This window comes from Tenacibaculum sp. MEBiC06402 (assembly GCF_049239625.1).
GTDB lineage: Bacteria > Bacteroidota > Bacteroidia > Flavobacteriales > Flavobacteriaceae > Polaribacter.
In genome coordinates this window covers 1-115,343 of record NZ_JBMKKT010000097.1, presented here as the reverse complement: position 1 = coordinate 115,343, position 115,343 = coordinate 1, and the positions used below count along the sequence as shown (strand labels likewise).

General features: G+C 32.6%; 119 protein-coding genes, 3 tRNA genes, 1 pseudogene and 1 riboswitch (1 of these 124 running past the window's edge). Of the genes and pseudogenes, 44 read left to right on the top strand and 79 right to left on the bottom strand.

The window, feature by feature from the left end:
* From ACOSP6_RS10290 to ACOSP6_RS10280, 3 genes are all read right to left on the bottom strand, one after another.
* Window positions 1-389, bottom strand: the 5' portion of a protein-coding gene (locus ACOSP6_RS10290) for a fumarylacetoacetate hydrolase family protein (RefSeq protein WP_422092769.1). Its footprint begins 220 nt before the window's first position; the window shows 389 of its 609 coding nt (coding positions 1-389); the start codon lies at window positions 387-389; its stop codon lies off the left edge, out of view.
* 131 nt (window positions 390-520) lie between these two features.
* Complete coding sequence (gene purU, locus ACOSP6_RS10285) at window positions 521-1,390, bottom strand: formyltetrahydrofolate deformylase (RefSeq protein ID WP_422092770.1); 870 nt, start codon at window positions 1,388-1,390, stop codon at window positions 521-523.
* A gap of 50 nt (window positions 1,391-1,440) precedes the next feature.
* Entirely contained in the window at window positions 1,441-2,280 is an 840-nt protein-coding gene (locus ACOSP6_RS10280) for a 1,4-dihydroxy-2-naphthoyl-CoA synthase (RefSeq protein WP_422092771.1), read from the bottom strand.
* A gap of 92 nt (window positions 2,281-2,372) precedes the next feature.
* Here ACOSP6_RS10280 and ACOSP6_RS10275 point away from each other — a divergent pair, with 92 nt between their 5' ends.
* On the top strand, window positions 2,373-3,635 hold the full coding sequence (locus ACOSP6_RS10275) for an alpha/beta hydrolase-fold protein (RefSeq protein WP_422092772.1): 1,263 nt from the start codon (window positions 2,373-2,375) through the stop codon (window positions 3,633-3,635).
* 13 nt (window positions 3,636-3,648) lie between these two features.
* Here ACOSP6_RS10275 and ACOSP6_RS10270 read toward each other — a convergent pair whose 3' ends face one another.
* The 3 genes from ACOSP6_RS10270 to fsa form a co-directional block, all read right to left on the bottom strand.
* Window positions 3,649-4,062 carry a DNA-binding protein gene (locus ACOSP6_RS10270; protein ID WP_422092773.1) on the bottom strand — a complete coding sequence of 138 codons (414 nt, stop codon included), beginning with the start codon at window positions 4,060-4,062 and terminating at the stop codon, window positions 3,649-3,651.
* Between the two features lie 2 nt (window positions 4,063-4,064).
* Window positions 4,065-5,717 carry a 2-succinyl-5-enolpyruvyl-6-hydroxy-3-cyclohexene-1-carboxylic-acid synthase gene (gene menD / locus ACOSP6_RS10265; protein ID WP_422092774.1) on the bottom strand — a complete coding sequence of 551 codons (1,653 nt, stop codon included), beginning with the start codon at window positions 5,715-5,717 and terminating at the stop codon, window positions 4,065-4,067.
* Between the two features lie 78 nt (window positions 5,718-5,795).
* Entirely contained in the window at window positions 5,796-6,449 is a 654-nt protein-coding gene (gene fsa, locus ACOSP6_RS10260) for a fructose-6-phosphate aldolase (RefSeq protein ID WP_422092775.1), read from the bottom strand.
* Window positions 6,450-6,809: 360 nt separating this feature from the next.
* On the opposite strand from fsa, the gene ACOSP6_RS10255 reads away from it, so the two are divergent.
* On the top strand, window positions 6,810-7,616 hold the full coding sequence (locus ACOSP6_RS10255; protein ID WP_422092776.1) for an HAD family hydrolase: 807 nt from the start codon (window positions 6,810-6,812) through the stop codon (window positions 7,614-7,616).
* 3 nt (window positions 7,617-7,619) lie between these two features.
* Here ACOSP6_RS10255 and ACOSP6_RS10250 read toward each other — a convergent pair whose 3' ends face one another.
* Complete coding sequence (locus ACOSP6_RS10250; protein WP_422092777.1) at window positions 7,620-8,423, bottom strand: SDR family oxidoreductase; 804 nt, start codon at window positions 8,421-8,423, stop codon at window positions 7,620-7,622.
* A 216-nt stretch (window positions 8,424-8,639) separates the two neighbouring features.
* On the opposite strand from ACOSP6_RS10250, the gene ACOSP6_RS10245 reads away from it, so the two are divergent.
* Window positions 8,640-10,031 (top strand): TlpA family protein disulfide reductase, encoded by a 1,392-nt coding sequence (locus ACOSP6_RS10245; protein ID WP_422092778.1) that lies wholly within the window; start codon window positions 8,640-8,642, stop codon window positions 10,029-10,031.
* A gap of 87 nt (window positions 10,032-10,118) precedes the next feature.
* On the opposite strand, the gene ACOSP6_RS10240 is transcribed toward ACOSP6_RS10245, so the two are convergent.
* Window positions 10,119-10,928, bottom strand: a complete 810-nt coding sequence (locus tag ACOSP6_RS10240; RefSeq protein ID WP_422092779.1) for a TIGR00266 family protein — start codon at window positions 10,926-10,928, stop codon at window positions 10,119-10,121.
* A 43-nt stretch (window positions 10,929-10,971) separates the two neighbouring features.
* Window positions 10,972-11,427 carry a DUF4442 domain-containing protein gene (locus ACOSP6_RS10235; protein WP_422092780.1) on the bottom strand — a complete coding sequence of 152 codons (456 nt, stop codon included), beginning with the start codon at window positions 11,425-11,427 and terminating at the stop codon, window positions 10,972-10,974.
* Window positions 11,428-11,592: 165 nt separating this feature from the next.
* On the opposite strand from ACOSP6_RS10235, the gene ACOSP6_RS10230 reads away from it, so the two are divergent.
* The 9 genes from ACOSP6_RS10230 (at window position 11,593) to ACOSP6_RS10190 (ending at window position 20,323) form a co-directional block, all read left to right on the top strand.
* Window positions 11,593-12,027 (top strand): DUF4870 domain-containing protein, encoded by a 435-nt coding sequence (locus ACOSP6_RS10230; RefSeq protein ID WP_422092781.1) that lies wholly within the window; start codon window positions 11,593-11,595, stop codon window positions 12,025-12,027.
* Window positions 12,028-12,038: 11 nt separating this feature from the next.
* A complete protein-coding gene (locus ACOSP6_RS10225; RefSeq protein ID WP_422092782.1) occupies window positions 12,039-12,383 on the top strand; it encodes a PadR family transcriptional regulator in 345 nt (114 codons plus the stop codon).
* Window positions 12,376-14,382 (top strand): PspC domain-containing protein, encoded by a 2,007-nt coding sequence (locus ACOSP6_RS10220; RefSeq protein ID WP_422092783.1) that lies wholly within the window; start codon window positions 12,376-12,378, stop codon window positions 14,380-14,382. Before ACOSP6_RS10225 ends, ACOSP6_RS10220 begins: the two co-directional genes overlap by 8 nt.
* A gap of 34 nt (window positions 14,383-14,416) precedes the next feature.
* A complete protein-coding gene (locus ACOSP6_RS10215; RefSeq protein ID WP_422092784.1) occupies window positions 14,417-14,923 on the top strand; it encodes a nuclear transport factor 2 family protein in 507 nt (168 codons plus the stop codon).
* Between the two features lie 130 nt (window positions 14,924-15,053).
* The gene (locus tag ACOSP6_RS10210) at window positions 15,054-16,115 is read left to right on the top strand and encodes a bestrophin family protein (RefSeq protein WP_422092785.1); all 1,062 of its coding nucleotides are present in this window, start codon (window positions 15,054-15,056) and stop codon (window positions 16,113-16,115) included.
* A 30-nt stretch (window positions 16,116-16,145) separates the two neighbouring features.
* Window positions 16,146-16,817 (top strand): M15 family metallopeptidase, encoded by a 672-nt coding sequence (locus ACOSP6_RS10205; RefSeq protein ID WP_422092786.1) that lies wholly within the window; start codon window positions 16,146-16,148, stop codon window positions 16,815-16,817.
* Between the two features lie 62 nt (window positions 16,818-16,879).
* Window positions 16,880-17,551 (top strand): hypothetical protein, encoded by a 672-nt coding sequence (locus ACOSP6_RS10200; RefSeq protein WP_422092787.1) that lies wholly within the window; start codon window positions 16,880-16,882, stop codon window positions 17,549-17,551.
* A gap of 115 nt (window positions 17,552-17,666) precedes the next feature.
* Entirely contained in the window at window positions 17,667-18,656 is a 990-nt protein-coding gene (gene pdhA / locus ACOSP6_RS10195; protein ID WP_422092788.1) for a pyruvate dehydrogenase (acetyl-transferring) E1 component subunit alpha, read from the top strand.
* Window positions 18,657-18,679: 23 nt separating this feature from the next.
* Window positions 18,680-20,323, top strand: coding sequence for a pyruvate dehydrogenase complex dihydrolipoamide acetyltransferase (locus ACOSP6_RS10190; RefSeq protein ID WP_422092789.1), 1,644 nt, complete (start codon window positions 18,680-18,682; stop codon window positions 20,321-20,323).
* Between the two features lie 296 nt (window positions 20,324-20,619).
* On the opposite strand, the gene ACOSP6_RS10185 is transcribed toward ACOSP6_RS10190, so the two are convergent.
* Window positions 20,620-23,424: a S8 family serine peptidase gene (locus ACOSP6_RS10185; RefSeq protein WP_422092790.1), complete on the bottom strand. Its 2,805-nt coding sequence runs from the start codon at window positions 23,422-23,424 to the stop codon at window positions 20,620-20,622.
* Between the two features lie 110 nt (window positions 23,425-23,534).
* Here ACOSP6_RS10185 and ACOSP6_RS10180 point away from each other — a divergent pair, with 110 nt between their 5' ends.
* Complete coding sequence (locus ACOSP6_RS10180) at window positions 23,535-24,365, top strand: M57 family metalloprotease (protein WP_422092791.1); 831 nt, start codon at window positions 23,535-23,537, stop codon at window positions 24,363-24,365.
* Window positions 24,366-24,437: 72 nt separating this feature from the next.
* Here ACOSP6_RS10180 and aroC read toward each other — a convergent pair whose 3' ends face one another.
* Window positions 24,438-25,499 (bottom strand): chorismate synthase, encoded by a 1,062-nt coding sequence (gene aroC, locus ACOSP6_RS10175; protein WP_422092792.1) that lies wholly within the window; start codon window positions 25,497-25,499, stop codon window positions 24,438-24,440.
* A gap of 286 nt (window positions 25,500-25,785) precedes the next feature.
* On the opposite strand from aroC, the gene ACOSP6_RS10170 reads away from it, so the two are divergent.
* From ACOSP6_RS10170 to ACOSP6_RS10160, 3 genes are all read left to right on the top strand, one after another.
* A tRNA-Ser gene (locus ACOSP6_RS10170) sits at window positions 25,786-25,870 on the top strand.
* A 112-nt stretch (window positions 25,871-25,982) separates the two neighbouring features.
* Window positions 25,983-26,489 carry a hypothetical protein gene (locus ACOSP6_RS10165; RefSeq protein WP_422092793.1) on the top strand — a complete coding sequence of 169 codons (507 nt, stop codon included), beginning with the start codon at window positions 25,983-25,985 and terminating at the stop codon, window positions 26,487-26,489.
* 156 nt (window positions 26,490-26,645) lie between these two features.
* Entirely contained in the window at window positions 26,646-27,749 is a 1,104-nt protein-coding gene (locus ACOSP6_RS10160) for a ParA family protein (protein WP_422092794.1), read from the top strand.
* Between the two features lie 6 nt (window positions 27,750-27,755).
* On the opposite strand, the gene ACOSP6_RS10155 is transcribed toward ACOSP6_RS10160, so the two are convergent.
* Genes ACOSP6_RS10155 through pdxH form a run of 3 tightly spaced genes read right to left on the bottom strand, consistent with a single transcriptional unit; the run spans window position 27,756 to window position 29,829 of the window.
* Complete coding sequence (locus tag ACOSP6_RS10155; RefSeq protein WP_422092795.1) at window positions 27,756-28,649, bottom strand: Ppx/GppA phosphatase family protein; 894 nt, start codon at window positions 28,647-28,649, stop codon at window positions 27,756-27,758.
* Between the two features lie 13 nt (window positions 28,650-28,662).
* Window positions 28,663-29,151, bottom strand: coding sequence for a SixA phosphatase family protein (locus ACOSP6_RS10150; protein WP_422092796.1), 489 nt, complete (start codon window positions 29,149-29,151; stop codon window positions 28,663-28,665).
* A 30-nt stretch (window positions 29,152-29,181) separates the two neighbouring features.
* Complete coding sequence (gene pdxH, locus ACOSP6_RS10145; protein ID WP_422092797.1) at window positions 29,182-29,829, bottom strand: pyridoxamine 5'-phosphate oxidase; 648 nt, start codon at window positions 29,827-29,829, stop codon at window positions 29,182-29,184.
* A gap of 71 nt (window positions 29,830-29,900) precedes the next feature.
* Here pdxH and ACOSP6_RS10140 point away from each other — a divergent pair, with 71 nt between their 5' ends.
* The 4 genes from ACOSP6_RS10140 to ACOSP6_RS10125 all read left to right on the top strand — a co-directional run bounded on the left by ACOSP6_RS10140 (window position 29,901) and on the right by ACOSP6_RS10125 (window position 34,262).
* Window positions 29,901-30,824 carry an AraC family transcriptional regulator gene (locus ACOSP6_RS10140; protein ID WP_422092798.1) on the top strand — a complete coding sequence of 308 codons (924 nt, stop codon included), beginning with the start codon at window positions 29,901-29,903 and terminating at the stop codon, window positions 30,822-30,824.
* A gap of 92 nt (window positions 30,825-30,916) precedes the next feature.
* Entirely contained in the window at window positions 30,917-33,076 is a 2,160-nt protein-coding gene (locus ACOSP6_RS10135; RefSeq protein ID WP_422092799.1) for a TonB-dependent receptor, read from the top strand.
* 120 nt (window positions 33,077-33,196) lie between these two features.
* On the top strand, window positions 33,197-33,619 hold the full coding sequence (locus ACOSP6_RS10130; RefSeq protein WP_422092800.1) for a DUF2141 domain-containing protein: 423 nt from the start codon (window positions 33,197-33,199) through the stop codon (window positions 33,617-33,619).
* Window positions 33,620-33,638: 19 nt separating this feature from the next.
* On the top strand, window positions 33,639-34,262 hold the full coding sequence (locus tag ACOSP6_RS10125; protein WP_422092801.1) for a hypothetical protein: 624 nt from the start codon (window positions 33,639-33,641) through the stop codon (window positions 34,260-34,262).
* 39 nt (window positions 34,263-34,301) lie between these two features.
* On the opposite strand, the gene ACOSP6_RS10120 is transcribed toward ACOSP6_RS10125, so the two are convergent.
* On the bottom strand, window positions 34,302-35,789 hold the full coding sequence (locus ACOSP6_RS10120) for a DUF389 domain-containing protein (RefSeq protein WP_422092802.1): 1,488 nt from the start codon (window positions 35,787-35,789) through the stop codon (window positions 34,302-34,304).
* A 109-nt stretch (window positions 35,790-35,898) separates the two neighbouring features.
* Here ACOSP6_RS10120 and ACOSP6_RS10115 point away from each other — a divergent pair, with 109 nt between their 5' ends.
* Together ACOSP6_RS10115 and ACOSP6_RS10110 are read left to right on the top strand one after the other, a co-directional pair.
* Entirely contained in the window at window positions 35,899-36,303 is a 405-nt protein-coding gene (locus tag ACOSP6_RS10115; protein WP_422092803.1) for a response regulator, read from the top strand.
* A 132-nt stretch (window positions 36,304-36,435) separates the two neighbouring features.
* On the top strand, window positions 36,436-37,638 hold the full coding sequence (locus ACOSP6_RS10110; protein WP_422092804.1) for a sensor histidine kinase: 1,203 nt from the start codon (window positions 36,436-36,438) through the stop codon (window positions 37,636-37,638).
* A 197-nt stretch (window positions 37,639-37,835) separates the two neighbouring features.
* Here ACOSP6_RS10110 and ACOSP6_RS10105 read toward each other — a convergent pair.
* From ACOSP6_RS10105 to ACOSP6_RS10090, 4 genes are all read right to left on the bottom strand, one after another.
* Window positions 37,836-37,918 (bottom strand) — tRNA-Tyr (locus ACOSP6_RS10105).
* Window positions 37,919-37,962: 44 nt separating this feature from the next.
* Window positions 37,963-38,035, bottom strand: a tRNA-Lys gene (locus tag ACOSP6_RS10100).
* Between the two features lie 118 nt (window positions 38,036-38,153).
* Window positions 38,154-38,915, bottom strand: a complete 762-nt coding sequence (locus ACOSP6_RS10095) for an ABC transporter ATP-binding protein (RefSeq protein WP_422092805.1) — start codon at window positions 38,913-38,915, stop codon at window positions 38,154-38,156.
* Between the two features lies 1 nt (window position 38,916).
* Window positions 38,917-39,657, bottom strand: a complete 741-nt coding sequence (locus ACOSP6_RS10090; protein WP_422092806.1) for an MlaE family ABC transporter permease — start codon at window positions 39,655-39,657, stop codon at window positions 38,917-38,919.
* Between the two features lie 144 nt (window positions 39,658-39,801).
* On the opposite strand from ACOSP6_RS10090, the gene pafA reads away from it, so the two are divergent.
* The gene (gene pafA / locus ACOSP6_RS10085; protein WP_422092807.1) at window positions 39,802-41,454 is read left to right on the top strand and encodes an alkaline phosphatase PafA; all 1,653 of its coding nucleotides are present in this window, start codon (window positions 39,802-39,804) and stop codon (window positions 41,452-41,454) included.
* Between the two features lie 33 nt (window positions 41,455-41,487).
* Here pafA and ACOSP6_RS10080 read toward each other — a convergent pair whose 3' ends face one another.
* The 6 genes from ACOSP6_RS10080 to ctlX all read right to left on the bottom strand — a co-directional run bounded on the left by ACOSP6_RS10080 (window position 41,488) and on the right by ctlX (window position 45,059).
* Window positions 41,488-41,850 carry a hypothetical protein gene (locus ACOSP6_RS10080; protein ID WP_422092808.1) on the bottom strand — a complete coding sequence of 121 codons (363 nt, stop codon included), beginning with the start codon at window positions 41,848-41,850 and terminating at the stop codon, window positions 41,488-41,490.
* Window positions 41,851-42,000: 150 nt separating this feature from the next.
* Window positions 42,001-42,489 carry a hypothetical protein gene (locus tag ACOSP6_RS10075; RefSeq protein ID WP_422092809.1) on the bottom strand — a complete coding sequence of 163 codons (489 nt, stop codon included), beginning with the start codon at window positions 42,487-42,489 and terminating at the stop codon, window positions 42,001-42,003.
* Between the two features lie 5 nt (window positions 42,490-42,494).
* Window positions 42,495-42,812 carry a hypothetical protein gene (locus ACOSP6_RS10070; RefSeq protein ID WP_422092810.1) on the bottom strand — a complete coding sequence of 106 codons (318 nt, stop codon included), beginning with the start codon at window positions 42,810-42,812 and terminating at the stop codon, window positions 42,495-42,497.
* Window positions 42,813-43,012: 200 nt separating this feature from the next.
* The gene (locus ACOSP6_RS10065; protein ID WP_422092811.1) at window positions 43,013-43,744 is read right to left on the bottom strand and encodes a hypothetical protein; all 732 of its coding nucleotides are present in this window, start codon (window positions 43,742-43,744) and stop codon (window positions 43,013-43,015) included.
* 12 nt (window positions 43,745-43,756) lie between these two features.
* A complete protein-coding gene (locus ACOSP6_RS10060) occupies window positions 43,757-43,954 on the bottom strand; it encodes a hypothetical protein (protein ID WP_422092812.1) in 198 nt (65 codons plus the stop codon).
* A 169-nt stretch (window positions 43,955-44,123) separates the two neighbouring features.
* A complete protein-coding gene (ctlX, locus tag ACOSP6_RS10055) occupies window positions 44,124-45,059 on the bottom strand; it encodes a citrulline utilization hydrolase CtlX (RefSeq protein WP_422092813.1) in 936 nt (311 codons plus the stop codon).
* Window positions 45,060-45,143: 84 nt separating this feature from the next.
* Between ctlX and ACOSP6_RS10050 the strand changes: the two genes are divergently transcribed.
* The gene (locus ACOSP6_RS10050) at window positions 45,144-45,503 is read left to right on the top strand and encodes a hypothetical protein (RefSeq protein ID WP_422092814.1); all 360 of its coding nucleotides are present in this window, start codon (window positions 45,144-45,146) and stop codon (window positions 45,501-45,503) included.
* Window position 45,504: 1 nt separating this feature from the next.
* Here the strand turns inward: ACOSP6_RS10050 and moeB are convergent, their stop codons facing one another.
* The 46 genes from moeB to rpsL all read right to left on the bottom strand — a co-directional run bounded on the left by moeB (window position 45,505) and on the right by rpsL (window position 77,951).
* A complete protein-coding gene (moeB, locus tag ACOSP6_RS10045; RefSeq protein ID WP_422092815.1) occupies window positions 45,505-46,560 on the bottom strand; it encodes a molybdopterin-synthase adenylyltransferase MoeB in 1,056 nt (351 codons plus the stop codon).
* 6 nt (window positions 46,561-46,566) lie between these two features.
* Complete coding sequence (thiH, locus tag ACOSP6_RS10040; protein WP_422092816.1) at window positions 46,567-47,685, bottom strand: 2-iminoacetate synthase ThiH; 1,119 nt, start codon at window positions 47,683-47,685, stop codon at window positions 46,567-46,569.
* Between the two features lie 114 nt (window positions 47,686-47,799).
* Window positions 47,800-48,564 carry a thiazole synthase gene (locus ACOSP6_RS10035; RefSeq protein ID WP_422092817.1) on the bottom strand — a complete coding sequence of 255 codons (765 nt, stop codon included), beginning with the start codon at window positions 48,562-48,564 and terminating at the stop codon, window positions 47,800-47,802.
* Between the two features lie 10 nt (window positions 48,565-48,574).
* A complete protein-coding gene (locus ACOSP6_RS10030) occupies window positions 48,575-49,183 on the bottom strand; it encodes a thiamine phosphate synthase (protein ID WP_422092818.1) in 609 nt (202 codons plus the stop codon).
* Window positions 49,184-49,244: 61 nt separating this feature from the next.
* Window positions 49,245-49,994, bottom strand: coding sequence for a hydroxymethylpyrimidine/phosphomethylpyrimidine kinase (locus tag ACOSP6_RS10025; RefSeq protein ID WP_422092819.1), 750 nt, complete (start codon window positions 49,992-49,994; stop codon window positions 49,245-49,247).
* Between the two features lie 54 nt (window positions 49,995-50,048).
* Window positions 50,049-50,651: a thiamine phosphate synthase gene (locus tag ACOSP6_RS10020; protein ID WP_422092820.1), complete on the bottom strand. Its 603-nt coding sequence runs from the start codon at window positions 50,649-50,651 to the stop codon at window positions 50,049-50,051.
* Between the two features lie 119 nt (window positions 50,652-50,770).
* Entirely contained in the window at window positions 50,771-52,630 is a 1,860-nt protein-coding gene (thiC, locus tag ACOSP6_RS10015) for a phosphomethylpyrimidine synthase ThiC (protein WP_422092821.1), read from the bottom strand.
* Between the two features lie 101 nt (window positions 52,631-52,731).
* A complete protein-coding gene (gene thiS / locus ACOSP6_RS10010) occupies window positions 52,732-52,935 on the bottom strand; it encodes a sulfur carrier protein ThiS (RefSeq protein WP_422092822.1) in 204 nt (67 codons plus the stop codon).
* Window positions 52,936-53,003: 68 nt separating this feature from the next.
* Window positions 53,004-53,098, bottom strand: a riboswitch (TPP riboswitch).
* Between the two features lie 122 nt (window positions 53,099-53,220).
* Window positions 53,221-54,135 carry a dimethylarginine dimethylaminohydrolase family protein gene (locus ACOSP6_RS10005; RefSeq protein ID WP_422092823.1) on the bottom strand — a complete coding sequence of 305 codons (915 nt, stop codon included), beginning with the start codon at window positions 54,133-54,135 and terminating at the stop codon, window positions 53,221-53,223.
* A 63-nt stretch (window positions 54,136-54,198) separates the two neighbouring features.
* Window positions 54,199-55,485, bottom strand: coding sequence for a citrate synthase (locus ACOSP6_RS10000; protein ID WP_422092824.1), 1,287 nt, complete (start codon window positions 55,483-55,485; stop codon window positions 54,199-54,201).
* 202 nt (window positions 55,486-55,687) lie between these two features.
* A complete protein-coding gene (gene eno / locus ACOSP6_RS09995) occupies window positions 55,688-56,977 on the bottom strand; it encodes a phosphopyruvate hydratase (RefSeq protein WP_422092825.1) in 1,290 nt (429 codons plus the stop codon).
* 100 nt (window positions 56,978-57,077) lie between these two features.
* The gene (gene carA, locus ACOSP6_RS09990) at window positions 57,078-58,184 is read right to left on the bottom strand and encodes a glutamine-hydrolyzing carbamoyl-phosphate synthase small subunit (RefSeq protein ID WP_422092826.1); all 1,107 of its coding nucleotides are present in this window, start codon (window positions 58,182-58,184) and stop codon (window positions 57,078-57,080) included.
* A gap of 174 nt (window positions 58,185-58,358) precedes the next feature.
* Window positions 58,359-58,856 (bottom strand): 50S ribosomal protein L17, encoded by a 498-nt coding sequence (rplQ, locus tag ACOSP6_RS09985; protein WP_422092827.1) that lies wholly within the window; start codon window positions 58,854-58,856, stop codon window positions 58,359-58,361.
* Window positions 58,857-58,930: 74 nt separating this feature from the next.
* Window positions 58,931-59,923, bottom strand: coding sequence for a DNA-directed RNA polymerase subunit alpha (locus ACOSP6_RS09980; protein ID WP_422092828.1), 993 nt, complete (start codon window positions 59,921-59,923; stop codon window positions 58,931-58,933).
* 98 nt (window positions 59,924-60,021) lie between these two features.
* A complete protein-coding gene (gene rpsD, locus ACOSP6_RS09975; protein ID WP_422092829.1) occupies window positions 60,022-60,627 on the bottom strand; it encodes a 30S ribosomal protein S4 in 606 nt (201 codons plus the stop codon).
* A gap of 81 nt (window positions 60,628-60,708) precedes the next feature.
* Complete coding sequence (gene rpsK / locus ACOSP6_RS09970) at window positions 60,709-61,095, bottom strand: 30S ribosomal protein S11 (RefSeq protein ID WP_422092830.1); 387 nt, start codon at window positions 61,093-61,095, stop codon at window positions 60,709-60,711.
* A gap of 33 nt (window positions 61,096-61,128) precedes the next feature.
* Window positions 61,129-61,494, bottom strand: coding sequence for a 30S ribosomal protein S13 (gene rpsM, locus ACOSP6_RS09965; RefSeq protein ID WP_422092831.1), 366 nt, complete (start codon window positions 61,492-61,494; stop codon window positions 61,129-61,131).
* A 2-nt stretch (window positions 61,495-61,496) separates the two neighbouring features.
* Window positions 61,497-61,613: a type B 50S ribosomal protein L36 gene (gene ykgO / locus ACOSP6_RS09960; protein WP_010181906.1), complete on the bottom strand. Its 117-nt coding sequence runs from the start codon at window positions 61,611-61,613 to the stop codon at window positions 61,497-61,499.
* Window positions 61,614-61,624: 11 nt separating this feature from the next.
* Entirely contained in the window at window positions 61,625-61,840 is a 216-nt protein-coding gene (infA, locus tag ACOSP6_RS09955) for a translation initiation factor IF-1 (protein ID WP_068206835.1), read from the bottom strand.
* Window position 61,841: 1 nt separating this feature from the next.
* Window positions 61,842-63,164: a preprotein translocase subunit SecY gene (gene secY / locus ACOSP6_RS09950; RefSeq protein WP_422092888.1), complete on the bottom strand. Its 1,323-nt coding sequence runs from the start codon at window positions 63,162-63,164 to the stop codon at window positions 61,842-61,844.
* 10 nt (window positions 63,165-63,174) lie between these two features.
* Window positions 63,175-63,624, bottom strand: coding sequence for a 50S ribosomal protein L15 (rplO, locus tag ACOSP6_RS09945; RefSeq protein WP_100925408.1), 450 nt, complete (start codon window positions 63,622-63,624; stop codon window positions 63,175-63,177).
* A gap of 13 nt (window positions 63,625-63,637) precedes the next feature.
* A complete protein-coding gene (gene rpmD / locus ACOSP6_RS09940) occupies window positions 63,638-63,820 on the bottom strand; it encodes a 50S ribosomal protein L30 (protein WP_100925409.1) in 183 nt (60 codons plus the stop codon).
* Between the two features lie 11 nt (window positions 63,821-63,831).
* The gene (gene rpsE / locus ACOSP6_RS09935) at window positions 63,832-64,353 is read right to left on the bottom strand and encodes a 30S ribosomal protein S5 (protein WP_412766922.1); all 522 of its coding nucleotides are present in this window, start codon (window positions 64,351-64,353) and stop codon (window positions 63,832-63,834) included.
* Between the two features lie 11 nt (window positions 64,354-64,364).
* A complete protein-coding gene (gene rplR, locus ACOSP6_RS09930) occupies window positions 64,365-64,715 on the bottom strand; it encodes a 50S ribosomal protein L18 (RefSeq protein ID WP_132793425.1) in 351 nt (116 codons plus the stop codon).
* A gap of 11 nt (window positions 64,716-64,726) precedes the next feature.
* On the bottom strand, window positions 64,727-65,272 hold the full coding sequence (gene rplF, locus ACOSP6_RS09925; RefSeq protein WP_422092832.1) for a 50S ribosomal protein L6: 546 nt from the start codon (window positions 65,270-65,272) through the stop codon (window positions 64,727-64,729).
* Window positions 65,273-65,287: 15 nt separating this feature from the next.
* Complete coding sequence (gene rpsH / locus ACOSP6_RS09920) at window positions 65,288-65,686, bottom strand: 30S ribosomal protein S8 (RefSeq protein ID WP_100925413.1); 399 nt, start codon at window positions 65,684-65,686, stop codon at window positions 65,288-65,290.
* Window positions 65,687-65,933: 247 nt separating this feature from the next.
* Window positions 65,934-67,085 (bottom strand): acyltransferase family protein, encoded by a 1,152-nt coding sequence (locus tag ACOSP6_RS09915; RefSeq protein ID WP_422092833.1) that lies wholly within the window; start codon window positions 67,083-67,085, stop codon window positions 65,934-65,936.
* 105 nt (window positions 67,086-67,190) lie between these two features.
* Entirely contained in the window at window positions 67,191-67,820 is a 630-nt protein-coding gene (locus tag ACOSP6_RS09910; protein ID WP_422092834.1) for a LytR/AlgR family response regulator transcription factor, read from the bottom strand.
* A 305-nt stretch (window positions 67,821-68,125) separates the two neighbouring features.
* The gene (gene rpsN / locus ACOSP6_RS09905) at window positions 68,126-68,395 is read right to left on the bottom strand and encodes a 30S ribosomal protein S14 (protein WP_091891535.1); all 270 of its coding nucleotides are present in this window, start codon (window positions 68,393-68,395) and stop codon (window positions 68,126-68,128) included.
* 2 nt (window positions 68,396-68,397) lie between these two features.
* The gene (rplE, locus tag ACOSP6_RS09900) at window positions 68,398-68,949 is read right to left on the bottom strand and encodes a 50S ribosomal protein L5 (RefSeq protein WP_422092835.1); all 552 of its coding nucleotides are present in this window, start codon (window positions 68,947-68,949) and stop codon (window positions 68,398-68,400) included.
* Window positions 68,950-68,951: 2 nt separating this feature from the next.
* On the bottom strand, window positions 68,952-69,260 hold the full coding sequence (gene rplX / locus ACOSP6_RS09895) for a 50S ribosomal protein L24 (protein WP_422092836.1): 309 nt from the start codon (window positions 69,258-69,260) through the stop codon (window positions 68,952-68,954).
* Between the two features lie 14 nt (window positions 69,261-69,274).
* Window positions 69,275-69,643, bottom strand: a complete 369-nt coding sequence (gene rplN / locus ACOSP6_RS09890) for a 50S ribosomal protein L14 (protein ID WP_132793408.1) — start codon at window positions 69,641-69,643, stop codon at window positions 69,275-69,277.
* 1 nt (window position 69,644) lies between these two features.
* Window positions 69,645-69,902 (bottom strand): 30S ribosomal protein S17, encoded by a 258-nt coding sequence (gene rpsQ, locus ACOSP6_RS09885; protein WP_132722879.1) that lies wholly within the window; start codon window positions 69,900-69,902, stop codon window positions 69,645-69,647.
* An 18-nt stretch (window positions 69,903-69,920) separates the two neighbouring features.
* The gene (rpmC, locus tag ACOSP6_RS09880) at window positions 69,921-70,112 is read right to left on the bottom strand and encodes a 50S ribosomal protein L29 (RefSeq protein ID WP_100925419.1); all 192 of its coding nucleotides are present in this window, start codon (window positions 70,110-70,112) and stop codon (window positions 69,921-69,923) included.
* A gap of 12 nt (window positions 70,113-70,124) precedes the next feature.
* Entirely contained in the window at window positions 70,125-70,556 is a 432-nt protein-coding gene (rplP, locus tag ACOSP6_RS09875; protein WP_075342607.1) for a 50S ribosomal protein L16, read from the bottom strand.
* A gap of 20 nt (window positions 70,557-70,576) precedes the next feature.
* Complete coding sequence (gene rpsC / locus ACOSP6_RS09870) at window positions 70,577-71,299, bottom strand: 30S ribosomal protein S3 (protein WP_422092837.1); 723 nt, start codon at window positions 71,297-71,299, stop codon at window positions 70,577-70,579.
* Between the two features lie 12 nt (window positions 71,300-71,311).
* Window positions 71,312-71,716 (bottom strand): 50S ribosomal protein L22, encoded by a 405-nt coding sequence (gene rplV, locus ACOSP6_RS09865; RefSeq protein WP_422092838.1) that lies wholly within the window; start codon window positions 71,714-71,716, stop codon window positions 71,312-71,314.
* 9 nt (window positions 71,717-71,725) lie between these two features.
* Complete coding sequence (gene rpsS, locus ACOSP6_RS09860; RefSeq protein WP_075342604.1) at window positions 71,726-72,004, bottom strand: 30S ribosomal protein S19; 279 nt, start codon at window positions 72,002-72,004, stop codon at window positions 71,726-71,728.
* Window positions 72,005-72,010: 6 nt separating this feature from the next.
* Entirely contained in the window at window positions 72,011-72,835 is an 825-nt protein-coding gene (gene rplB / locus ACOSP6_RS09855) for a 50S ribosomal protein L2 (protein ID WP_422092839.1), read from the bottom strand.
* 15 nt (window positions 72,836-72,850) lie between these two features.
* The gene (gene rplW / locus ACOSP6_RS09850) at window positions 72,851-73,138 is read right to left on the bottom strand and encodes a 50S ribosomal protein L23 (RefSeq protein ID WP_422092840.1); all 288 of its coding nucleotides are present in this window, start codon (window positions 73,136-73,138) and stop codon (window positions 72,851-72,853) included.
* 8 nt (window positions 73,139-73,146) lie between these two features.
* Window positions 73,147-73,776, bottom strand: a complete 630-nt coding sequence (gene rplD, locus ACOSP6_RS09845; RefSeq protein WP_422092841.1) for a 50S ribosomal protein L4 — start codon at window positions 73,774-73,776, stop codon at window positions 73,147-73,149.
* A complete protein-coding gene (gene rplC, locus ACOSP6_RS09840; RefSeq protein WP_422092842.1) occupies window positions 73,776-74,393 on the bottom strand; it encodes a 50S ribosomal protein L3 in 618 nt (205 codons plus the stop codon). Before rplC ends, rplD begins: the two co-directional genes overlap by 1 nt.
* A 235-nt stretch (window positions 74,394-74,628) precedes the next feature.
* Window positions 74,629-74,934, bottom strand: coding sequence for a 30S ribosomal protein S10 (rpsJ, locus tag ACOSP6_RS09835; protein ID WP_075342599.1), 306 nt, complete (start codon window positions 74,932-74,934; stop codon window positions 74,629-74,631).
* Window positions 74,935-74,939: 5 nt separating this feature from the next.
* Window positions 74,940-77,057 (bottom strand): elongation factor G, encoded by a 2,118-nt coding sequence (fusA, locus tag ACOSP6_RS09830; protein WP_422092843.1) that lies wholly within the window; start codon window positions 77,055-77,057, stop codon window positions 74,940-74,942.
* Window positions 77,058-77,062: 5 nt separating this feature from the next.
* Window positions 77,063-77,539, bottom strand: a complete 477-nt coding sequence (rpsG, locus tag ACOSP6_RS09825) for a 30S ribosomal protein S7 (RefSeq protein ID WP_100925426.1) — start codon at window positions 77,537-77,539, stop codon at window positions 77,063-77,065.
* A gap of 31 nt (window positions 77,540-77,570) precedes the next feature.
* Window positions 77,571-77,951, bottom strand: a complete 381-nt coding sequence (gene rpsL, locus ACOSP6_RS09820; protein WP_075342596.1) for a 30S ribosomal protein S12 — start codon at window positions 77,949-77,951, stop codon at window positions 77,571-77,573.
* Between the two features lie 174 nt (window positions 77,952-78,125).
* Between rpsL and ACOSP6_RS09815 the strand changes: the two genes are divergently transcribed.
* The 9 genes from ACOSP6_RS09815 (at window position 78,126) to rlmB (ending at window position 95,919) form a co-directional block, all read left to right on the top strand.
* The gene (locus ACOSP6_RS09815) at window positions 78,126-79,778 is read left to right on the top strand and encodes a POTRA domain-containing protein (protein ID WP_422092844.1); all 1,653 of its coding nucleotides are present in this window, start codon (window positions 78,126-78,128) and stop codon (window positions 79,776-79,778) included.
* Window positions 79,779-79,894: 116 nt separating this feature from the next.
* Complete coding sequence (locus ACOSP6_RS09810) at window positions 79,895-83,071, top strand: SusC/RagA family TonB-linked outer membrane protein (protein WP_422092845.1); 3,177 nt, start codon at window positions 79,895-79,897, stop codon at window positions 83,069-83,071.
* A 19-nt stretch (window positions 83,072-83,090) separates the two neighbouring features.
* Window positions 83,091-84,617 (top strand): hypothetical protein, encoded by a 1,527-nt coding sequence (locus ACOSP6_RS09805; protein ID WP_422092846.1) that lies wholly within the window; start codon window positions 83,091-83,093, stop codon window positions 84,615-84,617.
* 78 nt (window positions 84,618-84,695) lie between these two features.
* Window positions 84,696-87,962: a VCBS repeat-containing protein gene (locus ACOSP6_RS09800; protein ID WP_422092847.1), complete on the top strand. Its 3,267-nt coding sequence runs from the start codon at window positions 84,696-84,698 to the stop codon at window positions 87,960-87,962.
* Entirely contained in the window at window positions 87,952-89,289 is a 1,338-nt protein-coding gene (locus ACOSP6_RS09795) for a vanadium-dependent haloperoxidase (RefSeq protein WP_422092848.1), read from the top strand. The genes ACOSP6_RS09800 and ACOSP6_RS09795 overlap by 11 nt, the downstream gene beginning before the upstream one ends.
* Window positions 89,290-89,460: 171 nt before the next feature.
* On the top strand, window positions 89,461-92,751 hold the full coding sequence (locus ACOSP6_RS09790; RefSeq protein ID WP_422092849.1) for a SusC/RagA family TonB-linked outer membrane protein: 3,291 nt from the start codon (window positions 89,461-89,463) through the stop codon (window positions 92,749-92,751).
* 21 nt (window positions 92,752-92,772) lie between these two features.
* Window positions 92,773-94,305: a RagB/SusD family nutrient uptake outer membrane protein gene (locus ACOSP6_RS09785; protein WP_422092850.1), complete on the top strand. Its 1,533-nt coding sequence runs from the start codon at window positions 92,773-92,775 to the stop codon at window positions 94,303-94,305.
* A 57-nt stretch (window positions 94,306-94,362) separates the two neighbouring features.
* Complete coding sequence (locus tag ACOSP6_RS09780) at window positions 94,363-95,100, top strand: hypothetical protein (protein ID WP_422092851.1); 738 nt, start codon at window positions 94,363-94,365, stop codon at window positions 95,098-95,100.
* 78 nt (window positions 95,101-95,178) lie between these two features.
* Window positions 95,179-95,919 (top strand): 23S rRNA (guanosine(2251)-2'-O)-methyltransferase RlmB, encoded by a 741-nt coding sequence (gene rlmB, locus ACOSP6_RS09775; RefSeq protein WP_422092852.1) that lies wholly within the window; start codon window positions 95,179-95,181, stop codon window positions 95,917-95,919.
* 24 nt (window positions 95,920-95,943) lie between these two features.
* On the opposite strand, the gene ACOSP6_RS09770 is transcribed toward rlmB, so the two are convergent.
* On the bottom strand, window positions 95,944-96,666 hold the full coding sequence (locus ACOSP6_RS09770; RefSeq protein WP_422092853.1) for a rhomboid family intramembrane serine protease: 723 nt from the start codon (window positions 96,664-96,666) through the stop codon (window positions 95,944-95,946).
* Window positions 96,667-96,742: 76 nt separating this feature from the next.
* Here ACOSP6_RS09770 and ACOSP6_RS09765 point away from each other — a divergent pair, with 76 nt between their 5' ends.
* The gene (locus ACOSP6_RS09765) at window positions 96,743-98,014 is read left to right on the top strand and encodes a replication-associated recombination protein A (protein ID WP_422092854.1); all 1,272 of its coding nucleotides are present in this window, start codon (window positions 96,743-96,745) and stop codon (window positions 98,012-98,014) included.
* Here ACOSP6_RS09765 and ACOSP6_RS09760 read toward each other — a convergent pair.
* From ACOSP6_RS09760 to ACOSP6_RS09745, 4 genes are read right to left on the bottom strand one after another with little or no spacing between them, the layout of a single operon-like run.
* Window positions 98,011-98,751 carry a hypothetical protein gene (locus ACOSP6_RS09760; RefSeq protein ID WP_422092855.1) on the bottom strand — a complete coding sequence of 247 codons (741 nt, stop codon included), beginning with the start codon at window positions 98,749-98,751 and terminating at the stop codon, window positions 98,011-98,013. The two genes, ACOSP6_RS09765 and ACOSP6_RS09760, sit on opposite strands and share 4 nt — an antisense overlap.
* Before the next feature lie 2 nt (window positions 98,752-98,753).
* Window positions 98,754-100,127 (bottom strand): DUF5723 family protein, encoded by a 1,374-nt coding sequence (locus ACOSP6_RS09755; protein ID WP_422092856.1) that lies wholly within the window; start codon window positions 100,125-100,127, stop codon window positions 98,754-98,756.
* A 3-nt stretch (window positions 100,128-100,130) separates the two neighbouring features.
* Window positions 100,131-100,685 carry a hypothetical protein gene (locus ACOSP6_RS09750; RefSeq protein ID WP_422092857.1) on the bottom strand — a complete coding sequence of 185 codons (555 nt, stop codon included), beginning with the start codon at window positions 100,683-100,685 and terminating at the stop codon, window positions 100,131-100,133.
* 34 nt (window positions 100,686-100,719) lie between these two features.
* The gene (locus ACOSP6_RS09745) at window positions 100,720-101,403 is read right to left on the bottom strand and encodes a YjjG family noncanonical pyrimidine nucleotidase (protein WP_422092858.1); all 684 of its coding nucleotides are present in this window, start codon (window positions 101,401-101,403) and stop codon (window positions 100,720-100,722) included.
* A gap of 284 nt (window positions 101,404-101,687) precedes the next feature.
* On the opposite strand from ACOSP6_RS09745, the gene ACOSP6_RS09740 reads away from it, so the two are divergent.
* From ACOSP6_RS09740 to ACOSP6_RS09715, 6 genes are all read left to right on the top strand, one after another.
* Complete coding sequence (locus ACOSP6_RS09740) at window positions 101,688-102,653, top strand: helix-turn-helix domain-containing protein (RefSeq protein WP_422092859.1); 966 nt, start codon at window positions 101,688-101,690, stop codon at window positions 102,651-102,653.
* A 114-nt stretch (window positions 102,654-102,767) separates the two neighbouring features.
* Complete coding sequence (locus ACOSP6_RS09735) at window positions 102,768-103,379, top strand: DUF3575 domain-containing protein (protein WP_422092860.1); 612 nt, start codon at window positions 102,768-102,770, stop codon at window positions 103,377-103,379.
* A 107-nt stretch (window positions 103,380-103,486) separates the two neighbouring features.
* Window positions 103,487-104,113, top strand: coding sequence for an LA_2272 family surface repeat-containing protein (locus tag ACOSP6_RS09730; protein WP_422092861.1), 627 nt, complete (start codon window positions 103,487-103,489; stop codon window positions 104,111-104,113).
* A 9-nt stretch (window positions 104,114-104,122) separates the two neighbouring features.
* Window positions 104,123-104,800: a hypothetical protein gene (locus tag ACOSP6_RS09725; RefSeq protein ID WP_422092862.1), complete on the top strand. Its 678-nt coding sequence runs from the start codon at window positions 104,123-104,125 to the stop codon at window positions 104,798-104,800.
* Window positions 104,801-104,972: 172 nt separating this feature from the next.
* Entirely contained in the window at window positions 104,973-106,094 is a 1,122-nt protein-coding gene (locus tag ACOSP6_RS09720) for a glycosyltransferase family 4 protein (protein ID WP_422092863.1), read from the top strand.
* Window positions 106,091-107,356, top strand: a complete 1,266-nt coding sequence (locus ACOSP6_RS09715; RefSeq protein ID WP_422092864.1) for an oligosaccharide flippase family protein — start codon at window positions 106,091-106,093, stop codon at window positions 107,354-107,356. Before ACOSP6_RS09720 ends, ACOSP6_RS09715 begins: the two co-directional genes overlap by 4 nt.
* On the opposite strand, the gene ACOSP6_RS09710 is transcribed toward ACOSP6_RS09715, so the two are convergent.
* The 3 genes from ACOSP6_RS09710 to radC form a co-directional block, all read right to left on the bottom strand.
* On the bottom strand, window positions 107,342-108,247 hold the full coding sequence (locus tag ACOSP6_RS09710; RefSeq protein ID WP_422092865.1) for a hypothetical protein: 906 nt from the start codon (window positions 108,245-108,247) through the stop codon (window positions 107,342-107,344). The two genes, ACOSP6_RS09715 and ACOSP6_RS09710, sit on opposite strands and share 15 nt — an antisense overlap.
* Window positions 108,247-109,551 (bottom strand): polysaccharide deacetylase family protein, encoded by a 1,305-nt coding sequence (locus ACOSP6_RS09705; protein WP_422092866.1) that lies wholly within the window; start codon window positions 109,549-109,551, stop codon window positions 108,247-108,249. Before ACOSP6_RS09705 ends, ACOSP6_RS09710 begins: the two co-directional genes overlap by 1 nt.
* Window positions 109,552-109,654: 103 nt before the next feature.
* A complete protein-coding gene (gene radC / locus ACOSP6_RS09700; RefSeq protein WP_422092867.1) occupies window positions 109,655-110,341 on the bottom strand; it encodes a RadC family protein in 687 nt (228 codons plus the stop codon).
* A 138-nt stretch (window positions 110,342-110,479) separates the two neighbouring features.
* Here radC and trkA point away from each other — a divergent pair, with 138 nt between their 5' ends.
* The 4 genes and pseudogenes from trkA to ACOSP6_RS09680 all read left to right on the top strand — a co-directional run.
* Window positions 110,480-111,826, top strand: coding sequence for a Trk system potassium transporter TrkA (gene trkA / locus ACOSP6_RS09695; protein WP_422092868.1), 1,347 nt, complete (start codon window positions 110,480-110,482; stop codon window positions 111,824-111,826).
* Entirely contained in the window at window positions 111,826-113,325 is a 1,500-nt protein-coding gene (locus ACOSP6_RS09690; RefSeq protein ID WP_422092869.1) for a TrkH family potassium uptake protein, read from the top strand. The genes trkA and ACOSP6_RS09690 overlap by 1 nt, the downstream gene beginning before the upstream one ends.
* A 323-nt stretch (window positions 113,326-113,648) precedes the next feature.
* A complete protein-coding gene (locus tag ACOSP6_RS09685) occupies window positions 113,649-114,203 on the top strand; it encodes a phage tail protein (protein ID WP_422092889.1) in 555 nt (184 codons plus the stop codon).
* Between the two features lie 82 nt (window positions 114,204-114,285).
* A pseudogene (locus ACOSP6_RS09680) lies at window positions 114,286-115,343 on the top strand (hypothetical protein); the annotation flags it as partial.

Sequence of the window (115,343 nt, the reverse complement as noted above, 5' to 3'; positions counted from 1 at the left end):
AAAGATAAGTTTTCTAAATCAAATTCCTCTTTTGGGTAAAACTCCCCAATAATTGCACTTCCATCAAAAGCTTTTGCTTTTTCCCATGGTAATCCTTTAGCTTTACATTCAGATTGAACATCACGAGCAGTAAAATCAATACCTAATCCCACTGTATCGTAATACTTATGAGCAAATTTTGTTGAAATATGCTTTCCTACCTTATTAATTTTAACCAACACTTCTACTTCATAGTGAACATCATTAGAAAATGGTGGTATAAAAAATGGATTTCTCTTTGGTAAGATTGCAGAATCAGGTTTCATGAAAACAACAGGATTCTCTGGTTTTTCATTTGCCAATTCTTCTATATGTTTTGCGTAATTACGCCCAATACAAATTATTTTCATTTTTTATCAGTTAACAGTTATCCATCATGAGTTATCAGTTGCTTAACAAAACGACCATACTCTAGAGTATTATAATATAACTCTTAAAACTTCATCTATTCTCTTTATACTTTTGACTTTAATCTTACTCGCTATTCCCCCGACTCAGGAAAAACAATTGCTCTGTTGTCGGAAACAATAATTTGATGTTGTAAATGACACTTTACAGCTTTTGCTAAAACCAATCGTTCGATATCGGCACCGATTCCTTTTAATGTTTTCGGTGTACTTTCATGAGTAATTCGTTCAACATCTTGCTCAATAATTGGACCTTCATCTAAATCAACAGTTGCATAATGTGCAGTTGCTCCAATTAGCTTTACTCCTCGCTCATAAGCTCTTTGATACGGATTTGCTCCTTGAAAAGCTGGCAAAAACGAGTGATGAATATTAATAATTCTTTGAGGATACCTATTTATAAAATCTTCAGAAAGGATTTGCATGTAACGAGCCATTACAATTAAATCTACATTATACTTAGTTAATAAATCGGTAACCTGTGCTTCTTGTTCCTTTTTTGTTTCCTTAGTTATTGGTAAATGATAATAAGGTATATTGAACATATCAGCAATCGGTTTTAACTTATTATGATTACTTATAATCAAACTAATATTGCAATCAAGTATTCCTTCTCGTTGTCTTTCTAACAAATCATATAAACAATGACTTGTATGCGAAACCATAATTGCCACATTCTGTTTTTCTTTTCCGTAATGAACCGACCAAGTACAGCTTAGAGAAGTTGCTAATTTTAAGAACTTCTCTTCCAATTCTTTTTTAGAAATACTTGCGTCTTCTGCGTCTAAGCGAATACGCATATAATAGCGATCGGCAATTGCATTTACATATTGCTGACAGCTTAAAATATTAAAACCTTGTTCATAAAAAAATGTTGTGAACTTGGCTACTAAACCTTTTTGATCAGGACATTTAATTAAAAATGTAACTACTTGTGATTGCATTAGAAATTCTTAGATGAGTTTATACTTTACATAGCAAAATGGATTCCTCTCTATGGAATCCATTTTTTATCAAAATTTGGTTTTCTCTTTTCTAAGAAAGCATCTCTTCCTTCTTTTGCTTCATCTGTCATGTAAGCTAAACGAGTTGCTTCTCCGGCAAAAACTTGTTGTCCAACCATTCCATCATCAGTTAAATTCATAGCGAACTTCAACATTTTAATAGAAGTTGGAGATTTTGCTAAAATTTCTTGTGCCCACTGATAAGCAGTATCTTCTAATTCATCGTGTGGAATCACGGCATTTACCATTCCCATTTCATAGGCCTCTTGAGCAGAATAATTTCTACCTAAGAAAAATATTTCTCTTGCTTTTTTCTGCCCAACCATTTTTGCTAAATAAGCAGAACCATATCCTCCGTCAAATGAAGTTACATCAGCATCAGTTTGTTTGAAAATAGCATTTTCTTTACTCGCTAAAGTTAAGTCACAAGTTACATGTAAACTGTGACCTCCACCAACAGCCCAACCTGGCACAACTGCTATTACTGCTTTTGGCATAAAACGAATTAATCGTTGTACCTCTAAGATATTTAATCTGTGGTAACCATCTTGACCAACATACCCTTGATGTCCTCTTGCTTTTTGATCTCCACCAGAGCAAAAACTCCAAATTCCATCTTTAGTTGAAGGCCCTTCAGCAGACAATAAAACTACTCCAATCGAAGTGTCTTCATGTGCATCATGAAATGCATCTAATAATTCACTAGTTGTATGTGGACGAAATGCGTTCCTTACGTTTGGTCTGTTAAATGCAATTCTAGCAACACCATTACACTTCTTATAAGTAATGTCTGTATACTCTTTTGCAGTTTTCCAGTCTATGTTCATCATAATTTGAAAAAAAAATCGTTATTTAGGAAAACAAAAATAGTATATTATACTTTAGCATTTTTATAAGGTAAACCCCAAACAAACAATTATCGATGAGAAATTTAATATTAGCAGCTTTTTTACTTATCAACTCAGTAGCCTTTGCTCAAAAAATTTTTAACAAAAAAGTGAGTTCTATTCAGTTTAATGCTGATCGTGACATCAAGTTGTATTTACCTGAGGGGCACGAAACTGACACCATTAGAAAATATCCTGTAGCTATTGTTTTAAATAACGATTACTTATTCGATATTTATTTAGGTAACTCAAAAATATATGCTGCTGCAGATTTAACTCCAAAACAAATTGTAGTTGGGCTCGATGTTGATTTTGGAAGAAATAAAGATGTTTCTACAGTAGGAAAAAGTGGAGGATTAACCGATCAAAGTAAAAAGTTTTACAATTACATAAAAAGTGAACTTATACCTTATTTAGAGGCAAACTACAAAACTTCTCCATATTTAACTATTGTAGGAGATGGTGATGCGGCTAACTTTTTATTGCATTTCTTAAAAGAACAAAAACCTATTTTTAATGCTTACGTTTGTATTTCACCAATGCTTACAGACCAGAGTATTCGCTTATTAACCACTTATAATTTAAAACGTTTAGATGATCTTGATAATCAGTTTTATTTATACATGAGTTCTAACGCGTTTGAAAAACAAGAACGTAAGGATTTGTTTGAGCAAGCAAAAAAGGGATTAGAATCTTTAGAATTAAAAAACTTGCATTTAGCGTTCAAAGATTATAAAGATGTACCAAACAAACCTGCTGCAATTGTAAAAGCCCCAACAGATATTTTCAGTACAATTTTTGAATTATATCCAAGAATTTCGAAAGAAGAATATGATAAAAAAATTAAAGATTTAGATCCGCTAGAAGCAATAAAGTATTTAGAATCAAAATATATTGAAATCGAATACTTATATGGAACAAACTTAAATGTTCGTTTTGAAGATATTTATGCTATTGAAGGTATTGTAATGGACAGACAAGATGGAGATTATCTTAGAGTTCTTGGAGACTTTGTGATGATAAAACATCCTGAATCTCACTTAGGAGAGTACTATGTTGGTAAATATCATGAGTTAGGAAAAGATTACGAACAAGCACTATTCTACTATAAAGAAGCTTATGGTAAAATGGAATTATCTGATCCAAACGCGGAATTATTTTATGAAAATATTATTCGCATGGAAAGCGCTATAAAAAATGCTCCAAAAGAAGAACCTTTAGAAGAGTTACCTGAAGAAGATGAAGAAAATGATGATGAAAATCCAGATGAAGAAGACGAAGAAAAAGATGATGAATAAAAAAAGCTAGTTTTTATTTAACTAGCTCTATTCTATCTGACTTAAGAAGTATTTTTTTCTCTTTATATAAAGTACCAATTGCTCTTTTGAAAGCTTTTTTACTTAACTGCAAATGAAATTTAATAGATTCAGGAGAGCTTTTGTCTGTTAATAACAAAAATCCTTTTTCGTTTAACTTTTGAAGAACCTTATCAACGTCTTCATCGATTACGTTTCTAAAACCTTGAGGCCTTAAAGAAACGTCAATCTTTTCATCTTCTCTGATTTTCTTAATATATCCATCAATACGCATACCTTCTTCTAATTCGGTGAAAACTTCGTTAGAATACAATAAACCTTCATAAGTTTCTTCAATTAAAACAGTATACCCTAAAGCAGTTCTAACTCCTATAATTAATGCTACCTTATCTCCTTCTTTAAATTCCATTGTTATAAACTTTTAAAATATGCTGTTAAAATTTGATCGTTAATTTCTGATGGTGTAAAAACCTCTAAAATTTTAGGTTTCTCACTTTCCTGATAAAAATGAATTAAATTCTCACTTAATTCATCCATTGTATTTGCTGTAAGATACTCAAAGTTAAACATCTCAGCTAAATGATTCGCTGTTAATTGATGCGGAGTTTCAAAATACTGGAGCGCATTGGTCGATTTCGGTCCTGGAATAATTTTAAAAATTCCTCCTCCTGAGTTATTAATTATAATGATTCGAAAACTTTTAGGAATGTAAGAGTTCCACAAAGCATTACTATCGTAAAAGAAACTCAAATCTCCAGTCAACAAAGTTGTTTCTTTTTTTGCTGCGTATGCCGCTCCAATTGCGGTTGATGTACTTCCATCTATTCCACTAGTTCCTCTATTACAATAACAAGTAAAAGTTGGACTCACATCAAACAACTGCGCATAACGAATTAACGAACTATTACTTATTTGCAACTGAGAATTATTAGGAATTGTCTCTAAAATTTCCTCTACAACCTTTAAATCAGAATATTCTGCGGAATCCATAAAAGTCTTATGATTCTTATTTCTTGAATACTTCTCATTTAACCAAAACTCTTTATATTCAGAATCTTTTGATTTCAAAAATTCTTTAATAGTATCAAAAAAATCAACTGGTTTTTTCTGAATAAATTCTGACAAACAAAAATAGGTATCCATCTTTGTTTGTTCATCTATATGCCAATGATGAGCTGGTTGAAACTTTCGCAAAAATTGTTTAATCCTTTTTGAAACAACCATTCCTCCGAAAGTCACTAACAAATCTGGTTGTAACTTTTGAAAACCCGATTCATCTAATTTTGAAATTAGTTTATCAATCGAGTTAATATTTTTCTCGTGATGAAGATTTGAAGTCGTTTCAGTCAATATTAAAACGGACGGATCTTCATTCAATTTATTAATTAGATTTTGCGTTTTTTCGCATGTATCATGAACGCCGATTAAAACTAACTTTCTATTTGCTTGGTTCCATATTTCTGAGAGTTTAACTGCATCTACATTTCTTTCCTCCCTAATGATTTCATTTTGCCCGAAATCAAAAGATTCTAAAACATCAACAGTTTTATAAATAGGTTCATTAAATGGAACATTGATATGTACAGGACCAGAATTTAAGAAACTTTCCTGTATGGCTTTCATCACTTCAGATTTATTAAAACTTAACTCTCTTTCATCTTCAACTAAATTTGCTGAATATAAAATGTGATTTTGAAAAACATTCTCTTGACGAATTGTTTGTCCATCTCCAATATCAATTAAATGCTTTGGTCTATCAGCTGTAATTACTAGTAACGGAATCTTACTATAAAATGCTTCCGCAATTGCAGGGTAATAGTTAAGTAATGCAGAACCAGAAGTACAAACAACTGCAACTGGTTTTTTAGTTTGCTGTGCCATTCCTAATGCGAAAAAAGCAGCCGCTCTCTCATCAACAACACTAAACGTTTCAATTTCATTTACATTCGCAAAACCGATAGTTAAAGGTGCGTTTCTAGAACCTGGAGAAATCACAACTTTATCAATATTATAATACTGACAAGCGGAAATGACTAATTGTGCAAGTTGTTTTTTTGGATACATCAGTCTGCAAAAATATCACTAAAAAAGAAAATCCACACTATACGTGTGGACTTCTTATATATTTATATTGATTATATTTTAGTTTCCTTTTTTATAATCAGCTAAAAACTTCTCTAAACCAATATCGGTTAAAGGGTGTTTCAATAATCCTGTAATTGCAGATAAAGGACCTGTCATTACATCGGCTCCAATTTTAGCACAATCAATTACGTGCATTGTGTGACGTACAGAAGCTGCTAAGATTTCAGTTTCGAACATATAGTTATCGTATATATGACGAATCTCAGAAATTAAGTTTAAACCATCTGTAGAAATATCATCTAAACGACCAATAAATGGAGAAACATACGTTGCACCAGCCTTAGCTGCTAATAAAGCTTGACCTGCAGAAAAAACTAACGTTACGTTCGTTTTAATTCCTTTATCAGAAAAATACTTACAAGCTTTTACTCCATCAGCAATCATTGGTAATTTCACAACAATTTGAGGATGTAAAGCTGCTAATGCTTCACCTTCTTTAACCATTCCTTCGAAATCAGTAGAAATCACCTCTGCAGAAACATCTCCATCAACTATCTCACAGATTGATTTGTAGTGGTTTTTAATATTTTCCTCTCCCGTAATTCCCTCTTTAGCCATTAAAGATGGATTTGTTGTTACTCCGTCTAAAATTCCTAAAGCCTGAGCTTCACGGATTTGTTCTAAGTTAGCCGTATCAATAAAAAACTTCATTTGATTTTTGTTTTACTGTTGTGTTATTTTCTACAAAACTAATGTTTTATAATTAGTTTATATTTGAGCTTGTAAAAAATGTTTGGATTTTTATATGAATAAATTCGAAAGACGTTTAAAAGGCTACTACAAGTACAAAAAAAGATTGCAAAATTACAACCGTCAAGAGGATAATTATTACATATTAAAAACAACAGGAAAGCCTTGTAGCTGTTTTCTTTGTAGTCCTAAAGCAGAGAAAAACAAATACAAGCTTTCAAAGCAAAAAGGCATCATTCTATAACGTTTTAGTAATTACTTCGGTTAACACCCGACATATTACATTCGTAAGAATTACTTTTACTGTACTAAATTTCTTTTATGAAACTTTCAAATGTAAAACTTGTTGTTACCGATATGGATGGAACTTTGTTGAATTCTAACCATGAAGTAAGTGAGCGATTTTTCAATGTATTTGAAGAACTAAAGAAACATGATATTATTTTTGTTGCTGCCAGTGGTAGACAATTAAATAGTATTTCAGAAAAACTAGCTCCGATTAAGGATGAAATTTTGATAGTTGCTGAGAACGGTGGTATTGCCACAAGGAAAGAAGAACTACTTTTATCTACAGCTATCGAGTCAAAAAATTTAGAGAAAATTAATAGCGCTCTACAAAAAATTGACAATGTAAACGCTGTTTATTGCACTAAAGATAGAGCTTACACCAATAGCAATTCCGAAACTCTTTTAGATCTACTAGCAGAATATTACAACAACCACAAGCAAATAATTTCTTCTGATGAAATAAAGTTTCCAATTTACAAAGTTGCTTTATTTCATGAAATAAGCTCTGAAAAATATATTTACCCACATGTTCAACATTTAGAAAATGAGTTTAAAGTAAAAGTATCCGCAAACCATTGGGTAGATATTTCCGAAAACAATGCTAATAAAGGACACGCTATTGAACTTATTCAAAACATGTACAATATTAAACCTGAAGAGACATTAGTTTTTGGTGATTACAATAATGATATTGAAATGCTCAAAAAAGCGCATTTTAGCTACGCCATGGAAAATGCACATCCTTTAGTAAAGAAAACTGCAAACTTCATAACCAAAAACAACAATGAATTTGGGGTTGAAACTATTTTAGAAAATTTAATTTCTGAAAAGACTCGTTAAAATCTAGAGTTTATAATGATTCATGATTAATTTTTCATAAACTCTATCTGGCAAAGCTCTCTTTAAAAAAACAGAAAAACGCTCCATAAAAGCACCTACTTTATAATGTAATTTAGGCTTTTTTGTATTGATTATTTTATGAACGAGCTTAGCGATAATAACTGGGTTCATTCCCTCATCCACATAGTCATCCGATACTTGAAGGTTTTTACTATAAGAATCTTTATACGGTGAATCTTCAAAAACTGGTGTGTAGTATCTACCAGCAGAAATACTTGTAGCGAAACTTCCTGGGGCAATACTAGTTACATTTACACCAAAATTTTTCACTTCCATACTTAATGATTCCGTCAATAATTCGAAAGCTCCTTTACTCGCAGAATAGGCACTTCTAAAAGGCAAACCTGAATAGGCAGCCAGTGATGTAATATTGATAATTAATCCACTTTTTTGGTTTCTCATGTGTGGTAGCACTTTCTTCATAACATCTATTGGCCCGAAGAAATTAGTATTAAATCCTGCTTTTAATTCATCCATTGGAATATCTTCCATAGCTCCCATTAAACCTCTTCCAGCATTGTTAATCAATACATCTATTCTACCTTCGTTATTAATAACTTCACTTACGGCATCAGTAATGGAAGCCACATTAAGTACATCTAAAGAAATCATCGAAAAAGTAACATCTTTAACCTTTTTCGGGTTTCTACTAGTACCATAAACAATGTAACCATTTGAATGCAAATATTCTGCAATTGCCTTACCAATTCCTGAAGAAGCTCCAGTTATTAAAATTACTTTAGACATTTGTTAGTTTTTAAAGATTTGGTGAAAAATTGAGCTGAATAAAAAGATATGTGATATCTAGAAAAAAAAAGAATTATTCAATAAAATTTCGCCTCAAAAGTCTATAAACAAAGCTTTTTTTCCAAATTTTTTCGTTAAAGATTTTGAGGTCTTTCAAAAATAAGCTAATTTCGGTACTTTAAACATAATTTATTTTACCCCAAAATATAGTAAATCATGAAAAGATTGTTTCTGTTAGCTGTAAGTGTATTGATATTTACTGCTTGTGGTGATAAACCAAAACCTAAGGATTATGCTGTAATTTCTGGTGAGGCCCAGAATTTCAGAAAAAGAAACATAACCTTAATAGGTTATAATTTCGAAAAAGACATCAAATTTGATAGAAAAACTAAGACTTTCTCTGACACTTTAAAAAACTTAATACCTGGACACTATACTTTAAAAGTTGGTAAAAGACCTGTAAACGTTTATTTGACTTCAGTGGAAGACTTAAAAATAATAGTTGACGCAAAAAAACGTACGGAAGATCCTGTATTTGAAGGACCAAACGCCAATATTAACAATTATTTAACTGAGCGTTACAAAAAGTTCGGACTTATCTTAGGAAATGCTAATAAATTATTCTCGTTACCAGAGGATGAGTTTTTAAGTAAAATGGATGAGTATAAAACTGAGTTAGAAGAATTAGCTGAGTCGTCTCAATTACCTGCAGATTATTTAGAGAAAGAAAAGAGAAATATTTTTTATGAATTTGCAAGAAATATAAACAACTACCAGCCATACCATAGAATTTTATATGGAGATGAAGAATTTGAAGTTTCAGATAGTTTCCCTAGCAATATTTTAGATGATATTGACTTTAATAGTAGTGTAGACTACTTAAATTCATATTCGTATAGAACTTTATTGAAGGAATTCTTAGATAAAAAAGCTAACAAAAGAAAGCCTAAAGATGGAGACTTCGATTTGACTTACTTAGAAACTGTACATACGGAAGTTGTAGATACATTAATTAAGAACGATTTAATTCATCAAGCTGCCGTTAGACAAATAACAACAACGACAAATTTAAAAGAATACTACAAAAAGTTTATGGGGTATTCTACTAACGAGGCAAACAAGAAGGAAATTAAAGATTTATATGACAAGTTAAAGTTAACAGCAAAAGGTCAGCCTTCTCCTAAATTTACTGATTTAGAGAATTACAGTGGAGGAACAACTTCTTTAGATGATTTAATCGGTAAAGGAAAATATGTTTACATCGATGTTTGGGCTACATGGTGTGGTTTCTGTAAAAAAGAAATTCCTTTATTAAAAAGACTTGAGCAACAATATCATGGTAAAAACATTGAGTTTGTTAGTATCAGTGTTGACAAGGCTAATTTAAAAGATAAATGGAAACAAACAATTGTAGACAGAGAAATGACCGGAGTTCAATTGTTCGCTGGAAAAACACAAGATGAGCTTGATTTCACGAAAAATTACTTAATTAAAGGGTTACCTAGATTTATATTAATCGATCCTGATGGTAATATTGTGAATGCTAATGCTCCAAGACCTAGTGATGGTGACAAATTAGTTGATATTTTTGATGAATTAGAAATTTAATCAACATCTATTATAACAATAAAAAAAAGCTCAGTTTCGAAACTGAGCTTTTTTTATTATTGTTGAAATTTACAAAGAAGTCCTTTTTTAAAACCTGTTGTCTCCATCCAATAAATCTCCTAATCCACCCAAAATACTTCCTTCTCCTTTACTTTTACCTCCGCTCGGTATAGAAGATAAAACTCTTCCCGCTAATCGACTAAAAGGCAATGATTGAATAAACACAGTTCCTGGCCCTTGAAGCTTAGCAAAGAAAAGACCTTCCCCTCCAAAAATTGTGTTCTTTATACCTCCAACAAACTCAATATCATAATCAACATCTTTGGTAAACCCTACTATACAACCTGTATCCACTTTTAAAACTTCACCAGGCTTTAAAACTTTTTTTGCCATTGTTCCTCCTGCATGAATAAAACCTAAACCATCACCTTCCATTTTTTGCATTATGAAACCCTCTCCTCCAAACAAACCTCTTCCTAACTTTTTAGAAAATTCTATTCCTATCGAAACTCCTTTTGCAGCACATAAAAAAGCATCCTTTTGACAGATAAATTTACCTCCGTATTCAGTTAAATCGATTGGAATAATCTTTCCAGGATATGGTGACGCAAAGGAAACTTGTTTTTTACCATGACCTATGTTTGTAAAAACGGTCATAAATAAACTTTCTCCAGTTAATATTCTCTTCCCTGCAGAAAATATCTTTCCTAATAATCCTTTCTCTTGATTAGAACCATCTCCAAAGATTGTGTTCATTTTGACATCGGTATCCATCATCATAAAACTTCCACTCTCGGCAACTACACCTTCTTCCGGATCCAATTCAATTTCTACATACTGCATTTCCTCACCGTAAATTCTATAATCGATTTCATTTGCTCGTTGTTCTAGAAACATAATTTTAGTTTTTATTTGATTAGACTAAAGATTTTACTTTTTGTTACGCTTTTACTTTTAGACTCCACTCAAACTGAAACTTCGAAACCGAAATTCCATCTTCGTTAATACCTTCTGATTTCAATACTACGGTTTGTCCCTCACCAGTCGTAACAGCTTTTTGAATTGCTATATCTATTTCTCTTCCTTGACTGCATTCAAAACGTATCCTACCAATTGCCTTCTTTGTAAAAGTAGCATCCATATTAGTTACCAGCATTGAAATTTTCTTTCCAGATTTTTCAATGGACTGCATCACTAAAATCCCCGTTGTAAATTCTGCTGCCATTCCTTGAACCGCCCAAAACATCGATTTAAAAGGATTTTGGTTAATCCATTTAAACTTCACATGAGCCACTGCCCTTTCGGCTGAAATCGATTTTACACGAATTCCAGTAAAAAATGCTGACGGTAATTTAAATAATAGAAAAAAATTAATTTTTGCGGGTGTAAACTTCATTAGACCAGTATTTATAGGCAATTTAAAGCTTTCATAAGGGTTAAACAATTAAATTTTAATCTAATTTAGATGTTAAAAAATGTTAAATTTTAGTACTATGTATTGCATAATACCTTCTTTTAGATATATATTTGTATTGTAAAGTATTATATAAATCATTTTATTATGAAAAATAATAACGAGAATACCAACGCATTTTTAATCCATATTTCATCTTTTGCTGGATATTTATTCCCATTAGGAAGTATAATTACCCCTTTAATATTATGGCAAACTCAGAAGGATCGAAGTGCTTTTTTAGATGAACATGGTAAAGAAGCTGTAAATTTTAATGTTAGTTTTTCTTTATACATCTTTATTTTAAGTGCCTCTTTTTTCTCTTTCCTTTTTGGAGATATATTTAGAGGAATAGACAGAATTGACCACATAGATTTTGGACATAATTTTTCTTACAGCGGCAATTTATTTGGCTTTTTTGGAATTGCTTCATTAGTAGGAATTGTTGCCTTAATTAAAATTGCTTTAATCATAATAGCCTCAATGAAAGCTAATAATGGAGAACAGTATAAGTATCCATTTACAATAAAATTTATAAAATAAAACCACACTGAATGAAGATAGAAAACACAAAAGCGCAAATGCGTAAAGGCGTTTTAGAGTATTGCATCTTGTCAATATTACAAAAAGGCGATGCTTATACCTCTGAAATCCTTAACACATTAAAAAGCGCAGAGATGATTGTGGTTGAAGGTACCATATATCCCTTATTAACTCGCTTAAAAAATGCAGGTTTATTATCGTACAGATGGGAAGAATCTACCTCAGGACCACCACGTAAGTATTACGTATTAACAGAAAACGGAACCATGTTTTTAAAGGAATTAGATAAAACTTGGAATAATTTAGTAAATGCAGTAAGTCAAGTAACAAGTACAAAATCAACATCAAATGAATAAGACAATAAATATAAATTTAGGCGGATTTTTCTTCCATATAGATGAAAACGCGTATCAAAAGTTAAAACGATACTTAGACGCCATCGCTCGTTCATTAAGTGATGACCCACAAGGTAAAAATGAAATTATTTCTGATATAGAATCGCGTATTAGCGAACTATTATCTGAAAGAATAACAGACGCTCGTCAAGTTGTAAACGAAGGAGATATCGATGAAATTATCGCTATCATGGGACAACCTGAAGATTACACTGAAAGTGAAGATACATATGCTGATAGTAACGACTACAGCTACAGTAAGAGAAATAAATCTTCTAACAAAAAGTTATTTCGAGATAGCGAAGATAAATTCTTAGGAGGCGTAGCTTCTGGATTAGCTCATTATACAAATATTGACACAATTTGGGTTCGTTTGTTCTTTATCTTAACTGCTGTAACAACAGGTTTCGGATTTTTGATCTATATCGTTTTATGGGTTTTATTACCTGAAGCTAAAACAACAGCCGAAAAACTTCAAATGGAAGGTGAGGATGTCAACATTGGAAACATAGAAAAAAAAATTCGTAACGAGTTTGAATATCTCTCCACGAAGTTAAAAGACGGAGCTAGTGAAATAACTGAGAAAATCTCTAGTGCAGATTATGAAAAATTACGTAACCAAACTAAATCTGGATTTCAGGATTTTTTAGACACTTTAGGTAAAATACTGTCTGCTCTTTTCAAGGTTTTTGGAAAGTTCATGGGAATTTTACTTGTATTTATCGCAGGAATAGTACTTATATCATTATTATTTGCGATGTTTTCAATAAGTAGCTTAGAAATACTGGGATTTGAAGGAGATTTTGTTCACTACCCTCCGTTCTTTTATGATTCTGTTTTACCTAATTGGCTATTAACCTTATTTGGTATTTTATTAGTTGCCGTACCTATTTTAGCGTTATTAATTTTAGGATTACGAATACTATCACCTAATTTAAAAAGAGTTTCAACAACGACATCTTTATCCTTATTCGGTATATGGCTAGTTTCATTATTTTTTATTGGTTTTTCAGGAATTGAATTCGCTACTTCTAAAGCTCAAAGCGCGGTAAAAGTTAGTAAGAAATCAATACTGTTCAATCCGGAACAACCATTAAAAATTGGAGTTCAAAATGATGATGAAATTTACTATCAGCATAACTTAAGAAGAAGAAACAATGCTGTAGAAGTTTATGTTGAAGATGAAAAATTAAAATACTCTAATGATATAAAAATTGATGTTGCAAAAAGTGATAGCAACGAAGCGTATATTGAAATAAAAAAAGAATCAGAAGGCAGAAAACGCAAGGATGCTATGGACAATGCTGAGAAGATTAATTATAAGTTCAACTTAGATGGTAATAAAATTGTCTTCGATGCATTTTTCTTAAGTGAATTTAAAAACTTATGGAAAGAGGAAGAAGTGTATTTAACAGTTTACATACCTGAAGGAACAACGGTATACTTTGAGAATTCTTCGAAAAAGTTCTTATACAACATCGAAAACACCGAAGATATTTACGATAGAAACATGGCTAATCATCATTTCAAAATGACTTCAAAAGGTTTTGAATGTTTAGACTGCGAAGATGATGACTCGGACGATGATAATAGAAATAATTCTAATTGGAAAAACGATAACAATAACAACAACGACAATGATAACAATTCTGATGTATCTTTCTTATTTGATAGTACAATTAATGACTTAAAAGCGGAGTTTATAATCTCTAAACAAACCTCAAAAAACGAGTTGAACAAACTGATAAAATGGTTCAAAAATAAAAGAAACATTGATATCAAAATTATGGAGTCAAATTTCAAAAATGATAAGATTGAAAAAATCTTATTAGACATTGATTGCAATGATGGTTACAAAGGCGAGCTACGTATTTCGAACAACACTCTTAAAAATATTCCTAAAGGCTTTAGACGAGTATATGACGAGAAGGACAGTATGATGGCTTTTAAAATTTGGTAACTAAAAAACACGCTGAAAAACACATTGAAAAACTATGAAACAACTAACCGACTTCTTTTTTGACGGAAACCTATTCTGGAAAATTATCATATTCCTATGGTCTTTACTTACGTCTCTATTTACTCAGGCACAGGTAAACGAAATAGAACCTTACAAACCGAAAGACCTAAAACTTCACGAAGAAATTATTAAAATGGATCAGCTTTTTTTTGACGCCTATAATAATTGCGACATGAAGACTCAAGAAGAACTATTGAGTGAAGACATTGAATTTTATCATGATAACGGTGGAGTATCAACCTCAAAAAAAGAGATTCTTGCTTCGCTTAAAAAAAATATCTGTAACAAAGTAACTCGAACCTTAATTAAAGGAAGCACAGAAGTCCATAGCATTCCTGGTTATGGTGTGGTACAAATGGGATATCACAAATTCTTTAATAAATTAGAACCTAACCAGAAATCAATTCCGAGTAGATTTATAACTTTGTGGAAGAAAGAAAAAAATAAGTGGGTAATTACGAGAGTAATTAGCCTACATTAAAAAATTAGTTTACTAGTTAGCTAACTTCTAAACTAATACTTGGTTTACTTAGCCAAAGCTCAATGAGCTTTGGCTTTTTCTTTTCATTCGTTTTTGTTTAAATTACCGTACTAAAGAATTCTGTTTCAACATGTATACAAAAAAGGTTTTTAAGGCAAAAGATATGGCAAAGTGGACTCGCTTCGAGACACTTTTTTTCTTTATTTTCATTGTTATTATTGTAAGTATATATTACTTTTTCAACATTCAATGGTTCAAAATCCCATGGACTCCACTTGCTTTAATTGGTACTGCTGTTGCATTTGTTACTGGTTTTCAAAATAATTCGGCATATGGACGTATTTGGGAAGCAAGAAAAATTTGGGGAGGTATCGTTAATACATCAAGAACCTTTGGAATGTTTGTTCAAGATATGATCGGAAATGAACATTCTAGAAACAAATACTCTGATGAGGAATTGAACAACGACATAAAGGTTCTTACTTACAGACATATCGCTTGGATGACCGCTTTGAGACATTCTATGAGAACCAAAAAAAGTTGGGAAACTGTAATTGAAGAGAAATCAAATAAAGAATGGACTCGCATAGTAGCTCCTCCAGAATGGAGTATTTCTTTGGAAGATGATTTAAAGCCTTATTTAAATAAAGAAGATTTGGCATACACTTTAACCAAAAACAATAAACAAACTGCACTTCTCTATTTGCAATCGCATCACTTAAAACAATTAAAAAACCAAGGAAAAATATGGGAATTCTCCTTTCTAGAATTGGAAAATGTTTTAGAAGAGCTATTCACATTGCAAGGCAAATCAGAAAGAATTAAAAACTTTCCATATCCGAGACATTTTGCTTCTCTAAACCACTATTTTATGTGGTTATTCGTATTACTCTTACCAATAGCTTTAGTTCCTCAATTTTCAGAAATAGGAAATGAAATTAGTAAAACTCTTCCTCTAATAGGTAAATTATTTATCTGGTTATCTATACCTTTTTATATAATTGTTGCATGGATTTTCCATACGATGGAAAGAATTGGTAGAACAGGAGAAAACCCGTTTGAAGGTTCAGCAAATGATGTTCCTATTTCAACAATTGCCAGAGGAATTGAAATTGACCTTAGACAAAACTTAGGAGAAAATGATGATGATATTCCGAATCAATTCCCACAGGTTTACGATACTCAAATGTAACTTTCAATCCATTTCTTTATTTTTACCTTCATGAAGAAATATATTTTTTTGATTATCGCATTTAATTGGGTCTTTTTTGGTAATTCACAAGAACTACCAAAAGGCTTTTCTTATGTTAAAGATTTTGCTCCAACAATTCAAATGGAATTAAGGTATTGTTCTCACAATAATTTCATGGGAGTTCCTGTTGATGGGTATGAAGAACCTGTTTTAATTACATCTACGAAAACAGCTAAAGCCTTAGCTAAAGTTCAACAGGAATTACTCAAAAAAGGATTAAGTTTAAAAATATTCGATGCTTATCGTCCTCAAACGGCGGTTAATCATTTTGTGCGATGGGCTCGTCTACCCAATGACACATTAACTAAAAATCAATATTATCCATATTTAAATAAAAGGAATCTCTTTAAACTCGGATATATCGCAACAAAATCAGGTCATTCTCGAGGAAGTTCTGTTGATTTAACAATTGTTCACATAGCTACAGATACTGAACTTGATATGGGAAGTCCTTACGACTTTTTTGGTAAAGTCTCTCATGTGAATTATGACAACCTCACCAAAATTCAAAAAGCAAATAGATATTTATTACGTAAAGTAATGCTGTCAAATGGATTTAGACCTTATAAAAATGAATGGTGGCATTTTACATTAAACAATGAACCTTTTCCAAAAACCTATTTTGACTTTCCTATTAAGTAAGAATTAACATTTTAAATCGACTTAAAAAGTCAAACGGCACTATATTTGTTCATAATTGTTATATGATGCAATATTTTTTGAAACCTTTATCGATTATTTTTCTTCTATCATGTTTTGTTGGTTTTGGACAGATTGACAACTCCAAAGGAGGTTCTGTAAAAGGAAAGACAATAGGAACTTTTGAAGCTCCTGCTAAAGAAATAAAAAAACCAAAATCTTTAAACTTTGGAGATGATAATGGATTTAAAAATGCCAATAAAAAACTAGAAAAGAAGAAGCAACAACAAAAAGCAGAAGAAGATTTAAAGAATAAAGGAATTCTAACAAAAGCCAGAGTAGCAGAAGAACGTTATTTAAAAAACTTCCAAAAAATCAATGGTATGTATAACTATCCAGTTATAGATCAAGACTTAGGAAGTATTAGTACAGACTCAAAAAGCGTTAACATTATTTGTAGAGACTTTCAATATCCAGATGGAGATCGAGTAACCATATACGTTAACGACATTCCTGTTGTTACCAATCTTACTTTAAAACAACGCTACCAATCGTTTAATATTCCACTAGAAGAAGGAGTTAATCGAATTAAGATTGTAGCACTAAACCAAGGAACTTCAGGTCCAAATACTGCAGCTTTTAAAGTTTATAATGATGCAGGAATGCTACTCTCCTCTAATGAATGGAATCTAGCTACAGGAGCTAAAGCCACACTTATTGTCGCTAAGAATAAATAACCCTACGCAATCGTTTGAGATAAATCATAGTTAATGCGTTTTTTATTCTGTAAAAAACCGTTATTTTTGTTCTTGCATTTTTAGTAAGCATAAAAAAAACAAACAACAATTCAGAATGAAAAAAGTCACTAAAGAAACTTATATCAACTGGTATAGAGATATGCTTTTTTGGAGAAAGTTTGAGGACAAACTTGCCGCAGTTTATATACAACAAAAAGTAAGAGGTTTCTTACACTTATACAACGGTCAAGAAGCAGTATTAGCAGGTGCTTTACACGCAATGGATCTTACAAAAGACAAGATGATTACTGCTTATCGTAATCACGTACAACCTATCGGAATGGGTGTAGATCCAAAAAGAGTTATGGCAGAATTGTATGGAAAAGCTACAGGAACTTCACAAGGTCTTGGAGGTTCTATGCACATCTTCTCAAAAGAGTTTCGTTTTTACGGAGGTCACGGAATTGTAGGTGGTCAAATTCCATTAGGAGCAGGAATTGCTTTTGGTGACAAATACCACAATAGTGATGCAGTTACTTTATGTTACTTTGGTGATGGTGCTGCTCGTCAAGGTTCTTTACATGAAACTTTTAACATGGCAATGAACTGGAAATTACCTGTTATTTTTATTTGTGAAAATAACGGTTATGCAATGGGAACATCTGTTGAAAGAACTGCGAACCACGAAGATATCTGGAAATTAGGACTAGGGTATGAAATGCCATGTGGACCTGTAGATGGAATGAATCCTGTAAAAGTTGCAGAAGCTGTTGATGAAGCTATTCAAAGAGCAAGAAAAGGTGACGGACCAACATTCTTAGAAATGAAAACGTACCGATACAGAGGACACTCAATGTCTGATGCCCAACACTATCGTACCAAAGACGAAGTTGAAGAATACAAGAAAATAGACCCAATCACTCAAGTATTAGACATCATTAAGGATAAAAAATATGCTAGTGATGATGAGATTGAGGCTATTAATAAAGAGGTAAAAGACATGGTGAAGGAATGTGAAAAATTCGCAGAAGACTCTCCATTCCCAGACTTAAATATTCTGCACGATGTTGTTTACGAACAAGAAGATTATCCTTTTATCAAATAAATAACCACGAAAACTAAGTAAAAATGGCAACAGTAATTAATATGCCTCGCTTAAGCGACACGATGGAAGAAGGAGTAGTAGCTTCTTGGTTGAAAAAAGTTGGAGATAAAGTTGAAGAAGGAGATATTTTAGCGGAAATTGAAACTGATAAAGCTACCATGGAATTTGAATCTTTCCATGAAGGTACTTTATTACATATTGGAGTTAACGAAGGAGAAGGAGCTCCAGTAGATACTTTATTAGCTATTATTGGTGAAGAAGGAGAGGACTTTTCTGCACTTTTAAATCAAAGTGCTTCTGACGCACCAAAAAAGGAAGAACCTAAAGAAGAATCAAAAAAAGAAGAAAACACTTCAAGTAACACTTCTGTTTCTATTCCAGATGGAGTTCAAGTTGTAACTATGCCTAGACTTAGTGATACTATGGCTGAAGGTACAGTAGCTTCTTGGTTGAAAAATGTTGGAGATAAAGTTGAAGAAGGAGATATTTTAGCGGAAATTGAAACTGATAAAGCTACAATGGAGTTCGAATCTTTTTATGAAGGAACCCTATTATATATCGGAATCAACGAAGGAGAAAGTGCTCCGGTTGATAGCTTATTAGCTGTTATTGGTAAAGAAGGTACTGATGTAAGCGCTGTTATTGAAGCTCATAAAAATGGCGGAGTAGCTACTGCTACACCCAGTGAAGAGAAAGCAACAGAATCAAAGCCTGCTGAAAAAGCTGCTGCTGCTGCTCAAGAAACTGTAGGTAACACAACTATTTCTAACTCTGGAGGAAGAATTTTTGCTTCGCCTTTAGCTAAGAAAATTGCTAAAGACAAAGGAATTAATTTGGCTGACGTTAAAGGTTCTGGTGAAAATGGAAGAATTGTAAAGAAGGATGTAGAAAATTACACTCCAGCTGCGAAAGTTGAAACTCCAGCTCCTGTTTCTCAAAGTGGAAGTGCACCTGCTGCTGTAATGAACTTTGCTATTGCGGGAGAAGAGAAAACCGAAGAAGTTAAAAATTCTCAAATGCGTAAAGCAATCGCAAGAAGTTTAGGTAACTCTAAATTCTCTGCACCTCACTTCTACTTAAATATTGAAGTAGATATGGATAATGCAATTGCTTCTCGTAAAACTATTAATGCTATTCCTGATGTAAAAGTTTCTTTTAACGATATGGTTGTGAAAGCTTGTGCAATGGCATTAAGAAAACATCCACAAGTAAATACTTCTTGGACAGATAATACTACTAAATACCACAGTCATATTCATGTTGGTGTTGCTGTAGCTGTTGATGAAGGATTAGTTGTTCCTGTAGTTAAGCATACTGATGCTATGACATTAACTCAAATTGGAGCATCCGTTAAGGATTTAGCTGGTAAAGCAAGAAGTAAGAAAATTAAACCAGACGAAATGCAAGGAAGTACTTTTACAGTTTCTAACCTTGGAATGTTTGGAATTGAAAGTTTTACTTCAATTATAAACCAACCAAATTCAGCAATTTTATCTGTTGGAGCTATTGTTCAAAAACCTGTAGTTAAAGACGGACAAATTGTTGTTGGAAACACAATGATGTTAACATTAGCTTGTGACCACAGAACTGTTGATGGTGCTGTTGGTGCTCAATTCTTACAAACATTAAAAACGTTTATCGAAAATCCAGTTACTATGTTAGTGTAACTTGATTCAATAATATTTATAAAAGAACTCGGAGCTTTCACTCCGAGTTCTTTTATTATACATCTCCTAACAACTCCTATTAGTTACAAATAGAATTGGTTATTGATTATTCTATTATTAGTTTAACCTACGAAAAACCTAATTTTATCATTTAAAAAATATCCTAGCAATAGATTACAAACTCTATATCCGTTTAGTGCATCTTAAATAGGTTTAAGCACTGATAATTTTGTAAAAGAAAAGATTATTAAAAGAAATTCATTACTGATACAAAGACTTATTCTAAGTTGCATTATTTAATCTCCAACTACAATAATTTTCTTAGCAGCCAAGAATTTACCATTATTGGAAATTTGAACAAAGTACAAACCTGAATTCAAATTTGGAATTGGTAATGTTTGTCTCACCTTATTTATAACGTTAGAATACATAACCCTTCCTGCAGTATCAATTATTTGCAGACTTAAGTCGTTACCTCTTGAAAAAACAAATAATCCTTCTGAGGCTTTTACTGGATTCGGATAAATTGTCAATGAATTTTCAAAGGGAAAATCAATTTCAACCTCATCCGTTAGTATTTCAGTACCGTCGTTTAAAATAATTCTGGCTCGATAAACCAACTCTCCTCCAGGAACATCATTATCACTTACAGAGAGTTCCTCAACGTTAGGTAAGTTAATCTCGTCAATAACCGATGCTTCACCATTAGAAATTCTCTCAAATAATACTTTGCTAACATTTGATAGCGTACTTAAATTTAAACTAGCATCGACTACATCATTATCATTCAAAAAAGCAAAGAAGTTTCTATAATAACAATTTACTCCTTGAAGAGTGTAATCAATCGTTTGACCTTGTTTTCCTTTTAACGAATTAAAAACTGGTGCAACTGAAACGAATGGTTCCTCTAAACTAACTTTTGGAATTTCAATATTTAATTGGGTTTGACTTTCGTATGGTATCAAATACTTCTCTCCCAAAATAGAAACTTCGTATGCCGTTGCATTCGGTATTTCACTCCATGAAAATTGAACGCTATCATCGCAATTAAAATCAACTTTCGGAACTATTACAGGAGAAACACTAAAAGTATCTGAAACGTAATATATTCCATTAACTGAAGCTCTTAACTGAGCTTTCCCACTTACATTAGGCACGTTCCATTCAAATAAATTTGAAGATAAATTAGTAGCATCAATTACTGGAAACCAATCACTACTATTAACCGAATACTCTAAAGATGCAACTGGAGAATCAAAACTGTTCTTCCATCTAACGAATTCAGGCCGTTCCGAGACAAATGCGTCATTTTTTGTTGGATAAGTCCATTTAAACTCATCTTTTTTATTGAAATAATAGGCAACTGCGAAACTTTGATTTGCTCCAATAATAGAGGTTCCTTTTACCCGAATGGTATAACTTCCTAGCTCCGGATTTTCAAGTGTTATCAATTCGATATTATTTAGATGGTCTTCATTCCGAGTGGCAAGGCTTTCTAAGGATTCTATTGATGGATTTGCATCCAAAACCCAAGGTAACCAAGTACCAGAATTCCCGGCCAATTCTAAATCTATATCATTAACCAATGCTACGGCGTCATCTGCATTCGCAGGTAAATCACTCCAAACTAAAGCAATTTTCAATTCTTTGGTCGGAGAAGTAACATTAATTGTAAATTCTTTAACCTGCGCATCAGAGACCTCATCAACTATGTATTGATCATTCTTTAAAATTTCAGCACTTTTCTCCGCATTAACATTTCCATACCCACTCTGGAAGTCAATTCCCTTGACTCCAACATCATCCGCTCCTGCAATTAAAACAGATTTTACCAAGGATGCTTTTGGATATTCTCCGGTTTCAGTTTTATACTGTTGCTGTAATAACCCACAAATACCAGATACGATTGCCGCTGCATCTGATGTCCCTTCTGGACCATGAGCAACCAATTCTGGTTTTATTCTCCCATCATAAGCTGGACCTTTTGAGCTTCTTGAATTAACTTGTAAACCTTTATCCAATCCTCCAACAACTAATACGTTTTTAGCCATTTTAAAATTTCCCGTCAAATTTGCGTACCCTTCCAATCCTTGATAAGTTCCATCTATTGATGTCAATTCACCATCGTTTCCCGAAGAAAAAACATGTAATAAATTAGGATTATTAACTACACTTTCATCATACGATTTTGCTTGTGTTCCGTAAAAACTCTCTATATCGGTTCCATAAGAATGATTTTGAACGAAAATGGAATTCGAACTATAAAAAGAATCTTCATCAGGAAGTAATGATGAAAAATCAGATGACGATAAAATACAAGCATACGCTACTCCTCTTGAACTTGATGAAGTATTTCCTGCTCCACCTATTATTGAAGCCATCGTCGTTGCATGACTTGTAATATCTTGTGATTCGTTTCCATAAGTTGCAACTCTGTTTCTAAAATCGATATCATCAGTATCGAAACCTAATTCTTTGACAGAGATATTAATATTTTCACCTGTTAAATCAGTAAAATTTGTTCTTAAAAAAGGAATTGAATTAACACTCAGATCTAATTTATTAAATGGAATTGCTTCAGGCTTAGGAGATGTAACTTTATCTATAAAAACGCAGGTATATAATTCACTAATTCTTTGAATGTTACGAGAATTTACTTCGATATTAACAACATCATTATAATGTTTTAGAAGCTTGAAGCTAACTCCAAGAGTTTGGAGTTCTGATAAGAAAAGATTCCAGTCAGTAGTTTGAATACTGAGTGAAACTTTCTTTTTTATTTTATGGTCTATAATTTTATTTACACTATTTGATAACTTCCATCTATCATTAATCACATAAATTCCTTCCTTAAAAGAAGACACATTTTGACCGTTTTCAAACTTAATTATGACATAACCATCAGACAATCTTTTAATTATACCTATTTTTTTCGTCGCTTTGACTAAGTTTTTTTTATGTATCAAATAATACCTTTTATCCGAAAATTTGGTATTTACTTTTTTAGGTGAAAATTTTACCATACTATCAGGATATTCAACTTGAGCAGAAACTTTATAAAGAAGAGAAACACCTAAAAAAAACAAAAAAACAATCCTCATTTACACATATATTTTCAATACAAAGAAACTTATTTTTTTTAACATTCTTTGTATAATAATCAACAAAAAAGGTATATTTGTATCAAAATCAAACAAAAAGCCCTTATACAATGAAAAAAACAAAATTATTTTTGAGTTTATTTGCATTTGCAACAATTTTATTTGTAGGATGTAATTCTGATGAAAATCAAGAGGAAGTTAAGGAAGATGTATCTCCAGAAGTTGCAGCTAAGTTACAAGCAGCTTACTTTGACACTTCTTCAGCTAAAGTAACAACCTTTATGGGAGAAGAAGGAGTAGCTGTTGAAGACATGTTCTTTACATTTGCACAAATAGACGAATTAGGTGAAGGATCAAACATTCCTAACACAGAGCACTACAGAACAAATAATCTGGTAACTAAGTTACCAAGAACAATTACCGTTAGTGTTTCTCCTGATTTAGGAACTTTAGGATCAAATGCAATTGATGTTGCTATTAACATGTACAATAACTTAGGTTCTCAATTAACATTTCAAAGAGTTAATTTCGGTTTAAAAGGTAAAAACAAAGCTGACATTGAAGTTACTGAATTTTATGAATTAGAAAGTGGAGGATTCATTACTTTAGGAAGAGCAGCTGGTTTTCCTACAAGAAAAGGAGATCCTGCTAAAGGTTTTGGAATAAACAGTAGATGGTTTGAGTTATCGATAGCTCCAACTGTAAACGAATTAGCTGGAACTATGGCTCATGAAATTGGTCACTGTATCGGTTTCCGTCATACAGATTACCAAACTCGTGAAAGCTGTGGACAAAATGTAAACGAAGGAAGTGCTGGTGTAGGTGCTATTTACATTCCTGGAACTCCAACTGGTTCTGATCCAAACTCAATTATGCAATCTTGTGGACCAGCAATTACGTTCAATAACAACGATAAAAATGCAATGTTAACACTTTACTAAGAGTCACATTTGTTAAACTATAAAACCCAGATACTTAATAGCATCTGGGTTTCTTTTTTATATGATTTTTCCTTAAGCTTTCCTAGTTCTATTCATCAACCAAAAATCTGCCAAAACCAAAGCCGTTAACGCCTCAACAATAGGCACTGCTCTTGGAACCACACAAGGATCATGACGACCTTTACCTGTAATTTCAGTAGCTTCACCTTCTGAATTAATAGTATCTTGGTTTCGCATAATAGTAGCGACTGGTTTAAAAGCCACTCTGAAATAAATATCCATTCCATTAGAAATTCCTCCTTGTATTCCTCCGGACAAATTTGATTGTGTAGTACCATCTGGATTAAAGATATCATTATGCTCAGAACCTTTCATTTTTGCTCCACAAAACCCACTTCCAAACTCAAAACCTTTTACTGCATTTATTGAAAGCATTGCTTTTCCTAATTCAGCATGAAGTTTATTAAAAATCGGTTCTCCCAAACCAACAGGAACATTTTTTGCAACACAAGTGATAGTTCCTCCTATTGTATCTCCAGCTTTTCGAATTTCCTGAATTTTGGCAATCATTTTTTCTGCTGACTCTTCATCGGGGCAACGAACTATATTACTTTCTGTTTTCTTAAAATCTAAATCTTGATAAGGTTTATTCATATAAATATCACCTACAGAAGACGTAAATGCATTGATATGAATATGACTTAATAATTGCTTTGCCAATGCTCCTGCAACTACCCAGTTTGCTGTTTCACGTGCAGAAGTTCTTCCTCCTCCCCTATAATCGCGAATTCCATACTTCTTATCATAAGTATAATCAGCATGAGAAGGACGATAAACATTTGTATTATGATTATAATCTTTACTTTTTTGATTAGTGTTTTTAATTACAAAACCAATTGGCATGCCTGTGGATTTCCCTTCAAAAATTCCAGATAAAAACTCTACAGTATCTGGTTCTTTACGTTGAGTTACAATTTTAGATTGCCCTGGTTTACGACGATCTAATTCTTTCTGAACAGCATCAAAGTCGATTTCAACACCTGCAGGAAAACCATCAATTACACCACCAATTGCAATTCCGTGAGATTCTCCGAATGAAGTTAGTTTTAAAATATTTCCGAAAGAATTAAACATAAATTTGGTTTAAAATTTAAAAAAACGAAGTTAAGTAATTACAATAAAAACAAAACTCTTTTAACCACATAAAATACGATAGTCAAATACAAAAAGTACTCTATAAACTGTACTTTAACATAGCTACAATATTAAAAAACAACTGACACCAAAATCCTCATTGTTTTGATTATAAACTAATTATAAACTCAACTAAAAAAACATTGTAAAAAAGTACAGAATTCTTTTCTTTAATTCAAAAAGGTTCTTATATTTGCATCCGCAAACGAGAAATCGTGAGTCGACCGGTGAAATGGCAGAGTGGTCGAATGCGGTGGTCTTGAAAACCATTGACTGTAACAGGTCCGGGGGTTCGAATCCCTCTTTCACCGCAAAAGCTTCAAGGAAACTTGAAGCTTTTTTGTTTTCAATAAAAAATAAAATCAGCTGGTTTATTTTTTCTTTATCCTATCTAAATTAGATTTAAACTTCAAAATAACTCCATTGAGAAAGATTATAATATTTACTATATTAGGCTTTATCTCCTCCTGTAAATTTGCTACTGAGGAGCATAAATCAATAAAAAGTGAATCAATAAATAAAACTACTCTTTCTAAAAAGGCTAAAGTAGATTCAACTACTTACGAAAAGAAATCCATAAATCAATTGCAGTTTTCAAATGGACCGAGTCGTGAAAAGTTCGAATTGTATGAAAAAACCATAATTATCGTTCAATTGGATTCATTAGAAATGAAGCAACTAAAAACAATATATGGAGAAGGCAACTTTTATACTTCTACAGATGATCTGCTCTGGTATAATTCTATGTTATTAGAAAAAACAGATTCGCTAGGTATTTCTGTTAAAGAAACTGATAAGGATACAATTCAAGTGTATTATAAATCATTTACTGAAACAATAGTAAAAGATTCTACCTTTACTGTTTACACCTATTTTTATTTTGATAATAAAGAACTTAAAAGGAAAACATTATTTGAGTTGATTGAATAAAACCATAACCGATTAAAAGAATTCGCTTTTTACTAGGTAAAACTTTTCAAAAAGTCACTTTGCTTAAAAAGTAAACAAAACCTTCTCATTATCAAATAATTTACTATATTTAGGAGAAATAAACCCTGAAAACATTTATACTTAATTCCGATTAAAATGGGAAAAATCATCTCCATTTGTAACCAAAAAGGAGGCGTTGGTAAAACTACTACCTGCGTAAATTTATCGGCAGCTTTAGGAATTCTTGAAAAGAAAGTTTTAGTAATCGATACTGACCCTTTAGCGAACGCTACAATTTCATTCGGATTTGATTCTAAAAAGCTAAACAATCCTTCTTTGGAATTTATGGATTTCACTTCTGTTATTAGAAATAATATCATAAAAACAGATTCTCCAAACGTAGATTTATTACCTTTTATTGAAGACCTTAACTTGTTTAAAAAAACTAACGGAACATCGAAATTCCATAAAGCACTCCAATCGATTCAAAAATCTTATGATTATATATTAATTGATTGTGTTCCTTTTTTTAAAGTTAAAAACCTCGACATATTAACTAGTTCCGACTCTGTTATTATACCAGTTCAATGTGATTACTATGCACTAGAAGGACTTCACAAGTTTTTAAAAACAATTCGCTTCACACAGAAAAAATTAAACCCTAATTTGAGAATTGAAGGTTTTTTACTCACTATGTATGATAAAAGAATAAATCTTTCTAATCAAGTAGTGAATTACGTACGAAATTATTTTGGCGACTTAGTTTTTAAAACTGTTATAAACAGAAACACAAAAATAACACAGGCTCCTGGTTATGGTAAAAGTGTATTACAATTCGATATTAATTGCGACGGCGCTAAATGTTATTTACAACTTGCTAGCGAACTTATTTCAAAAGAACCAATTATATCAGAAACACCTTTAATTCCTGAAGAAAAAGAAACTATATTCAACTCAAAACAGTTATCAAAAACAATCTCTGAGGAACTTGAAAATTTTACTCTTTTTGAAAAAGTATTACAATCGACAAGCTCAAGTATTGAAAAAACTGCAAATACGTTACCTAAAAACTTGGATTCTCTAGTTAACTTACAAAAATCTTATATCAAGAAAATACTCGGTTCTTGTTATAAAAATCATTTAGAAAATGTTTGGGTGTACAAAATAAAAAAGAAAGGTTTTTTTAAGAAGAAATTTCTCTTTTTATACTTTAAAAATGATAGCGTATCACACTACACAACCAAGTGGTTTAGTATCTAAAAAAAACTAAATCGTATTGAAGTACAAACTTTTAACAATTCCATCTGATAATCCTATTTTTGGAACGTAAATCCTTCTGGCCCCACTCCACTTCATAGCAGATAAATAAATTTTGGTTGCGGGAATGATAACATCGGCACGGTCTGGGTTTAAACTTAATTCAGAAATACGTTCTTCATAGGTCATCGATTTTAAAAATTCAAATTGCGCATTCAAATAAATGTATGACATCGGCCTTCCTAAATCTAAACCAGACATTTTGAATAATTTATTGATGTTTCCTCCAGAACCAATCAATGAAATTCTTTTATAACCTTTTGTGTTTTTAACAATCCAATTTTGAACTTTAGCGAAAATCTTTTTATTCTTTTCTTTCGAATTATTAATCAAACGAACTGTACCTATTTTAAACGATTTAGAGTTTACAATTTTACCTCTTGAAAATAAAGTGAATTCCGTACTACCTCCACCAACATCAACATACAAATAGGTATCATCTGAATTTATTAAATACTTCAAATCTGTTGACGATATTATTGCTGCTTCTTTTGCTCCGTCAATAATATCAATTTGAATACCTGATTCTTCATAAATTTTCTCAACAATTTCCTCACCATTTGCAGCTTCTCTCATTGCTGATGTTGCACAGGCCTTATATTTTTCCACACCATGAACTTTCATCAATAAACTAAACGCCTTCATTGCTTCCACCATGCGATTCATATTGTTCTCGGAAATCTCTCCAGTAACAAACGCATCAGCTCCTAATCGAATAGGAACACGAACTAAGGAAGACTTTTTGAATTTTGTCTCTTTTCCCTTTTCCTCTATTACGTTCGCTACTAAAAGTCGTACTGCATTTGAACCAATATCGATGGCCCCGTATTTTTTTATTTCCAAAAGAAATTCGTTTTTATTTATGGTGTTTCGGAAACTCAACCAAAATTGTAGTTCCTTTTTTAATATCCTTCCAATGTTTGTCTTTAAATTGAATTGCCACTACGCCGCAAGTTGGAACATGCGCTATAGGCTTACTCCCGAACTTATTTACAAAAGTATTAATTCCGTGATCGTGACTAAAAATAATAGCACTGTCAAAACCATCATCTAAAGCTTTCACCGTTTTTGTTAGATAACCATCACTAAAACTATACAATTGCTTGCTAATTTTCAGGTTTGCCATTGGATACCCAAAATTCTCACAAAAAATGATACCCGTATGTAATGCCCTGTTCGCACTACTTGAAATAAACACATCTGGTCTATTCACTGTTTTAGCTAAAAATTTAGAAATAAGATGTGCATCATTAATTCCTCTTTCCTTAAGAGGTCTATCATGATCTTTTACACTCAAATAATTCCAAGAAGACTTAGCGTGTCTAACTATGTAAATTGTTTTCATTCAATCTAAAAAAGATTATCAAATATAGCATTAAGGAGCTAATCGTTCAAGCTTCCAAGAAAAATCTTTTAACAAAGTATATCGAATTCTGTCATGTAATCGATTTGGTCTACCCTGCCAAAACTCAATACTTACTGGTTTCACAATAAATCCTCCCCAGTGATCCGGCCTCGGAATTTCTTCTCCTTTAAATTGACTTTCATACTTCTGCAAAGAATCAAGAAGTACTTGCTTATTTTCCACAACTTCACTCTGATTTGAAGCCCACGCTCCTAGTTTACTTCCATCAGGTCTTGATTCAAAATATCCATCAGATAAATTCTCTGCTATCTTTTCTGCTTTTCCTTTAATAATGATTTGACGCTCTAATCCAGCCCAGAAAAACGATAAACAAACATTACTATTTGCTAAAATCGCTTTTCCCTTTTCAGAGTTATAATTTGTATAAAAAATAAAACCCTCATGCGTGTATTTTTTAAGTAAAACAACTCTAGTTTTTGGAAATCCATCAAAACCTATAGTGGAAATACTCATAGCATTTGCTTCATCTACCATTTCAGAATCATTTGCCAGTAGAAACCAATCACGAAATAATTCTATTGGATTTTCAGGACAGTTTTGCTCTAACAACTCCCCTCTTTCGTATGACTTTCTGTAATCACTTAAATCGTGCGACATGTGTACAAATTTTGTTGTGTAAAAATACGATTTAAATATGAGTTCATTTTAAATCACATACATTTGTTAACATGGAAATGAATGAAAAGAGCAACCATTTATCGGTTAGAATGAATAATGCGATTCAATATATTGAAGAACACAATGATGCTAAACTTTTATTAGAAGAAGTAGCACAAAAAGCTTTTCTTTCTCCTTATCATTTTCATAGAATCTTTAAAACCATTACTGGCGAAACCTTTCATAATTTTATTGTCAGAAAAAGAATAGAAAGAGCAGCTAACTTTCTCTTACATACTGACGATAAAAGCATTTCCGAAATCACAGATTTAACTGGTTTCTCTAGCATTTCATTATTTTCTCGAACTTTTAAAAAATTTTATGGTATTAGTCCTACCGAATTTAAAAACAAACGAGAAAGTAGATTTAGCAAGATTAGTAAAACGAAAAGCAAGAATGGGAAAATAGAAACAGAACTTGAACAATACATTTACAACATGAAAAATCTTGTAAAATATATTGACGACAAAGCATCTAATTTAGAAGTTATTAAAATTAACGACATTTCCGTAGCATATGTTCCTCATATTGGAGCATTTGATAATGTTGGAATCGCTTTTGAAAAACTGCTAAAATGGGCTTATCCTAAAGGATTAATGAACGGACAACCAAAAATAATGTCCGTTTATCATGACAGTCCAAAAGTAACTGAAAAGTCTAAATTAAAAATGAGTGCTTGTATTGGTCTTGAAAAAACTACTATTGATACTTCCGAAATAAATACGAGAACTATTTCAGGAGGAAAATATGTAAGCGCAACTTTTACTTTAGGCTTGCATGAATTCAAAAAAACATATGAAGCTATATTTGTTTGGATTTTTGACAAAGGATTTAAAGTAGACGATACACGTGATCCATTCGATGAATATCACAACAACTTCAACGAGCATCCTAAGAAATTATGTAATCTTACTATTTACATTCCTGTTCAATAAACAATTCATCTCATTTTTTTTACAGTTCGGTATCTCTTTTTATGAAAAGGCAGAGATCTGATTGATTTTTGTTGCATAAAACAACAATTAACATGAAACCACTTTTTACTTTATTAGTATTAATTAGTACTTTTTATTCGTTTTCTCAACATAACATTTCTGGAAAAGTAATTGACTCTAAAGGAAATCCAATTGAAGGAGCGAATGTATATCTTGAAGGAACTTATGATGGAACTTCTTCTGATAAAAATGGAGATTTTTCTTTTACTACAACAGAAGAAAATATGCAAACATTAGTAATATCTTTTGTTTCATTCGAAACTTTTATAAAAACTGATAAAGTTGAAAACTTGACAAACATTTCAGTCAAATTAAAAGAAGATGTAAATACTTTAGATGCAGTAGTTATTAATGCAGGAACTTTTGATGCAGGTGAAAAAGCCAGAGCTGTGGCATTAAAACCATTAGATATTGTAACCACAGCAAGCGCACTAGGAGATGTTGTTGGAGCATTTCAAACGTTACCTGGAACCTCTGCTAATGATGAAGATGGTAGATTATTTGTACGTGGTGGAGATGCTGAAGAAACACAAATTTTTATTGACGGGATTCGCGTATTTAACCCTTTTATTCCAACCGGAAATAATATTCCAACAAGAGGTCGATTTTCTCCTTTTCTTTTTAAAGGAATGTCTTTCTCTACTGGTGGTTATTCAGCTGAATATGGACAGGCACTCTCAAGTGTTTTAGCATTAAACACAATTGATCAACCAACACAAGAAAAAACCGATATTCAATTCATGACTGTTGGTGTTGGCGTTGGAAATAATCAAATTTGGGATAAGAATTCATTCAGTATTAATACTTCTTACATCAATTTAGCTCCATATCAATATGCTTTTCCAGATAGAAACCAATGGAACGAACCTTATGAAGGAGCAAGCGGAGAAATGGTTTACAGATACCAACCAAACGAAGATGGTTTATTAAAGCTTTATGGAGCTTTTAGTTATAGTAACTTCGATCTTATTCAAGAAAACATCAATTTTGATAATGGTTTTAGATTTGGTTTAGAAAACACTAACCTATATTTCAACGGGTCTTACAAACAAAGACTTGGAAATGGATGGAAAGTTTCCGGAGGAATTGGTTACACAAATGACTCTTCTGATATCAACTTAGAAAGCGACAATGTAAACAATGTAGAAAACTCTGCTCACTTTAAAGTGAAAGCTCAAAAAAGATATTCAAGCAGGTTAAAGTTCAATTTTGGAGCAGAATATTTCATTACTGACTTTAATGAAGATTTCACCCAAAGCTCAACTTCAAATAGTTTTAACCTAAATTTTGACAATAATATTTTTGGCGTATTTACAGAAGCTGACATTTTCTTTTCAAAAGAATTAGCGACTAAAATTGGAGTTCGATTAGAAAACAATGAATTCTCAAACGAGTTTACGTTTTCTCCAAGAGTTTCATTAGCTTACAAAGCTGGAAAGAATGATCAATTTTCATTGGCTTACGGAGAGTTTTATCAAAATCCGAGAAACGAATACTTAAAATTTGCCGACAATTTAACATCAGAAAAAGCAACTCACTATATTGCCAATTATCAATACATTAAAGATCGTCAGCAATTTAGAATTGAAGGATATTATAAAAAATATAGTAATCTGGTTAAATTTGATAGCGAAGTAGCTACACCTGTTTCTAACTTCGCAAATACTGGTGATGGATATGCAAAAGGAATTGATTTGTTTTGGAGAGATGGAAAAACCATCAAAAGCTTAGATTATTGGGTTTCTTATTCATACTTAGATACTGAACGTGACTTCAGAAATTATCCAACAGATGCTACCCCAAATTTCGCTTCAAAACACAACTTATCGGTTGTTGGGAAATACTGGGTAGATTCTTGGAAAACTCAATTAGGAATTTCGTATCGTTTTGCTACAGGTAGAACATATACCAACCCAAACACAACAGGGTTTCTTAATCAGAAAACTAAAAACTACAATTCAGTGAGTATAAATGCAGCTTACTTAATTAGTCAACAAAAAATATTGTACTTCTCTGTAAACAATGTTTTAGCCACTCAAAACGTTTTTGGTTATGATTATAAAAACACACCAAATGCTAACGGAGTTTTTGAAAGACAAGCATTACGACCTAATGCCGATCAATTCTTTTTCGTAGGATTTTTCTGGTCAATTAGTGACGATAATAAAAGTAATCAGTTAGATAATTTATAAGACAAAAAATTAATTGATACCTTAAATAACAATTCAGTTACAAAAAATAACAATTCGGTAAGAATTTTGAGGTTATCAACCGAAAACAATAGATATTTGAACAATTAAAAATTAAAAAACATGCAACGAATTATTTTATTAGTAAGCTTATTTCTTTTCAGTTTCGCACAAGAAATCACAGCACAAGAAACACACTCTATAACTGTTGAATTCCACGGAATGGAATCTGATAAAGGAAACTTATACGTAGCTCTTTACGATAAAGAAAAAGACTTCTTAAAGAAATCGATTAAAGGAGAAATTGTAAAAATTACAGATAAAAAAGCTACCGCTGTTTTCACAAATATACCGGAAGGAGAATACGCTATTTCTGCATTCCATGATGAAAATGATAATAAAAAAATGGATACAAGGATCTTTGGTATTCCAAAAGAACCAATTGGAATGTCAAACGACGCGAAAGGATTTATGGGACCTCCGAAATACAAAGACGCAAAGTTTTCGGTAAAAGGAGATGTTTCGTTGAAAATTAAAATGAACTAAACAACTAAAAATAAAAATCATGAAAAAAATAGTCTTACTAATAATAGTTTTAATATCTACGAATATTGTTGCTCAATCAAAATATGAGAAAGGGATGACTAAAGCTTTTGAATTATGGAGTCAACAAAAAACAACTGAAGCTTGCCAGTTATTCGAGCGAATTACCAAAGCTGAACCTGAAAAATGGCTACCACCATACTACGTTGCAACATTAGAAATTTTAGGAAGTTTCGGAATTAAAGATGAAGCTAAATTGAATAGTAAATTAATCAAGGCTCAAGAATATTTAGATCTTGCCAAAAGTTTATCTCCTAACAACCCTGAAATAATGATAAATCAAGCTTTATTAAACACAGCTTATATTGCATTTGACGGTCAAAAATACGGAATGACTTTATCAGGAAAAAACTCTATGATTTATGCCGAAGCTCTTAAAATAGCGCCAAAAAATCCTCGAGTTGTTTTAGGAAAAGCCGAATGGGATATGGGAGCCGCAAGATATTTCAATCAACCAATAGAACCTTATTGCAAAGACGTAGAAAAATCAATCGAGTTATTTGCAGTGGAAGAATTACCTCAGTTTTATCCGAAATATGGTAAAGATAGAGCCAAAGAAGTTTTAAAACAATGCAAGAAGAGTTAATAAAAAATCCCGCTAAATTTAGCGGGATTTTTTTATTATTTATTTTTTAAGATACAACGTATCTAATTTCATTTCTTTCTGAAGCCATTTTTGCAACTCTACTTGTTTCTTTGCTATATAAGCATCCTTTAACTTTGTGTTCCAAACAACTCTAGCTTCTGGAATTGTGTCGACTTTTATAAAATCTTTTGTGGTTAAAACTTTAGAAAAGCTGATTTCATTAATATCATTAAATCTAATCTTTGCATCGCGAGCTATCGTACTAAAAGGAATACTATTCTTATCCGCTTTAGCAATTGTATTAGTCAAACCTGAAATTTGATTCTGTAATTCAGTTATTTTATCCTGTAACCCATTTATTACATAATCTTTCTGATCTAAATTGTTATAGGCCCTTTCTAAAGATTTAGATAAGTCGTCAATACTTCTTGATTTATTTCCAAAAACAAGAACTTCATAATCCTTTATTCTATCATAATCTTTAACCTTAATTTTTAAATTGGTCTCAATAGCTGGAGAAATTTCTCCATTAAACCTCAGTCTTATCTGTCTGTTTTTATCATCCCTTTTAGGCTCTCCGTTTAACCATAGCTCTTCATTACTTTTAACCTCAACTTGAATATACTTATCAAAACTTGCCTTTATTACTGTATCTCTGTACACATTAATAAATGTTTTGACAGCAGGAACCATAACTAAAAGAGCTATAACGGAAGCTATTTGAGCTATTCTTTTTCTTTTTTTAGAGTTTACGTAACGAATCATTGTGAACCCTAATAATTTAAGGACAATAAAAGTTGCTAGTGCAATAAAAATAGCATTGATTGTGAACAAATACATTGCACCTAAGAAATAATCTATTTCACCAATAGCCAAACCATAACCAGCTGTACAAAGAGGAGGCATTAAGGCAGTAGCAATAGCAACACCAAAAATTACAGAAGCGATAGTTCCTTTCTTTGTTCGTGCTATGATTAATGCTAACCCACCAAAAAAGGCAATTAACACATCACGTATATCAGGTTGAACTCTTCCTAAAAGTTCAGAAGTAGCTTCTCTTAAGGGAAATAAGAAAAAGAACAAAAATGCAGTCAATAAACTTAGAACAATCATAGTAGCTAAGTTGATAAGAGACTTTCTAAGAGTATCAATATCATTAATCGCTAATGACATTCCAACACCTAAAATTGGTCCCATTAAAGGAGAAATTAACATGGCTCCAATTACTACTGCCGTTGAATTCGCATTTAAACCAATAGATGCCACAAAAATGGAACAAATTAAAATCCAAGCGGTAGCTCCTTTAAAAGGTATGTCATTTTTTATAGCTTCTATTGTAGCCTCTTGATCAGTATCATGTCTAAAATCTAAAAGCTCGTTCATGAAGGTCCTTACACTCTGCAACAAGCCTTTAGCATCCTTTTTAACAGCTTCTTTAGATTTATCTATTTCTTCGTTCTTATTTTCTTCCATATAATTATTCAGTTTCGCTTCGAAATATACGAAAAGATCAGTAAAAACGTTCATCTATAGATAATGTCCGTTAATCTAAACACCACTTCTAATTACATAATTTCAAACTATTCAGGGGTTATTTTTTATAATTTACAGCCGATATTAATTAGAACGATTAATTATGGTGAAGAGATTAAACATTTTGTTTATTGACGATGATGAAGTAGAAAGAATGAAATTTTCCAGAGTTTGCAATAATACCAACTTCAAACCTACAGTTATTGAAGCTGTTAATGGTGAAGATGCACTTTCAAAATTAGAGAACCCTACTTCTGATTTAATTTTCTTGGACCTAAATATGCCTAAGATGAATGGTATTGAATTTTTAAAAATCTTGAAGTCAGATAGTAGATTAAAATTCATCCCTACGGTAATTTTGTCTAGTTCAGATAAGTATGAAGATTTAAAAACTTGTTATGAATTAGGTATTGCTGGTTATATTATAAAACCTCTTCGCTTTGAAGATTACACCAAAAATATAACTACAATGTTAGATTATTGGACTAATAATGAGTTACTAAATTAATAACACCTAAACTTTTCAAACAAACTATTTTCTACTACATTTACAAAACCCTAAAACAATCCCCACTGATTAGAATGTAAGTTTTCTAAATATAAGACTCACCTATTCAGTTAAATTTTATTGATTTATACTGTGATTACTAAGAATACCGAAACATTAGAAAAAGCTTTAGAACGTGAAAAAAAAGCTCGAATTGAAGCTGAAAAAAAACTAGAAGAAAGAAGCTTCGAACTTCAAAAGGCTAATCAAAATATACGAAAAGTAATCAACGAAAAAGAAATCCAACTAGAAAGTTTATTCAAAACTATTGTTGACCCATATATATTAATGGATTTATATGGAAATGTGGTTAAAATGAATAATGCAGCAGCTGAGTTTTTTGGATATGATATGGATAGTGAAGTTTTTAATGTAACATCGTTATTGGTTCCTGAAGACGTTCCTTATGCCAAAAAAACATATTTTGAACTTTTACAAAAAGGTGTCATAAAAAATTATAAAGCGCGAGTATTTGATAAGAACAACGAAATTAGATGGATTGAAATCAGTCCGAGTATCGTATATGATGAAAAAGGAAAACCTACCTTCACTCAAGGTGTTTTAAGAGATATTACAGAAAGACTAACAAATCAAAAAGAAAAGGAAACTCTTCTTAAAAACTTAAAGAAAAGTAATCAAGAACTAAATGATTTTGCCCATGTAGTTTCACACGACTTAAAAGCTCCTTTAAGAAGCATGAATGCTTTGGTAAGCTGGTTAAAAGAAGATTGTTTAGAGCTTTCAGATGATGAGAACATAAAAGAGAATTTCGAATTGTTGTTAAAGAAAATTGATAAGATGGATCATCTAATCAATGGAATTCTAAAGTATGCCAGTATTGATAAGATTGAACATCCAAAAAAAGACATTGACTTGCAGGAGGTAGTAGATATTATTTTAGACACTATACATATTCCTGATTATGTAAAAGTTGTTATTCCAGAAAAGTTGCCTGTAGCTGAAGGCGATAAATTCAGACTCCACCAATTATTCCAAAACTTGATAAGTAATGCTGTAAAATATGCAGATAATGAAAATGGAGAAGTTAGCATAACCTATAAAACGAAGAAAGACTTCTGGGAATTTCAAATAAGTGATAACGGAAAAGGAATTCCAAAAAAATATCATAAAAAAGTATTTGGAATATTTGAAACTCTTGACGATCACCATAACTCGACAGGAATTGGTTTATCCATTGTAAAGAAAATTATTGATTTGTTCGATGGAAGTATTTGGGTAAGTTCTATTGAAGGTGAAGGAGCTACTTTTCATTTCACCCTACCAATTCCAAAATAACCGATTTTCTCTTCTCGTTAAATTAAATAATTAAGAGTTTCCCGAAAGCTATTGGGTTACTCTAAATTCAGTTTATAAAAATATATAGGTAAGTAATATTAGAAGTTACCATAAATGAAAAAACGCCCAACCCACATCATCTGCCTGCCAAACGTCTTTTATCTATCCCCTAATTAAAATTTTTATTCATTGAAAAGTGGGGAGAGCAGGATTCGAACCTGCGAAGTCGAAAGACAACGGAGTTACAGTCCGTCCCATTTGGCCGCTCTGGAATCTCCCCAATGTTTTCAAAGAAAAAGCCTCTCAAGCGAGAAGCTTTGTTTGTGACCGGGCTGGGGCTCGAACCCAGGACCCTCTCCTTAAAAGGGAGATGCTCTACCAACTGAGCTACCCGGTCTTTTGTTTTGCGAGTGCAAATATAGAAAGTTTACACAGTTCAACCAAATAAATTTACAATATTTTTAAAATTATTTTACCCAATAAAAATACTGCATTAACAATCAATAAATTACAAGCTACTCATTAAGATACGCCTGTCTCACTTTTTTAAATAAATTAGAAGAGTATACGAAATCGACAACCGTTTGGTTCTCGGTTCTAAATATTTCTTTGCTGCTTCCCTCCCATGCTTTTAATCCATTTTTCAAAAAAACAATCTTATCGCCAATTTCCATTACAGAGTTCATGTCATGCGTATTGATAACTGTCGTAATTTTATATTCTTCTGTAATTTCCTTAATTAAATTATCAATTAATATAGACGTACTTGGATCTAATCCAGAATTTGGTTCATCACAGAATAAATACCTCGGATTCATTACTATGGCCCTTGCTATTGCAACTCTTTTTTGCATTCCTCCTGACAATTCCGCTGGAAGTTTTTTATTCGAGTTTTCAAGGTTTACCCTTTTTAAAACGAAATTAGCTCTATCTAACATTTCCTCTTTTGTCTTTTTCGTAAACATTTTTAAAGGAAATATTACGTTCTCCTCAACGTTTAATGAATCAAATAGTGCACTTCCTTGAAAAACCATACCTAACTCTTGACGAAAATCTCTTTTTTCCTCAATTGTCATTTCAGTATTGATCTTACCATTATATTCAATTGTTCCCTGCTCTGGAACATGCAAACCCAATAAACACTTTAAAAAAACTGTTTTTCCAGCGCCACTTTGTCCAATTATTAAACTTGTTTTCCCTTCTTCAAAAGAAGTTGAAATTCCCTTCAAAACATGAGCTTCTCCAAAACTTTTATGTATCTCGTTTACCTGAATCATACTACGTTAACAACATTTGAGTTAAGAAATAATTGGCAATTACAATAACTACAATCGTCCAAACTACCGACTGCGTACTTGCTTTTCCAACACCCAATGAACCTCCAGTTACATAATAACCATGATAAGAAGGCACCGTTGCAATGATAAAAGCAAAAACAACTGTCTTTACGATTGCATAAAATACTAGATAAGAATCAAAATCGTACTGTATTCCGTTGATATAATCAGTTTCAAAAAACATTCCTGTAGCAATTCCAGCAAACCAACCTCCAAATATTCCTAAAAACATTCCAAGAATAATTAAAAATGGATAAAAAGCTATAGTTGCAATAATTTTTGGCAATACTAAATAGTTCAACGAGTTCACTCCCATAATTTCAAGTGCATCTATTTGCTCTGTTACTCTCATACTACCTATACTAGATGTAATGTAAGAACCTACTTTACCCGCCAAAATAATAGAACAGAATGTTGGTGCAAACTCTAATATAATTGAACGTTTTGTTGCAAAACCAATTAACATTTTTGGAATCAACGGATCGCTAATATTCAAAGCTGTTTGAAGCGCAATTACACCACCTATAAAGAAGGAAATAAAGCCTATAATACCGATAGATTTTAATCCTAATTGTTCTATTTCTCGAAATAAAGCTTCCCAGAAAACTCTAAATTTCTGAGGTGGTGTAAATACCTGACCAAGCATCATAAAATACTTCCCAACATGCTCGATATAATTCATCTTATTTCTTTTTGTTCTGCTAAAGTACTAAAAGAATATTTAGTACTACACATGATATATGTAAGTTTAATAAATCATTAATAACAGCTATATTTTTCTTTTAATATTCAGCTTTTAGTTAATTTTGAAGATTAAACATTTTATATGAAGACTTGTTCGAAATTAATAGTATTCTTCCTATCGATTATTTTCTTTGGTTGTACTGAAAAGCAACATAAACATAAGAAATCGAAAGATAATCCAAAACTAATTATTGGTATTGTAGTAGATCAGATGCGTTATGATTATTTGTATAGATTCAACAGTAAGTATGGAGACGGAGGATTTAAAAGATTACTAAATAACGGATTCTCTTTAGAAAATGCTCACTATAATTATATACCAACGTATACTGCAGTAGGTCATACTTCAATTTTTACAGGAACTACTCCAGATAACCACGGTATTATTAGCAATCATTGGTATGATAAATATCAAAAGAAAGTTATTTATTGTGTCGATGACTCATCGTATCAGACTGTAGGAAACGAAAGTGATGGAGGAAAAAAATCACCAAAAAGATTATTTACAACTACCGTTACGGATCAATTAAAACTTGCTCAAAACATGCAAGGAAAAACAATTGGAATAGGAATTAAAGATCGCTCCGCTATTTTACCTGCAGGTCATACAGCAAATGCCGCTTATTGGTTTGATGGTGGCAGTGTTGGTCACTGGATTAGTTCATCGTATTATATAGACTCATTGCCAAACTGGGTTCATAAATTTAACGAATCTGGAAAAGCAGATGAATACTTGAGTAAACCTTGGGAAACCCTTTACGATATAAAAACGTATTCCGAGAGTATTGAAGACGATAATAATTTCGAAGAGCTATTTGTCGGGGAGGAAAAACCTGTTTTTCCGCATGACATTCCTAATTTAAGAAGTAAAAACAATAACTTTAGTATTATTAAAGCTATTCCTGCAGGGAACTCGTTTACAACTGATTTTGCAATAGCCGCTATTGAAGGTGAAAAGCTCGGTCAGGATGAATTTACCGACTTTCTAACACTAAGTTATTCATCTACAGATTACGTTGGTCATCAATTTGGTGTTGATTCAAAAGAAATTCAGGACACCTATTTAAGATTAGATAAAGATTTAGAGCGTTTCTTTAACTACTTAGATAAAACTGTAGGAAAGAATAACTACACCTTGTTTTTAACAGCAGATCACGCCGCAGTTCAAGTTCCTGCTTACCTGCAATCTATTAAAATTCCTGCTAATTATCTTCCTGGTAAAAAACTTACCGAGTTTATAAACAACATTGTAAAGGAAAAGTTTAAATCGAATAAATTGATTGAAAATATTTCAAATTTTCAGGTTTTCTTGAATAAAGAAGAAATAAAAAAAGTAGGACTTACAGTAGATGAAATTTCAGACTATATTATAGAAGAAGTGATCAATTTTAATGGAATTTACAAAGCCGCTTCTGCAAAAACAATGCAGAAAACTTACTTTGAATATGGAATTTTAAGTGCTCTTCAGAAAGGTTACAACCAAAAACTCTCTGGTGATGTCTTATTAATTCCAACTCCGTCAACAATTATTTACTCGAAAAAAGGGTCTACCCATGGTTCAGGTTATTCTTATGACACACACATTCCTCTTATTTTTTATGGAAATGGAATTAAAAAAGGAACTTCTGCAAAAAAATATGAAATTATAGATATTGCACCAACTGTTGCAAACATGCTGAATATAGCATTTCCAAATGGTTCAACCGGAAAAGTTATAGAAGAAGTTTTAAAATAACGACATCATTACAAAAAATAAAGAGCGCAAATATTATTGTGCTCTTTTTATTTTATTCCTATCCAAATCAAGCTCTTTATCACCGCAAACATCATCTCTATAACATTTATCATTTTTTTGATGTCTTTTATTCCTAAAACGTAAATACTTCTTCCTTTTCAATACTTCTTTCAAATCTTTCTCAGAAACAACCTTATCGATATGCTTTTTCTGTGATGGAACATTCTTCTTTACTACTTTAGAATGCTTTAAAACTTTGATTGTATTTACATCATCCAGGTTTTCCTCTAAAAATTCGGTCTTATTTTGTGTGACAACTTTTTGTGAAGTTATTGTATTTATTGTGGTTCCTAAAAACAGGAAGGCCCCAAATAAAATTATTTTAATTAATTCCATGACTCTTGCTTTATGATTATTAAAGTGTTATAAACTGCAGTTTTCAACAAATAAGTCATGGTAGCTTAAAATACTTTACAAAAAAAATCATAAAAAAAAGTTAAACGAAAAAATAAGGCATAAAAAAAACTGCTTTCGCAGTTTTCAATTTTATTTCTTCTTGTCAGCATCGCAAGGTTTTTTAGCTTCCTTGAAACACTTGGTAATTTCCTTCTTTCTTTTATTTCTAAATCTTAATCTTTTTTTCTGTTTCATCAGTTTTTCAACTTTCTTAACAGATTCGATTTTATCTTTAGCAACTTTTTTCTTGCTCTTTTTAGATGACTTCGCTGTGATTGTAACTGCATTTGAAGGAGCAGTTATCGAGTTCATATCATCTAAATCTTTCTGATCATCTTTGTATTCTATTCCGCTTCCTTTTTTAGCTATTACTTTTTGGGCAGTAATTTGCTGGAAACCTATGAAAATCATTAAAAAAGATGCTAATATTTTAAGTCTAGCATTCATAATCTTTGGGGGATTTAATTCAATTGTCAAATAAAATAACGGCTTCTTATTGTTTTTTTCAGACAAAGTTCGATGAATGGCAATAAAGTATCGATGAAATAACAATTTAAAACTTTTAATTAAAACTTTCATTTACACTATTTTATATTTTTTTTAGACTTTTGATTTTTTGCTTTCCTCAATGTTAATCTTTCTTTCCTTGAGCAAGTTCTTTCTTCTCTTTTTAGTCTATTTTTTTCAATAGCTACCGATGAAATAACTTTCTTCTTATTTGAAACCTCCATTATAGTAATATTCATTATGTAAGGAGTACAAAACTCTAAAGAATCAACACTCTTTTTAGAAGTAACTTCTATTTTACTAATCTTTTTTGATGTTGATTCCTGTGAAGTAATCTTCAATGGTAGAAAAATTACTATTAACAGGATTATACTATTTTGAAATTCTTTTAACATTTGTTTGATCTATGCATAAAGCATTACTCAAAATTATTGAGATTATTTCATTACTTATTTTAAAATTCTTTGAATTAACCAAGACTATCGACTAACTGTACAATCTATTCTTTATTAGCATCAAATTGATTATAAAACTTAGTTAAACGAATAAGGCTTGCCAATTGGCAAGCCTTAAGCGTATCTATAAATAAGAGTAATTACTTATCCTCTGGGAATAATATTTTCTCTAATGCTTCTTTTTCTATCTTTACTTTTTCTTTTTGCTTCTTAATCTTTTCATCTAATTCGTCTAATTTTTCTTTCGCTTTTTTAATAGCCTCCTCTTTCTTAGATGCCTCTTCATCTGATACTTTTTTATTTTCTTTATCTTCTTCAAGTTTTTCTTTAGCTTTCTTTACTTTATCACGTCCTTTAACTAAAACATCTTCACTAGCTTTAATTCTATCCTCTTGCTCTTTCACTTTATTTTTAGCCTCTTGAGATCTCAGTCTTCCAAACTCCTTACCGCTCATGTTTCCTCTATCTCTTCCATAAGCATTTCCTTTTCCTTTAAATTCTTTTTTTTGCTTTAGCTTTTTCTCTTTCTTCTCTTTTTTCTCCTTTTTCTCTTCGCTTTCGTCACTCTCATCGTCTTCATCGTCTTCATCCTTACCCTTTGCTTTATCTTTAGCTTTTTGTTTCATTTCTTCGGCCTTCTCTTTCCCTTTGCCTTTTGCCTTATCCGCCTTGTTTTTACCTTTCTGTTTTACCTCTTCTAGCTCCTCTTCAGCAATATCCTTTACCTTATCCTTTCCTTTTTCTGCTGCTTTTTCAGCTTTTTTTTCTAAACCTTTTCCTTTCCCTTTACCATTACCTTGAGCATAAACACCTTGCACACCTAAAAAAGTGACTAATACTATTAATGAGCATAAAAATTTAAAATTTTTCATTTTTTCCTGTTTTTAAATGTTATCTAATTCCTTTAACTCTTCCTCTACTTCTTTTGTAGATTCCTCCAATTTCTCAATATCCTTTTCAATATCAGCCTGGATAGAATCTATTTTCTGAATTGCTTCTTCGGTTTTCTTGTCATCTTTTTTCTTGTCTGTACAAGCAATTGCGAACATTGCTCCGAAACATAAAATCAATAGTTTTTTCATTTAAAAAAGTTTTTAGTTAATGAATAAGACACTATAACAGTTAAAAAGTCACTTTTATAGCATATTAAAATACAATAGTTTGTATGAAATAACGAATTTTCTTTAAGAAAATTTTAACAAATTAAAAAGAAATAAAAAAAATCCGCTAAACAGCGGATTTTAATAGATTTTACTCTTTAGGAAGAAAAACTTCTGCCATCATACACCTGGCACTTCCACCTCCACATCCTTCTATAACATCTAATGAGCTAGAAATTATTTTACAATGCTTCTCTATTTTATTAATTTGATCTTTAGTTAGGCAATCATAAGCTGCTTGACTCATTACAAGGAATCGTTCGTCATTAACACCCCTAACTTGCAACATGTTTCCTGCAAAGTTGTTTACTTGAGCCTCAGTAATATCAATTACTTCTTTACCGTCCTCTTTTAAGTTCTTTACAACGTGTTTACGCTCTTTTTTATCATCTATTGAAGCTAAACAGATAACCGCAAATGTTTCCGCTAAACACATCATTACGTTGGTATGATAAATAGCTTTTCGCTCTCCATTTACCGTTTGATTAGCAGTAAAAACAACTGGAGTATATTCAAAGTCTTCGCAAAACTCTATAAATAACTCCTCATCCGCGCGAGGTGACAAAGCACAATAGGCTTTTCTGTTTTCTCTATCTAACAACAAACTTCCTGTTCCTTCTAAGAAAATATTCTCTTCTTCAGCAGAAGTATAATCCACTACCTCATTAATTACAAATCCTTGCTCTTCAAGAATATCTAAAATATCTTCTCTTCTTTCTAACCTTCTATTCTCTGCGAACATTGGATATAAGCCAACAGTTCCGTTTTCATGAAAAGAAATCCAGTTGTTCGGAAAAATAGAATCTGGAGTATCTGTTTCAGTTGTATCAGAAACTACAATTACATTCACTCCGAAACTTCTTAATTTCTCTACATAATTATCAAACTCTTCTTGAGCTTTAGCGTTAACAGTCGCAGGTAATACATTCTCTAAAACCTTCTGATAATAATTATTTACGGCTGTTTGTTCATTCATCCTAAAACCGACAGGACGAATCATCAATATCGTGTTCGTTGTTTGTTTCATACGGACAAAAATACTTATTTTGTCTATTCGATAAATGCAAAACTTTCGAAAAAAGGATTAATATTTCTTGAAGCAATTTAAACGATGACAATAGCAGATTTAGTAGGTGAATTTTCAATAATTGGGTCAAATCAAAATGATAGTGATACAAATTACAGAGGTGTTTTAACAATTAGTTTAGATGAAAGCAACCGAATTATTGCGAAATGGTTAATCCATATGGAACAAGAACAAATTGGTACAGGATTCTTTAAGGATAACATTTTGGTTATCAACTTTCAGTATTTAGGAGAAAACTCAGAAGTTTTTAACGGTACTGTTGTTTACAGATGTTTAACCAAAGATATACTTGATGGATTTTGGTCAGAGGAACATGGTAATCCTAAATTCTTGGGAACTGAGCGCTGTTTCAGAATTAAAAAAGATGACACTCTGACTCACTAAATTAAGACAAGCCTCCTTTTAAATTAATCAATTCACAAGAAATTTGTTGCTCTTCTAAAACTTTAATTGCACGTTTACTTCGAATTCCAGATTTACAATAAACAACTAATGGTTTATCACTTAAAACCTCTGTAAAACGCTCTGATATTTGACCTAAAGGAATATGCTGACCTCCAATATGATGTTGTGCTCTTTCCCAATCTTCACGAACATCTAATAAGTTATATTTTTCGAAGTTATGTTGTAATTCTTCTAAAGTTATTTCAGTTTTAGCTGGAGTAATTCCGCAGAAAAAATCATAATTCTCCTCTAACTTTTGAATATCAGCATTTGAAGTTCTTTTAAAATTCAGAATCATCTGACGCATCGAAAGAATATCAAATATCATTAATTTATTCGCTAATACTTCTCCTACTCCACAAATAATCTTAATAACTTCATTCGCTTGTAAACTTCCTATAATTCCTGGTAAAACTCCAACAACTCCTATTTCAGAACAATTTGGAACCGAACCTGGACTTGGTGGTGTTGGATATATGCAACGGTAAGTTCCACTGTTTTCATAATTAAAAACACTAACTTGACCTTCAAACTTAAAAATTGATCCGTAAACGAGCGGTTTATTTGCTAAAACGGAAGCATCATTTGATAAATACCTTGTTTGAAAGTTATCACTCCCATCAACAATAATATCGTATTTTTCAAATAATGCTACTGCATTATCTTTTGTAAGTTTTTCGTTGTAAACATCAAATTGAACAAAAGGATTTAATCTTGACAACCTCTTAACAGCCATTTCTGCTTTTGACATTCCGACATCATCGATAGTATAAAGAATTTGGCGTTGTAAATTACTTTGATCTACAACATCATCATCAATAACTCCAAGAGTTCCGACACCTGCAGCAGTTAAATACTGTAAAATTGGACAACCTAAACCTCCAGCTCCAATAACCAAAACTTTAGATTTTTGAAGTTTTAATTGTCCTTCCTCTCCTATTTTATCTAAAATAAGATGTCGATTGTATTGTATTTGTTCTTGTTCAGTAATACTCATTCTTTTCTAACTAAAATATTGCCAATCTTTCCAAACAACTTCTAACCCTTGTTCTTTTAACATTTGAGCTACTTCTTCTGTAGTTCGTTCATCTGAAATTTCAAACTGCTCTAAAGATTGAGGCTCTACCGAATATCCTCCTGGATTTGTTTTAGATTCTGCGCTGATTGATGTAATTCCTAAATTTACAATATGATTTCTAAAGACCTTACTTTCCCTAGTAGAAATTGATAATTCCACATCTTCGTCAAACATTCTGTAGGCACAAATTAGCTGAACTAAATCTGAATCAGTCATTGTTACTTTTGGTTCTAAACCACCAGAATGTGGACGTAGTCTTGGAAAAGATATTGAGTATTTTGTTTTCCAATATGTCTTTTGTAGATACTTTAAATGTAATGCTGTAAAAAAACTATCTGCTCTCCAATCTTCTAATCCAAATAATGCTCCTAACCCAATTTTATGAACTCCAGCTTTACCCAACCTATCAGGAGTTTCCAGACGATAATCAAAATTTGACTTTTTACCTTTTGGATGATGTTTTTTATATTCTTCTTTATGATAAGTTTCTTGATATACTAAAACAGCATACAAACCATTTTCTTTTAATAATTCATACTCATTTTGATCTAATGGTTGGACCTCAATAGTAATGTTTGAAAAATGCGATTTAATCAACTGAATAGCATTCTTAATATAATCAACACCAACCGTTCTATTTGCCTCTCCAGTAACTAATAAAATATGATCATAACCTTTCTTTTTTAGAAACTCAACTTCCTCTAAAATTTCATTATCCGTCAAGGTTCTTCTCGGTATTTTATTAGTAAAACTAAAACCACAATAGGTACAAATATTTTGACATTCGTTACTTAAATACATTGGTGCATACATTTGAATTGTATTACCAAACCTCTTCTTAGTAACTTGATTACTAATTTGAGCCATTTCTTCCAAATACGGTTTTGCAGCTGGAGAAATTAGTGCTTTAAAATCTTCAAAATCTCGTTTTTCCGAAGCTATCGCTCGCTTAACATCTAGAGTTGTTTTGGACAAAATACTTTGTAAAACCTCGTCCCAATTATACTGCTCAAATATATTTTTGAAGCTACTATTTGTCAACATATGTTATTATTTTAAATGTGTCATTTCGAATAAAATGAAGCAATCTATCGATTTGAAAGATTACTTCGTCTTGTATAAAAAACATTTTAATACAAGCCTCGTAATGACGACATCCTAATTTAAAAAAGAAGTTAATGGACTACTCGCTTCAGCATTTCTCTTTATAGGAGCCAATTTCGCTTCATAAGCAATTCTACCAGCTTCCACTGCCATTTTAAAAGCTTTCGCCATTGCTATTGGATTTTGCGAAACAGCAATTGCTGTATTGACTAAAACTGCGTCGGCACCTAACTCAATAGCATGTGCAGCATGAGATGGAGCACCGATTCCTGCATCAACAATTACTGGAACATTCGATTGTTCGATAATAATTTCTAAAAACTCTAGTGTTTTTAAACCTTTATTACTTCCAATTGGAGCTCCTAATGGCATTACACATTGCGTTCCTACTTCTTCTAGTCTTTTACACAATACTGGATCTGCATGAATATATGGCATCACGACAAAACCTTTCTTTACTAATTCCTCAGCTGCTTTAAGAGTTTCAATAGGATCGGGTAATAAGTACTTCGGATCAGGGTGAATTTCTAGTTTTACCCAATTTGTTTCTAATGCTTGTCTTGAAAGTTCGGCTGCGAAAACTGCTTCTTTAGCATTTCTAACTCCAGAAGTATTTGGGAGTAAATTTATTCGATCATGATTTAAATGTGTTAATATATCATCATCTTCATTTTCTACATCTACTCTTTTTAATGAAACAGTTACTAATTCACTTTCGCTTTCCAATATTGCATCTCGCATTAATTCAGAAGAACTAAACTTTCCTGTTCCTGTGAATAAACGTGATGAAAATGTTTTATCTGCTATTTTTAAACTCATTTGATTCGTTTTAACTAGCTATTAATTCTTTAATTTCTTCTACTGGTTTATTTGATAAAATTCCAGAAATCGCAATTCCATGGACACCAGTTTTATATAATTCTTGAAAATCATTTTTCGTTATTCCTCCAATTGCATAAACTGGTAATTCAATTCCTTCCTTTTGTAATTGAGAAATAATTTGTTGATATCCTTCTAATCCTAAAATTGGACTTAATTTTTTCTTTGTGCTTGTAAATCTAAAAGGACCTAAACCAATATAGTTTACTTTTTGAGAAGCTAAGAACCTACAATCTTCAAGTGTGTTTCCAGTTCCGCCAATTATAGTTTCTTCACTTAAAATAGCTCTAGCATCCAAGGGCTTCATATCTTCTTTTCCAATATGTAGTCCATAAGAATTGATTGTTTTAGCTACTTCAACATTATCATTTACTATAAGTTGTGCATTATTCGAATCACATATTTTTTTTGCCTCTACGGCTGTTTCAAGAAATATTTCTTGCTCTGTATTTTTCATTCTTAATTGAATAAGCTTTACACCAGATTCAACTACATTTTTAATATTCTCTAGATGTTCTTTAGGAGAATTTCCTTGTGATATATAATAGATATTATTCATATAATTTTTCCATTTATAATAAGTTCTCGACTACGCTCGAAATGACATTGTGATTCATCTTTTAAAAATGATAACCTAATAATGTTTTATTTGAACTCAATACTTTTTCCACATAACGTTTTCCTTTAAAACAGGATTTCAACAAAGGATATTTTAATGTAATATAACTTGCAATTGCTGAAGATAATACACAACCACTTCCATGTTTTTCATGATACTTTCCTTTCTTTGGATTGAATGAAAATTCTTTACCTTCTTTCAAAAACAAAAAGTCAACTCCCAATCTTTCTTCGTTATGTCCGCCTTTTAAGAAAACATTAGTTTTAGTTTGTATGTGAGATAATGTTTCTTCAACTGATTTATTTGGATACAAACTTTGTATTTCCTTATAATTTGGTGTCAATAAATAAATTTTAGAAAGCACTTCTTCAAAATCTTCTTCTGTAAAATCTTTGTGAAAAGAAAATCCTGAAGAAGCCTTTAAAACTGGATCTAAAATGATTTTTACAGCTGGATTGAATTGCAACAAAAAATCAATAATCTCAGATAAAATCTTCCAGTTTTCTACAATTCCAATTTTTACAACATCAATTTTAAACTGTGTAAATAAAACTTCAATCTGTTTTTTTATAACAGATTTCAAAATCCAATGACAATCTTTAAACTCAATATCGTTTTGAACGGTATTGGCTGTACAAACTGCCAATCCATAACATTTTAAAGCTTCAAAGGTTTTTATATCTGCCGTAAGACCCGCTCCATTTGATGGATCAAATCCTGCAATTGTTAATATGTAAGGACGCTTTTTCATTTTTACCAAAGTCATTACTAATGAAATGAAGTAATCTTTTTACACATAAACAGATTACTTCGTCGTTTCCTCCTCGTAACGACGCTTTATTTCTTTAAAACTTTCCACTATATTCTCAGAATTCCATACACCTCCTAAAACACCAATTCCTTCATATCCTAATTTTAAAACTTCTGGAATTGTTGCAGCATTTACACCTCCCATTCCTATAACCGTTTTACTAATATGATTCACATCAAATCCTTTTCCTTCATATCCTATTTTTGAAATAGAAGAAAAAACTGGACTTAACAAATGATATTCAAAATCTATTTCACATCTATTTAGAACTTTCGGATCGTGAAACGAACTACTTACTTTAAATCCTTTTTTCTTGTATGAATCAGTATAATTTTTAAGATTATCTCCAAGATCAATTCTAGGTTGTTCTTGTAGATGAATTCCTCTTAAATTAAACTCTGTACATAATTCATGATTTTCATGAATCATAATTCGATTGTAAAACTTTGCATTTATATCTTTCAATAAAACTCGGTATTGTTCAATATTAAAAGAAGGCTTTCTTAAATGCAACACTTCCAAACCTTTTGAAAAAAGTTGATTTAAAAGTATTGCTTCATTTTCTAATTCTTGTTCTGATGTGATTACTATTAACATATTTAAGTTGTTATTGTCATTAGGAATCCCGAAGTTTCGGGATGAAGTAATCTATTTATCAATTAAACAGATTACTTCGTCGTATTCTCCTCGTAATGACGTAAAAATTAGAATTATTATTACAAATAAACTTCTGATCCTTTTTCTTTAAATTCTTCAGATTTTTCTTTCATTCCTTCTTCAAGCGCTTTCCCCTCCTCTAGTTCTTTTTTTGCTGCGTAATCTCTTACTTCTTGTGTAATTTTCATTGAGCAAAACTTTGGTCCACACATCGAACAGAAATGAGCAATTTTTGCTCCCTCTGCTGGTAATGTTTCATCGTGATATTCTCTTGCTAATTCAGGGTCTAAACTTAGATTAAACTGATCTTCCCAACGGAACTCAAAACGAGCTTTACTTAATGCATCATCTCTATGTTGTGCTCCTGGATGACCCTTTGCCAAATCGGCGGCATGAGCAGCTAACTTATACGTTACTACTCCAGTTCTTACATCGTCTTTATTTGGTAAACCTAAATGTTCTTTTGGTGTAACATAACATAACATTGCTGTTCCGTACCATGCAATCATTGCCGCTCCAATTCCAGAAGTAATGTGATCATAACCCGGAGCAATATCTGTTGTTAATGGACCTAAAGTATAAAAAGGAGCTTCTCCACAAGCTTCCAACTGCTTATCCATATTAGCTTTAATCATATGCATAGGAACGTGACCTGGACCTTCAATAAAACACTGCACTTCGTGTTTCCATGCGATTTTTGTTAACTCTCCTAAAGTTTCTAACTCTGCGAACTGTGCTTGGTCATTTGCATCCGCAATACAACCTGGACGCAATCCATCTCCTAATGAAAATGCAACATCATAGGCTTTCATGATTTCACAAATTTCTTCGAAGTGCGTGTATAAGAAACTTTCTTTATGATGCGCTAAACACCACTTTGCCATAATTGAGCCTCCTCTAGACACAATTCCTGTTATACGTTTTGCTGTCATTGGAACATAAGCCAAACGAACTCCAGCGTGAATTGTAAAATAATCTACCCCTTGTTCTGCTTGTTCAATTAAAGTATCTCTAAATATTTCCCAAGTTAGATCTTCTGCAACACCTTTAACTTTTTCAAGAGCTTGGTAAATAGGAACGGTTCCTACAGGAACTGGAGAATTACGAATAATCCACTCTCTAGTTTCGTGAATATTTTTCCCTGTAGATAAATCCATAATATTATCGGCTCCCCAACGACAAGCCCAAACAGCTTTTTCAACCTCTTCTTCAATTGAAGATGTTGTTGCTGAATTCCCAATATTGGCATTAATTTTTACTAAGAAGTTTCTACCTAAAATCATAGGTTCAGCTTCAGGGTGATTGATATTAGAAGGAATTACCGCTCGACCTCTAGCTACTTCTTCTCTAACAAATTCTGGTGTAATTTTCTCTGGGATACTCGCTCCAAAATCTTGACCTGGATGTTGCTTTGATAAACGAGTCATCTCATCAATACGTTGATTTTCACGAATGGCAACATACTCCATTTCTGGTGTAATGATTCCTTTTTTTGCGTAATGTAATTGAGTGACATTCTCACCTTTTTTCGCTCTATAAGGTTTATTTAAATGATTAAATCTTAAATGATTTAAACTGTCATCATTTAATCTCTCATTACAATATTCTGAACTAAATTGTTCTAATTGTTCTACGTTTCCTCTATCTAAAATCCATTGTTCACGAATACGTTCTAATCCGTTATGAATATTAATTTCCTTACTTGGATCAGTATATGGTCCAGAGGTATCATACACAGTAACTGGCTCATTCGATGTATGCTTTTTTGTCATTGAATCGATAGTATCATTCAATGTAATTTCACGCATTGCTACCTTAATTTGCGGATGTAACTTCCCTTGAACATAAATTTTATTTGAACTTGGAAAAGGTTTTCTTGTAATTCCGTCTTGTTTAGGTGCGGTATCTTTTTTTTTCATTTTACTAAAGATTCGTATATAAAATGTTTGTACGCAAGATTATACTTACGTATTTATATTATTTAATTTTTGAAATAAGTTTGGATAGAAGACTAAATGATTTATCCTCCTTGTGTAGATTTAATGATCAAGATATTGTCTTGATCGACTACTTCTCGTTTTTCCCAATTTGGCTTACTTACAACATCATTATTAACAGCAACTGCAATTCCATTCGTTTGAATGTTGAGCTCCTCTATGAGTTGATAAACCGTAAGATTTTCTGGAAAAATTTGTTTTTTGTCGTTTACTTGTATTGTTATCATTATGAATAAAATTTAAAGTAAACTTTAGAAGAAAATATAAAAAACATGATGTACGTGAAAGTACAAAATATTTGAAAATGACTTTTCCCTACGTTGGTGTTAACCAAATCAGGTTCTAAGGATATTTCTCAAACTAGTTACCCAGCTACTCCTAAAGTTTTATATAATCAAAGATAAGAGTTTATTCTCTGCTTCTTTTAATTTAAAGTTATTTTTATGAGTAAAAATGAAAAAGCCTGAGATAAACTAATATCTCAGGCTCTTATTGTTTTATAATTAAATAATCTAATCTCTTATTAACGGTAAGGTAGAACAACGAAGTAAACCTTCTTGTTTAGCAATTTCGGCATACGGAACTTCCTCTACGGTAAATCCTTTTTCACGCAACCAAGTATTTAATCTTGTGAAATTCTTTTCTGAAATTATAACTTCTTCTGAAATAGAAAATACATTACTATTCATATTGTACATCTCTTCCTTAGAAATTTCAAAAATATTTTCTTCCCCAAAAAAGTCAACCAACCATTGATATTCTCTTTCGACTAAAAAACCATTTTTATGTAAGATTGCCATATTCTTTCCTATTGGTTGAAAACAGCAATCTAAGTGAAGAGCGTTTTCTTTAGGATCATCATTAGATTTCCTTAACTCAAAAGCTTTTACTATTTTCTCTGGAAACAACTCTTGCAAAGCAATAACAGCGTCAGTGTTTGTTCTTGCAGTAATATAATCTGAATAATCACTTCCAGAATATGTACCTACGAAAATATAGTCATTCCATGGCATAACATCTCCACCTTCAACATGACATTCTTTAGGTAACTCTATTACATTCTCTGGATTAACCTGAGCAACAACATGTTGAATTGCTTCATACTCTCTATTTCTGTCAGGAAGAATATTCGCCTTAACTAATTTGTCCTCAATTACAAAAGCAATATCTCTTGAAAAAATTTGGTTGTAATCCTGAATTACCTCTGGTCTAAAAACCTTTACATCATATTTCTGAAAAACTTCCGCAACAGCTTCCATCTCTGCAATCATATCTTCTTCCTTAGGATACGTACCCGCTATTACATGCTGTCTACTTTTAGGATCATAACAATCCTCTACTTTAGGAACTGGTCCGTTACTCTTTGCAGTACCTAAAACTACAGCTCTCAACCTTGAAGTTTCGTTTTTTACGTTAAGTTGTAACATATATCAAAAAAAATGTCATTCTGAGATTAGATTCAGAATGACATTGTATCGTTTAAAGTTTGTTTATCTTTTACTAATTTCCACGAAAGGACGGTAATTTTCACCCGTGTAAACTTGACGTGGACGACCAATTGGCTCTTTACGTAAACGCATTTCTCTCCACTGAGAAATCCATCCTGGTAAACGACCTAATGCAAACATTACTGTAAACATTTCAACTGGAATACCCATTGCTCTATAAATGATTCCTGAGTAGAAATCTACGTTTGGATATAATTTTCTTTTCACAAAGTAATCATCACTTAAAGCTTCTTGCTCTAATCCTTTTGCAACATCTAAAATTGGATCATTTACTCCTAAGTCATTCAATACTTCATCAGCAGCTACCTTGATAATTTTAGCACGAGGATCAAAATTCTTATATACTCTATGTCCGAATCCCATTAAACGGAATGGATCTTCCTTATCCTTTGCTTTACCCATGTATTTTTTAGTGTCTCCACCATCTTCTTTAATAGCTTCTAACATTTCTAATACAGCTTGGTTTGCTCCACCATGTAATGGTCCCCAAAGTGCAGAAATACCAGCAGAAAGCGATGCAAATAATCCAGCATGAGAAGAACCTACGATTCTCACAGTTGATGTAGAACAGTTTTGTTCGTGATCTGCATGTAAGATTAATAATTTATCTAAAGCATTAACTAAAACTTTATTTTGATCGTAATCTTCATTCGGTTTTTTGAACATCATGTGTAAAACATTCTCAACATAACCTAATTTTCTAGAACCGTAATCTAATGGAAGTCCTTGTTTTTTACGCATTGTCCAAGCTACTAAAACTGGGAATTTTCCCATAATTTTAACTATAGCCTTATACATATCCTCCTCAGAATCAACATTAACAGAACCAGGATTGAAAGCAGTTAATGCAGAAGTTAAAGAAGATAAAACTCCCATTGGATGTGCATTTTTAGGGAATGCATCAATTATCTTCTTAATATCATCATCAACAATTGCATTGTCTAAAATATCATTGTAAAATTTATCCAGTTGTTCTTGAGTTGGCAATTCTCCAAAGATTAACAAATAAGCCACTTCTAAAAAGTCTGCTTTTTCAGCTAATTCTTCAATTGAATACCCTCTGTAACGTAAAACTCCTTCTTCACCATTTAAAAATGTAATAGCACTTTGGCAAGAACCGGTGTTTTTATAACCTGGATCAATTGTAGTAACACCTCCTGTAGCTCCTCTTAATGTTTTAATATCAATTGCCACCTCATTTTCTGTTCCCTTTATCAAAGGAAACTCGTACGTATTTTCGCCAATTTGTAGTTTCGCTATATCTGACATTCTTTAATTTGTTTTTTGTGAAATTTAAATGATGCACGAAGATACCAATTTTTAAACCATTTTGAAAATGTTGTTTAACAGTTTTGTATTAAAAAAATTACAATATTTTATTACAATTATTTATGCATCATCATCTATTTGTTACATAAACAAAAAAATCCCGGAGAACCAGGATTTTTAATTACATATATCTCTTTAAAGATTATTTTACTTTAAAAGCATTCTGCTGTGGATAATAACCTACATCTCCTAATTCTTCTTCAATTCTTAGAAGTTGATTATACTTTGCCATACGATCTGATCTTGAAGCAGATCCAGTCTTTATTTGACCAGTATTTAAAGCAACCGCTAAATCAGCAATTGTATTGTCTTCAGTTTCTCCAGAACGGTGACTCATTACTGATGTATATCCAGCATTATGAGCCATATTTACAGCTGCGATTGTTTCAGTAAGTGTACCAATTTGATTCACTTTAATTAAGATAGAATTTGCAGTATTATTTTCAATACCTCGAGATAAACGCTCTACATTAGTAACAAATAAATCATCACCAACTAATTGAACTTTATCCCCAACTTTTTCAGTTAAATACTTCCAACCTTCCCAGTCGTTTTCATCCATTCCATCTTCAATAGAAATAATAGGATACTTTTCAGTTAGTTCAGCTAAATAATCAGCTTGTTCTTGACTAGTCCTAACTTTTCCTTTATCTCCCTCAAATTTAGTATAGTCATACTTTCCATCAACATAGAATTCTGCAGAAGCACAATCCAAAGCGATCATAATTTCATCTCCTAAGCTATATCCAGCATTTTTAACAGCTAAGGCAATTGTATCTAAAGCATCTTCAGTTCCATCTAAAGTTGGAGCGAAACCTCCTTCGTCTCCTACTGCTGTAGATAAATTTCTGTCGTGTAATACTTTCTTTAAGTTATGGAAGATTTCCGATCCCATTTGCATTGCTTGTGAGAAATTCTTCGCCTTTACTGGCATCACCATAAATTCTTGGAAAGCAATCGGAGCATCTGAGTGAGAACCTCCATTAATAATATTCATCATTGGAACAGGTAATGTATTTGCACTTACTCCTCCAACGTATCTATATAATGGCATTCCTAATTCATTAGCCGCTGCCTTTGCTACTGCTAAAGAAACACCTAAAATTGCATTTGCTCCTAACTTAGATTTATTTGGTGTCCCATCTAATTCAATCATCATTTGATCAATTAAATTTTGCTCAAATACAGAAGTACCTAATAACTCTTGAGCGATAATTGTGTTTACATTATCAACCGCTTCAGTAACTCCTTTACCCATATAAGCATCACCTCCGTCACGTAATTCAACAGCTTCGTGCTCTCCAGTAGATGCTCCTGATGGTACAGCTGCTCTACCCTGAATTCCGTTTTCAGTAGTTACATCTACTTCAACAGTTGGATTACCTCTTGAATCAAAAATTTGACGTGCATGGATGTTAATTATAATACTCATCTTCTATTTTTTAATTTGATTGTAGCTAATTTACAAATGCTACAGTTTTAAAGTTAGATTTTTAGATATTTTCTACGAAATCGTTTTCAACTGTTGAAGACTATTTTGTAGACTTGATATTCTCAATAAATTGGTCAAATAAGTACTCAGAATCGTGCGGCCCAGGGCTTGCTTCTGGGTGATACTGTACTGAAAACACGTTTTTACTCTTCATTTTAATTCCCGCGACCGTGTTATCATTTAAATGTACATGAGTAATCTCAACATCACCATGAGCCTCTGTTTCCTCTCTATTAATTGCGAAACCGTGATTTTGAGAAGTTATTTCTCCTTTACCAGTTAGCAAGTTCTTCACAGGGTGATTGATTCCTCTATGACCGTTATGCATTTTATAAGTAGAAATTCCGTTTGCTAAAGCTATAACTTGATGTCCTAAACAAATTCCGAATAACGGTAAATCTCTTTTGATTATTTCTTTTGCTAAATCTTGTGCCTCAGTTAAAGGCTCTGGATCTCCAGGGCCGTTTGAGATAAAATAACCATCAGGGCTCCAAGACTCTAACTCCTCAAACTTAGCATTATAAGGGTAAACTTTTATGTAAGCATCTCTCTTTGCAAGGTTTCTTAAGATGTTCTTTTTAATTCCAATATCTAAAGCCGCTACTTTATATGTTGCATTTTCATTTCCTACAAAATATGGTTCTTTAGTAGAAACTTGAGAAGCCAATTCTAACCCTTCCATGTTTGGAACCTCCGCCAATTGCTTCTTTAAATCCTCAATGTTTTCAGTTTCTGTTGAAATGATTGCATTCATTGCTCCATTTTCTCTGATGTAAGAGACTAAAGCTCTTGTATCAACATCTGAAATTGCAACTAAGTTATGCTTCTCAAACCAGTCCTTTAAATTCCCGTCTGAGTCAACACGTGAATGTTCAAAGCTAAAGTTTCTACAAATTAAACCTGAAATCTTAATTCCTTCAGATTCAACTTCTTCATTATTTACTCCATAATTACCAATATGAGCATTTGTTGCTACCATTAATTGCCCAAAATAAGATGGATCCGTAAAAATCTCTTGGTAACCAGTCATACCAGTATTAAAGCAAATCTCTCCTGTTACAGTCCCCTCTATTCCTACAGATTTCCCATAAAAAACAGTACCGTCTGCAAGTAAAACTAGTGCTTTTTTTCGTGTTGTGTATTTCATTAGTTTGTTGTGTATTTGTTGTAATAAAATCAATAAGACTATTCAAAATCAGACTTTTAAAAAAATCTAGTTGAAATAACTTTTATCGTAATTTTAAAAATTTTTCAAAAATAGTTTAAAAAAAAAGGATAAACTAAATTGTTTATCCTTTTTTATATTTTATAGAACTGTCATCTATTCTTCTTCTTGTGAAGCTTCAACATCAGCTACAGGTGCAGTAGCTTTAGCAGCTCCACCACGACGGCTACGACGAGTAGTCTTTTTAGCCTTCTTTCCATTTGGATTGTATAGTTCGTTGTAATCAACTAATTCTACCATTGCCATTGGAGCGTTATCTCCTTGACGATTTCCTAATTTGATAATACGAACATAACCACCTGGTCTGTCAGCTACTTTTACAGAAATCTCTTTGAATAACTCAGTAACAGCATACTTGTTGCGTAAGTAACTAAATACCACACGACGATTGTGCATGTTTTTCTCTTCTGTTGTGTTATTCTCAGCTTTAGCTTTTGTAATTAACGGCTCTACAAATTTACGTAAAGCTTTCGCCTTAGCTTCTGTAGTGTTAATACGCTTGTGCTCAATTAAAGAACAAGCCATATTTGCTAACATAGCTTTTCTATGTGCTGTCTTTCTACCTAAATGGTTTACTTTTTTACCGTGTCTCATGACGTTTAAGTTTTAGACTACCATCTTGCTCTACCCACTCTTGAGGAGCAAATTATGATAACCTAGTTAAAATATTAATCTCTATCTAATTTGTATTTCGTTAAATCCATTCCGAAACTTAAGCCTTTATTATTCACTAACTCTTCTAATTCAGTTAATGATTTTTTACCAAAGTTTCTAAACTTCATTAAATCTCCTTTGTTAAAAGATACTAAGTCTCCTAACGTATCTACTTCTGCAGCTTTCAAACAGTTTAAAGCACGAACAGATAAATCCATATCTACTAATTTCGTCTTTAATAACTGACGCATGTGTAATGATTCCTCATCGTATGATTCAGTCTGAGCGATTTCATCTGCCTCTAAAGTAATTCTCTCATCTGAGAATAACATGAAGTGGTGAATTAAAATCTTTGCTGCTTCAGTTAATGCATCTTTAGGATTGATTGAACCATCAGTATCAATATCAAAAACCAACTTTTCGTAGTCAGTTTTTTGCTCAACACGGAAGTTCTCTACAGCATACTTTACATTCTTGATAGGTGTAAAGATTGAATCTGTAAAAATCGTTCCTAATGGTGCACCTGATTTTTTATTTTCTTCAGCTGGTACAAAACCTCTACCTTTTTCTATGGTAATCTCTGCATTAATTTTAACAGATTTATCCATATTACAGATAACTAAATCCGGATTTAAAACTTGGAATCCAGAAATAAATTTTTGTAAATCTCCAGCAGTTAATTGCTCTTGACCTGAAATAGCTATCGTTACAGTTTCTCTATCAGATTCTTCGATTTGCTTTTTGAAACGAACTTGTTTTAAGTTTAAGATCATTTCTGTTACATCTTCCACAACACCTGTAATTGTAGAAAATTCGTGTTCTACACCATCAATTCTTAATGATGTAATTGCAAATCCCTCTAGAGAAGATAATAATACTCTACGTAAAGCATTACCAACTGTTAAACCAAATCCTGGTTCTAACGGTCTGAACTCGAATCTACCTGAAAAATCAGTAGATTCAATCATGATAACTTTGTCGGGCTTTTGAAAATTTAAAATCGCCATATAGTTTTCTTCGTTTTAATTGTTATTTGGTTGCGCGGTCTGTAAGTTTGAAGAAGTACGAACAGACCCTTTGGCCAAATCCCAATGTGATTAATTTATTATTTAGAATATAATTCTACGATTAACTGCTCCTTGATGTTCTCAGGGATTTGTAATCTTTCTGGAGCCTTTACAAAAGTTCCTGACTTTTGCTCAGCATTCCATGTTAACCATTCGTAAACATTGCTGTTAGAAGCTAATGCATTTTCGATAGCATCTAAAGATTTAGACTTTTCTCTTACTGCAATTACATCTCCAGCTCTTAATCTATAAGAAGGAATGTTCACTATCTCTCCATTCACAGTAATATGACGGTGAGAAACTAATTGACGTGCTGCTCTACGAGAAGTAGCGATTCCTAAACGGAATACTGTGTTATCCAAACGAGATTCACATAATTGTAATAAAACCTCACCTGTAATTCCACCTGAAGCCTGAGCTTTCTTGAATAAGTTACGGAATTGACGCTCTAAGATACCGTAAGTATACTTAGCTTTTTGCTTTTCCATTAACTGAACTGCATATTCAGATTTCTTACCTCTTCTCTTACCAACTCCATGTTGTCCTGGAGGGTAATTTCTTTTTTCGAAGTTCTTGTCTTCTCCGAAAATTGCCTCGCCAAATTTACGAGCAATCTTAGTTTTTGGTCCTGTATATCTTGCCATTTCTATTAGTTTAAGTAGGGATTGTGAATTAAGGCGTACTCCTTCGACAATCTGTATTCCTACTAGATTAAAAAATAATTATTATACTCTTCTTCTTTTAGGTGGACGACATCCATTGTGAGGAATTGGTGTAACATCAATGATTTCAGTTACTTCAATTCCTGAATTATGGATAGATCTGATTGCAGATTCTCTACCGTTACCTGGTCCTTTAACATATACCTTTACTTTACGTAAACCAGCTTCTTTTGCAACAGAAGCACAGTTTTCAGCAGCTAATTGCGCTGCATAAGGAGTATTTTTCTTAGATCCTCTGAATCCCATTTTACCGGCAGATGACCAAGAAATTACGTCTCCTTTTTTGTTAGTTAAAGAGATGATAATGTTATTGAACGATGCTGTAATATGAGCCTCACCTGTAGACTCGATAATTACTTTACGTTTTTTTGTTACTTTCGATTTTGCCATGATTCTTTACTATTAGTAAAAACAATCTAACGATTATTTTTTCTTGTTAGCTACAGTTTTTCTCTTACCCTTTCTAGTACGAGAGTTATTCTTTGTTCTTTGTCCTCTTAAAGGTAATCCTAATCTGTGACGGATTCCTCTTTGACAACCGATGTCCATTAAACGTTTGATGTTTAATTGAACTTCTGAACGTAACTCACCTTCAATAGTGAATTTACCAACTTGCTCACGAATTGCTGCAATTTGATCATCGTTCCAATCTTGAACTTTGATATTTTCGTCTACTTTAGCTTCAGCTAAAACTTCTTTAGCTCTGCTTCTTCCTATACCAAAGATGTATGTTAAAGCGATTACGCCTCTCTTATTCTTTGGAATATCTATACCTGCGATTCTAGCCATAACTAACCTTGTCTTTGTTTAAATCTAGGATTCTTTTTGTTTATAACGTATAATCTGCCTTTTCTGCGTACAATTTTACAGTCGGCACTTCTTTTCTTTAATGATGCTCTTACTTTCATCAGTGTGTTTTTTAATATCTGTAAGTAATTCTTGCTTTAGTTAAATCATATGGGCTCATTTCTAACTTTACCTTATCTCCTGGTAAAAGTTTGATATAGTGCATACGCATTTTACCTGAAATGTGTGCCGTAACAATATGTCCATTTTCTAATTCTACACGAAACATTGCATTAGATAATGCTTCTGTTATAGTTCCATCCTGTTGAATTGCTGGTTGCTTAGCCATATTATTTTAATGATTTTCTATTAGTGTTACCTGTTTTCATTAAACCGTCGTAACGACTGTTTAATAAATACGAATTAATTTGTTGAATGGTGTCTATAGCAACACCTACCATAATAATTAATGAAGTTCCTCCGTAGAACAATGCCCAGTTTTGAGTAACTCCAAATTGAACTATAATAGCTGGTAATATTGATAAAGCAGCTAAAAATAACGATCCTGGAAAAGTAATTTTTGATAAAACTGAATCTAAATGATTCGCAGTTTCTTCTCCTGGCTTATACCCTGGAACGAAACCATTACTTCTCTTAAGATCTTCTGCCATCTTATTTGTAGGTATTGTAATTGCAGTATAGAAATAACTAAAAATTATAATTAATACTGCAAAAATAAGATTATACCACAATCCGTTAATATCAGTCAAACTAACTAAAGCAGGGAACTTTTGACCTAAAGTCATAGGTAAAAACATAATTGCCTGAGCAAAAATGATTGGCATTACACCTGCTGCGTTTAACTTTAATGGAATGTATTGTCTTGCTCCTTCAACATCTTTAATGTTTGCGATTGCCGTTCTTCTTGCGTATTGAACCGCAACTTTACGAACTGCTGTAACTAGTAACACAGTTAATAATATTACGACAAACCACACTAAAACTTCAATTAAGATCATCATTATTCCACCACCTCCGGCGTTTGTTGTTTTAGAGATAAACTCTTGCAAAAACGCTGCTGGGAAGTTAGCGATAATACCTACTGTAATTAATAAAGAGATACCATTACCAACACCTTTGTCAGTAATTCTTTCTCCTAACCACATTGCAAAAATTGTTCCTGCAGTAAGTAAAATCATAGATGAAACCCAAAATGTTGCACCACCAACTAAGAAAGCTGACTCTGGTAATCCAAATTGAGTTTTAATTGCTGTGATATAAGTCGGTCCTTGCACTAATGTGATCAGTATCGTTAACCAACGTGTAATTTGTGTAATTTTCTTACGTCCACTCTCTCCATCTTTTTGTAATTTTTGTAAATAAGGAATAGCTATTCCCATTAACTGAACTACAATAGATGCAGAAATGTAAGGCATAATACCTAAAGCCATAACAGATGCTCTAGCAAATGCCCCACCTGTAAATGCATTTAATAAACCTAAGAGTCCACCTCCGGCTTGATCTTTTAGTGCTGCTAATTGAGTTGGATCAATTCCTGGTAATGGAACTGCTGCCATAAAACGATAAACAGCGATTAAACCAATCGTTAAAAGTAATTTATCTTTTAACTCTTCTATTTTGAAAATGTCTCTTAAAGTATTTATAAAATTCATCATTTACAGTTTATAAAGTTACTGCTTCACCTCCAGCCGCTTCGATAGCTGCTTTTGCTGTAGCTGTAAATTTGTGTACAGTTATATTTAATTTAGCTTTCAACTCACCACGTCCTAAGATCTTTACAAGTTCATTCTTACGTGCTAATCTGTTTTCAACTAAAACGTCCATTGTAACTGTATCAGTAATTCTACCGTTATCAACTAACTCTTGTAATTTATCTAAGTTGATTCCAACATATTCCTTGCGGTTAATGTTTGTGAATCCAAACTTAGGCACACGTCTTTGAAGTGGCATTTGCCCTCCTTCGAATCCGATTTTACGTGAGTAACCTGAACGAGATTTAGCTCCTTTATGTCCTCTTGTAGAGGTACCACCATGACCTGATCCTTCTCCACGAGCAATTCTCTTCCCGCTTTTTGTAGATCCAGCTGCTGGTTTTAAGTTATGTAAACCCATTTTTATTATCTTCTTATTTAATTTCTTCTACAGAAACTAAGTGTTGAACTTTATTTACCATCCCCAAAATTGTAGCTGTTGCGTCGTGCTCTACAGTTTGGTTCATTCTACGTAATCCTAACGCCTCTAACGTTCTTTTTTGATTTTTAAGGCGACCGATTTGACTTTTTACTTGTGTAACTCTAATTTTACTCATCGTCTTAAATTTTATCCGTTAAAAACTTTCTCTAATGAAATACCTCTTTGTCTAGCAATAGTTTCTGCACTACGTAATTGTAATAATGCATCAAAAGTTGCTTTTACCACGTTGTGTGGGTTAGAAGATCCTTGAGACTTAGATAATACGTCATGTACTCCTACAGATTCTAATACTGCACGTACTGCACCACCTGCGATAACCCCGGTACCATTTGAAGCAGGCTTGATAAACACCTTAGCTCCTCCGAATTTACCTTTTTGCTCGTGTGGTAATGTTCCTTTTAAAAGTGGAATACGAACTAAATTTTTCTTAGCATCTTCAACTGCCTTTGCAATTGCTGAAGATACATCTTTAGATTTTCCTAATCCGTGACCTACAACTCCGTTACCATCACCTACTACTACGATAGCAGAAAAACCGAATGCTCTACCTCCTTTAGTAACTTTAGTAACACGTTGAACTCCTACTAATCTATCAACAAGCTCTAATCCACTTGGTTTTACTCTTTCTACGTTTTTATATCCTAACATAATATAATTTCTTAAAATTTTAAACCAGCTTCTCTTGCAGCGTCTGCTAATACTTTCACACGTCCATGGTATAAATAACCATTTCTATCAAAAGCAACAGTCTCAAGACCTGCTTTTACAGCTTTTTCAGCAATCGCCTTTCCTACAGCTGCAGCAGTTTCTGCTTTAGAACCAGATGCAATTTCTTTATCTCTCGATGAAGCCGCTGCAATCGTTACACCGTCAACATCATTTATAATCTGCGCATAGATTTCTTTATTACTTCTAAATACTGATAATCTTGGCTTTTCAGCTGTACCAGAAATAACTTTTCTAATTCTATACTTTATACGTTGTCTTCTTTCAAGTTTTGATAATGCCATAACACTAATTATTATGCAGATTTACCTGCTTTTCTTCTAATTACTTCACCAACAAACTTAACTCCTTTACCTTTATATGGCTCAGGCTTACGGAAAGAACGAATCTTAGCCGCTACTTGCCCCACTAATTGCTTATCGTGAGAAGTTAATTTTACGATTGGGTTTTTACCTTTTTCAGATACTGTTTCAACCTTAACCTCTGGTGCTAACTCTAAAACAATGTTATGAGAAAATCCTAAAGCTAAATCTAATTTTTGACCTTGATTAGAAGCTCTATAACCTACTCCAACTAACTCTAATTCCTTAGTAAAACCTTTAGTTACACCTTCAATCATGTTATTGATTAAAGCGCGGTATAAACCATGTGCAGCTTTATGATCTTTACTATCTGACGGTCTCTCTAATGTTAAAGTACCATCTTCTTCCTTTACAGTAATACCAGCAGTTAACTCTTGTGTTAACTCTCCTAGTTTACCTTTTACTGTTACCACGTTATCGTTTACTTTAAATTCAACACCTTGTGGCAATGTGATTGGGCTTTTACCTATTCTACTCATCTTACAAAATGTTTATTAATAAACGTAACATAATACTTCTCCACCAACATTCTCTTGACGTGCTTTCTTGTTAGTCATCACACCTTTTGAAGTTGATACAATTGCGATACCAAGTCCGTTTAAAACTCTTGGCATTTCTTTAGCACCTACATACTTACGTAAACCTGGTGTAGATACTCTTTGAATTTTTCTGATAACTGGTTCTTTTGTTTGCCTATCGTACTTTAAAGCTATCTTGATAGTTCCTTGAACTTTATCGTCATTGAACTGATAACTTAAAATGTAACCTTGATCAAACAAAATCTTAGTCATCTCCTTCTTCAATTTTGAAGCTGGAACTTCTACAACTCTGTGCCCTGCCATAATAGCATTTCTAACACGAGTAAGAAAATCCGCGATTGGATCTGTATACATATTAATTTAATTGCGGTTTTGGTATTTAGTAGCTTCTATTTTACTTACGAATTACCGTAACTACTAAACCTGAAACCAGTTAAAACTCATTTATATTTTTACGGAAGCTAGCTATATCTCTATGTTTGTTCACAAAAAGGCATAATTTACCCTGTAAAAACAGTGTGCAAATATACGTAAAGTTTTCGAAAAAAAAAGAGAATTTATAATTATCAATTTGACTATTAATTTATTGCTGTTTTTTCGCTCAATTCAATCCGTGTTCTGTATTCTTAATTTCATAGTATTTTTTCTTCGCTTTCTTCATACCGAATAAAAACCTCATAAAATTAAAAGGATAAATAATTACATAATAAAGCAAAGAAATAAAAATCAAAGAACTACAAAAAAGCAATACGATTTTAAGAAAAATTGAAACACTCATCTGTAAAACATAATAACCAACTACAATTATCACAGTCTGATGAAGCATATAAAAGGGATACACAGCTTCATTGAGGTTTTTCAACAATAAACTGTTATGATTAAAGTATTTTTGACCATAACCTAAAGTAACAAGAATAACTGACCATCCCAACATAGCGCATACCATATACCAAATATTCCATCGCACGGCCACAGTTACATATGGAGAAATAATTTCTGATGGTAAAAAATAATAAAAGTAAAAAAGAACTGTTGTAAAAAAGGTTAAGTATAAATACTTTCTTCTGCTTTCGTAAATAATTAACCACAGGCTTTCGGTGCTTGCTATTAGGATACCACTAATAAAAAAGAAGCCATAATAAAACGTTGAAGAAAGGTTGAAAATACTTTTTGAATCGGTAGGAAAATAATATTTACTTATTATTACCCCAAGAATTAATACTAAACACCATGAGAAAACTCCATATTTAGAACTCATAATTTTAAGTATTACTTTAACTTTATTACTCACAGAAGATTTTAAGAAAATAATCAAAGGAATCACGAAAATAGACATCCAAAATAGATTTTCTATAAACCACAAATGATTCACATTTAAGTTTGAAAGAATATCCAGATAACTTTCAAGAAAAGAATTATTACGAATATAATTTTCAAAATAAGTTTGCGGCGGAATCAATACTAAGACACCAAAAACTAATGGTATCAGTAATCGTAGGCTTCTTTCTTTTATAAATTGAAACCAATTTCTTTTGGAAAAGGCAAAAACAGTTCCTACACCTGAAATAAAAAATAGAAGAGGCAATCGAAACTGTTCGAAATAAACCATAATATCATCAAGAAACTTACTTGATTCACTATTCATAATATGAAAATCATCACCATTAAAAGGCATGCAAACGTGATGAACAAAAACGGTAAAAACGGAAATCACACGTAACCAATCTAAATCGTATCGTCTATTAATAATCATAAAAACATTATTATATTATTGACGAAACTATCGTTGAAATTTATATAATAACCTCTTTATATTTTTATTGGGACGATTAACAACATTAATGTTACCAATAACAAACTAAGACCTTATCAAGTTTAATTGAGCTTCAAACTTTGAAATCATAGACCTTGAAACGGGAACGATATTTGAATGGTTTTGAATACTTAATTTGTACCCTTGTGTATTACCCTTAATAGATTCAATTTTACTTAAATTAACTAGAAAAGATCGATGTGTTTTACAAATAAATGGAAAGCCAGATAACTGATCCTCCAAACTTTTTAATGAAATTCTTTTGAGTAACTTTCCGTCCGATAAAAATAGTTCAGTATAATTTTTATCCGATTTAGCAAATAAAAAATCATTTAGATATAAATCAAAATCATCGTTTTTAACAGTAGTTATGATGCTAATTGTAACATTATCTTTTAACACATCATTTACCTTATAATTCAAATTTCGAATACGATTGTCATAAATATTCTTTAATCGCTCAACATTCAAAGAAGTAATAATAAGCAACAACAAGCTTCCTACTAACAACGTATTTCTAATCTCTTCAATTAAATATCTAAACGACCAATTATCATCTTTATCATAAATTAAATCTCTAATAATAAATTGACCTATACCAATAATTACTAATAGAATGAATAAAAATGATAGTTCTTGTTTTACATTCCATTCATCTTCCTTACTCCTGAACATATTCAAAAGTAGAGTTAGTATTAAAAAAACGACAAAAGAAACTAAAGAGTGAATAAGTGAGACTATAAAATAAGGAAACTTCAACTCTTGATAATTAACCTCAAAAGGTTGAAACAAAAAGCTAAAGAAGGTAGAAAGTATTAAAACAATTAGACCTAATATTAATGAATTATTCAAACTATAATAATAAGGATACTGGTTTTTTAGAAACTTATACACGAAAAATATTTTTTCCTGCAAAATAAAAAAAGGTGCACAAACTTATACGTTGTACACCTTTTTTATATTGTGAAAACTGATAATTTCTACCAGCTTGCTTTCTTTACACCTGGAATTAATCCTTGGTTTGCCATTTCACGGAAAGTAACACGTGAAATTCCAAACTGACGCATATATCCTTTTGGACGACCAGTTAGCTTACAACGATTGTGCATTCTAATTGGTGAAGCGTTCTTTGGTAACTTTTGTAATGCTTCATAATCTCCAGCCTCTTTTAAAGCCTTTCTTTTTTCAGCATACTTAGCAACCGTTTTAGCTCTTTTACGCTCGCGCGCTTTCATTGATTCTTTAGCCATGTTTAATTCTTTTTAAATGGTAAACCTAATTCTCCTAATAATGACTTAGCTTCTTTATCAGTGTCAGCAGATGTTACAAAAGTAATATCCATTCCATTGATTTTTTTCACTTGGTCAATATTAATCTCTGGGTAAATGATTTGCTCAGTAATTCCTAAGTTGTAATTACCTCTACCATCGAATCCATTTGCTTTAATTCCATTAAAATCTCTTACACGTGGTAATGAAGCAGTGATTAAACGATCTAAAAATTCGTACATAATATCACCTCTCAACGTAACCTTAGCACCAATTGGCATACCTTTACGTAATTTGAAGTTTGCAACATCCTTTTTAGAAATAGTTGGAACTGCTTTTTGACCAGTAATAGCTGTTAACTCGTCAATCGCGTATTCAATTAATTTCTTATCAGCAATAGCAGCACCCACACCTTTACTTACAACAATCTTTTGTAATTTAGGTACTTGCATTACATTCTTATATCCGAACTCATCAGTTAGAGCTTTAATCACTCTAGCTTTGTATTCTTCTTTTAATCTTGGTACGTAACTCATGATTATATTTCGTTTTTAGTTTTTTTAGAGATTCTAGTTTTAGTATCTCCTTCAACTTTATAACCTACTCTTACAGCTTCACCATTTTCTACTAAAGCAACGTTCGAAATATGTAATGGAGCTTCTTGCTTTACGATACCTCCTTGTGGATTAGCAGCACTAGGCTTAGTGTGCTTAGAAATCATATTCACACCTTCTACTACTACTCTATCTTTATCCTTAAGGATACGTAAAACTTTTCCTTCAGATCCTTTGTGATCTCCTGCGATAACTTTAACAGTATCTCCTGATTTAATTTTAAATTTCTTCATCTTAAAATCTTTTTTTATAACACCTCAGGTGCTAATGATACTATCTTCATAAATTGTTTCTCACGTAATTCACGAGCCACAGGACCGAATACACGTGTTCCTCTCATTTCCTCTGCAGGATTTAAAAGTACACAAGCATTATCATCGAATCTAATATATGATCCGTCTTTACGTCTAACTTCTTTCTTAGTACGAACAACAACTGCACGAGATACTTGACCTTTCTTTACAGTTCCGTTTGGAGTTGCAGACTTAACAGTAACTACTATTTTATCTCCAACGCTAGCGTAACGCTTTTTTGTTCCTCCTAAAACTCTAATCACTAAAACTTCTTTTGCTCCAGTGTTGTCTGCTACTTTTAATCTTGATTCTGTCTGTAACATATTATTTAGCTCTTTCTAGGATTTCTACTAATCTCCAACGCTTAGATTTACTTAATGGACGAGTTTCCATTATTTTAACTGTATCTCCAATGTTGCAATCGTTATTCTCGTCATGTGCAACGTACTTCTTCGTTTTCTTAACGAACTTACCGTACATTGGGTGCTTTACTCTTTTTACCTCGCTAACTACGATAGATTTCTCCATTTTGTTGCTAGATACTACACCTATTCTCTCTTTTCTAAGATTTCTTTTTTCCATCTTTAAAACTGACTAGAATTATTGTAATTCTCTTTTAGTTAACTCTGTTGCAATTCTTGCAACAGTTCTTCTTAAGGTTCTTAACTGCAAAGGATTATCCAATGGAGTTATAGCGTGAGCCATCTTAAGATCAGTATAATTTTTCTTCAACGCTCCAAGCTTATCTTGTAAGTCAGCTGTTGATAATTCTTTTATTTCTGATTGTTTCATGATCTATTAGAATTAAGCGTTATAATCAAAATCTCTTGCAATGATAAACTTTGTCTTTACCGGAAGTTTTTGAGCAGCTAAACGTAATGCTTCTTTAGCTACTTCCATTGGTACTCCACCAACTTCAAACAAGATTCTTCCTGGTTTAACAACAGCTACAAAATGGTCAGGTGCTCCTTTACCTTTACCCATACGTACCTCTAACGGTTTCTTTGTTATTGGCTTGTCTGGGAAAATTTTAATCCAAAGTTGCCCTTCCCTTTTCATATAACGAGTTGCCGCAATACGAGCAGCTTCAATTTGTCGAGAAGTAAGTAAGTTCTGGTCTAAGGATTTGATACCAAACATTCCGTTTGATAATTGGGTACCTCTTCCAGAGTTACCACTCATATTTCCTTTACCTTTCTGAACTCTACGAAATTTTACTCTTTTTGGCTGTAACATCTCTAATTTCTTTTATAAAATTATTTTCTTCTGCGAGGTTGACGTCTACCACCACCACCTTTGTTGTTAGAGTTACCTTTTTGCTTAGATAATCCAACTAATGGAGATAATTCACGCTTTCCATAAACCTCACCTTTCATAATCCATACTTTCACACCGATTCTTCCGTATGTAGTATGAGCTTCAACAAGTGAATAATCGATATCTGCTCTGAAAGTAGATAAAGGAATTCTTCCCTCTTTATAGTGTTCTGAACGTGCCATTTCAGCTCCGTTTAAACGACCAGAAAGTTGTACTTTAATACCTTCTGCGTTCATACGCATTGCAGCCGCGATAGCCATTTTTGTAGCACGCTTATAAGAAATTCTATTTTCAATTTGACGAGCGATACTAGCTGCAACTAAATTTGCATCTAATTCTGGACGCTTAATTTCGAAAATATTAATTTGAACTTCTTTACCAGTAATCTTCTTAAGCTCTTCTTTTAACTTGTCTACCTCTTGACCTCCTTTACCAATAATGATACCTGGACGTGCAGTAGTGATAGTAACGGTTACAAGTTTTAAAGTACGCTCAATAATGATACGAGAAACACTTGCCTTAGATAATCTAGCATGTAAATACTTTCTTATCTTATCATCTTCAGCAATTTTATCACCGTAGTCATTTCCACCATACCAGTTAGATTCCCATCCTCTGATAATTCCTAAACGATTTCCTATTGGATTTGTCTTTTGTCCCATTTCTACTAATGATTAATTACTGTTATTTTTAGTTCCTAACTCTAAAGTAACGTGATTAGAACGCTTACGAATTCTGTGAGCACGCCCTTGTGGAGCTGGTCTTAATCTTTTTAACATCCCTGCGCTATCTACATAAATAGATTTTACGAATAATCCAGCATCCTCCATGCTTGCATCTTCATTTTTAGCTTGCCAGTTAGCGATAGCTGATAATAATAACTTTTCTAAGTTACGAGATGCTTCTTTTGGACTGAATTTTAAGATTTGTAAAGCTTTTTCAACTTCAACACCTCTTACTTGATCCGCTACTAAGCGCATTTTTCTTGGTGACGTAGGACAGTTAGTAAGCTTAGCAAATGCTCTCTGCTTCTTAGCTTCTTTTAACTGTTGTGCCATGTTATGTTTACGACTTCCCATAATATCCTACTATTTTTTTCCTTTATTTTTAGCACCAGCATGTCCACGGAATGAACGAGTTGGTGAAAATTCGCCTAACTTATGACCTACCATGTTTTCTGTAACGTAAACAGGTACAAACTGACGTCCATTATGAACAGCGATAGTTTGTCCAACAAAATCTGGAGTAATCATACTAGCTCTAGACCAAGTTTTGATTACAGATTTCTTTCCTGATTCAACGTTAGCTAACACTTTTCTTTCTAACTTATAGTGAACGTAAGGTCCTTTTTTTAATGATCTTGCCATGATTTATTATTTCTTTCTACGTTCTAAAATATACTTGTTACTAGCTTTAGTCTTCGATCTAGTCTTATATCCTTTAGCTGGGATACCATTCTTAGATCTTGGATGTCCTCCAGAAGAACGTCCTTCACCACCTCCCATTGGGTGATCAACTGGGTTCTTTCTAACTGCATTAGTTCTTGGTCTTCTACCTAACCATCTTGATCTACCAGCTTTACCAGAAACTAATAATTGGTGATCTGAATTAGATACAACTCCAATAGTTGCCAAACAAGTTTGTAAGATTAATCTTGTTTCACCTGAAGGTAACTTCACAATTGCATATTTACCATCTCTTGCCATTAACTGAGCAAAAGAACCTGCAGAACGAGCCATCACAGCTCCTTGACCTGGACGTAATTCGATACAAGAAATAGTTGTTCCTAATGGAATATCACTTAAGAACATTGCATTACCAACATCTGGTGTAGCTTCTTTTCCTGAAACGATAGTTTGTCCTACTTTTAATCCGTTTTGTGCGATAACATAACGCTTTTCTCCATCAGCATATTGAACTAACGCGATAAACGCTGTACGGTTTGGATCGTACTCAATAGTTAATACTGTAGCAGGATCGTTGTATCTATTTCTTTTGAAATCAATGATACGGTATCTTCTTTTATGCCCTCCACCTCTGTTTGGTGTAGTCATACGACCCTGATTGTTTCGACCTCCAGTTCTTTTTTTCGGAGCCAATAATGACTTTTCCGGCTTATCAGTAGTGATGGTGTCGAACCCATTCACAACTCTAAAACGCTGACCTGGTGTTATTGGTTTTAATTTTCTAACTGACATTTGTCTTTCTTATTCTTATAGATTGTTATAAAAATCAATTTCGCCTTCTGCTAACTGAACAACCGCTTTCTTATAACCGCTTGTTAAACCAGTAACTAAACCTTTTTTAGTGTACTTAGTTTTACGTAAAGCTGGATGATTTAAAGTTCTTACTTTCTCAACTGTTACTCCGTAAGTAGCTTCTACAGCATCCTTAATTTGAATTTTGTTAGCATTCTTGTTCACAACAAAAGTGTAACGATTAAAACGTTCGCTATCTCCAGTTGCTTTTTCCGTAATAATAGGTTTTATTAAAATACTCATCTTATTCCCTATTTACTTAAATTAGATTCAATTCCTTCTAACGTACTTTCAGCAATAATTACTTTACCAGCGTTTAATACGTTGTAAGTGTTTATACCTGTAGCACTAACTACTTTAGAATTCTTTAGGTTACGAGAAGATAAGTATACATTCTTATTTTCAGCCCCTAATACGAACAATGACTTTTTCGCGTCTAATTCTAAAGCTTTTAACACCTTAACAAATTCTTTAGTTTTTGGAGTTTCGAAATTGAAATCTTCAACTACTACTAAATTGCTATCTTTTGCTTGGATACTTAAAGCAGATTTACGAGCTAAACGCTTTAAGTTTTTATTTAATTTGAAAGAATAGTTTCTTGGTCTTGGACCGAAGATACGTCCTCCACCTCTAAAAACTGGAGACTTGATACTTCCTGCACGAGCAGTACCTGTACCTTTTTGCTTCTTAATCTTTCTTGTACTTCCAGCAATCTCACCTCTCTCTTTAGATTTGTGAGTTCCTTGTCTTTGATTAGCCAAATACTGCTTTACATCTAAGTAAATTGCATGATCGTTTGGCTCAATCCCGAATACTTCGTTAGAAAGTTCAACTTTTCTACCAGTATCTTTACCTGTAATATCTAATACTGCTACCTTCATTACTTCTCGATAATTACATAAGAGTTCTTGTGTCCTGGAATCGCACCTTTAATTACTAAAAGATTCTTTTCTGGAACTACTTTTAACACTCTTAAATTTTGAACTTTAACTTGATCACCTCCCATACGACCTGCCATACGCATTCCTTTGAATACTCTTGCAGGATAAGAAGCCGCACCAATAGAACCTGGCGCTCTTAAACGGTTATGTTGACCGTGAGTAGCTTGTCCAACACCACCAAAACCGTGACGTTTAACAACCCCTTGAAAACCTTTACCTTTAGAAGTTCCTGAAACATCAACGAACTCACCTTCTGTAAAGTGTTCAACTGTAATTGAGTCACCCAATTTATACTCACCTTCGAAACCTTGGAACTCAACGACTTTTTTCTTAGCTACAGTACCTGCTTTTGCAAAGTGACCGTCTAAAGCTTTATTAGAGCTTTTTGCCTTCTTGTCATCGAAACCAAGTTGTAAAGCTGAATAGCCATCAACCTCTTCGGTTCTGACTTGGGTAACTACGCATGGACCTGCTTCGATAACAGTACATGGGATATTCTTCCCATTCTCATCGAATAAGCTGGTCATACCTACTTTTTTTCCTATTAACCCAGACATATTTAAATATTAATTATTAATTGTTTTAAAATTCTATTCCGAAAACGCAAAAAAAAAAGAGCGCAAAACACTCTAATTTAAATCTTTGTGTTTTACCGTTTTTCCTTCGCGAAACCCTCCGGACATGTGATTTCCAGCTTACTAACTGAAAATTAAAGAAACCCTGTTAAGGATTTCGGACTGCAAAAGTAAAAAAAACTTTCGACTTAACAAAATAAGCCGAAAGTTAAATTACTTATACCTTGATCTCTACCTCAACTCCACTTGGCAACTCAAGCTTCATTAACGCATCAATAGTCTTAGATGAAGAACTATAAATGTCTAATAAACGCTTGTAAGCAGATAATTGAAATTGCTCTCTAGACTTTTTGTTTACGTGTGGTGAACGTAAAACTGTAAAAATCTTTTTATGAGTTGGTAATGGGATTGGTCCGTTAACAACCGCACCTGTACTTTTTACTGTCTTAACGATTTTCTCTGCTGATTTATCAACTAAGTTGTAATCGTAAGATTTTAATTTTATTCTAATTTTTTGACTCATCTTAATTAACCTTTAGCATTAGCGATTACTTCCTCTGAAATGTTTGATGGAGTCTCAGCATAGTGTGAGAATTCCATTGTAGAAGTAGCTCTACCAGAAGATAATGTACGTAAAGAAGTTACATATCCGAACATCTCAGATAATGGAACGATAGCCTTTACAACTTTAGAACCAGAACGATCACTCATATCGTTTACTTGTCCACGTCTTCTATTTAAGTCTCCTACGATATCTCCCATATTTTCCTCAGGAGTTAACACTTCTAACTTCATCATTGGCTCCATGATTACAGCTCTAGCAGCCTTAGCCGCCGCCTTGTAACCTAATTTAGCCGCTAATTCGAATGATAACTGATCAGAATCAACTGGGTGGAAAGAACCATCTGTTAAAGTAACTTTCATTGAATCCATTTCATATCCAGCTAAAGGACCATTTTTCATTGCTTCTTTGAAACCTTTCTCAACTGAAGGAACAAATTCTTTAGGAACGTTTCCACCTTTAATAACAGATTCGAACACTAAACCTTGAACACCTTCTTCAGCAGGCTCCATTTTGAATACAATATCTGCGAATTTACCACGTCCACCAGATTGCTTCTTATAAACCTCTCTGTGTTCAGCAGCAGCAGTAATTGCTTCTTTATACTCTACTTGAGGTTGACCTTGGTTTACCTCAACTTTAAATTCACGCTTTAAACGATCAACAATAATATCTAAGTGTAACTCACCCATTCCTGAAATTACTGTTTGACCAGAAGCCTCATCAGTTCTAACTGTAAAAGTTGGATCTTCTTCTGCTAATTTAGATAAAGCGATTCCTAATTTATCAACATCTGCTTTAGTTTTAGGCTCAACCGCGATACCAATTACTGGATCTGGGAAGTCCATAGATTCTAAAACGATAGGCGCTTTCTCTGCAGATAAAGTATCTCCAGTCTTAATATCTTTAAATCCAACAGCAGCTCCGATATCTCCAGCTTCGATAAAATCTAACGCATTTTGTTTGTTAGAGTGCATTTGATAAATACGAGAAATACGCTCTTTTTTACCTGAACGATTATTTAACACGTAAGAACCTGCATCTAAACGACCAGAATACGCACGGAAGAATGCTAAACGACCTACGAATGGATCAGTAGCGATCTTGAATGCTAAAGCAGAAAACGGCTCTTTTACATCTGGTTTACGAGAAATCTCCTCACCTGTATCAGGATCAGTACCAACGATAGCATCTTTATCCACCGGAGAAGGTAAATAACGACAAACACCATCTAATAAAAACTGAACTCCTTTATTTTTGAAAGCAGAACCACAAACCATAGGAATGATAGACATATCCATTACAGCAGCACGCAAAGCAGCATGCACTTCTTCTTCTGTAATAGAGTCCTCATCTTCCATGAATTTCTCTAATAAGTTCTCATCATAAGCAGCTACCTCCTCGATTAATTTAGCTCTGTACTCAGCAGCCTCTTCTTTTAAATCTTCAGGAATATCGATAATATCAAAAGTAGATCCTTTAGTTTCATCATGCCAAACGATAGCACGGTTCTTAACTAAATCGATAACACCTTTGAAATCTGCTTCTTCACCAATTGGTAATACGATAGGCACAGCATTTGAACCTAACATATCTTTAACTTGCTGACATACCGCTAAGAAGTTAGACCCTTGACGATCCATCTTATTAACAAACCCCATACGAGGCACTTTATAGTTATCAGCTAAACGCCAGTTAGTTTCTGACTGAGGCTCAACACCATCAACAGCAGAGAATAAGAAAACTAATCCATCTAATACACGTAAAGAACGGTTTACCTCTACTGTAAAGTCAACGTGACCAGGAGTATCAATAATATTGAAGTGATATCCTTTTGTATCAGGTAATTTTTGTCCATTTTCAGTTGGGAATTCCCAAGTACATGAAGTTGCAGCAGAAGTAATTGTAATACCTCTTTCTTGCTCTTGCTCCATCCAGTCCATTGTAGCAGCACCATCGTGCACCTCTCCAATTTTGTGAGAAACTCCTGTGTAATAAAGGATACGCTCAGTAGTTGTTGTCTTACCCGCATCAATATGCGCAGCAATACCAATATTTCTTGTAAATTTTAAATCTCTAGCCATTTCTATTAAAATCTAAAGTGTGAGAATGCTTTATTTGCTTCAGCCATTTTGTGAGTATCAACTCTTTTCTTAACTGCCGCTCCTTCTTCTTTAGCTGCCGCTAAAACCTCAGCTGCTAAACGCTGAGCCATTGTTTTTTCATTACGCTTACGAGCATAACTAATCATCCATTTAATCGCCATTGAAACTTTACGATCCGGACGTATTTGCATTGGTATTTGGAATGTTGCTCCACCAACACGACGAGAACGAACCTCTACGTGTGGCATTACATTCGATAAACCATCTTTCCAAATTTCTAAAGCTGACTTTTCTTCGTCAGTTTTCTTTTCATTTACGATATCCATTGCATCGTAAAATACTTTGAACGCTACAGATTTCTTACCGTCCCACATTAAGTTGTTTACAAAACGTGTTACTAATTGATCGTTAAATCTTGGATCCGGTAACAAAACTCTTTTTTTCGCTCTTCTTTTTCTCATGTCTTTACATTAAAAAAGTTACTGATTAATCTTACTTTTTGTCTTTAGGGCGTTTTGCACCGTATTTAGATCTACGTTGAGTTCTTCCCTCAACACCTGCAGTATCTAATGCACCACGTACGATGTGGTATTTTACACCTGGTAAATCTTTTACCCTTCCACCTCTAACTAATACTATCGAGTGCTCTTGTAGGTTGTGACCTTCACCTGGAATATACGCGTTAATCTCATTACCATTTGTTAATCTAACACGAGCTACTTTACGCATAGCTGAGTTAGGTTTCTTTGGCGTTGTAGTGTATACACGCGTACAAACTCCACGTCTTTGAGGACATGCCGTTAAAGCAGCCGATTTACTCTTCTTAGTTATTTTGGTTCTTCCTTTACGAACTAATTGTTGAATAGTTGGCATACTAATTAATTACTTGTTTTCGTTTGTACTTATTAATAATCTCTATTTTTAAGAGTGTGCAAATGTACGATTAATTTCTAATTATTCAAATATCAGTAAGTTATTTTTAAAACAAGATTTAAATTCCGTCCGAAATTATTGATTTTAATGTACTTTAGCTCTTTTATAATTACTTTGAAAAAAAACTTCTTAATATTTATCATCCTGTTTCTTCTCTCTGGAAAAAGTCTTTTCAGCCAGAAAAAAGAAATTCAATTAAAATCGATAGACTCAACCGAAAACTCATTTCTCAAAAATTATAAACTTGATAAAGACACAGAATTCTCCAATAAAGAATTAAGAGAAAAACTTCAACTTGAAGGCTACATATACAATTCCATAGATTCAGTTGTTAAAACTCCGAGTAGAGATTCTATTACCTATTATATCACCTTAAGATCAAGAATCGACTCTTTACATTTAAAACTTCCTAAAAAATACAACTACTTAAAAAAAGAGATACCTCTTTTAAACCACAACATAATCAAAACAAACTTCACCAACTTTAAGAATATTGTTTCTAAAATCAACGATCATTTTATTAAAGAAGGAAAAGCATTCTCTAGCGTGACGTTATCAGACATCCAGTTAAATAAAAATAAAATCCGCGCAAATATTCTTATTCAAGAATCTCAAGTGAGAACAGTAGACGAGATAATTATTAAAGGGTACAACGATTTCCCAAAGAGCTTTTTAAATCACTATGTAAAAATCAAAAAAGGTGACGTTTTTAACAGAAACAAAATAAACCTTTCTTCAGAAGACATTAATAATTTAAATTTTGCTAAAACTACAAAACCACCAGAAGGACTATTTAAAAAAGACTCTACCTTAGTTTATTTCTACATTGATAAAACTCAAAGAAATAATTTCGATGGTCTCCTAAATTTCTCAACAAACCCCTCTAATGAAAACCTGTTGATTACCGGTAATCTAAACCTAGAATTAATTAATCTTTTAAACACTGGTGAAGAATTAAAGTTTTCATGGAACGCCAATGGTAATGAAAGCCAAAACATCAACCTATCTACTAGAATTCCGTATATATTCAATTCTCCTATCTCTAATTTAAGTTCTTTTGAAATCCACAAACAAGACAGCACTTTTTTAAGCTCAAAATTTAAAACTAGCTTCTTGTACAATCTTTCACCCAGAACCGAAATAGGAATTACTTATGAAACTGAAGCGTCTACAAACAATCTTGAAAACATCATCAGTAATATTGATAATTATGATAATTCATTTTTCGGAATTAATTTAAGCTTCAAGAAACCTAAACTACACTCTATTTACAGAATTAAATATTCTGTTCTAGGATCATACCAAATTGGAAAAAGGACAATCACTAGTATTAAGAATAACCAACATCGAGTTAACTTTGAGGCATCCTACTTGTTTGATATCAATCAAAGAAATTCAATTTTTATCAGAAACAAATCTGAATTACTATTTTCAAATAATTATTTAATTAATGAATTATATAGGATCGGAGGAACTAACTCAATAAGAGGTTTCAATCCGCAAAGCATCTTCACTTCTAAATATTCAATTTTCAACTTAGAGTACCGAATTCAAACAAATTCAGACTCTTATATATATAGTATTTCTGATTTTGGTTTTACAGAATCCATTAACGAAACACTAGAAAAACTTGTTAGTCTAGGTTTAGGATATTCTTTTATTATAAAAAAATCTAAAATAGACCTAATTTTTAGTGGAAATTTAAACAACACACCCAACAATAACAAAGGATTCAACTTATCATTAAGTTTTAAGAATTATTTCTAAAACAACTAACACATTTTAACAATTTCTATACTCACTTCACATTTTATTAACCTTTTTTATTGTTTTTTTAAGTTTATTTTAAGACTTTAGCGAACATTAATTCAAATAAATACAAAATGATAACAAAATTTAATGGAATTTTGGCGCTATTCTTTGCGTTTATTGTGCAAATATCATTTGCGCAAGAAAAAACAATTTCAGGTATTGTTTCAGATCAATCGGGACCACTACCTGGAGTTAGTGTGCAGAAAAAAGGTTCTGCTTCTGGTACAGAAACTGATTTTGATGGTAAATACTCTATCAAAGCTAAAGCAGGAGACGTATTAGTTTTTAGATTTGTAGGAATGAAAACAGTTGAAAAAACTGTTGGAAGTTCTAGTTCGATCAATGTTGTTATGGGAGAAGATAGCAACGTATTAGAAGAAGTTGTTGTTACAGGGGTAGCAACTGGTACATCTAAGAAAAAATTAGGGGTTTCTGTAAACTCTATTTCTTCTCAAAAATTAGAATCCCCAGGTACTCAATCTATCGATCAAGCATTACAAGGTAAGATTGCAGGTACTGTAGTACAATCTACAACTGGTCAGCCTGGTCAGCAACAAAACATTGTATTAAGAGCAATTAACTCTCTTAACAGTTCTCAACCAATGATTTTAATTGATGGTGTTCAAATCTTAACAACTAGCTCAAGTGTGGGTGGTGCTTCTAACCAGAGTTCACGTTTAGCTGATATCGATTTTAGTACTATCGAAAGAGTTGAAACAATTTCAGGTGCTGCTGCGGGTACAATCTATGGTGCTCAGGGAGCGAATGGGGTAATCAACATCATTACTAAGAAAGGTAAAGCTGGTAAGATGAAAGTTACTGTAAGAACGGATTTAGGTGTAGTAAACGCTATTACTGGTGATGACTTAAAAAGATCTAAATTTCACCGTTACCAAACAGATGCTCAAGGATTCTTAACTGACTTAAATGGTGTAAGAGTTACTGACTTAAACAATGAGGCTCAGTACGGAGCTGTTGCTATCAACCCAGTAACTGTTGGAGCTACTCAATTAGGTGCTGCAGGTATTAACGATACACCTTTCGCAGAACAAACTTATGATGCTACAGATGTATTATTTAACACTGCTATTAACCAAACTTTAGGAGTTAATTTAGTTGGAGGTACTGAAAAAACCAACTATTTATTAGCTGCTAACAGAACTGAGCAAGAGTCTGTTCTTGTACCAGGAAAATATGTAAAGTACGATGCTCGTTTCAACTTAGGTGTTGATTTAGCTGATAATTTAAAAGTAACTGGTCGTTTTGACGTTATCAATAGTGCAAACGACACTGGTACAAATACAGATAATGCAAACGCAAACAACTTAATTAATAACGTATTCCAAAACTTACCTCACGTAGATTTATTAAACGTGAGAAACAGTGACGGAGATTTTGTTGTTCAACCAGATTTAACAGATCCAAACTCAACTAACCCTTTCTTCTTCAGAAGATATCAAACAAGATTAGATGAGGTAACTCGTTACATTTCTAACTTTAACTTAAACTATAAGCCAACTGATTATTTGAGCTTTGATATTAAGTATGGTTACGATACGTATACTCAAAACTTTACTTTCTTCCAAGAAAATAAAAGTGATCACCAGCAAGAAAGAGTTATTACAAATAACAAAACTGGTAGAATCAACTTTATTACAAATCAAGAATACTTCCAGAACTTCTTAGCTTCTGCCAACTTAATTCTTGACTTTAAAGAGCAATTTGGATGGGATACTAATATTGTATCTACAACAACTGTTAACTTTGACTGGAGAGATCAAGAGCTTACTTCAAATAGTGTAAGTGGTACTGATAACCCATTTGGAGCTTTTGGTGAGTTTAATATTAACCAATCTTCAACTAAAGTATTAAACCCATTCTTTAACTCTCAGTTTAGAACTTACGGTTATTTAGTAAACCAAAAGTTTGATTTCGGTAGTTTATTCGGATTCTCTGCTGGTTTCAGACAAGATTTCTCTAACAGATTCGGTTCTGGTTTAGACTTTACTTTCCCAAGAGCTGATGCTTATTTCAATATTGGTGAAACTTTCGAAAATGACGCTGTAAACTTATTAAAGATTAGAGCTGCATATGGAGAGGCTGGTATCCAACCTCCTTTTGGAAACAACTTAATCACATTATCTAGTAGTACTTTAGGTGCTGATGTAGGTTCGGCTTTCCCAGCTACTTTATCAAATGAATCTTTAGAGGTGGAAAAAACTCGAGAGTTAGAAGTTGGTTTAGACTATGGATTTACTCCTAGTGAAGGAGCTTGGTTCTCAAGTGTAAACGGTTTCATTAACTACTTTACAAGAGAAACTACAGGTGCTATCTTTAGAGGTGAATTAGCTCCATCTACTGGTGCTGGTGGTATCCAATCTAACAACTATGACTTATCAAGTAATGGTATCGAATTCTCTGCTGATACTCAAGTATATACTTCGCAAGATTTCGGTTGGAACTTTGGTGTTCGTTTCACTAAATCGCAAGCTGTTTTAGACAGAATTTCGAGTGGTCAGCCATTAGTAGTTAGTGATAACTTCGTATTAGAAGAAGGTCAAGAAGTTGGTACTTTCTCTTTATTCAAAGTTGTTGAAGACTTAAACGAAACTGATTTAGATGGTAACTTAATTATACCAACTGCAGATCAAGGAAACTTTACAAAAGCAAGTAGTGGTTATATCGTTAACAAGAACACTGGTAACGTAGTTATCACTCCAGACAAAAGAACTTTAGGTAGTTCTCAACCTGATTTTGTAATGACTTTCATCAATGATTTCCAAATCAGTGACTTCGTTAACTTATCATTACAATTAGACTGGTTCCAAGGATTAGATGTATATAACAACGCTAAGCAATGGTTATATAACAATGGTTTACATGCAGACACTGCTGTACCTGTAACAATTGAAGATCCTTCAGGAACTGATCAAACTGGAGCATTCGTTCAGTACTATACTTCTTTATACAACACTAACGTTCCTTTATCTCACTTCTTAGAAGATGCTTCTTTCTTAAGATTAAGAACTGTTGCTGTTAACTTTAAATTGAAGAAATTTATTAAGTCTGACTTTATTGATGCTTTAGATGTAAGAATTTCAGGAAGAAACTTATTAACATTTACTGATTATACTGGTTTAGACCCAGAAGCTTCTAGAACTTTTGGTAACACATTCCAAAGAGGTTTTGACGAATTTACTATGCCTAACACTAAAAGTATCAACTTAGGTATAAATATTTCTTTCTAAAATAAAAACAAATATTAAGATGAAAAAATTTAGATTATTATCGATATTCGTTTTAGGTTTATTAGTATTAGTATCATGTCAAGACAACCTTTTAGATACTGACATTGAACCTATAAACCTAAACGAGCCTACATTAGCAGCCTTAAGCACTCCAACTGGAATGTCTGGATATGCTAAAGGTATGTATGTTCACACAACTGATCCTAACCGAAGTGTTAACTTCTGGTTTGTAGCAGGATACCACGAAACAATGGGAGATAACTTAACGATGCCTTGGGGTAACTTTGGAGGTCGTTGGGTAAACCAAACTGAGTCTATTATAATGGATGATGGTAGTACAGTTATTCCTCCACAAGGTGGACCTCAACCAGGAGAAATTGCAATAAGAAACACAAGAGCTGCAGGTTCTGATAACCCAACTCAATATGAATGGGCTGATTACTATGCCGTGAACAATCATGCAAATGTTATTTTAGCTAACGTTGACAATGTTCAAGGAGCAAGCGATTCTCAAAAAGATGCTTACAGAGCTTGGGCTTTATGGTGGAAAGCTTATTCTTATCACAGAATTGGATTAATGTATGAGCAAGGTGTTGTTGTAGACACTCCAGGTGCTACAAATGACGCATTTGTTAACAGTGATGCTTTAATTGCAGAATCTAACAGTTTATTAGATGATTTAACAACTTTAATTAATGGTGTATCTGATGCTGCTGCATTCAATGAGATTTTCATGGGAGCTCAAATTACAATCGCTAGTACTAAAGTTGATATGGCTGGATTAGTTAAAAACATCAACAGTTTAAGAGCTCGTAACCTTGTATATAGCAAGAAAGTTTCGGATATGACTTCAGCTGATTGGAATAACGTTATTACTTGGTGTAGCAATGGTGTAAGCAACAACAATGAAGCTTTTGCTATGACATCTGAAGCTACGGTATTAGACAATGGATGGTTACCAGGTGTTGTATCAGGATTCTGGTATTTCCCTAGTCCACGTTTAATTCAAGATATTAACTCAGGAGATGATCGTTTAGATGCTTACTTTGATCCTTTCGTATTCCCTAACCCAAGAGGAAGAGGGATTCAATACGGATGTAACTATTTCTGGAAAGATCCTTCTCCAATTGCATCAGGAACAGCTGGAGCAATCAAGTTATACTACGGTGCATCTCATGAAGAAAACGAACTTTTATTAGCTGAAGCTAAAATTAGAACTTCAGATGTTGAAGGTGGTTTAGCACATTTAGATGCTGTTAGAACTTTACAAAGTTCTGGACTAGCAGCTACTGTAGGAACTAGTTTATCACAAGCTGATGCTTGGGAAGAAGTACGTAAAGAAAGAAGATTAGGATTAATCTTTAGAGGTCTTGCTTTTTATGACGCAAGAAGATACGGTGTTGCTGGTGCCTCAAGAACTGGTGCACACGTAATGGATGCTGCTGGTGTATTAAACACTAACGCAACAATTAACTATAACTATTTAGAATACTGGCCTGTTCCAGCTTTTGAGAGCGATTTTAACTCTCCTGGAGCCCAAAACTAAATGATGAATTAATCAATAAAGGGGTTGTGTATAACAACCCCTTTTCCTTATAATAATTTTAAATCATTCTTGTGATTTATGAGAACGAAGCTTTTAATGGTAGTTATACTACTTTCCCTTATATTAAGTAGCTGCAAGAAGAACAATACCCCGAAAAACAAACAAACAACCAAAACAAACTATTTATTTAAAAAACTTAGTCCAGAGTCCACTAACCTATCCTTTAAAAATGAGATTAAAGATGATGTTGACCACAACATTATAAACTACATTTATTATTACAATGGAGGTGGTGTTAGTGTTGGTGACTTTAACAACGACGGGCTGCCTGACTTATATTTTGTTTCAAATAGAAATAAAAACAAATTATACTTAAACAAAGGTAACTTGACCTTTGAAGACATTACTGAAAAGGCAGGAGTAAAAGGAAAAGCTGACTGGCAAACAGGAGCAACAATCGTTGACATCAACAATGACGGATTACTAGACATATATATTTGTGCAGTTTCAGGTCTTTTAGACTTCAAAGGACATAACGAGCTTTATATCAACAACGGTGATAATACATTCACAGAAAAATCAGAGGAATATAATTTAGATTATAAAGGATATTCAACACAAGCCTACTTCTTCGATTATGACAAAGACGATGATTTAGATGTTTACATTGTAAATCATGCAGTCCACACCAAGACATCACATGGTCCAGCTATGCTTAGAGAAAAAAGAACAGGTTTAACGGGTGATGCTCTTTTACAAAACACAAACAACAAATTCACAGATTACAGCGAAAAAGCCAAAATATTTGGAGGTGCAAATGGCTATGGTTTAAGTGCTTCTATCGCTGATTTTAACAATGATGGTTGGGATGATATTTACGTTTGTAACGACTTTCATGAAGACGACTATTATTACATTAACAATCAAGATGGGACTTTTACTGAATCGCTATCTGATAAATTCTCAATGATTAGTAGGTTTTCTATGGGAAGCGATGCCGCTGACATCAATGGTGATGGTTTCCAAGATTTAATAACATTAGATATGTTACCTAAAGATGAACGTGCTGTTAAAGAGTCTGAAGGTGATGACACCATGCTAAACGTACAAATGCAATTACAAAAACTTGGATACAAAGATCAATATGCAAGGAATATGCTTCAAATGAACAATTCGGGAGAATTCTTTTATGAAGAGGCCCTCTTTAATGGTGTTGCCGATACGGATTGGAGTTGGAGTCCATTATTAGCCGATTTCAACAATGATGGACATCAAGACTTATTTGTGGCAAATGGAATATTACGTCGACCAAATAACTTGGATTTTAGAATGTACGTCGCTAGCACATATAAATACAGAGATAAAACAAAATCTAAAGATGAATGGTTATTGAATTCCTTATCAGAAATGCCAAAAGGAATTATACCTAATCAAATTTTTAAAGGTAATTCTGAAAAATTCGAAAACCAAAATAACAATTGGATTGAAGATTACCCGACTATATCTAACGGTGCTACTTATGCCGATTTAGATTTAGATGGTGATTTGGATTTAATCACTAACAACATGAATGATTTTTCTTTCATTTATGAAAACACAACTCAGAATAAAAATTATATTAAATTAAATTTTGAATATTCAGAAGGAAATAAAAATGGAATAGGAACAAAAGCCATTGTTTATTCGAAAGGTAAGCAACAGCTAAAACAATTATACAACTCAAGAGGTTTCATCTCTTCAGTCAGTAATTCGTTACATTTCGGGCTTGACACTATCAAAAAAATTGATTCTATAAAGGTGATTTGGCCTAATAATAGAATGCAAAAAATAGTTAATACCGAATTAAATAAACTTATCAAAATAAAATATAGCGAACCAGATTCTCAAAAATGGTTTCCTGAATCTACTAAAAGTAAAAAGTTATTTACCAAATCCTCAATAATCAACTTCAATCACAAAGAAGATCAATATAACGACTTTTATGTGGAAAGATTAATTCCTTATAAAGTTTCAACATCTGGTCCAGCAATCGCTGTTGGAGATATTGACAACAACGGTTTTGAAGATATTTATATAGGAAATGGATGTGGAAGTCCTGCTAAGTTGTTTTTAAATGATGGTAAAAAATTATCGGAAAAAACAATTTCTACTTTTACTAATGATGCTTTCTATGAAGACACTACAGCATCTTTCTTTGATGCCGACAATGATGGCGATTTAGATTTGTATGTAGGGTCTGGAATAAACCAAAGAAGAAATTGGAAATACGAATTAGACCGTTTATATATCAACAATAATGGAAATTTTGAATCGTCAAACTCTATACCAGCAAATAAAAATATAGCCTCATGTGTTAAACCTTATGACTATGACAGTGATGGCGACATTGACTTGTTTGTAGGGAATCGATCTAATCCTAATGATTTCGGACAATCGATTGATTCATACATTTTAGTGAATGATGGGAAAGGTAATTTCGAAATAGACAAAAAATTCAACTTAAAATCTCATGTAACAGATGCTATTTGGACAGATCTGAACAACGATAATGTAAAAGATTTAATCGTTACTACAGAATGGGATTATCCTAAAATTTACATTAACCAGAAAGGCACATTGACTTTATCGAATGAGTTCCCAAATCTCATGGGGCTATGGCAAACCGTTACAACTCATGATATAGATAAAGATGGAGATGAAGATATTCTTTTAGGAAACTGGGGAACGAATACAAAATTCAGAGCTACTAAAGACGCTCCTTTGCATATGTATTATTCTGATTTCGATAGTAACGGAAAAAACGAAACTGTATTAGCATATAATTTAGATGGTAAATACTATCCTATATACTCAAAAGATGAATTGGCTTCTCAAATGAATATTATCAAGAAAAGATTTGTAAAGTACAAGGACTATGCTACCAAAACTATTGAGGAAGTTCTTACACAAGAAGAAATAAACAAAGCTAAAAAGTACTACGTTAACAATTTAAACTCAGGATACATTGAGAATAATAATGGGGTGTTTATTAATTTTATTGATTTACCTAAAGCATTCCAGCTGGCTCCTATCAATACCTTTTGTAAAATAAATTTAAATTCAAAAGAGAATATTTTAGCTTTTGGAAATAACAAGTCGGTAAACACGTATCATGGAGGGTACGAGAGTATTAAAGGACTATTATTATATGATAGAAACGAATACTCACTGACGAGTAATTTTGGAATAGAACCCTTCGAAAAGGAGATTCGCAACACAAAGATTATTTCTTTGAAAGATAGAAAAGTCCTATTAATAGTACCAAATAACGATACCGTAAAAACGTATTACATAAATGAAAACTAGAAAGCATTTTTATAAATACATCTCATTATTAATTTCAATTTTATTTTTAGCTTCTTGTAAAAAAGAAAAAGAAATTGAAATATCACCAGAACAATATCACGCTGTTGTTGATCATTTAACACAAATAATGATTCATGACGTATTTTCTCCTCCTGTAGCGAGTAGAATATATGTATACCCTAATATAGCGGCTTATGAGGCATTAAATGAAAATGATTCTACTTACCAAAGTTTATCAAATCAACTGAATGGCTTAAAATTAAAAAAGCACAATCAAGATAGTGATATAAATAGGAAAATGGCTTCTCTTATCGCTTACATGGACGTTGCGAAAGAATTAATTTTTTCAAAAGAAAAACTAACCTCATACAGAGACAGCTTATACAATCTATGGGAAGAAGAGAATAATCAGAGTTTCGGTAAAGCTAAGAATCATGGAATTCATTATTCATCACAAGTCATCGCATGGATGAATAAAGACAATTACGCCCAAACCAGAACAATGCCAGAACACAATGTTTTATCTGATGATCCTTCCCAATGGAAGCCTACTCCTCCATCTTATATGGATGCCATCGAACCTCATTGGAATAAAATTAGAACGTTCGCTTTAGATTCTGCCTCTCAATTTAAACCTAAGACTCACCCAAAATTTTCTCTAGAGAAGAATACAGAGTTCTTCAAGGAGCTTTTGGAAGTATATAACGTTGTTAAGGACATTAATGAAAAAGGTGATACTTCAGAAGAAATTGCAATAGCGAGATTTTGGGATTGCAATCCATATGTTTCTGTAACTCGCGGACATTTCATGTTTGCCTCAAAAAAGATAACTCCAGGTGCTCACTGGATTGGGATATGTAAGATAGCATGTAAACAGAATAAATCAAACTTTCAGGAAACAGTTTATGCATACACCAAAACTTCTATCTCAATTGCTGACGCATTTATAAGCTGTTGGGACGAAAAATACCGTAGTAATCTGGTTAGACCTGAAACACTCATTAACAATAATCTGGATGATTCATGGGAACCGGTGCTTCAAACTCCTCCATTTCCAGAATATACAAGTGGACATTCTGTTGTTTCAGGAGCCGCATCCGAAACATTAACCGATATTTTTGGTGATAATTTTGAGTTTAACGACACTACGGAACTCCCATATGGCCTTCCTGCAAGAAAATTTTCTTCATTTAGAAACGCTGCCAAAGAGGCAGCAATAAGTAGACTTTACGGAGGTATACATTACCGTTCAGCAATCGATTTAGGCCTAACGCAAGGACAAAATGTTTTCAAAAACCACAAAGAGTCAGTAAGTTACTTAAAATAACATCGACAAATAGAAAGTATTTAACAAAAGAGGTTTTTTCTTAATTATTCGTTAAAAGAATTCTTTCGCCAATAATTTATAAACAAAGCTTAATCGTTTTTTCTGTTAAAAAATTGTTTATTTAAGATAAAATTAAGACTTTAGCGTTTGATTAATTCAAACAATTATACAATGAAAACAAAGTTTAATGGAATTTTAACGCTTTTGTTAGCGTTGGTTGTGCAAATTTCCTTTGCGCAAGAGAGAACGATTTCAGGTACTGTTTCTGATGAATCAGGTCCATTACCTGGGGTTAGTGTATTAAAAAAAGGTACTACTTCAGGTACTGAAACTGATTTTGATGGTAACTACTCTATTAAAGCAAAGACAGGTGATGTTTTAGTTTTTAGCTTTGTTGGTATGAAATCTGCTGAAAGAGTAGTAGGTTCATCTAACAACATCAGTTTAACATTAGAAACTGACAATTTACTTGAAGAGGTTATTGTAGTAGGTTATGGTACTGCGACTAAACAGTCTTATGCGGGTACTGCTGCAACAGTAGCTACTGAAAATTTAGAAGCTAAATCTTTCTCAAACGTATCTCAAGCGTTAACTGGGGAAGTTGCCGGGGTTACTGTAATTAACACTTCTGGACAGCCAGGTACAATTGGTACTGTTCGTGTTCGTGGTTATGGTTCTCCTAACGGTAACAGAGCTCCTTTATACGTAATTGATGGTATTCCTTTTGCAGGTACATTTGACCTTAACTCGGTTAACCCTGCTGACATCAAGAGTACTACAGTATTAAAGGATGCAACTGCAACAGCAATTTATGGATCTAGAGGTGCGAACGGGGTAATTTTAATTACTACGAAGTCTGGTTCTTCTTCTGAAAAATCTTATATCGAAGCTGACGTTAAAACTGGGGTTAACGTACAAATCATCCCTAGATACAATGTAATCCAAAACCCAGAAGAATATATTGGATTAGTATGGGAAGGATTATACAACAGAGGTGTTGTGACTGGAAATGCTGACCCTGTTGGTTTTGCAAACTCTACTTTATTAGGTGGTAATGGTATTGGTGACGGATACAACATGTGGAATGTTGCTTCTGGAGCTGACTTAATTGACCCAGCTACTAGATCTGTAAGACCAGGTGTACAAAGATTATTTGATCCAGAAAGATATGCTGATTTCGCATTTGGAGAGGGAATTAGAACAGAGGCTAACTTACGTATGGGTGGTGGTTCTGCTAAATCTAAGTACTTCGTTTCTATGGGTTATTTAGATGACAGTGGATACTCTTTAAACTCTGATTTCAAAAGATATACAACAAGAATAAACTTAACTTCAGATGTAAAAGATTGGTTAAAATTACAATCTAACATTGGTTATGCTTTATCTCAAAGTACAAACAATGGTCAAACTGCTGGTTCAGAAAACGTATTCGAATTCGCAGATAAAATGGCTCCAATTTATCCAGTATTCGCTAGATTCCCTGGAACTGGTGACAAAATTCCAGATCCAATCTACGGTGGATTCCAATACGATTATGGTTCTCCAACTGGTGCATTAAACGGATTTACAAGAGCGAGACCAAATGCTAACTTATTAAACCCAATTGGTTCAGCAATCTTAGACTTCAATGGTAGTGAAACTCACTCTATCAACGGTAATATTAGTGCAGATTTCAAATTATCTGACGAATTAACTTTCGAAACTAAATTTGGAGGTCAATACTCGTACCAAGAATTTATTAGTGCCGGTAACCATGTTTATGGTACTGCAAATACAAACAATGGTACTTTAGCTTTAACTGATACTACAAGATGGTCTCAAACTTTCTTGCAGTTATTACGTTATAAAACTTCTTTTGGAGATCACTCTATCGAAGCATTAGCTGCACATGAAACTTTTGAAAGAAGATTTGAGCAAACTGGAATTAACAAACAAAACGTTGTTGTTCCTGGGTTATACAATGCTAGTAACTATTTAGAAAGCCAATCTCCTGCATTCGGTTCGCAAAATGGATCTGCTATTGAGTCTTATTTTGGACAAGTAAACTATAACTTTGCTAATAAATATTACTTAACTGGTTCTTTAAGAACGGATGGTTCTTCACGTTTCGTAAAAGATAAGTGGGGTACATTTGGATCTGTTGGTGCTGCTTGGGTTGTTAGTGAAGAAGACTTCATGCAAGATAGCTTCCTTTCTTATTTAAAAGCTAAAGCTTCTTGGGGGGTAACAGGAGATCAAGATGGTGCTAGTACTGCTGCTGGTTTCGATATTTTCAACGCTAATTTTGTTGGAGGTGGTTTAGCTTTAGATTTATCTAGACCTGGTAACAACGATTTAACTTGGGAAACTTCTAGACAATGGCAAGCTGGTTTAGAGTTAAGTATTGGAAATTATGTTGACGCTAACTTTGACTACTATAGAAAAACTACTGATAACTTATTCTTTAATCAAAGAGTTGGACCTTCAGATGGTATTGCTTCTATCTTAGTAAATGATGGTGAAGTATTAAACGCTGGTTTCGAATTTGACGTGACTGGACATTTAGTAAATAACGAAAACTTCAAATTAGACTTATCTATTAATGGAGAAATGTTAGAGAACGAAATGTTAGTTATGCCACTTGACCCATCAACTAATAAACAAAAAATTATTGATTCAGGATCAAGTCCTGACGGTGCTTATGCATTTGCTGTTGGTCGTTCTATCTTCGACTTCTTTATGCAAGAATGGGCTGGTGTAGATCCATCTGATGGAGCTCCAATGTGGTACCAATACTATGATGATAAGAACGGTAACAATGTTTTAGATGCTGGAGAAGGTGATTTCTCAGTTTTACCTAACGGAGATGCTAGTACAACTAGTTCTTTATTTGAATATAGAAATGCTGATCCAAGCGCTGTAAACATTAAAAAACAAGTTACTAAGACTTATGCTGACGCAACTCAAGTATTTATTGATAAGTCTTTCATTCCTGATGTAAGAGGGTCATTCAGATTATCTGGAAAATTAGGAGGATTTGACTTTGCTACTCAATTCACATATAGTTTAGGTGGTTACGCTTACGATGGACAATATGCTGAATTAATGAGTGATCGTTTCGGTGCTGCAGGAAACAACTTCCACACAGACATTAGAAACAGATGGCAACAACCAGGAGATATTACAGATGTGCCTTTATTAGCTGATAACGCAGTTGTAAATGCTACTTCTTTATCTTCACGTTTTGTTACAAGTACTGATTATATCGCTTTAAATAATGCTAGAATTGGTTACACAGTGCCTAGCAGCTTTATGGAAAACTCTGGAATTGATGGTATCAACATTTGGGTGTCGGGTGATAATTTATTTATCAACACTGCAAGAGAAGGATTCAACCCTGCAATTAGAGAAGCAGGTAACTCTGGGCGTAGAATCTATGCTCCTGCAACGACTATCACAATGGGGGTAAGAGTTAAATTTTAATTTCAAAAACTTATTAAAATCATGAAAAAAATTAAAATCTTATTCGCTGCTACTTTAATAGCTGTAACTTACAGTTGTAGTGACGAATTATTAAAGAATGATGGAGTTTCTGGAGAGAGCCAACCAACAACATCATTAACTTCTTCTCAGTTAGAGCAAGGAGCAACAACAAACTTAGAAATTCCTGCAGCTTTCGTATCGGGAATGTATGCACAAATGGTTCAAACTGGATCAGGAGGTACAGGTGGACACGATGACTTCGGTCATAAATCTTATGATGTTTTCGGAGATATGATGTCTGGAGATATGGCTTTAAGTTTAAGTACTTACGGTTGGTATAGAGCTAGTATCACAGAATTACAAGCAATGGAAGATTTCACTTTCGGTGATAACAGACAAGTTTGGAGATACTACTACAGAATTATCAGATCGGCAAATACTATTATCCAAAACTTAGGTGGTAACGATGCCGTTCCAGCTAACCCTGATAGTAGATATTCAATGGGACAAGCTAAAGCAATGAGAGCTCACTCTTATTTTTACCTAACTCAGTATTACCAAAAAGAGTATAACGCTTCTGAGCCAATTTTACCAATGCCTATTGGGGAAACTTCTGGTAACTTACCAAAGTCTACTGCAGAAGAAGTATACAATAGAATGGAACAAGACTTAACAGATGCTATTAGCTTATTAGGAGGTTTCAATAGAACTAGTAAAAGTGCTGTTAACCAAGATGTAGCACGTATGTTATTAGCTTATGTTCTAGGTGCTAAAGGAGGAAGAGATGCAGAAGTTGCTGCTTTAACACAAGCTGTTATTAACTCTGGTAACTATAGCATGTTAGGATCTGCTGATGTAACGAATGGATTCAACGATGTTAACTCTCCAAGCTGGATGTGGGGTATTGATATTACACCTGAATTAGGATTAGGATTAATTTCTTGGTGGGGTCAAATTGACGCTTATTCATATAGTTATGCATGGGCTGGAGACTATAAAGCGATTGATTTAGATTTATATAACGCTATTCCAGCTGATGATGCTCGAAAAGCTCAATTCTTAGGAGACACTTCTAACGGTAGATATTTACAACCTCTATTAAAGTTTTATTATTCTGCAGCTGTTGCAGGTAATTTCTCTGAGGCTGTTATGGGTAGTGGACCACAGCAAGGTCTTACTGCTGACTACGTTTACATGCGTGTTGAAGAAGCTTATTTATTAAACGCTGAAGCAAATGCTAAAGCAGGGAACGAAGGTGTTGCAAGAGCTTCTTTAAAAGCTTTAGTTTCGAGAAGAGTTCCAGATGCTTCTTATGTAGATGCACTAAGTGGTCAAGCTTTATTAGATGAAATTTACTTACAAACTCGTATTGAGTTATGGGGAGAAGGTAAGAGTTTCTTAGCTTTAAAGCGTAACAAGAGAACTGCTGTAAGAGGTGCAAACCACTTATCTTTAGTAGGTACTCCAATTCAATATAACGATGAGCGTTTCCAATTTGAGATTCCACAAGATGAAATCCAAAATAACCCATTCGTTACAGATCAAAACTTATAAGATATAACATAAACCATCTTGAGTTTACACTCAGGATGGTTTTTAACCCTTACATATATGAAAAACATAAAATTACTTCTAGTTGCTGCTTTAGGATTAGCAACTTTAAATAGTTGTAAAGATACTATCGAGGATTTTGATGCTCCTGCATTTGCTACATTTCAGAATGAACCTGTTGTAGTAAGTTTACCTGACGGTGCTCAAGAAACTAGAGAAATTACTATCTATACAGCTAACAAAACCTCTTCTGATAGAGTTATTGATGTTGTAGTTACTGAAGCTACTGATGCAGACCCTGCTTCATACAACGTACCTTCAAGTATTACTATTCCTGCTAATAGTAATGAAGCTAAGTTATCTATTGACTTTACTAGTGTTAATTTAGAATTAACATCTGAGAAGAAATTAGTTTTAAGACTTACTCAAACTGACGGTTTAAATGTTGGTGAGGATTTAGTAATCGGAATGTCTCAATCTTGTCCTTCTGGTGAGGCTAAGGTTAAAATAACATTAGGATTTGATAGCTGGCCTGAAGAAGCTGCATGGAGAATCTTAGATTCTACTGGAGCTACTGTATTAGCTAGTGCTGATCCTTTCGCATACGGTGCTTACGCTGGAGCGTCTGGTTCATTAGATGTCGTTCAATGTTTACCTAGCGGAACATATACTATTCAAATTTTTGATCAGTATGGAGACGGTGGTACTACTTATGTTATCACTTCTGATGGTACTCAAGTACTTAATTTAGGAGGTGGTGATTATGGAGGATCATACTCAGGACAAATTACATTGTAATTTATAATATTTTTTATATTGAAACCACCTTTTAAAAAGGTGGTTTTTTTTTGTAATAAATTAAGTTACTTTTGCAGCATGGAACAATCTACAGTAATTTTTGGTATAAGAGCAATTATTGAAGCAATCGAAAGTGGATCTTCAATAGAAAAAGTATATTTGCAAAAGGGTTTGCGCGGTGAACTATTTTTTCAACTTGATAAATTACTTAAAGGGAATAAAATCTCTACAAGCGTTGTTCCGGTAGAAAAGTTAAATAGATTATCAAAACATAATAATCACCAAGGTGCGGTAGCGAAGATATCTCCCGTAGAATTTAAGAATCTGGAGGAAATCATTGATAATGTAATCCAAAGTGATAAAACACCCCTCTTTTTAGTGCTAGATCAACTTTCTGACGTAAGAAACTTCGGAGCAATCATCAGAACCGCTGAATGCACTGGCGTTGATGCTATAATAATACAAAAAAGCGGTAGTGCTCCGGTAAACTCCGATACTATCAAAACTTCAGCTGGCGCTGCGTTTAAGATACCAATCTGCAAAGTTGACCATATAAAAGACGCTTTATTCCAATTGCAAGCAGCAGATGTAAAATTAGTTGCTGCTACCGAAAAAACCGAAGACTCTGTTTACGATATAGACTTCAAACAACCTATAGCTTTAATTATGGGTTCGGAACATAAAGGTGTAAGTAATTCCATTTTAAAGATGGTAGAATATAAAGGGAAACTACCTTTATTAGGAGACATACAATCTTTGAATGTATCTGTTGCCTGCGGTGCTTTTCTTTATGAAGCAATAAGACAAAGATTGCATTAAACAGCTTATTACATATCAATAGAATTATTCCTCCTCTGAATCCTTATAAACATACTTATATACGAAGGGTTTTATTTCTATATCCTTATTTTCCTCTTCATTAGGAACCGGCGGAATGTAATTTCCCTCCTCGTCAAACATTTCATCAAAATCCGTTTTTGTAAATTGATATTTTTCTTTAACTATACCTATATTCCTGTATATAAAGGCAAACAAAAGACCAGTAACAAAACCGGATAAATGCCCTTCCCATGACATACCTTCTTTAATTGGAAAAACATACCAGATCATACTTCCATATAAAAATATCGTTATAAGAGACATAGCTACTAACCTAAAATGCTTTTTTACAACTCCGCTAAAAAAGACGAAACTGAATAATAAATACACAATACCACTTGCACCAATATGATATGACTCACGTCCAATTATCCAAGTCATAATTCCCGTCAATAAACCTCCATAAATAAGCACCTTAAACGCGACAGACCGATAAAAATACAAGAGACTCATTAAAAGTACCATAAGAGGTACTGAATTATTGAAAAGATGCTTTGTGTCGCTATGGATAAAATGAGTAAAAAAAACACCTCTAAAACCACTTATACTCCGCGGTAGTACACCATATTTATTAAAATTAAGTCCAAACTTAATTTCTATCCAATAGACAAGCCAAATTACAAAGACAAATAATACAGGTATTGTGAAGACTTCGTCAGTAATTTTGAATTCATTTTTTTCACTCATAGTAATTGAAACTACAAAAATAAATCCACATTAAAAATTACGAACTTCTGTCAGAAAACTTTACTATTTTTACCATATGAGTGCACCTTTGGCAGAAAGAGTTCGACCGAAAACAATAGATGATTATTTAAGCCAACAACATTTAGTTGGTGAAAAGGGAATATTGACTCAACATATTCGTCAAGGAATTATCCCTTCGTTAATTCTATGGGGACCTCCTGGTGTTGGTAAAACAACATTAGCTAACATAATTGCTAATGAATCAAAACGACCTTTTTACACATTAAGTGCTATTAGTTCTGGTGTTAAAGATGTTCGAGAAGTTATTGAAAAGGCTAAAAAAAGTGGTGGATTATTCACTCAAAAAAATCCTATTCTATTTATTGATGAAATTCATCGATTTAGTAAGTCGCAACAAGACTCACTGCTTGGAGCTGTAGAAAAAGGTTGGGTTACACTAATTGGAGCAACCACCGAAAACCCGAGTTTTGAAGTCATTCCTGCCCTACTCTCTCGTTGTCAAGTTTATATTTTAAATTCTTTTGATAAACAAGATTTAATTGACTTAATTCATCGAGCAATTAAAAAGGACGAACTATTATCTAGCAAAGAAATTATTTTAAAAGAAACTGACGCTTTATTGCAAGTATCTGGAGGTGATGCCAGAAAATTATTGAACGTATTTGAATTATTAGTTTCCTCAGAAGAAAAAATTGAAATTACCAACGAATTAGTTCTTTCTAAAATTCAGAAAAACACAGTTCGTTATGATAAAACGGGAGAGCAACATTATGATATAATTTCTGCATTTATCAAATCTATCAGAGGAAGCGACCCTAATGCTGCAGTTTATTGGCTAGCTAGAATGATTGAAGGAGGTGAAGATGTTAAATTTATTGCTCGAAGAATGCTAATTGCTGCTTCTGAAGATATCGGAAATGCTAATCCGACTGCTTTAATTTTAGCTAACAATACTTTCCAAGCTGTATCGGTTATTGGTTATCCTGAATCTAGAATAATTTTAAGTCAGTGTGCTGTGTATTTAGCCAATTCACCGAAAAGTAACGCTTCTTACATGGCGATAGGTGAAGCACAAAATTTGGTACGAAAAACTGGTGATTTGTCTGTTCCTCTACATCTAAGAAATGCACCAACTAAACTTATGAAAGATTTAAATTATGGGAAAGATTATTTGTATTCTCACAATTATGAAAATAATTTTGTGAATCAAGAGTTTATGCCTGATGAAATTTCGAATACTAAACTATATGAACCGGGAAATAATCAGCGTGAAAATAATTTTAGAGCTGCCCTAAAACAACGTTGGAAAGACAAATACAATTATTAAAATTTGACCTTTATTATTTCCATTTGAATTGCTCCATTTTGGTAATATTGAGCAGACCAAGATCCTTCTTTACTTCTCAGTAAAACTCCATTTTTATCTTTTAGAATGAAAACATTTGCATCAGAAGTACTTAATAATTCATGTACTGTATTACCTCTATTATCTTTAAGTTGGTAACCATTTACTGTCTTCACAGCAATAGCATCATACGACGAACTAACAATTTCTGTTTTGGGTTTACTTTTTACAACTTCAATATTTTTATTTCTTTCAACGGAAACATTTAAATTCTTTGATGATTTAGTTTGAGATAAAGGTTGATAGTTATAATTTAATCGTTTTATAGAACTAAACGTTTTTCTAACAGCATCTTGATACGCCTTCTTATATTCTTTTAATTTACTCTTTCCTTCTTCTCCTTTAAAAACGACTTCGTTCTTACAATTTTTTAAAATCAAGGTTACTTTCGTAGCAAACATTCCCGAATTATCATCTAAAACTGCAGTTAGTGCAAGACATTTATTCAGAGCTAAATCCTGTGGAACATCGTCACTACTCAAAAAAGCAATAAATCCGTTTTTATTAAATAAAAATTTTGTGAGTGAACTTGTTTGATACTTATCTGCTTCATTAAATGATTCCATTTGTTTAGGAACCATAATATATTTGTAATTGTTAATATTTTTCTGAGCGTAAACAGAAAAGGTCAATAGTAGTAAAACAAGCGTATTTTTCATTTTTATTTGAATAACATATTAATACCGAATTGGAAAGAAGCGCTATTTGCATCTGCAATATCGGAAAGATTAAACACATTGTCAACCGCTCCATAAACATTTACCTTCCAAATATGAGCAGAAATTCCGATTCCAAAATTGGTATATGAAAAATCATCGATTGTATATGTTACTCTAGTACTAAATTTTTCAGATACTTTTCTTTGATAAAATCCTGTAAACGCAAACTGAGGACCGATTGGCCTTATTACAGAAAATAATTGAGCTCCAACAGCATTATCGAAATAACTGTGATATGAAATATCCGAACAGCTTTCTTCTCTTCTTGATTTTCCAAAATAATGATGTAAAGCGGCATTAAACTTTATTGGTCGAAGTACAGAATAAGAATCCTTATTTTGTCTTCTTATAACATTCGCATTGATATCATCATTTAAATTTTGCCAATAATCAGGGTTGCTGCCATCGTACTGAAACTCTATACCTGAAAACACATAATCACCTTCAACAGTTCCATTCCTTAATTTATCGGAATATGCGACAAAACCAATATCCAATAAACTAGCGGAGAATTTAGTTTGCTCGTCTACATTATACGTAAATCCAACATCTATACCTAAACCTAAATTAGGACCTAAAAATGTTTTACTTAGAACATCACCAACCTCCACATCTAAGGCATTATTATCATTGTAAAAACCAGATGAATAACCTGCTAAATCAACATTACTTAATGTATGTTCATAAATCCCATTTGTTCCTAATCTTGTTGTTAAACTACCTTGATTGTCATTAGACATCATATTTAAAGAACCCGAATAGATCTTCAATCTGGCTCCAGCAGTAAAACGTTCGTTAAATTTCCTAGTAATACCTGCATGAATCACTCCTAATAAATCTGCTTTTCCGCTAAGTTTTGAAAACAAAAAACTTCTATTTAAGTTACCCGCATTACCATCTCTTACTAACTCTAAAAAATCTTTTGGAATTACAGAAAAAGCATCTAATTCAGTATAAAAACCAACACTCAAATAGTCTTTATCGTTGATTTTATAACCTGCATTTATTACTTCAACTTGCGTATTAATTGACAAGTAGTCATTATTTCCTAATTGATTTATAACATTATCAAGCTTCGTATTAAAATCTACATTGTCTGCTCTAAATAAATCGGCAATGGTAAAGCCAGAGATATTCGCTTGTGCTGAAATTCCTGAAATTAAAGGAATTCCAATATGGTATTTATAATTCGTTTCTGCCCCAGGATTTAGAAGTAACGTTTGAGGAATATTATCAAAACCATATAAAATTTGTTTGTTCTGAGATGTTAAATGGACCGAAATTAACATCAAAAGTAAGAATATGACTTTCTTCATATGTTAATTATTATTTACTGTAAAATAAAATGTACCAGCCGATTTAAAAATAAAAGAAGTAGGCACGTTTATATCAATTGAAGAACCATCAGAACTTGGTAATAATGTTAACTCTACTTCTACTTTTCTTGTATTTAAAAAAGTGGGATTATCCGCTATAATGATATCTTCTTCATGAACAAAATTCGTGTTATTCGCATTAACATTCAATGTAATATCATTATTAGTTGAAGTATCATTTCCATCTAGAAATGAAAAATTTATTCTAAAATCTCGATTAAATTGGTTACTAATTTCAAACCGAAACACAACCCTATTTAAATCATTTTGAGCAATCTCATTATCTAATACGGTCACCACAGATGTTTGAGTTATCGTTCCGACCTCCGAACCACCTACAACCAATTCGTTTTGTGTTACTGTCGCATTTATCAAAGAAACCGCGACCTCTGGAGTAAGCTCAAAATCTTCGGCTTGACTAAAATCGATATTATCTACACAGCTTTTTAAAACAAGGGATAGCAAAGCTAGTAAACAATAAATTGTTATTTTTCTCATAAGTTGTACTCTTATTTTTTCAACGGTTTAATTATTACAAATATTGTTTGATTTCGGATAAGGATTGAACACTCGTCACTCGATTATCATCGCTAGGTGTATCTTTAAACAAGTGAATTGGGGAAATTCCTACTGCTAAAGCGCCAAAAACATCAGCTTCTAAACTATCGCCAACCATAATTGCCTTATTAGGAACAACTTTAGCTTTCTCAAGAGCAAATTCAAAAACTTTTGGGTTTGGTTTTTTTACTCCTACACTTTCTGATGTTACCACAACATTGAAATATTTTTCAATCTCTGATTTCTCGAGTTTTATTTTTTGAACCTCTTCAAAACCGTTGGTAATAATGTGCAGATTATATTTACCGTTAAGATATTCTAACAAATCGATTGCACCGTCTAATAAATGATTAAACATTGGTAAATAAGTTATGTAATCTTCAGATATTTTATCAATTAAAACATCATCAATCTCATAATTAAGTGCATCAAATGTTGTTTTTAATCGCTTATAGCGCAATTCTTTTTTCTCAATTTTTTCTTCTCTATATAATCTCCAATATTGCAAATTTATTGGTTCATAAACTTTTAAGAATTCTTCTAAATCTAAACTTAAGTTTTGTTCACTAAAAATTCTTTGAAAAGACAATGCTGAATTTCTATCAAAATCCCACAAGGTATGATCTAAATCAAAGAAAATATCCGTAATCTCTGTCATATTCAAATTTAAGGATATAATATTTATGTTAACACCAATTAAAAGAAATTATTAACGTTTAGTTTTGAGTGTTTAGCTTTTTCTGACAATTGTTTTTTAATAAAATTAAGAATCAATATTCTCAAAAAAATATATCTTGCCGTGGATTTTAAAATTATTTACGATTGCAAGTCGCGGAGTTTTTCAACCTTTTTTTAATTGTTAGTGCTATTCATGGGTTTGTTTTTAGTTTTTTTCTGTTTAAAAAAACAGGTCTAGATAAAAACACACTTTTCCTTAATTTAATGATTTTAGTAATTGCACTGAACAATTTGCAATCTTGGTTACTTGCAAAAGAGTTTTTGGTTTTAGACTATATTCAAATTCCTTGGCACTTTTTAATTGCCCCATTATTTTACACTTTTTTACTGAATTACTTAAAAATAGAAAAGCTTTTTTTCAATGTAATTAGAGTTGCTTTTCCAATATTTATCGTAAGTATCATTTTTCAAGTAATTTGCTTTTCTTTTATAAAGGATACCTCTACAACAGCAGAATATGAATTGTTTTACGAGAAATATACTGCTGTAGAAGAATTAATAAGTTTCATAGTTTCTATAAGTATTTTCTTCTATTCTTTTAGAATTATTAAGTTCAAAAAAAACTTGTTTAAAGGTATTTTAAGTTATGATAGTTTACATTGGTTGAACACCTTTATATTTCTTGCATTAATATCTTATGCCTTTTGGGCGCTAGCAGTTGGTGTAAAATTTCAACTGAACTTTCAAAACTTTATTGTCTTTTTTTATCCTTTACGTGTAATGACTACCGTTCTTATATATTGGCTAGGTTATGAGCTGGTATACATGTTGCGTCAAGTAAAAGAAAGAAAATTAATTAGAGAACAAGGTCTTAATAAAACCGAAACAACGCCAACCAATTACTCTAAAAAATTCAAAGACATTGAAGAGTATATTATAAATAATAGAAGGTTTTTAGATAATCTTTTGAGTTTAGAAACATTGGCAAATGAACTTAGAGTTAGCACAAGTCTTCTTTCTAAATTAATTAACGAACAAAGCTCTAAAAACTTTAACCAGTTAATTAATGAATACCGAGTAGAATACTCCAAAGATTTATTATTAAATGATGAATACAGTGGTTACACAATCACCTCTATTGCCTTGGAATCGGGATTTAACTCAAAATCCACCTTCTACAACGCTTTTAAAAAACACACAGGCGTAACTCCCACTCAATATAGAAGTTAGACTAATTTTAGAGAGTCCGAATTCTTACAAATCTGTCCAGATTCTTACAACATAGACTATTTCGGACACCAAAATTATTTCATGAAACTAGTTTTGCTCAAAACTTATATAATCATGAAAAATAACCTAAAATTAAAACTAAAAGAACAACAAACGAACAAACGAGCAAACAGGTTTATTCATAAAATAACCATTATGATAATTGCCTTTATAACTTCTACAACGTATGCTCAAGATAATGAGAAAGTAAGTGAAATAAGTGGTAATAATGAACTAAAGATTAACGGTATTTACTTAGTGGCCGGTGCTGCAGAAATTACTTATGAAAGAATTCTAAGTAATGAAACTGCTTTCGGGGTTTCAGTTGCATTTGATGTAGAAAGCGACAACTTTTATAATTTCGGTGCTTTTCCATATTACAGATTTTACTTCGGTAAGAAACGAGCTGGTGGGTTTTTCGTAGAAGGAAATGGAGCCATTTTGGTTGACGAATTTGGAAAAGAAGCTTCCTTAACTATCAATGGGAACAATGGAAGTTTATCTATTTCTGACAGCGGAGATGTTACAACAAAATTTGGATTAGGAATTGGAATTGGCGGAAAATTCTTATCAAGAAAGGGATGGATTGGTGAACTTTCTATGGGGTTTGGAAGGACATTTGGTGTTGAAGATGATGCCTTTAAAACCTACGGTAGGTTTGGAATTACTATTGGAAAAAGATTTTAATTCGTTTTTATTATCAAAGAAAGGAACAATTATCGAATTGCTTTTTCGGAATTGTTCCTTGAAACTTTGTTTTAAAAAGTTTAATCGACAAAGTAAAATAATAAACTATGAAGAGATCACTAACTATATTAATTACGCTATTTACATTTCTTATATCACATGGTCAAGATGAAATTGTTATTAAAAAAGGTGTAATTGGAACTTTTCATACTGAGAATAAAATCATAAACGGTTTATCTTTTGGTTTATACTCAGGAATGAATAATGATAGGAATGTTATCACAAACGGACTTAGGATAGAAGTTCCAGGAATAGGTATGCTTTCTTTTATGGGAAATGGCTTACCTAACGCTACTGAACCATTTGATTTGACAGATTATAAATACAGTGAAGTAATTAACGGACTGAATTTGTCTTCAGGCTCGTGGTGTGACTGTAATTATAATGGATTGACAATTGGATTTGTTGGTCAATATGGAAAATTGGGAAATGGTTTTTCTTTGGCTGGCGGTTGGAATATAATTGACAAACAAAATGGATTACAACTGGCAATCATTACTAACAGTTCTTATTATATGAACGGAATACAACTTTCTGCATTTAATTACAGCCATGATGGAGCTGGGATTCAAGTAGGAATTTTAAATCATTCAAACAACTTCAAGGGAATACAATTTGGTATTTGGAATGTAAATCAGAAAAGGAAACTACCCTTAATCAATTGGAATTTTTAAATAAGAAAAATGGGAAAAAAAATTATTTATATAACATTGTTTTTAATAACAATTATTTCATGTGAAAAACCGACTATTTATTTCGGTGATCAAGTGTCAGAAAATTATCAAATGACTTTAGACACTTTAAAAAATTATGACAATTATTTTATTGGAGAATTTAATGGAAAATTACTGGTAAGCACAGAAATGAATAACACAGTAATAAGTGTATTTAATACTTTACTCGACTCGGTTTCTGTTTCTAATTCATTTTCATATAAGATTAATAATAGCGACAGTTTACAAACACCTTTTATCAAAGTTTTAAAATATGAGCCAATAAACAAACTTGACTCCAACAATTCCTACCGCTACTTAGATTACTCCGATTTTTACAGTGTTTTTGATTACGCAACTCTTAAATATTACACCATTGGTAATTTTAAAAACCTTGAATCGCAAGTGCTCATAAATCATGTTGATTATACTCAACTTGTAAATAATGGAGGAATATCCTACCGCTCTTCCTATTTTAATCAAATTCCAGACAAGAGCAATAATTTTTACATTGAAAGTATAGAAGCCATTGAAAACCCAGAAAAAGGAGTAAGAATAACATATTCGTTTAATTGTATCCTATATTCTGATTCAAATGAGATTATTGAACTTAAAAATGCCAGAGGAAGGTGTACTTTTAGATATTAATTTTATTACCTGAAATTGAACTTTAATTGAGAATGCAACTCTGAAATACCATAAACAAATCAAAGAAACTTTCAAAAGAGGCTAGGGAAATTGTATAATTGGAATAACTAATTTACTTTTAGGGTGCTGTTAATTCAGCATCCTATTTGTATTTATCTAATTTAAACAGTCTTTGGATACTAAAAAATTACATGTTCTTTTCCTCTGCGGATGGTATCCATCTAGAGTTTTACCAAATAATGGTGATTTTATTCAACGACACGCGGAAGCGGTGAATTTGCATCATAGAGTTTCGGTTTTACATATTATTACAGACAAACAACAAAAAGTACCTATCGAAATAGTTTCCAAAGAAATTAATGGAATTAATACTCATATTGCATACATAAAAGCAAGTAAAAACCCAATTGTAAAGGTATCTCGTTTTTTTAAAGCTTTTCAAAAAATAGTAAAGCAAATAGGTAAATTTGATATTGTTCACTTAAACAAACTATTTCCTTTTGGACTTTTTGCCCTGTATTTAAAATGGAAATTTAAAACTGATTATATCATTTCTGAACATTGGACAGGTTATCATCAACCAAAAACAGTAAAATTTTCAAAGACTGAATTATTCCTATCTCAGATAATATCAAAAAGGGCCAAATATATTTGTCCGGTTTCTTACGATTTACAGAAATCTATGGAAAATTTAGGATTATCGGGAAAGTATGTACCAATTCCAAATGTTGTGGACACCGAATTGTTTTCAGTAAAAGAGGAATCAACTCATAAGGAGTTTGTTATTTTACATGTTTCGAATATGCTCGATGAACACAAAAATGTTTCAGGAATTATTAAAACTGTTGCTAACTTTAAAAAAGTAACGACCCAATTTAAACTTGTTTTAATTGGGGAAAACTCAATTCAGTACAAGGATTTATCTGATTCTTTACAAATTTCAGATTATGTTGAGTTTATAGAACATATTCCTCATGAAGATGTAGTAGCACAAATGCAAAAGGCGGATGTTTTTGTATTATTTAGTAATTACGAAAACTTACCCTGTGTTATTTTAGAAAGCTTCTCGTGCGGAACTCCTGTTATTAGTACAAATGTTGGTGGTATAGCTGAATTTTTCCCTGCAGATTTTGGTTCATTAATAAGCCCTAACAACGAAAATGAATTATTGGAAGCTCTTAAAATCCATCTAGAGAAAAAAGTACATCCTGAAAAACTACACGAGTACGCCCAAGCGAATTTTAGTAAACAAGTAATTGCTACTAAATTTTCTGAATTATATTTGAGCAATTGAGTTTATTAATAAATTACATATCAGACTTTAAAAAAAGAGCTGGCAATTATGTTTTTCTAGCAACTATATTTTCTAGAATTTTATCTTTTATTGCCTCTTGGATTGCCTTACAATTACTTCATCCAGAACCTTTGGGTAATGTGCTATATGCTTGGAATTTCATTGTTTTTTTAACACCTTTGGTTGGACTAGGTTTGCATCAAAGCTACATAAGATATGGTGCTTTAACTAAGAATCCAGAAGAAAGAGAACAATTATTTAAATATGTAATTAGAAAAGGTACTGTTACATCACTAATTTTATCACTAGTCGTAATTCTATTGAGTTATTTATATGATTTTAAAAATCCTAATATAAAAAGCTACTTATATATTCTATCTTTTGTTTTTATACCTACTTTTTTAATTGAAATTATTAAAGTTAGAGTTCGGCTAGAACATCAAAATAAAAAACTCGCATTAATAGAGGTTGTTTACAATATAGTTTTAATCATCTCTGTATTGGTATTGAGTTATTTTTGGAAAACTACGGGTTATGCATTCTCATTTGTAATTACTCCTCTCCTATCTTCCTTACTATTTTATAAATTACTATTATCTAAAATTTTAAAACCTTCTAAACCAAATTTTATAAATCTGGAATTTTGGCGTTATGGAGTTTTCGGTGGATTATCGAATGTCGTTACCTTGCTTCTTTTTTCTATTGATATATTATTGATTGGAAATATCTTAAACGAACCGGAAAAAGTAACTATTTATCGATATTTAACTCTTATTCCCTTTAGTTTACTTTTTCTACCGCGCGTTTTTATAACAACAGATTTCGTTTCTTTTACTGAAAAAATTGCAGATGTTAATTACATCAAAAAATATACAAAAGGTTATCTTCTATTATTCACTATTATAAGCGTGATTATTTGTTTTAGCTTTTATTTGTTCGGGGAGTTTATCTTAGATTTATTTGACACATCATTTAAAGCCTACCATCAAAGCTTTTTTATATTGACCTTTGGTGTTTGTGGAATTTTAATTTTAAGAGGTTTATATGGAAATTTATTATCTTCAATTGGACAGGTTAAAATTAATTTTTACATCACCTCAATTGCCGTTTTATTGAACTATTTTTCAAACCAAATTTTGATTCCGAAATATGGTGTAAAAGGAGCTGCAATAACAACTGCGAGTTTAATGTGGTTAACAGGTTTAGCTACTTTGTGTAGTTTTTATTTTTTCTATAGAAAGTATCTGTCAACGCTTAAATAAGCGCAGTATTTTAGGAAGTTTATTACAATGAAGCTGTACATAAAATTCATCCTTTGCACCAAAACTATAGTAATATTTCGCAATATTTTTCATTGATGAACCTCCGAAATCAAAAACATCAAAATTTCTTTGATACTTATAAATAGCTCTATCATTTAAAAAAGTATTCGCTCCATTATTTCTATTATTAAAATCAGATGAGCAAACAAGTTCAGTAACCCTATTTTTATGCTTTAGAAAAAACGCTCCTGAAATAAGTTCCTTTTGATTGTCATAAATTGTTAGCAACTCTCCTGCTCTATTTTCAATGCAGACATTCATGAGTTTATATAATCGTAAATAATCCTCTGATTTAATTTTTTTAACTCGCTTACCTACGTTCTGCTCAAAAAGTTCAATTAATCTTTTGGGATTATCGTTCCAGTTTTCAGTAAGATCTGCATTGTTCGCTTTTTTAAGCTCTCTCTTCCTATTTCGATTATAGCTAGCAAATAATCGCTCGTAAGGTATATTTAAATTAAGTATTTGAATTTTCTTCTGAATTTGATACGAATGAAACATGCTAAACGCATTATAGTGATTCATTCGCAAACTGGTATATTTAAACTCGCTAAATAATTCGATTAAAAATTCGTTTTCATCGACTATATTCTTTGAGTAAATTCCTAATTGAATAACCCAGTAAGGTTGATAAGTATATTTTATAAAAAACTTCTTCCTCCATGGAATTGGCATTACTGCTTCATAATCATCTAAAACTAGAGCGGTCCAATTATCAGCAACAATATCTAAATACCAAGAAAATCCGAAGATATTAGACTGCAAAGAGTTAGCTATACAATCATCATACTTTTCAATATCTATTTTTTTTCTAGGGACAACTCGTATCATTAGTTCGTTGCTATCTTCAACATTGATTCATAAACTCTTTTCCAACCTTTCCATCGCAGATAATCGCTTAAACTCTCGTTATGAAATAGCGTTATAAATGTTCCGTTTACTTTTTTTACTTCACGTTTAAGTTCATTTATTTTACCCAAAGACTGTTTAGGTGTTAATCGCATATAATCGTTTAATGTTGTATCCATTAAAGCAAAAGGGAATATTTTTAAAGGAGTTTGAATTTCAAAATCTAAATCATAAAAGTAAAAAGGTGTACAAGTACTTGCTCTAAAACCAGAGTGACTTGCATAACCCATTGAATAATCTTCTTTAATTTCTAAATCGATTAACTGCTGATAAGTATCAGGCAATGAAAATCGTAAATAATGCTGTCTAGATCGAAAAATTGGCATGTTAGTAATTCCTTCTAACCGTTGTTTTTCCTCTTTTAATTTACTCACATTATTCATCGTGTAATAAGACGGATGAAGTCCTACTCTAGCATAATCAACCATATCCTTAATCAACAGTCGAAATTTCGTTTTAGATGCCGAAACATTGGTATCAAAAGTTGTGTAATCTCCAATAAGAAAGAAAAAAATGGTTTTTACATTATATGCTTTTTTGAATTTTATGAGTTCTTGAAATGTATTAAACGGATCTTTCTTTATATTAAAACGAACTGCCAAACGATCGATTACATTTAAAACATTCAATGTGTATATATCTTTCAAAATACCTCCTATTGACCTAATAACACTTTTGTGTTTGTAAGCAAAAGCATTGTCTACATCAATTGTGGAAATGTATTTATACTTACGCTCTTTATAATCGTAATCTGGAAATCGTTCTTTAAGAGCCTTTTTCAATTTATATGCCCAAATATCTACCACTGGTTTTTCTAAAAAACCGTTTATGTATGCCAAACTTTGATCAGCTGTAAAACGACCATGTTTATCTTTTATGTGTGGTAAATATTCTTCGTATCTAGTAATTAAATAGAAACTTGCCGAGAAAATATCAAATGGAATTGTTGATTTCGAACCCTGAAAAAAGAAACACGGCACATCTTCCCAAACAGATATACTGATGTCAACATCACTTACACCTTGTTCAAAAAGCAAATCGGTGCTTTTTATAAAAAATTCATTTCCTAAAGCTACTGAGGTATAGGACAACTTTGGCCCATTAAAAGCCACAAACTCCTCAACTTTAGAAGTAAAATCTATATCTATAGCTAAAATTCGTGTGAAAATATGCTTAAATATATAACGTACTCTTGGGGTAACTTTATGTGTGTAAATAAGTATCAATTATCAGTTATCAGTTATCAATTATCAATTATCAGTTATCAGTTATCAGTTATCAGTTATGTAATAATAAAACTTATGATTCGAGTTTCAGGTTTTAATAGTCTTATAAAACTCCCTCGTCTACAAAGCTAAAATACTTCTTTTTACCAATTATAACATGATCTAGTAATTTAATATTCAACGTTATTCCTGCTTCTTTAATTTGATTAGTGATTTCGATATCTGCATTACTCGGTTGAATTTTACCAGATGGATGATTATGGCACAATATGACTCCAACAGCTGACAGCTCTAAAGCTCTTTTATAAACCAATCGCACATCAACTAATGTTGCTGTTAAACCTCCTTTACTTAACTGGTATTTCGTAAGAACTTTATTAGCATTATCCAGGTATAAGACCCAAAACTCCTCATGCTTTAAATCTTCCAAATTCTGTCGCATTATTTCAAAAACCTCTTGGGAGGAAGTAATTTTCGGAAGTACTTTAGATTCCTCAAAAAATTGTCGTCTACCAAGCTCTAATGCGGTAATTATAGAAATCGCTTTTGCCTCTCCCACTCCTTTAAATCGTTGTAGCTCTTCTACTGAAAGTTGCCCTAAATGGTTGAGATTATTATCAGTAAAGCTTAAAATTCTTTTTGATAAACCCACAGCACTTTCTTCTCTATTTCCTGAACCGATGAGGATTGCAATTAATTCTGCGTTGGATAAAGTTTGTTTTCCTTTCAACAATAACTTTTCTCTTGGTCTATCTTCTAAAGACCAAGATTTAATGGTTAACTTTTTCACTTTTCTCAATTTTTGGTAAATATACTAATTCTCCAATTTTCAGAATACCGACCTCATTCTAAACATTAAATGAAATTTGTTCCGTTTTTTTTCATCTTAAAAATGTACCTTTGCATTCTATATTCATTAATTTTTAATATGAAAATTATAATAGCCGGAGCTGGAGATGTTGGATTTCATTTGGCTAAACTTCTATCGTACGAATCTCAAGACACTTACATCGTTGATTTAGATGGTGATCGATTGACTTACATCAATAATCATCTGGATGTGATTACTAAAAAAGGAGATGCGACTTCAATAAAATTGTTGAAAGAGATTGGAATTGGTAACGCCGATTTATTATTAGCAGTAACCGAGAGTCAAAACACCAACTTTACAATTTCTGTTGTAGGAAAAGCATTAGGTGTGAAAAAAACTATTGCTAGAATTAAAAATCCAGAATTCCTGAGTAGTGATGTTGTTGACTTCAAAGATTTTGGAGTAGACTTTATGATTTCTCCGGAAAAACTGGCTGCAGAAGAAATAAAACAATTACTTTATCAATCTTCTTTTAATGATACGGTAGCGTTTGAAAATGGTCTTTTTAATGTTATGGGAACTACATTAGGATACAAATCCCCAATTGTAGATTTAACTGTAAAAGAGGCTAAAGAAAAATTTAATATGGTAGATTTTATTACCATAGCTATTAAAAGAGAGGGAATTGCACAAACAATTATACCTAGAGGAGACACGGAATATAAAATGAACGATCAGGTTTATTTTTCTGCTCCAAATTATAGTATCGAAAAGTTATACCCAATTTGTGGTAAAGAACATATTGATATAAAAAATGTTATGATTTTAGGTGGAAGTAGTATCGGTATGAAAACTGCAAGAAGTCTATGTCAAGAAAACTTTAAGGTTAAACTTATTGAAAAAAATAAAGAAAGAGCTTTAACGCTTGCAGAAGATTTAAGATCGACTTTAGTGATTCATGGAGATGGAAGAAATCTAGAATTATTAGAAGAGGAAAACATTCGAGATATGGATGCATTTATTGCGGTAACAGGTGATTCTGAAACCAATATCATGTCTTGTTTAGTTGCGAAATCTAAAGGAGTAAAAAAGACTGTTGCTTTAGTTGAGAATATGGACTACATAAATATTTCTCAAACTATTGGAATAGATACACTTATCAATAAAAAATTAATTGCTGCAAGTAGCATCTTTCGTCATATTCGTAAAGGTGAAATTTTAGCACTTGCAAATTTACACAATGTAGATGCCGAAGTCTTTGAATTTGAAGTTCAAGAAAATGCTAAGGTAACCGAAAAGCCAATTAGAGATTTACGCTTTCCTAGAGAAGCTGTTTTTGGAGGAATTATTAGAGATGGAAAAGCCCTAATGTCTTTTGGTGATATGCAAATTCAAGCCGGAGATCATGTGATTGTGTTCTGTTTACCAGAGGCAATATCTACTGTTGAAGATTTATTTAATTAATGGAAAATTTAAATCTCAAATTAATATTTCGTTTCTCAGGAATTACCGCTGTACTTAATGGTATTTTCATGTGGTTAGCGATTCCTTTTAGCCTTTATTTTGATGAGGAAGCTACACTCGGAATTTTAAATGCCGGGATAATTACCATTTTTATTGGTCTGTTACTTTATTTCTTTAATAAACCCGACAATAATAATCTTCAAAAGAAAGAAGGTTATCTTATAGTTACTCTGGGTTGGATAACATTGACAATTACCGGGATGTTACCTTACCTTTTAACTGGTAGTATTCCATCTGTCATAGATGCAATTTTTGAAACAATTTCAGGATATTCAACTACTGGATCATCTATTCTTACCGATATTGAAAGCATGCCAAAGGGAATTCTCTTTTGGAGAAGCGCCACACACTGGATTGGAGGAATGGGAATTATTGTTTTGACAATTGCAATATTGCCATTATTAGGTATTGGAGGTATGCAGTTGTTTATGGCAGAAGCACCCGGACCTTCAGCAGATAAATTACATCCTAGAATTACAGATACTGCAAAGCGTTTATGGTTAATTTATGTTGGATTAACTATTGCTGAACTTTTATTACTTAAAGTTGCTGGAATGACTTGGTACGACGCCATAAATCATGCTATGGCAACTGTTAGTACAGGTGGTTTCTCTACAAAAAATGCGAGTGTTGCTCATTGGAATGCAATGCCACTCGTTCAATACATTATTATATTCTTCATGTTTGTGGCGGGAACGAATTTTGTCTTAACTTATTTTGCCTTAAAAGGAAAAGTTAGAAAAGTTATTCAAAGTGAAGAGTTTAAATATTACAGTTTGGGAATCCTTTCTATAACTGTATTGGTTACATTAGGTATTATCTTTTTTAAAGATCCTACATTACAAACTACTATTAATCATCCAATGGTTTTGGGAGAAGCAGAAAGTGCCTTTCGACACAGTTTATTCTCTGTTATTTCCGTTGTAACAACTACCGGGTTTGTTACTGCTGACTTTACTATGTGGAGTTTCTTTATTACAGGAATTTTCTTCTCACTATTTTTCGTGGGTGGTTCTGCAGGTTCTACTTCTGGTGGAGTTAAAATTGTTAGACATATTGTAATGCTGAAAAATAGTTTTTTAGAATTTAAAAAGTCATTACATCCAAACGCTATTATTCCTGTTCGTTATGATGGTAAAGCAGTAAAACAGAAGATTGTCTTCAACATATTATCTTTCTTCATATTGTATATGTTAATATTTATTGTTGGTGCAGTAGTTTTAACTTTAATGGGATTAGACTTGCAATCGGCATTGGGAGCATGTGCCTCTTCATTAGGAAACATAGGACCAGCAATTGGTAGTGTAAGCCCTGTAGATAACTTTTCTCATTTATCTTCCTCAGCGAAACTGTTTTGTTCTTTTTTAATGTTAATTGGTCGTTTAGAACTCTTTACAGTCTTAATTTTATTCACTCCTTTTTTCTGGAAAAAGAATTAAGAGGGAATTGCATTTTTATCAAACAAAAATTAACTAACTATCAAATAGTTAAAAAAAACTTCTATATTTAGGGTAAGGAAACATATATTACTATTTAAATTACACTTATAACTAAAAACTACACGCTTAATACTTTTTAGAATCATCTGAGTGCAGATAGATAGTAACTTTGTTTTGGAATTATATAAGAACATAAAAAATTTACTAACCAAAACTAAATTATCATGAATTCAATTAAAAAAACTATCGGACTTCTATTTGTTTGCTTCTTTTTATCAAACACTTCTGTAAAAGCTCAAGAAGGTTTCTTAGGAGAAATTAGAATGTTTGCTGGAAACTTTGCACCAAGAGGGTGGGCATTTTGTGATGGTCAATTATTACCTATATCGCAATATTCTGCTTTATTTTCTATTCTCGGAACTACTTACGGTGGAGATGGTAGAACAACATTCGCTTTGCCAGACTTTAGAAGTAGAACTCCTATTCACGAAGGTACTGGACCTGGTCTTCCAACATACAGATTAGGACAAAAAGTAGGAAGTTATTACAATATTCTGACTGTAGCTCAATTACCTTCTCACACACATGTCCTTATTCCTGGGGCTACTGGAAATAATTTACAGTTAAGCACGGATAATGGAACTAGAGAAATCCCACAAGCAGGAGATGTACCTTCTGTAGCTAATTTCCCTGGTTCTTTAGGAGCACAAAGAGTAAAAGCTTATGGTCCTCCTGTTAATACAGTAAATGGACAAGCACTTGGTGGAAGTTTTACAGTTGGTAATACAGGTGGTAGTCAACAAGTCAATAACATGCAGCCTTCGATCGCTATTAATTACATTATTTGTATGCAAGGGCTATTCCCATCTAGAAGTTAATTATAAAAAAAGAAAATGAAGTCCCTCTTATACTTAAATAAAAATATTTAAGTGTAAGGGGGTTTCTTAAATTTATAGAAATATGAAAAAAATTACTCTTTTTATTTTTGTACTCTTTGCAAGTTTAAATCTATCTGCTCAGACAGTTTTTGATTTATCAGCGGGTACAACAACGGACAACACACCAACCAATGTAAGTGAACTAGTTGACGGTATCACCATGACTGTTAGCACATTTAACAATAGTTCCGAAAATACATTATTTGTTGCTTCAAGTGGTTTTGGAACAAACGGGATAGCAGCCCATAATTCGGCTTCAAATCTTTCCGAGGAAATGATTATCGCGTTTGACCAACCTGTTGATGTTAGTACAATTACAGTGAATAGTACTCAAGCACAAAGTAGAACTTGGACTTTTACTCCAACCGGAGGTTCAAATACACCTGTAGATGAAACTGGAACTTTTTCCAGCCCAACTGAAGTTACATTAAACTTTTTCGGAGTTACTCAAATTACAGTTACTTCGAATTTTTCCTTAGCGAATGCGGAACAGATGATTTTTGATAAGCTAACTTTAGTAACTCCTTGTACAGACCCAGATGTACCATCGCTCTCTGCTACAAATCCAACAATATGTACTGGTTCTAGTACTGATTTAAACATCACAGGAAGCCTAAACGATGCAACCGCTTGGCATGTTTATACTGGTTCTTGTGGTGGTACTCCAGTTGGGACTACTACTTCAGGAACATTTAATGTAAGTCCAACTACAACTACTACATACTTCATTCGTGGAGAAGGAGGCTGTGTTTCACCTGGTAGTTGTAACTCTATAACGGTAACCGTAAACGCACTTGATGATGCCTCATTTAGTTATGGCTCTTCTTCATATTGCCAAAACGCTGCAGACCCTTCACCAACCATTACAGGTTTGACGGGTGGAACATTTAGCTCAACAGCTGGATTAAGTATTAATGCTTCAACTGGACAAATTGATGTGTCAGCTTCAACTCCTAACACATATACAGTAACCTATACTACTGCTGGAACTTGTCCTAATTCTAGCAACGTTTCTGTAACTATTAATGCGTTAGACGATGCTTCTTTCTCATATGGAGCTGCTTCTTATTGTGTAAATGC

Excerpts from the sequence above, each read along its gene's own strand:
- ACOSP6_RS10080 (WP_422092808.1), bottom strand. The coding sequence starts at position 41,850 with ATGGAATTAATTAAAATAATTTTATTTGGGGCCTTCCTGTTTTTAGGA.
- rplO (WP_100925408.1), bottom strand. The coding sequence starts at position 63,624 with ATGGGTTTACATAACTTAAAACCAGCAGCTGGATCTACAAAAAGCGGG.
- ACOSP6_RS10135 (WP_422092799.1), top strand. The coding sequence starts at position 30,917 with ATGAAACCACTTTTTACTTTATTAGTATTAATTAGTACTTTTTATTCG.
- rpsL (WP_075342596.1), bottom strand. The coding sequence starts at position 77,951 with ATGCCAACTATTCAACAATTAGTTCGTAAAGGAAGAACCAAAATAACT.
- ACOSP6_RS10160 (WP_422092794.1), top strand. The coding sequence starts at position 26,646 with ATGGGAAAAATCATCTCCATTTGTAACCAAAAAGGAGGCGTTGGTAAA.
- rpsM (WP_422092831.1), bottom strand. The coding sequence starts at position 61,494 with ATGGCTAGAATCGCAGGTATAGATATTCCAAAGAATAAGAGAGGCGTA.
- ACOSP6_RS10275 (WP_422092772.1), top strand. The coding sequence starts at position 2,373 with ATGAGAAATTTAATATTAGCAGCTTTTTTACTTATCAACTCAGTAGCC.
- ACOSP6_RS10240 (WP_422092779.1), bottom strand. The coding sequence starts at position 10,928 with ATGTTTCTAGAACAACGAGCAAATGAAATCGATTATAGAATTTACGGT.
- rpsC (WP_422092837.1), bottom strand. The coding sequence starts at position 71,299 with ATGGGACAAAAGACAAATCCAATAGGAAATCGTTTAGGAATTATCAGA.
- ACOSP6_RS10185 (WP_422092790.1), bottom strand. The coding sequence starts at position 23,424 with ATGAGGATTGTTTTTTTGTTTTTTTTAGGTGTTTCTCTTCTTTATAAA.
- rpsK (WP_422092830.1), bottom strand. The coding sequence starts at position 61,095 with ATGGCAAAATCGAAAGTAACAAAAAAACGTAAAGTAATTATCGAGTCT.
- ACOSP6_RS10125 (WP_422092801.1), top strand. The coding sequence starts at position 33,639 with ATGAAAAAAATAGTCTTACTAATAATAGTTTTAATATCTACGAATATT.
- ACOSP6_RS09730 (WP_422092861.1), top strand. The coding sequence starts at position 103,487 with ATGAAGAGATCACTAACTATATTAATTACGCTATTTACATTTCTTATA.
- ACOSP6_RS10030 (WP_422092818.1), bottom strand. The coding sequence starts at position 49,183 with ATGAATAATATCTATTATATATCACAAGGAAATTCTCCTAAAGAACAT.
- ACOSP6_RS10225 (WP_422092782.1), top strand. The coding sequence starts at position 12,039 with ATGAAGATAGAAAACACAAAAGCGCAAATGCGTAAAGGCGTTTTAGAG.
- ACOSP6_RS10130 (WP_422092800.1), top strand. The coding sequence starts at position 33,197 with ATGCAACGAATTATTTTATTAGTAAGCTTATTTCTTTTCAGTTTCGCA.
- ACOSP6_RS10005 (WP_422092823.1), bottom strand. The coding sequence starts at position 54,135 with ATGTTACAACTTAACGTAAAAAACGAAACTTCAAGGTTGAGAGCTGTA.
- rplF (WP_422092832.1), bottom strand. The coding sequence starts at position 65,272 with ATGAGTAGAATAGGTAAAAGCCCAATCACATTGCCACAAGGTGTTGAA.
- trkA (WP_422092868.1), top strand. The coding sequence starts at position 110,480 with ATGAAAATTATAATAGCCGGAGCTGGAGATGTTGGATTTCATTTGGCT.
- rpsJ (WP_075342599.1), bottom strand. The coding sequence starts at position 74,934 with ATGAGTCAAAAAATTAGAATAAAATTAAAATCTTACGATTACAACTTA.
- pdxH (WP_422092797.1), bottom strand. The coding sequence starts at position 29,829 with ATGTCGCACGATTTAAGTGATTACAGAAAGTCATACGAAAGAGGGGAG.
- ACOSP6_RS09735 (WP_422092860.1), top strand. The coding sequence starts at position 102,768 with ATGAAAAATAACCTAAAATTAAAACTAAAAGAACAACAAACGAACAAA.
- thiS (WP_422092822.1), bottom strand. The coding sequence starts at position 52,935 with ATGATAACAATACAAGTAAACGACAAAAAACAAATTTTTCCAGAAAAT.
- rpsQ (WP_132722879.1), bottom strand. The coding sequence starts at position 69,902 with ATGGAAAAAAGAAATCTTAGAAAAGAGAGAATAGGTGTAGTATCTAGC.
- rplX (WP_422092836.1), bottom strand. The coding sequence starts at position 69,260 with ATGAAGAAATTTAAAATTAAATCAGGAGATACTGTTAAAGTTATCGCA.
- rpsS (WP_075342604.1), bottom strand. The coding sequence starts at position 72,004 with ATGGCAAGATCATTAAAAAAAGGACCTTACGTTCACTATAAGTTAGAA.
- ACOSP6_RS10060 (WP_422092812.1), bottom strand. The coding sequence starts at position 43,954 with ATGAAAAAACTATTGATTTTATGTTTCGGAGCAATGTTCGCAATTGCT.
- ACOSP6_RS10215 (WP_422092784.1), top strand. The coding sequence starts at position 14,417 with ATGAAACAACTAACCGACTTCTTTTTTGACGGAAACCTATTCTGGAAA.
- rplR (WP_132793425.1), bottom strand. The coding sequence starts at position 64,715 with ATGGCATTATCAAAACTTGAAAGAAGACAACGTATAAAGTATAGAATT.
- ACOSP6_RS09755 (WP_422092856.1), bottom strand. The coding sequence starts at position 100,127 with ATGAAGAAAGTCATATTCTTACTTTTGATGTTAATTTCGGTCCATTTA.
- ACOSP6_RS10140 (WP_422092798.1), top strand. The coding sequence starts at position 29,901 with ATGGAAATGAATGAAAAGAGCAACCATTTATCGGTTAGAATGAATAAT.
- ACOSP6_RS09780 (WP_422092851.1), top strand. The coding sequence starts at position 94,363 with ATGAAAAACATAAAATTACTTCTAGTTGCTGCTTTAGGATTAGCAACT.
- ACOSP6_RS09800 (WP_422092847.1), top strand. The coding sequence starts at position 84,696 with ATGAGAACGAAGCTTTTAATGGTAGTTATACTACTTTCCCTTATATTA.
- ACOSP6_RS10070 (WP_422092810.1), bottom strand. The coding sequence starts at position 42,812 with ATGTTAAAAGAATTTCAAAATAGTATAATCCTGTTAATAGTAATTTTT.
- ACOSP6_RS09725 (WP_422092862.1), top strand. The coding sequence starts at position 104,123 with ATGGGAAAAAAAATTATTTATATAACATTGTTTTTAATAACAATTATT.
- ACOSP6_RS09910 (WP_422092834.1), bottom strand. The coding sequence starts at position 67,820 with ATGTTCAGGAGTAAGGAAGATGAATGGAATGTAAAACAAGAACTATCA.
- ACOSP6_RS10115 (WP_422092803.1), top strand. The coding sequence starts at position 35,899 with ATGGTGAAGAGATTAAACATTTTGTTTATTGACGATGATGAAGTAGAA.
- ACOSP6_RS09745 (WP_422092858.1), bottom strand. The coding sequence starts at position 101,403 with ATGACAGAGATTACGGATATTTTCTTTGATTTAGATCATACCTTGTGG.
- carA (WP_422092826.1), bottom strand. The coding sequence starts at position 58,184 with ATGAAATACACAACACGAAAAAAAGCACTAGTTTTACTTGCAGACGGT.
- eno (WP_422092825.1), bottom strand. The coding sequence starts at position 56,977 with ATGAGTATTATAATTAACATCCATGCACGTCAAATTTTTGATTCAAGA.
- ACOSP6_RS09750 (WP_422092857.1), bottom strand. The coding sequence starts at position 100,685 with ATGAGAAAAATAACAATTTATTGTTTACTAGCTTTGCTATCCCTTGTT.
- secY (WP_422092888.1), bottom strand. The coding sequence starts at position 63,164 with ATGAATTTTATAAATACTTTAAGAGACATTTTCAAAATAGAAGAGTTA.
- pafA (WP_422092807.1), top strand. The coding sequence starts at position 39,802 with ATGAAGACTTGTTCGAAATTAATAGTATTCTTCCTATCGATTATTTTC.
- ACOSP6_RS10000 (WP_422092824.1), bottom strand. The coding sequence starts at position 55,485 with ATGTCAGATATAGCGAAACTACAAATTGGCGAAAATACGTACGAGTTT.
- ACOSP6_RS09740 (WP_422092859.1), top strand. The coding sequence starts at position 101,688 with ATGATTTTAGTAATTGCACTGAACAATTTGCAATCTTGGTTACTTGCA.
- ACOSP6_RS10200 (WP_422092787.1), top strand. The coding sequence starts at position 16,880 with ATGATGCAATATTTTTTGAAACCTTTATCGATTATTTTTCTTCTATCA.
- ACOSP6_RS09795 (WP_422092848.1), top strand. The coding sequence starts at position 87,952 with ATGAAAACTAGAAAGCATTTTTATAAATACATCTCATTATTAATTTCA.
- thiH (WP_422092816.1), bottom strand. The coding sequence starts at position 47,685 with ATGTTGACAAATAGTAGCTTCAAAAATATATTTGAGCAGTATAATTGG.
- rplV (WP_422092838.1), bottom strand. The coding sequence starts at position 71,716 with ATGGGAAGTCGTAAACATAACATGGCACAACAGTTAAAAGAAGCTAAG.
- ACOSP6_RS10205 (WP_422092786.1), top strand. The coding sequence starts at position 16,146 with ATGAAGAAATATATTTTTTTGATTATCGCATTTAATTGGGTCTTTTTT.
- ACOSP6_RS10235 (WP_422092780.1), bottom strand. The coding sequence starts at position 11,427 with ATGAAGTTTACACCCGCAAAAATTAATTTTTTTCTATTATTTAAATTA.
- ACOSP6_RS10210 (WP_422092785.1), top strand. The coding sequence starts at position 15,054 with ATGTATACAAAAAAGGTTTTTAAGGCAAAAGATATGGCAAAGTGGACT.
- rplW (WP_422092840.1), bottom strand. The coding sequence starts at position 73,138 with ATGAGTATTTTAATAAAACCTATTATTACGGAAAAAGCAACTGGAGAT.
- fusA (WP_422092843.1), bottom strand. The coding sequence starts at position 77,057 with ATGGCTAGAGATTTAAAATTTACAAGAAATATTGGTATTGCTGCGCAT.
- fsa (WP_422092775.1), bottom strand. The coding sequence starts at position 6,449 with ATGAAGTTTTTTATTGATACGGCTAACTTAGAACAAATCCGTGAAGCT.
- ACOSP6_RS10090 (WP_422092806.1), bottom strand. The coding sequence starts at position 39,657 with ATGAATTATATCGAGCATGTTGGGAAGTATTTTATGATGCTTGGTCAG.
- moeB (WP_422092815.1), bottom strand. The coding sequence starts at position 46,560 with ATGAGTATTACTGAACAAGAACAAATACAATACAATCGACATCTTATT.
- ykgO (WP_010181906.1), bottom strand. The coding sequence starts at position 61,613 with ATGAAAGTAAGAGCATCATTAAAGAAAAGAAGTGCCGACTGTAAAATT.
- ACOSP6_RS09770 (WP_422092853.1), bottom strand. The coding sequence starts at position 96,666 with ATGAGTGAAAAAAATGAATTCAAAATTACTGACGAAGTCTTCACAATA.
- rlmB (WP_422092852.1), top strand. The coding sequence starts at position 95,179 with ATGGAACAATCTACAGTAATTTTTGGTATAAGAGCAATTATTGAAGCA.
- ACOSP6_RS10120 (WP_422092802.1), bottom strand. The coding sequence starts at position 35,789 with ATGAACGTTTTTACTGATCTTTTCGTATATTTCGAAGCGAAACTGAAT.
- ACOSP6_RS10095 (WP_422092805.1), bottom strand. The coding sequence starts at position 38,915 with ATGATTCAGGTAAACGAGATACATAAAAGTTTTGGAGAAGCTCATGTT.
- ACOSP6_RS10020 (WP_422092820.1), bottom strand. The coding sequence starts at position 50,651 with ATGTTAATAGTAATCACATCAGAACAAGAATTAGAAAATGAAGCAATA.
- ACOSP6_RS09765 (WP_422092854.1), top strand. The coding sequence starts at position 96,743 with ATGAGTGCACCTTTGGCAGAAAGAGTTCGACCGAAAACAATAGATGAT.
- rpsG (WP_100925426.1), bottom strand. The coding sequence starts at position 77,539 with ATGAGAAAAAGAAGAGCGAAAAAAAGAGTTTTGTTACCGGATCCAAGA.
- ACOSP6_RS09915 (WP_422092833.1), bottom strand. The coding sequence starts at position 67,085 with ATGATTATTAATAGACGATACGATTTAGATTGGTTACGTGTGATTTCC.
- pdhA (WP_422092788.1), top strand. The coding sequence starts at position 17,667 with ATGAAAAAAGTCACTAAAGAAACTTATATCAACTGGTATAGAGATATG.
- rpsD (WP_422092829.1), bottom strand. The coding sequence starts at position 60,627 with ATGGCAAGATATACAGGACCAAAAACTAAGATTGCTCGTAAATTTGGC.
- ACOSP6_RS10065 (WP_422092811.1), bottom strand. The coding sequence starts at position 43,744 with ATGAAAAATTTTAAATTTTTATGCTCATTAATAGTATTAGTCACTTTT.
- ACOSP6_RS09710 (WP_422092865.1), bottom strand. The coding sequence starts at position 108,247 with ATGATACGAGTTGTCCCTAGAAAAAAAATAGATATTGAAAAGTATGAT.
- rpmC (WP_100925419.1), bottom strand. The coding sequence starts at position 70,112 with ATGAAACAATCAGAAATAAAAGAATTATCAACAGCTGACTTACAAGAT.
- ACOSP6_RS09690 (WP_422092869.1), top strand. The coding sequence starts at position 111,826 with ATGGAAAATTTAAATCTCAAATTAATATTTCGTTTCTCAGGAATTACC.
- thiC (WP_422092821.1), bottom strand. The coding sequence starts at position 52,630 with ATGAAAAAAAAAGATACCGCACCTAAACAAGACGGAATTACAAGAAAA.
- rpsH (WP_100925413.1), bottom strand. The coding sequence starts at position 65,686 with ATGTATACAGATCCAATCGCGGATTTTCTTACTCGTGTTAGAAATGCT.
- ACOSP6_RS10150 (WP_422092796.1), bottom strand. The coding sequence starts at position 29,151 with ATGAAAACAATTTACATAGTTAGACACGCTAAGTCTTCTTGGAATTAT.
- infA (WP_068206835.1), bottom strand. The coding sequence starts at position 61,840 with ATGGCTAAGCAACCAGCAATTCAACAGGATGGAACTATAACAGAAGCA.
- ACOSP6_RS10180 (WP_422092791.1), top strand. The coding sequence starts at position 23,535 with ATGAAAAAAACAAAATTATTTTTGAGTTTATTTGCATTTGCAACAATT.
- ACOSP6_RS09980 (WP_422092828.1), bottom strand. The coding sequence starts at position 59,923 with ATGGCGATTTTAAATTTTCAAAAGCCCGACAAAGTTATCATGATTGAA.
- ACOSP6_RS10230 (WP_422092781.1), top strand. The coding sequence starts at position 11,593 with ATGAAAAATAATAACGAGAATACCAACGCATTTTTAATCCATATTTCA.
- ACOSP6_RS10245 (WP_422092778.1), top strand. The coding sequence starts at position 8,640 with ATGAAAAGATTGTTTCTGTTAGCTGTAAGTGTATTGATATTTACTGCT.
- rplD (WP_422092841.1), bottom strand. The coding sequence starts at position 73,776 with ATGAAGGTAGCAGTATTAGATATTACAGGTAAAGATACTGGTAGAAAA.
- ACOSP6_RS10220 (WP_422092783.1), top strand. The coding sequence starts at position 12,376 with ATGAATAAGACAATAAATATAAATTTAGGCGGATTTTTCTTCCATATA.
- menD (WP_422092774.1), bottom strand. The coding sequence starts at position 5,717 with ATGTATCCAAAAAAACAACTTGCACAATTAGTCATTTCCGCTTGTCAG.
- ACOSP6_RS09760 (WP_422092855.1), bottom strand. The coding sequence starts at position 98,751 with ATGAAAAATACGCTTGTTTTACTACTATTGACCTTTTCTGTTTACGCT.
- ACOSP6_RS10280 (WP_422092771.1), bottom strand. The coding sequence starts at position 2,280 with ATGATGAACATAGACTGGAAAACTGCAAAAGAGTATACAGACATTACT.
- ACOSP6_RS10190 (WP_422092789.1), top strand. The coding sequence starts at position 18,680 with ATGGCAACAGTAATTAATATGCCTCGCTTAAGCGACACGATGGAAGAA.
- rplP (WP_075342607.1), bottom strand. The coding sequence starts at position 70,556 with ATGTTACAGCCAAAAAGAGTAAAATTTCGTAGAGTTCAGAAAGGTAAA.
- ACOSP6_RS09785 (WP_422092850.1), top strand. The coding sequence starts at position 92,773 with ATGAAAAAAATTAAAATCTTATTCGCTGCTACTTTAATAGCTGTAACT.
- ACOSP6_RS10050 (WP_422092814.1), top strand. The coding sequence starts at position 45,144 with ATGACAATAGCAGATTTAGTAGGTGAATTTTCAATAATTGGGTCAAAT.
- rplQ (WP_422092827.1), bottom strand. The coding sequence starts at position 58,856 with ATGAGACACGGTAAAAAAGTAAACCATTTAGGTAGAAAGACAGCACAT.
- ACOSP6_RS10270 (WP_422092773.1), bottom strand. The coding sequence starts at position 4,062 with ATGGAATTTAAAGAAGGAGATAAGGTAGCATTAATTATAGGAGTTAGA.
- aroC (WP_422092792.1), bottom strand. The coding sequence starts at position 25,499 with ATGTTTAATTCTTTCGGAAATATTTTAAAACTAACTTCATTCGGAGAA.
- rplC (WP_422092842.1), bottom strand. The coding sequence starts at position 74,393 with ATGTCTGGGTTAATAGGAAAAAAAGTAGGTATGACCAGCTTATTCGAT.
- rplE (WP_422092835.1), bottom strand. The coding sequence starts at position 68,949 with ATGAGTTACGTACCAAGATTAAAAGAAGAATACAAAGCTAGAGTGATT.
- purU (WP_422092770.1), bottom strand. The coding sequence starts at position 1,390 with ATGCAATCACAAGTAGTTACATTTTTAATTAAATGTCCTGATCAAAAA.
- rpsN (WP_091891535.1), bottom strand. The coding sequence starts at position 68,395 with ATGGCTAAAGAATCAATGAAAGCGCGCGAGCGTAAAAGAGCTAAAACG.
- rplB (WP_422092839.1), bottom strand. The coding sequence starts at position 72,835 with ATGTCAGTTAGAAAATTAAAACCAATAACACCAGGTCAGCGTTTTAGA.
- ACOSP6_RS10255 (WP_422092776.1), top strand. The coding sequence starts at position 6,810 with ATGAAACTTTCAAATGTAAAACTTGTTGTTACCGATATGGATGGAACT.
- ACOSP6_RS10250 (WP_422092777.1), bottom strand. The coding sequence starts at position 8,423 with ATGTCTAAAGTAATTTTAATAACTGGAGCTTCTTCAGGAATTGGTAAG.
- ACOSP6_RS09805 (WP_422092846.1), top strand. The coding sequence starts at position 83,091 with ATGAAAAAATTTAGATTATTATCGATATTCGTTTTAGGTTTATTAGTA.
- ACOSP6_RS10075 (WP_422092809.1), bottom strand. The coding sequence starts at position 42,489 with ATGAAAGTTTTAATTAAAAGTTTTAAATTGTTATTTCATCGATACTTT.
- rpsE (WP_412766922.1), bottom strand. The coding sequence starts at position 64,353 with ATGTTAGGATATAAAAACGTAGAAAGAGTAAAACCAAGTGGATTAGAG.
- rplN (WP_132793408.1), bottom strand. The coding sequence starts at position 69,643 with ATGTTACAGACAGAATCAAGATTAAAAGTAGCAGACAACACTGGAGCA.
- ctlX (WP_422092813.1), bottom strand. The coding sequence starts at position 45,059 with ATGAAACAAACAACGAACACGATATTGATGATTCGTCCTGTCGGTTTT.
- rpmD (WP_100925409.1), bottom strand. The coding sequence starts at position 63,820 with ATGAGTAAAATTAGAGTTACACAAGTAAAAAGTCAAATCGGTCGCCTT.
- ACOSP6_RS09685 (WP_422092889.1), top strand. The coding sequence starts at position 113,649 with ATGTTTGCTGGAAACTTTGCACCAAGAGGGTGGGCATTTTGTGATGGT.
- ACOSP6_RS10035 (WP_422092817.1), bottom strand. The coding sequence starts at position 48,564 with ATGAGTTTAAAAATAGCAGATAAAACATTTTCATCACGTTTATTCACA.
- ACOSP6_RS10025 (WP_422092819.1), bottom strand. The coding sequence starts at position 49,994 with ATGAAAAAGCGTCCTTACATATTAACAATTGCAGGATTTGATCCATCA.
- ACOSP6_RS09810 (WP_422092845.1), top strand. The coding sequence starts at position 79,895 with ATGATAACAAAATTTAATGGAATTTTGGCGCTATTCTTTGCGTTTATT.
- ACOSP6_RS09790 (WP_422092849.1), top strand. The coding sequence starts at position 89,461 with ATGAAAACAAAGTTTAATGGAATTTTAACGCTTTTGTTAGCGTTGGTT.